Genomic DNA, 115,343 nt, shown 5'->3' with positions numbered 1-115,343 from the left:
GGTAAAATTGATAAGTTCATTGATGAAGAGGGACATAGAACAACTTTTCCTGTTCATGAGCTTAATGAAGAAGATTACTACTTAGGAATTTTTCTAACAGGAGCCTATCAAGACGTTATGGGTGATATGCATAATCTCTTTGGCAGATTGAATGAAGTTCACGTTTTTAGAGATGAAGAAGATGAGAGTGGTTTCTATATCGAGGAAGTCATTCAGGGGCAGTCATGTGCTAAAGTTCTCTCTACAATGCAGTATAATCCACAATACATGGCCTACTCTCTTAAGAAGGTCGTAGATAGAGAAGTTGCGCGAGGAAAGATCCAGCCAAGGCGTGGAGTTAAATTAGTAGACTTCTACGAGGATTGTTTAAGAAGTTATACTTATTTAGACTCTTAGAGAAGTTAAGCTGTTTGGATTTCTTCTTCTTGAAGTTTTGGAAGAGTTAGTTCAAAAGTTGTATTCTCTCTTTCTGAAATAAGGTTTAGATCGCCTTTATGAAAATGGGCGATCTTTCTACAGATACTTAGCCCTAGACCTGTACCTTCTCCAATAGACTTCGTGGTAAAGAATGGCTCCATTAGTTGTCCTTGGATTTCATTATTTATGCCAAGCCCTGAATCTATAACTCTAAAAATAATATCACTTGGTGATTGGTCTAATTCAACTCTTATCCATTTATCATCACTCCCATCAATTGCTTGAGCAGAGTTGAGAACTAAATTAATTAGAATTTGCGTAATCTGCTGTTCTAATCCCTTAAACTTTAAATCATTCGGAGTGAATTTATACTCAACACGAGTACTTCTATCTTCAAGTAGGCCAGCTTGCAGCTCTTTTAGATTTTCTAAAACTGAATTTGCACTTACTATTACGAGTTCGTCTTCTGAGGAATGTCTTGAAATTTTTTGAAGGCCTGTAATAATCCCTGCTATTCGATCAATTGTTTTTATATTCTTTTTGAGTTTATCTGAGACTTTCTTATCAACTAGGTGATTGGACTCTGAAAGCTCTCGAAGAATAATACTTGAATTACTTCTAAGAATCGTTAGAGGATTATTAATTTCATGGGCGATTCCTCCGGCCATAAGACCTAGGGATTCGAGTTTACTTTTTTGTACGAGAAGTTCGTAATCACTTTTCACTCTGACAATTAGAGAGTTGATAGTTCCAATGAGTTCATTGATTTCGTGATCTCCATTCTTTACTTTAATTTCTTGAAGGTTGTTAATATCTAAATTTGAAACTTTATGTTGAAGAGTGAGAATAGGGGAGAAGATACTTCTTTGAAGAATAAAGTAAGTAAATCCCATAATGAAGAATATCATAAGAGATGAGGTGATAAAGAAGAGTCTGAAACTTGATTTTCCAGCGAGGAGAATCTCTGGTGAATGAAAGATTGAGAAAACGAAGAACTCTCTGGAGTTTAATTCAAGACCATAGTCAGTCACTAAGAATTCATCAACTTTATATTTTTTACTTTGAACACTACTTTCGATTCCTTTATAGAAGACTTTGATAGCAAGCTTGCTACTGAGCTTATTAAAGTAGGAACTATCAAGTTTCTTTCCCATAATAAGTCGACCAACACTTGCTTCCATTGCGTATCTATCTGTAATAGGTCTCTGGGAAATGAGCCAACTTCCAAAACTTCCAAAGTTGAAAATTTCAAGAACTGTTTCACCTGACTGAATAGTTTTATTCTCATTTATCAACTTAAGTAGATCGGGAGAAATTTTCTGTAATCCAATTGAGCTTTCATCGTGGTCTGAGGCGAGATTATAGCCCTTCACTAAGAGGTTATTTCCACCAAAAATAAGGAGGTCAATATTTTGATTTCTAAGAGCTGAGAAGTTTAGATTCCTCTCAAAGCTAGAAAAGTCTTTATTTTTTAGTAAGAGATAATTTGTCTCCCTGGTGGCCCACTCTATATTCTTAAAACTAAGTTCTCCTAAGTCTTTAAGGATCTCCTTTCTTACAATTTCGTTATTGATTTCAATTTTCTTATACTCAAGTGTTTCAAACTCTGAGTAGAAAACGTAGCGAGCAAAAATAACTAGTGTGCTAATTACTAAAATTAGGGATAGGGAGTAAATATAGAGGAGTTTTCTCTTGGTTTCCATTTTCTCTATCATTATAAGGAATTTCTAGAGCGATTAACAGAGTAAAAAAATAGATAATTTATAGTCGAGTTATATGCTCAAACTCTTCTTTCGTAACTGGCTGAATTGAGAGGCGACTACCTTTCTTAAGTAGGACCATATCCTTAAGTTTCTTCATTCCCTTAAGTTCAGTTAGAGGTAGGTAGGTTTCAAACTTCTTTTTAAATTTAATATCTACCATGAACCATCTTGGTTTTTCTGAAGTTGACTTTGGGTCATAGTATGCTGATTTCTTGTCCCAAGATGTGTAGTCAGGGTAGGACTCTTTTACAACTTCTGCAATTCCTGCAACCCCTGGAACCTTACAGCTGGAATGATAAAGGAGAACTAAGTCTCCTTTTTTCATTTCATCGCGCATGAAGTTTCTAGCTTGATAATTTCTAACCCCATCCCAGTGCTCCGTCTTCTTGGGTCTAGAATAGAGATCATCAATTGAGAAAGTATCGGGCTCAGTTTTCATGAGCCAGTACTTTTTAGTCATTCTTAATTAATCCCTCTAAATTCTTTCTAATAAAGTTTGGAAGAGCGAAGGCCGCAGAATGAATGCTTTTATTGTAGTAATCAAAATCAAGTCCAGATTCAACAACTCTATTTGGGTTGAAGTCTTTTGTTGGGTGGTATTTCTTTGTTGCAAAAGTAAATGACCAAAGAGAACCTGGGTAGGTTAAATTAGAGAATGTATAAAGAAAAACATCACTGAAGACATTATCTAAAATTTTTATTAATCCCTTTTGAATATCTGTTTGATACCAAGGAGACTCACCTTGAGAAACAACTATTCCGTCGTCTGTTAAACAATTCTTTAAATCTTCGTAGAATTCAGTACCAAAGAGTGGAGTTGCTGGTCCGATTGGATCTGTTGAATCAACTAAGATAACATCGAACTTTTCCTTTGTTTCTTTAACAAACTTAACACCGTCACCAATGATAAGGTTTACTCTGTCACCAGTTAAGTCCTTTGACGTTTGAGGAATATGTTCAATACAGGCGTCTACTACCATCTTATCAATTTCAACCATGGTGCATTTTTCAACACTAGCATGTCTGATGACTTCTCTCGCTGTACCACCGTCTCCACCACCGATAACAAGAACGTTCTTAGGATTTGGGTGAACAAATAATGGAACGTGAGCAATCATATCGTGGTAGGCAAATTCATCTCTCTCTGTAACCATAATAAGTCCGTCGTTAAGAAGCATTTTTCCGTGCCCCTTAGTTTGAACGACGTCAACTGATTGGAATTCGCTCTGTCCTGAGAAAAGAGTTTTTTCAATTTCAAATTTGTATGAAGAGTGATCACTTTGGAATTCTTCAATCCATAAACTAGATTTCATTCTTATATCTCCATCTTATAGGCCTTAAAGACTTCTCTTTCATTCTTTGAAAAATGAGCGAATTCTACATTGTAGCCACAACTAATAGTTTCTCTTACGAGTGTTTCATTTTGATAAATTTTAGGAATCGTATCAAAGTTATTTTCAAATCCTTCAGGATTAAATGTCATAAAATCAAAAGCGTGAGGTCGAAGTGTCTCAAGAATGATAGAAGCCTTCTCTACCAAATTAATTGATGATTCAAAACTCACGTAACTAGACTCTTCTTGTGGAGTCACATGAATCGTAAGGTATTCACCATTGGTACTAATCGCATTTAAGCTATAGCCAAAAGGTTGGAAGACAAAGTCGTCAATTTGAAAACCAGGAATAAGTAGTTCTAGCTTTAGAAGATCTCTGATTTCTTGTGCATTTAACTTCCCTGAAGTTAAATTCTTACTCACGTCACTGGCTATATGGTAGACAAGCATTTCATAAGTCTTATCATCTTTCTCTGGTTGATATTCCTTATCTAAGTGAAAGAGGTAGTTGTGGTGAGCGTCCATATGACCAAACCTAAGTGATACACCAGCAAACATTTCTTGAATTTTCTTCACGTCGTCTAAGAAGTGCGTTTTTTGAAGATGAGAGAAGTATTCATTTTTTCTTTGAAAAATAATTTGAGAAATACAATCTCTATCGTGATTCTCTATAAAGAAGAGAATTGAATTGATAAGAATTGTTTGTCCACAAGTTAGAATTGTAAATCTATCATCAAAAACAAATAAACTAGACTCACTTAAAAGATAAGCATCACAACTGTCATTAGATATTTTTGATAAAATTGTGGCTTCACACTTAGCTACTAATTGGCTCCAAAAGCTTTGGTCGATACTTCTAAGTGACTTTCCACCTAAATCGACGATTACTTCGGCCTTCTTTTCAGATCCTTCAAAGAACAAGGCTGACTCCTTAAAAACGTATTAAAATCAAATATATATATAAGCCTCTAATTAACATTTTTTAGCTATTTTCGTAACTTAAAACTCTTCAATAGAGTAAAAAATAGCAATTTCTTTTGTAATTGATTGAAATTACTTAGGTTGCCTCATTTTTTAGGCATATTGCTTAAGTATTTTTCTCTATTTTCCGAAATAGTTAGAGATAAATCACTTAATCCAAGAGGATAAGTTAAATCCATTAGGAGATATTATGCTTGCTAGCTTTTCAGAGTTTAAATTCTACCAATCATTCAGAATTCCGGTAGAGGACGCTGATGATCTGCGCTTTCTAGTAGAAGAGGAAAATGAACTTGGTAAGTCTGAATATATTAATGATGCAAAATTAATTGATATCAGTGTCACTGGTTTGGGTTTTTCAACTAAGAAGAGAATTAGTGTCGGAGAAGAACTTACGATTTCGATGCAATTTAAGAGACACCATATTGACCTTACGGGAAAAATTGTTAGAGCATTTTCTGAGACAATTGAAGACGATGATATTATCTATGGACTAGAGTTAGAAGGGGATAGAGCGCTAAGTAAATTCCTTCAACACTATGTAATGAGTTTTTCAACAGATAGATTAAAAGATTGTTTAATTGATTCTGCTCTAAAAGAAAAATACACAAAAGCGAGTGATGGTTTTGAGATGTTCTCACTTCTCTTATCTCTCTTTAAAGATATTACATTCTTTGGTGATAAAGAAGGGTTCTTAGATACGATGCTTGAAGAAGTTGTACGTATTCTAAATGCACAGAGAGCTTCTATTTTCTTAATTAATCCAGAGTCTAACGAACTAGAGGCCATTGGCGCACTAGGAGTAGATAAGGACAAGTTAAAATTTGATTATAGACTGGGAATTGCTGGTTCTGTTTTTACAACAGGGGTTGCTCTAAATATTGATATTCAAGATGATAAGAGTAGATTCAATGATCAATTTGATAATCAATTTGGTTATGAAACAAAGTCCATCATCTGTCATCCTATTCACAATAGAGAAGATAAGATCATTGGAGTTATTCAGATTTTAAATAAGAGAAATCAGGATCGTTTCACTGTTGAAGACGAAAAGACAATGAAAGTTCTAGCTCTTGTTTTTTCTTCAGTATTTCACAATTACAATCCAATGTCGGAGTCGAGTCAAATCAGAAGATTCTCAACTCCATTTGATAGAAAGCATGCTCTCATCGGAAAGACTCCTCATATTGCATCTCTTAGAAGTGCAATTATTAAGACTAAAGATCTTGATTCACCACTTCTTGTTCACGGAGAAAAAGGTGTAGGGAAGTCCTTATTTGCTCAAATTATTCATCACGAAGGTTGTCGTGGGTTAAAAGCATTTGAAGTAATCAGATGTGAAGAGCCAGTTAGAGATAAGCTCTATGAAGAGTTATGGGGAGCAGAAGATAAGAACGTCTTTGCAAAGATTAAGGGGGGGACAATTGTTTTCCACGATATTGCAGCACTCTCTATTAAAGAACAGAGAAAACTAATGAGCGTTCTTACGGATAGAAAAATCCCCGGAACAATTATGTCTATTGATGCCAGAGTGATTGCAACTTCTTCAAAAGATCTTGCAGAGCTTGTTGATAAAGGTGAATTTGATAGAGAACTCTACGAGTATCTCTCAAGTGCCTACATTTTTATGGAGCCACTAAGAAGAAGAATTGACGATGTTGATCTTCTAGTTGACTTCTTTTTAAAAGTTGAATGTAAGAAGCAAGGCCTTTTACTTAAGAACTTCTCTCCAAAGGCCCTTGAGAAACTTAAGGACTACGATTGGCCAGGTAACGTGGCCGAAGTGAAGAAGTGTGTAGAGCGTGCGGTTCTCTATAATCCAAAGGCACATATTATTACTGAGGTTGCCTTAGAAAATAACGCTTCACCTCTTTTAGATATTTCTAGCAAGAGAAGAATGTTTGGTAACGTTCCACATGTAGCCGATTATAAACTTCCTCTTAAAGACAGAGTCGCACTCATCGAAAGAGAGATGATCATGGCGGAAATTAAGAGAAATAACGGTAATAAATCAAAGGCCGCCAAAGAAATGGGAATTTCTAGGGAAGCTCTTAGAAAGAAATTGCTACAATCTTCGAGTGTTCTTGAAAGTGTTCAAGACGACGTTGTAGAAGAAAAGAAAGCAGCTTAATTTTAAATCCAACACTCTCTCTGAGTCTTCAGGGAGAGTTCTTTTGCCTCCACTTACATAATTCAATTGACTTCTTTTCCCTAATTATTCACATTATTCTCAATATTTAGTCACTTAATGTCGATACCTTACTATAGTAATTTAAATTGGGAGCACCCCGTTGGGAATCATTGAGATCCTCTATCACCAGATAGGAATAAAAGACCTTATGGACATGGCCATAGTGGCCATTATTCTCTATCAGATTTTAAGAATTGTTCAAGGGACGAGGGCCCTGCAAGTTATGTTGGGACTAGTATTAGTTCTAGGACTCTATGGTGTTTCGCTTTATTATAAGCTCTATTCTTTAAACTGGATTCTTACTCATTTCTTTGACTACTTTGTTATTATTTTTATCATTCTCTTTCAGGATCAATTGCGTTCGGCCCTTGCCAATGTTGGAACAGGTCGAAAAGTCTTAGGAATATTTAATAGTAAATCAGAGTACCTTGAAATTGAAGAAGTCGTCGAAGCGGCGGGAGTTCTTAGTCGTGAAAAAATTGGTGCATTGATTGTTTTTGAAAGACGTCATGGACTAGAAAATATTGTTGGAACTGGAACAAGGCTAGGAGCGGAGATACATTCCGATCTTCTCTATTCCGTTTTTCAATCTTCTTCTCCTCTGCACGACGGAGCAGTACTCATTCAAGATGGAAAGTTAGCAGCTGCCGGTTGTTTCTTACCTCTTTCAAATAATATTGAAATTGATAGACACCTAGGGACAAGACATAGAGCAGCTCTTGGGATTTCTGAAATATCTGATGCCATCGTTGTCACTGTGAGTGAAGAGACTGGTAAAATCAATATTTGTCTGGATGGGACTTTCTACGCCTGTGGAAATGAGAATCAACTTAGACAATACTTAAAGCACGTTTGGTCTAATGAGAAATTAGATGAGAAACTTAAACCAATAAAGTTGAAGGACTAGAATGAAAGGTTGGCAGAAGGTTCTAAAGAAGAATCACGAATATTCAAGACACCTTTTAAAGTTTGTAAGTGTTCTCTTCGCAGTTTTTATTTGGTTCTACGTTTTAAACTCAGAGCCACAAGAAGTGACACATAATATGACTCTACACTTAGTTCCACCAAAGGGACTTAGTGTTTCAAACCTCACTCCTGAAAAATTAAATGTAAAAATAAAAGGTTCTAGGGCCTTTATTAGAACTATGGTTGAAAGAGAAGAGAATGTATTTTTAAAACTTCAGAACTATCCATATAAGAAGAAGGGTGGCTTTAATATCTTTCTTTCACCAGAAGACATCTCCGTTCCCTTTGGTGTTCAAGTAATGGAAGTGAGTCCAGATAAGTTCAAAGTAGAATTACAAAAAGAAATAAGAAAGAACGTTCCTGTTAAAATAAATCTCGTTGGAGCTTTAGCAGGAGATTTAAAATTGATGGAAACAAATGTGGAGCCATCAGAAGTTTTAATCACTGGTCCAATCGAAGTGATGAGGAAAATTTCCAGAGTTCAAACAGCTCCTATTGATATCGCTACACTTGAGGGGAGTGGTGAAATGAAGATTGCTCTGGTTGATGTTGATCCTAGAATCTCCATCAAGAGAGTTACTCCGGTAGATTTTTCATTCGTTGTAAAGCCTAGGAAAGCAAACTTAACCCTTAAAAGGGTACAGGTAAGATTTCTTTCAAGCTCAAATCGCATAAAGTCTAAGACGCGCTTCGTCTCTTTAGACGTTTTAGCGCCAGAAGGAGTGCGTCTCACAGCATCAAGCGTTCAGGTGATCGCAGATGTTCCAGACGAGAAAGGGGTGCATAGTGTTAAGTTGCGTGCAAAGCTTCCAGAAGGTATTCATCTTTTGCAAATTAATCCCCAATCTATTAATGTAAGCAATCGTTAATTGATCGATTGAAGGCCAAAGTTTTTGTGGCCATATGTAAGAGGAAAACTATGTCGGAAAGAAAACTCTTTGGTACTGATGGTATTCGCGGAAAGGCAAATATTTATCCCATGACACCAGAAATTGCGACAGCACTTGGAAGAGCGGTCACCCACTATTTTCAAGGACACACTAAGAGAAAGAAACCACTCATCATTGTAGGGAAAGATACGCGTTTAAGCTGCTATATGTTTGAGCAAGCTTTTGCCGCGGGAGTTTGTTCTCAGGGGGGAGAAGTTATTCTGACAGGTCCTCTTCCAACTCCAGGGGTCGCATTTGTGACTGAATCAATGAGGGCAGATGCTGGGATTATGATTAGTGCTTCCCACAATACTTATTCAGATAATGGAATTAAGATCTTTGATTCCGTTGGTAATAAACTTCCTGATGAGGTTGAGCTTGAGCTTGAAGAACTCGTTTTAAATCTTCAGCTCATGCCGGTTAAAATTGGTGGAGAACTCGGGAATGCTAAGAGGCTAAATGAGGTCTTTGGTAGATATCTCGTAAATGTTAAATCTACTTTGGATAATAGCTGTAAGCTAGACAATATGAGAGTTGTTCTCGATTGTGCAAATGGAGCCGGATATAAAGTAGCTCCTATGATGTTCGATGAATTAGGTGCGGAAGTGATCACTCTTGGAGTAAATCCTAATGGGCAGAATATTAATTCTAATTGCGGATCTCTTCACCCAGAACTTGCCTGTGAACATGTGAAGAAGTACCGAGCAGATATTGGAATATGCCTCGACGGAGATGCGGATAGACTGACTGTTATTGATCATGAAGGGGAAGTGGTAGATGGAGACTCTCTTATTGGACTCTTTGCTAAATTCTTATTAGATACTGGAAAACTTAAGAAAGGCGATACTGTCGTTGGTACAGTTATGTCAAACCTTGGTCTTGAAAACTATATTAAGTCGCTTGGGCTTAAGTTTCATAGAACAAAAGTAGGAGATAGATATATCGTTGAGTATATGCGCGATCATAAGTGTATACTCGGAGGCGAGCCTTCTGGACATGTGATCTTTGGAGAGTACGCGACAACTGGTGATGGATGTCTTGCAGCACTCAAGGCCATCGAGGCCATGAAATTCTATGATAATCCAATCAGAGAAATTATTAAGGAAGTAAAACTCTACCCACAGCTTTTAAAAAATACTGTCGTGAAAGAGAAAGTTCCTTTTAAAGATGTCGTTGTCTTTCAAAAGGCCTTAAAAGCCGCGGAGAAAACACTCGGAGACAGAGGAAGAATTCTTGTTCGCTATTCTGGAACTGAGCCTCTTGCAAGGGTGATGGTCGAGGGAGAGAAGTTAGATGAAGTCCACGAGATTTGTAATAATTTAGTAAAAATATTATCTAAAGAACTTGGAAGCTAGGAAATTATCATGAAAGCAAGATTAGGCGTGAATATTGATCACGTTGCGACCTTAAGACAGGCCCGCGGAGAAAATTATCCAAGTATTGTAGATGCTGCTAGCACTGTTCTTAGAGACGGCGCAGATCAGATTACTATTCATCTAAGAGAAGATAGAAGACATATTCAAGATACTGATGTGGAAGCTGTTCACCTAGTGACTAAGAAATTTGGAAAACCATTAAATCTTGAAATGGGTTGTAATGATGAGATTGTAGAGATTGCAGTTGCTACTGCTCCAAATTGGGTTTGTCTTGTTCCTGAAAAAAGGGAAGAGAAAACAACTGAGGGAGGACTAGACCTTAAAACTAAGGCCAATTACGACAAAGTGATGTCTACCTGTAAATATTTAAAGTCAAAAGTAGAAGGAATTAAAATTTCTCTGTTCTTAGAGGGAGATATTGAAACTTTAACTCTTGCATCAGAGATGCCAATCGATGCTGTAGAAGTTCATACAGGGGATTACGCAAGAGCATTTTTAAATGATGAAAACTATGATGAATTTATTAGTCAATATAAGAACGCAAAAGTATTTCTAACTTCAAAGAAAATAGGTTGCCATGCAGGACATGGACTAACTGCACAGAGCTTGATGCCTTTATTAGAAAATAATTTATTTGAAGAATATAATATTGGTCACTGGATTATTTGTCAGGCGCTATTTGATGGACTGTCAAAAGTTGTAAAGGATATGCTAACTAGCATGAGTGATTACCCATATACTCTAAAGGATTAGAAGATGAGAGTTGTAGATATTAATGAAATGAAAGAGATTGAAAAAATTGCTATTGAAGAATATGGCTTTACTGAATCTCTAATTATAGAAAACGTTGGAACTCGAGGAGCAGACTTTATCGAAGAGTCTATTCTAAATGAGCTTGATTATGTAGGTGAGATCGTTCTGCTTGTTGGACGTGGAAATAATGCAGCTGATGGTCTGGCGATCTCTAGAAATCTCGTCAATAGAGGATACAGAGTAAGAGCATTCATTCTCTTCCCTGATGATGAACAATCAAGTGAAGAGCAACAAAGACAAGTACATCTCGCAAAATCTTACGGGGTAAGAATAAACGAAGTAAAGAATATCAATCAAGTTCAAAGTTACTTCGAGGAAACACAAGATAGCTATATCGTTATTGATGCTGTTCTTGGAACTGGTTTCAAACTACCTCTTTCTCAATATTTATTTGAGCTCTTTAATTGTGTAAATAATTCTAAGAGTATTACTGTTGCTATTGATATTCCTTCGGGAATTACTGCCAATATTGGAGCCAAGAGTTCTGTTGCAATTAGAGCGGACTTCACTCTAGCAATAGGACTTCCAAAAACTGGACATTATATAGATGAAGGAGCAAGACATTCTGGTCAAGTTCTCACTCTAGATGTTGGCTTCCCTCAGGCCCTTCTCTCTGGTGGAGATAAGGCACTTTTAACTCCTGAAATTATCGGCGGATCTTTTGGTCCGAGAAATAAATTCGCGCATAAGAATTCATTCGGTCACACTCTTGTTGTCGGTGGTTCACCAGGGCTAACTGGTGCTTGTATTATGGCCTCTGCTAGTGCGTTGAAGGTTGGTTCAGGGCTTGTGACTGCTGCAACTTGGAAAGATAGTTACTACGAACTTACTGGGCGCTCTCTACCTGAGGTAATGACTGGATTAATTCCATCAAATGCTAAAGATAAGGAAAGTATTATCAGTGAGCTTGATCGCTACGATGCTGTTGTTATTGGACCTGGGCTCGGCGTAAATGAAGTGACTAGGGGAATTGTTATTGAACTTTTAAGTCAATTTGCTGGCCCTGTTGTTGTGGACGCGGACGCTATAAAAGTTTTAGATTTAACAAGAGATGCGGAACTCTTACATACGAGAAAGTACCCAACAATTTTCACTCCTCACATGGGAGAGTTTGCGAAATTCACTGGAACAAGTGTTGATGAAGTTTTGCAAAGACCAATTGATTATTTAAAAGAAGTTGTAGATAGAACAAATTCTTGCTTCATTATGAAAGGGCCTTGTTCATTCTTAGGATTTCCTAATGGAAATGTCTTTATCAATTATTATCCAAATGATGGGATGGCCACAGGTGGGTCGGGTGATGTTCTCGCTGGAATCCTAGGAGGCCTTCTCGCTCAAAATCCACTAGATAGAACCAAGAGTGGAATGTTCATGGATAAGAGCAGACTCTATCAAGCTATTTGTTTAGGGATTGGTGCCCATACTATTGCTGGAAAAATTGCGGCGGACAAGTACGGAGTGAGAGCGATGACGGCAACGTCAATTATCGAGCATCTCTCTGATGCCTTTCAAGAATTAAACGAAGAAGATATTTACTAATAGGTCTTGTGTGGAATTAATTAGAGAGTGGAATGATATTTTTGAAGATGACTTAGAAGAATTTTCTGATGAGCTAAAGAAAATCATTCCAACTTCTAGTGCTATTATTCTTACGGGGCCAGTTGGAGCCGGAAAGACGACGTTTACAAAAACTTTTATAGAAAGTGATGATGAGAGCGAAGTCTGTTCACCAACCTACTCAGTAATAAATGAAAATGGAAATTGTGCTCATGCAGACTTCTATAGATTAAAGAGTAGTGAAGAAGTTGTTCACTTGGAGTTATCTCTCTACTTAGATGATAAAGATTACTTTCTAGTAGAGTGGGGAAAGCCTTTTTTAAAAGAGATCTCTAGAAATCTAGAAGAAGATTGGGAAATATTTGAACTAGTTTTTGAAATTAATTCAGAAAAATTTCAGAAAAAGGGAAGTTCTCCTAGAAAAATTCAACTTTTTAAGCACTTTTAGCTTTAAAACTATCAAATACTTACGTCTAAAAGTGGAAATTATTTCCGAGTAAAAATCTCGGATTTAGTCCAATAAAGTCTGTCTTTTCAGCTTAAGATTAAAGTAAGTTCTTGATGAAAAAAGTCTAACTCTCTAGATTTATTAGGCATTTCGAAAAAGAAAACTCAAGTATTTCTTAATTTATAAAATAAAGAAAAAAAGCCTAGTTTTTAGACACAAATGAAGTTGACTTTGGACACCTGAACTTGTCATACTATCTATCGAAGGTTGGTTTTAAATAATCAATTTTTTGGGTAGCACTGGAAGCGAACCCAATAAGAGAGCACACACAAGTTAAAGACACAGAACTTGTATTATGCAACTACACCGAGCTATTAAGCTTTTAATTGGATTTATGGAGGAAGACCAATGAGACTCACTTCTAAAGGACGTTACGCAGTAAGAGCAATGCTTGACCTAACTACCCACTCAAACGGGAACCCTGTTAGACTTCAAGAAATTTCTCAAAGACAAAACATTTCACTTCACTACTTAGAGCAACTTTTCAGAAAGCTTAGAAATGGGCAAGCTGTTAAGTCTGTAAGAGGACCGGGTGGTGGTTATGTACTTGCTAGAAGCATGGACCAAATCACTGTTAAGGATATTCTTGAGTGTGTGGGTGAGAACATCAACCCAGCTAAGGACATTCTAGGGACTGAAGCAGAAACAGCTTCTACAGTAGAATTTCACCTGTCTAAGAACTATTTTCAAAATCTAGGCGTGATCATGAGAGAGTACTTGTCAACGACATCTCTTGGTGATTTAATGCGCAAATCTAATGAGATTGAAATAGAAGCAAAGACGGAAGAAGCTAATTCTCAAACTGAAGTTGTTAACACAAACACGCTTGAGAACACAATTGGAATGACTTCCGCAATTAGGAATCCAATTGGCGAGATTAATCAATAACAGATATTATTTCGATTATAATGCGACATCCCCGTTAGCGGAATCAGTGATTAACTGGTTCCCTAACGGGGATTTGCTTTTTGCAAACCCTTCTTCGATCCATTCATCAGGAAAGAAATCAAAACGATATATTAACGATACTAAGAGGTTTTTAAATGAAACTTTTAAAATGCCGTCTGGATATAAAGTCTTCTTTCACTCGGGAGCTACTGAGGGAATAAATTCTCTCATTAAAGGTTTTGCTCAAAAGACATTTGCTGATGGCGAGAGAATTCACTTTGTTCACTCCTGTGTCGATCATAGCTGTGTTTATAATTTAAGAGCTGAGCTTGAACTCTATGGCCATGAAGTTTCTACTTTTGGAGTAGATGAAAATGGTGATTACGATATTGAAGAAGTAATTACTCTTTTAAAGAAATCTAAAAAACCAACCTTACTAAACTTTACTTGGGTTAATAATGAGAGTGGTGTAGTTTGGAATTTAGATGACCTCACTAGAATTAAAGAAGAAACAAATTGTTTCATTCATGTGGATAGTGTTCAATCAATCGGAAAAATTGAAGAGTGGAATAAATTAAATTTTGCAGCCGATGCTTATACATTTTCAGGACATAAGTTTGGCGCTATGAAGGGAGTAGGTTTTTCTTTTATAAGAGAAGATTTTCCTTTTTGTTCCATGATGAGAGGTGGAGGGCAACAAGAGGGGATGCGCTCAGGTACAGAAAATACAAATGGTATCTATTCTCTAAAACTTGCTCTTGAAGAAATTATTTCACATCAAGATTATGAAAGACTTTTCACTGCTAAGAAAAGTATCGAAGACTCTATCTCCAATGTTCTCTCTAGCGAGGCGAGAATCGTTTCAACTAAAGCTAAGAAGAGAAATGGAAATACTATTTACTTGATTCTTCCAGGAAGAAAAGCAGATGTTCTCATTACAGCATTTGATCTTGCTAAAATGGATGTGAGTTCTGGCTCGGCCTGCTCGTCAGGAGCCATTCTACCTAGTAGAGTGTTGCTCTCAATGGGAATTACTGAAGAAGATGCTAAATCAGCCCTTCGTTTTTCTTTTTCTTACTCATTAACTTTAGAAGAAGCTGCTGAGTATAGTGAGAAGATAACTTCTATTTTAAAAAGATTTTCATAGTTCTCAGAACTGCCTCTATTATTGCTTTTTCACTATTGACATTTTTTAAAGCCTTTGCTGTAGGGCTCTTTAGCTAAAAAAAAATAAAAAAACCTTTAAATAAAGGTTGTAAAGGTATTGCCAAGTTAAAATAAATCCGTCACCATTATATTTATCAACCCAATGTATGGAGGCATTCATGAACAAAAAAGAATTATTAGAAGCAATCCTTAAGAACAAAGAATTAGGAACAATGACTAAGAAAGACGCTGAGCTTTTCCTTAACGCAACTATTGATACTATCAAGAAGACTGTTAAGAAAGGTGAAGACGTTTCTCTAATCGGTTTTGGTTCTTTCTCTAAAGTAAGAAGAGCTGCTAGAGCAGGTGTTAACCCAGCGACTGGTGAGAAGATTAAAATTAAAGCAAAAAATCTTCCAAAGTTTAAGCCAGGTAAAGCTTGGAAAGATATGTTCTAATTTTGGTTTTACCAAAAATCTAGAATATGAGGGCCAATTTATTGGCCCTTTTTTGTACCTTCTTTATTCTTTCTCTACAGTTAAACCCACTTAGGCATGACGCGATGGCTAATCTTATCATTTAATTTATTGACTAGACGGTCTATTCTTTATAAAAATCACTTACACATTTCACACTATACAAAGGGACTTTAAAATGAAGATTTTAGTCATGGTCACAATGCTCGCTCTTTCTAGCTTTAGTATTTCTGCAAAGAGTTCAAACCCTAGAAGAAAACTTACCATCACTATGGCAAATTACATTCTACAACAAAGAGTAGGACAAGCGATTCATAGAGATGTGATTGATAGTTATCCGTTCTTTAATTATATCTATGGTTGTACTGTTGGAGATATCGATGCCTATCCATGTCCTCACAAGAAGGCCTATAAGAGACTTGAAAACCTTCTCGTTATTCATCCAGATCTCCACTCAGCATCTAATGAGTATCTCTCATGGATTATGGTTCAGGGGATGACTAGAATGATTATGGAAAAGCGTTATCAGTTAGAGAAGTTTCCAAAAGTTAGAGTTGTTGAAGTTGAGCAGATGATTATGCTTTCAGCTCAGAGATTTTGGAATGAGCTTAATCCTCCAATGAGTAGAGATTTAGACTTATACAGAACTTCAAATACTAATATTGGTTATAGCCTAGATCTTTCAGTTCTTGCGTTTACGAGGGCTTTTAATCAAAACCCTGCAATTAATTTCTATAATAAAGTTGCACTGAGAGCGACAAGATTTGAAGATGTCTTTCTTTCGGTAAGTGATATTATCGACAATGATCACTTTTCAGAAAAAGAAAGAGAAGTCGCAAAGCATATCTTAGATGATTTCGAACAAGCTCTCTAGTTTGTTTTATAGGGCGATATAGATTGTATCGCCCTTTATCTGTATAGAGTCTTCCTCTAAGAATGTCTGAAGTATTGAAAGCGTAAGAGTCTTCGCAGGTATTCCTGCAATGTAAGCTTTTGAAATTTTCAGTTTAAGTATCTCATCCTCTGGTAAGTGCTCTATTTCTCCACTCACTTTTAGATTTACAAGAAACAGTACTCTTATTCTGGATAAGAGAAAGAATCTATTTTCATTAATATCAACCTTTACGTATTTAATATCTTGTAAGTTTGCCAGTTCTTTATTTTCTAACTGTAGTTTTGGAACTTCTTTTATCTGAGAAAAGCCGTCCAGGGCAATATGTGACTCCTTTAAACATCCGGAGATAAAGTCTTCAATATTAAACCTTGTTCTGATTCCATTTGAGCAGTCTGCTTTAAGCTTGGCCACTAGAGTGTCTGCACCATTCGAAGAAAAAACATTCTTAGATGCATCAATCGCTATTGTTGCAGGTGTGATGTATGCCTTAAAACTATTAGTGAGAATATTAATTGTGTCGTTTATCAACTGTGCTTGTTGGGCCTTAAGATCTCCATTACTTAAGCAGACTATATCAATATCAGTAGATGGGTCACCTTTAGGGTCACAGCTTCCTTTAAGAGATTTTGCTGAGACGGTTGTATTATTAGTACCTATCTTAAGTGATGGAGTCTCGAAAGACATTTCATCTTTATCAAAGTTGACTTGAGCATCTTTTAGGTGAAGATGGTCTAGAGTGATAAGTGGGTTATCAACAGATAATTCAGTCTTATAAGTTGCAAAGGATAGTTTTGCATTGAACTTCTGATCGTTAATACTAAATGAGCCATTAAGAGGCTCTCCCTGGTTATTAGCAGAAATAATATTTCCGCCAAAGTCTACATTGAAGTCTGTCCAGGAGAGTTTTCCAAGAGTAGTTCCACCATCTTTATTAGTTGCTATGTTGAGGTTAGAAATTTTAACTATCTCTCTTTTGGCATATGTTTGCCCAACGAGAGAAAGTAGTAAGCATATCTTTATAAAGTTCTTAGTCATAATTTTTTCTTTAGCTAATTTAACCAAAGTAATTACACTAATAGAACAATCCTTTTCTGTCATCTGAGTCAATTTACTCGTGAGCAATAAAGTACTGGGAGGTGAAGAAGGAAATTGGGTAATTTATGACTTCTCTTAGGTAATAAGCGAGATCATCATGCCATGAGGTATCAAACTCTTGGATTGTAATAATCAGAGCTTCAATCCAGTAGTAATATAGGTAAGGATGAATTTTTAGGCCATCAATATTATGGACTTTTGAGAGTCGTGATACCTGGGTTCTTGCGAACTCATCTTTATGCAGATAGCTAAATAAGATATTTAGCCCATTCATTAGGGCCTTCTCTTGATACTTAAAGTCAGTGTTTTTAAAGTAATCTTGAATTTCTGGGTTTAATAAAAATAGATTCTGATAGAACCTTTTTGCGAAGGTTATATTGTTTCTGGCTCGAAGGAAGCTTTCTTCAGCAAGCATTACTTTCTGATCCCATGTTTTCTTTCTTTCTCTCACAGTAACTCATCTCTTTGTTATATAAATATTATTACCATTTAGTAGTAAACCCATTCTACGCTCATTTTATCACTTAATTATACCTAAGATTGGCCTAAGCTTCTTGCCCGATTTGGCCCTTTGTAAACGATATTTAGTTTTAATTGTCTGCTATACAGTGGGCCGCAAAAGATTTAGACAGTACTGCTGGTCTAAGTTGTTGATAATCTGTGCTTTTTCTGGAGCGAGTCTTGCTTTATATAGACTGGGCGAGGTGCTAATGAAGAATATATCAATTATGACGTTATTTTTTCTCTGTGGAATTAGCTTAGATGCTAAGCAGACGCAAAGTATTCACGTTAAAACGACTTATAAGAGGTCTAAGACTATTTGGGGTGTGTATACACTCAATAAGCAGGAATGGTTTCAAGGTAAGAAGAAGCATTCTACAGGTCCTAAGAGTGATCACGTATTTATGAGAAAGAAAGGGCGACTTGTTTTTATTTCACCTAAATTTAAATCGGGTGTGGTTAGTTACGATGTTAGTGAAGTTCCATATAAATTAAAGAAGAAGAATAATTATAGTGTTGAAAGTAGCAACTTAGAAAAAGTTGAATACGAAGATATTCCTTTTCGAAACGAGAAAGAACTTAGAACAACGGCCTTCAGCTGTAAGAGCAAGTGGAAGACCATTGAATGTACTCAGACGTTAACGGAAGATGATAGAGTAGATTCGATGATTAGCAATATCTCTACTAACTAACTAACTAACTAACTCTTGAGTAATTTATCATTAAAGTTCTTATCATCTAAATTCGAAACTTTTCTCATCTCTAAATCCATGTAGGTTTGCAATTCATAAGAATTATCTCTTGAACTAAAGATCAATTTTATTGCGGCAATTAATTTCTTTAAAGAATTCATACTCACTCCTAAGTTTACATTTGGAGTATAAGGACTTTTAAAAAAATGTATTGTTACGTTTTGATGAATATTTTTAGGATTTAATTAAGAGAATCTCTAAGGGCATCGAGTAGCATCTTCTTTGGATCTGTTGACGTGATCACTTGTGGCGTTGAATTCTTCTTTGCTTTCTTCTTTAGAACCTTTTCTCTAGGTGCGCTCTCTTCTTTCTTAGTTACAACTTTAAAGTCCTGAGTAGCGAGTGCATTAATTACGAGAATTAGGATAGCGAGTATTTGAATTTTTATAAAGTCTTTAAGCATAGAATATAATTATCACACAATGACGCGGTGCGCGTTAATCTTGAAAATATTTCCGACTAGTATAGGCCGGTTTCTTTTTGGCCGGTTTCCAAATGAACCCCATCGGGCCATTTTCCATTCTGACACCATCTAAGTTATTAAAAATATGATTTTAAAAGTTGGCACACGCCTTGCTTATATAAATGTAACCGGTTGGTACCGATGGCCTTGATCAGCAAACTAGTAATTGCTTAAATCCTACCTTAGCCAACCTCTTTATAATGATCCGAATGGGTCTTATCACAAACTACAAAAATCCTATCTTACAATTACAAATTTTATTCTGATCAAGGCCCTCCTTTTTATTTAAGGGCCTGTTCGATGAACGAGAAACCTTCTTCTCTTGCGAGATCAATTGGCATCTTCTTCTTATTGTTTTGAATTTCTTTGATAGCTCCTGCTCGTAATAGATCTTCAACAACCTCTTTAAAGCCCTGAGCTGCCGCGTAGTGAAGTGCTGTATTTCCTTGGTCATCTTGATCGTTAATTCGCGCTTGATGGGACAGAAGGACTCTGACGATTCCTCTGTGGCCATTTCTGGCTGCGTTCATGAGGTGTGAGAGATTCTTCTTATTCCACTTAAGATTTGCATTGGCCCCATTTTTTAGAAGTATGGCCGCAAGCTCTGGATCTCCCGAAGAGAGAGCAATAGTAAGAGAGTCTGCACCAAGCTTATTTTGAGTGTTCACATCGGCCTTCTTTTCAAGAAGAAATTTTACCACCGCTATATTCTCGCTGGCAGCGGCCTCCATTAGAGGGGTGATCTGATCTTTATCGGGCTTATTTACATCAGCGCCGAGCTCGTCAACTAAGTACTTCACAAAGGGAAGTTGCGCTCCAAAAGAGGCCCTTGTGAGGAGAGTTCTTCCATCTTCTTTCGAAAAGTCGTTAATAGTTTCTTTTATATCCTTCTTCTTTGAGAGAATTTCTTTAAAGTGTTTAAAGTCACCTTTTTGAATGAGGCTATCAATCTGATAGACAAAGGGAAGACTCTCAAAACTCTTTAACTCATTCTGAGAGAGGGCCACTTCCACTAATTGATCAATTTGATCTTTCTCAGCATGATGCTCTTTATCTTGGTGATCGTGAGAATGATTGTGGGAGTCGGTGTTAAAGAAAACAGTTCGAACAGTGACAACTACTAGAAAAATAGTTGTCACTATAAAAAATAATTTAAAATATTTTAATTTCATTCATAAATTCTATCTCATAACCTCATAGGCAGGAAAGAAGAATTCTTTTTCGTAGTGAACTTTCTGAGCCCCACCATTTGTTTCTACTAATTTTTCTACAATTTCATCTTGAGAGGCCTTAGCATTTCCCTTCCAGCCTCTGAGCTGGTGAAAAACTCCAAAGTAGTGGGCTCCATTATTTGCACTTACTTTTCCTGCAAGTGTGGAAGTGTGAAAGAGTGTTCCCGTTTTAACCATTAAGGAATCTTTAACTTTAGGTGAGAGAAATCTCGCTCTAATCGTAGACTGAGTCGCTCCAGTCTTATCGATATCGCTTCCTGATACTGCAGTGATCTTTGCGAGAGATTTTCCAACCTCATCTAGTTTCTTGTCCATCTCTTCGACAATTTTTACTATGATAGAGCAAGTTGCAAAATTATCTAATCTCTCACTATTTTTAAACTCAGGAAGTCCTGAGCCAGAGTAGAGTTTAATACTACTTTCAGTCTTACTAAAATTTGTTCTATCAACATCTAGATTTGGAAGCCAGTTTTCAATTTTAGTCTTAATAAATTTATCAAATTCTTTCTCTCCACCAAGTTTATTGAATACTTGATCTGCAATGAAATTATTAGACTTAATATTCATCGCCTTTAAGTACTTCACAATAATTGGAGAGAGATGAATTGTTCTCATCGCATCTGGAGAGTCTTTTAAGGGGTTTTCCTCAACAACTGAGACAGACTTTACCGAGAGGTTTAAGTCTTCTAAGTCTTCTCGGATTTGTAGATTATCAATCACTTCAGTAGGAGTTGATTTAATAAAATCTTTATAAGCAACCTTTAATCTATTCCAATCAGGCGTATGAAAGAAGTCTTTTAAGTTTGTAGCACTTCTACTGGTTGTCATTCTTAAAATATCACCAGTGTAGTCTTCAGCATTTGCGTAGACGATGAGGTTTTTGTCAAAAGTGATTTTATCTAATTCATGAATTCCTAAATTATTTAATTGAGAGAGAAGAAAGAATAATTTTCTCTTTGAATAAATTGGATCTAAGTCTCCAACGATATGAAGGTGCTTATCAACGAGATAGAACTCGCTCTTATATTGATAGTCAGCTCCAAGTTTCTCTAGTGCCCAGTAGCTTGTAATTAGCTTTGAAACAGAGGCAAGCCTCACTTTCATATTTGGATTTGATCCTTTTATCTCGCCATTTTTATCTGTGTAGCAGAAGGAATGGTACTGTGGAGTCATATTGTAATTTGATAGTATGGATTCCCAGTCTGTTTTTAAGTCTGCCATTGCTGGAGAATTTGCCGCAAGAAGGAGTGTACTTGTTGTGATAATTTTCTTTAACATATTATGTCCTAAGTTAGATAAGCTCAGAACTTATGCCTTAAATTTTAAGAAGTGACAATATGCGTTATAAAAAATACTTAGTTACTTTGTATATAAAAACAGTATCTTAAGCGCCTTTTAGGATTGGAATAATCTCCTTAACTCCACCCACAATCATTTCAATAGCAATTGCCAGAAGAATGATACCCATGATTCTGGTCATGACATTTTGTCCGATAGTTCCAAGTCTCTCTCCAATTTTCTTTGAATAAGAGAGAACATAGCGAACGAGAATTCCAATTAAAATCACCGCTGTAATAGCACCAACCCAGTGGTAGACCGTTATAAATGATTTAGCGTGAATGATGGAAGTTGAAATAGCTCCAGGCCCTGAAAGTAGTGGGATAGCGAGAGGTACAATACCAAGTTCACGTAGATCTTGCATCTCTTCAATTTCAGTGTCATTGATTTTTGCATTAGAAGACGTTGCTTGGATCATACTAAAGGCCATAGAAGATAAGAGTATTCCTCCACCAATTGTAAATGAAGCGATACTAATGCCAAAGAATTCTAAAACGTATTGGCCTGCTACAAGGCTGATTATAATAGTGATCACAACTGCGATAGAGCATGAGTGAGAAATTTTTAAAATTTGGGACTCACTATTTCTCTTTGTTAGATCTAAGAATATAGGAATAATTCCAATTGGATTTAGGATCGATATAAGAGTAATTGAAAATTTCAAAGTATCTTCAAATGCCTGGTACATAAGTATTCCTATCTATTGCTATAGAGAAGAGAAGTTTTTTCTCATTTCTTCCATTTAAATAATCTTTCTAACTCTCTTATAAGCGCAACCGAATAGTTTCACAAGTTGAAGAATTTATTTCGGAGGTAGCGTGAAAAAAGGGATCGTTTTACTCAGTTTTCTTTTATTATGTCAGTCAATAAATGCTATGGGGCTTTTTAGGTCGAGACGGCCAGAGCCGGAACCTCCTGCACAAACTCCAATTCCACCAGCACCTCCCGCACAAACGCCGAGGCCAGACCCTGTGCCAAATCCTAATCCTCCTAGAGACTTTTTAGAAGTTGCAGATATTGTAGGAACTAGAGTTGATTCCTATTTTGGAAGTTATGGGGCACTCTCTAAAATGAGAGTAGATACCCATGATAAATTTAGTGACTACTGTGAAGAAGGTCTTGAAGGGTACGATAAGTTTAGCCAAAGGCTTAGCTTCTTTGTTGAATCACAATTAGAGGAAACGAGAACTCAGCTCTCAGCACTAGCTCCTTATTATGGAGTTCCAAGAAATAACGAAGACTTTCTTCTCTCGGGTTTAGCGCAGAGGCCTCTTTGTCATTCAACTAAGAGCTCTCTTACTAGAACTCTTAAGAAGTCGGGGAGAGTTCCTTCTAGTAGCGTAATTGCAAAATTAAATCAATTTGAAGAGAGAGTGAATGGTTTAAGAGAGAGAATGATCGATGGGGAAGACGGCGCACGCATGGAGCTTGTTAAGACGTGGTCTAAATTCTTTTCTTGTTTGGCCTATACAGAGTCTCTATCAACGGCGGACTCAAGTAGTAGTAATAGAGTGGCGGCCAAATATGAAAGTAGTAATTATAGAAAGCCAGCGGGTGTAAAATTCTATGAAGACCCATATCAAGATGAAGCCTCAAAGCTTAATATTGGGCTCTTTCAATTTACTCCAAATGGTGGTGGGAATATTAACCCATGTCTAAAATCGTGGAATGAAAACTTTCCTAGCTGTAGAGTGAAGACAAATTCTTCTAAGAGTGAACTTATAGAAGTTTTTGGATCATCGCTACAAACTATGAACGCTTTCTGTGGAGTTAATAAAGTCGTTCAAACTTTCTCCATTCAGATTAATTCGAGCAAATCTACGGCAGTTCATCCGAGCAATTCAGGTTCTGCAAAAGAAGATAGATGTGTGTCTCCGTGGATTTATTCAGGTTATGCTTATAATCACTTTGGTCCGCTTATGAATTCAACGGGAGAGAACCTAAATAAGCTTATAAGTTGTGTAAACTCTGACTAAGTCTTTATTAACAGACAGTTAGGGGATCAATAGAATTTACATATCATATTGTGCGCTGCGTTCCTTTGTCGTATAAACCTCCATCTTATCCTTTTGGAGGTTTTATGAAAATGAATCATGTAAGAGTTCTCATTCTCGCAACATCAATTGCTACTATTCCCGTACAGGCGAATGTCATCGATAACTTTATAGCGAAGTATATGACAAAGGTTTTTTCTAAGACTCATGGTGAAGGGTTACCTGCAAAGGTGAGCGAGCTTCCTGAGGGAATTGAATATAGAGAGAACTTTATCTCTAGAATGAAGATTGAGAGTTATGAGAAGAATGGTTTAACAATCTTTACAGGAAATAAGAAAGGTCTTGGGCTAGTTAAAAAGTCTAACGAAGACGAGCCGGCCTTTGATCTTATTCTAAGTAAGAAGAATTTTGATACACTTGTTTCTTGGAAGAATGGAAAGAAGTTTATTAATGCTCTTAAAGATTATACGAAAGAGAACGGTTGTATTCCAAAGATTACTTCGACTTCTCATGGGTGGAGAAGTGAGGGAAGAACTGGAGAGGGGCATGGTCTTTCTGGAAAATCTGGATTTAATGGTATCTATGTTGATAATGCCCATGGCCCAGAAGGGGTTGCTAAGACTGGAGCTAGATCTTTTAGAGATGATGTTGATAAGGAAATAAGAAAAGGGACGATTAAGTTCTGTGGAAGTTGTATTGCTCAATTCTATGCGTGTAATGTTTCAACTTACTTTGCGGACTCGTTTGCTAAAATGTCTGGGTGTCAAACAGTCGTTGCTACTGGACAAAATTCACCGTTCTTTCAAACTCGTGATGAAGACGGAAGTTATACAAGCGTAAATCTTGGAGCTCACTACTGGAAATCAGCAGCGGGAGTTTGGTCCGAGAGGCAAACAGACGAGATGGACTTAAATGGAGAGAGAAAAGCCTCTTGGTATAGATCTACTCCCGTTAAAAACTCTCACGGTGAAGTTGTAGATATTGTCAAAGAAAACTTAGGCGAACTCTATATTGCTCTCTAGTTACACGTTGATTTATATTGGTCCTTGTATTTAGCAAGGATCAATTCATAAGTTCCATTCTTTCTTATATTGCTTAGGCCATTATTAAATAAATCTCTCAATTTCTTACTATGAAACCTAAGAACCCTTGGAGTTTTACTGCTGAGATTAAAGACTCGAAATAAGTTAAGATCAATCTTATCCTTTAAAGCTTGGGTGAAGAAAATATTTCTATCAGATATAGCAAAGTCCATTCTTCCTTTTAAAAGAGCTTTTGGCTGTAGGAGTTGATCAATAGACTCATTGTATTCTGCCGTAAGACCGGCCGCTCTCGCAAATTCTTGCCCTAATGACTTCTTTGCAGATTTAAATGCCCAAACTCTCTTTCCAATTATGTCAGATGGCTTTTTAAATTCTTCCTTACTGCTTTTTAAACTAATCACGCAGTCTACGTAATTTAAAATCGTATGAGAGGGGTAAATATTCTTAAAATCTGAATAGTAAGTATTTGATCCATTGGTAATTATCGCATCAACTCTATTTTCTACGAGTAGTTTGATTGCCCTCTTAAAACTTGAGTCTACATGTTTAAATTCTTTTATTCCCTGATTCATAAAAGCATTTTTTATGAGATCTATTTCTATTCCTGTGAACTTCTCCTCGTTGAGATAGGGAGGCATCGATACGGTTGTTCCAATTTTTACCTCTGTAGCTGAGGGGGACTTTTTTCATAGATTAAAGCTTAGAAATTCCTTAATTACATGTTGGCCTATAGAGCTCTTTATATTTCATAAGGACTTTCTTATAGTCTCCATTTTTTCTTATTTCTTTTAGTGCTTTATCGAATTTGTCGCGAAGAGACTTATCCTTAAAACGAAGTGATCTAGGTGTTGTTGAGCCAACAACATTTGTGAAAAGAAAGTCAGAAGGTGAATAACCATCTTTAATCGCCTGTGTCACAAATATATTTCTGTCTGATATGGCGACATCTATTCTCTTCTTTATGAGTGCTTTGGGTTGGTTGAGCTGATCTATGAACTCAGTGTATTGGTTATTTCCCTTAATGACTTCTTTAAATTGATCTCCAAGAGAAGTGCTCGCTCCTGGAAAGGCCCAAATTGCTTTGCCTTTTAAGCTTGAAACTTTCTGACTAGAAAGAGGGGATGTTTTTAAAGTAATTGCGCAATCAATAAAGTTTAGAATATTATGTGATGTGTAAATATTTTCAACTTCCCCATAGAAGGAATCGCGCTTATTGCTCACTATAGCATCGACCTCTTCGTGATTGAGTAGTTGTATGGCCCTTTTGCTACTAGAGAAAATCGTTAGCGTATTATCGTAGCCCGCCTGTTTAAAAGCGGCGCTTAGAAGTTCAAGTTCAATTCCAGTATTTTTAGTCTTGTTAAAATAAGGAGGAATGTGAATTAGCCCTCCTATTCTAATCGATTTTGAAAAGGCGTAAGTTGAGAAAGAGAAGGTCAGGAGAATGAGTAGTACTTTCACAAAATTGCTCGTTGAAGTAAATTAAGGATTCATTATAACAATTATTTATAGTTTGGAAATTTCTTTATAGTTGATTCTTTTTGTCGGAGAAAGATGTCAGAAATTGTGTGATGTCATTTTGAAATTTAATTTCTAAACTATTTAAATAAACGTAAACAAAGGAATTGTTTTGATAAAGAAATCATTAGTTATAGCTTCTCTCGTTCTTGGTTCAAGTGCCATGGCATCTTCTCCAAAGTTTCATCAAGGAAGATTAATTGTTAAATTAAAAGAGGGAAGTTCTCTTCCTGCAAATGATTTAATAAAGTCTTCAATGCACCTTTTTAAAAATACTTATATTGTAAGAACAAAGAATGTCTTAGAACTCGAAAGAGACCTAAAGACTTCAAGTGCCATTCTCTCGGTTAATAAAGACTTCTATGCTAAGAGGGAAGAGCTTCCAAAGGCGTTAAATCCTCATAAAGTTGCCCACGGATTTAACAAAGGCTCTGGTCCATTTAATGATCCAAAGGTTAGTAAACTTTGGGGATTTAAACCAGCTGATAGTAAGGGAATGAATGTCTTTGCTGCCTACGAAAATTACGATAGCTCTAACTCTGAGAAAATTATTGTCGCAGTAGTAGATACTGGTGTTGATTATAATCACGAAGATCTAAGAGAGGTGATGTGGACAAACTCTGGAGAAATTCCTGGCAATGGAATCGATGATGATGGCAATGGTTACATTGACGATATTCACGGAATTAATACTCTTGTACGCGATGACGAGGGAAATGCCACGATGGATATTATGGATGGGCATAGTCATGGTACTCACGTTTCGGGAACTATTGCGGCTAAACAAAATAATGGAAAGGGAATTGCCGGTGTAGCATCAAATGTAGAGATTATGGGAATCAGAACAGTTCCAAATAGCTCTGATGAAACAGATGTTGATGTGGCAGAAGCGTTCATGTATGCAGCGAAGAATGGTGCGAGAGTGATTAATTGCTCTTTTGGAAAGTCTCATAATGAAGGTGGAATGCTGGTTAAAGAAGTTATCGACTATATTGGTTCTGAGTATGGAGTTCTAGTTGTTGCAGCAGCGGGAAATAGTTCTCAAAATATAGACACACGTCTTACTTATCCAGCATCATTTGAATCAGAAAGTCTATTAGTTGTTGCCTCTAATTCAAAATTAGGAATGTCTTACTTTTCTAATTATGGAATTAAGAATGTTGATGTCATCGCTCCTGGATCGTCGATTTATTCAACTGTTCCTGGAAATAGATATTCTTCAATGTCTGGAACTTCTATGGCCTCACCTAATACTGCTGGTGTTGCCGCAGAGATCCTTTCTAGAAATCCTAACTTGTCTCCAGTGCAATTGAAAAATATCATTATGGATACAGTGAGTAAGAGTAGAAGTTTCTCTACTAAAGTCGCTTCAGGTGGACTTGTCGATTTGGCCGCAGCTGTTAAGCAATAATTAAATTTAAATGTATAAAGAAGAGAAGGGACCAATTGGTCCCTTTTTTATTACCAGTCAAATAATAAACTAGGATAGTCGTAGTCTTCCTCTACTACCCAGATAGGGGAATTTGTAGGAGGAGGAGACTTTAATAATTCAGATCTAAATATATTCCTTAGGTAATTGAAGCCATTCCCAAATTGTTCGTCTTCAATAATATCCCAACCATTTGTACATCTAAAATTATAATCAGCTACGGGGATTGTATCCAGACAGTACTGGGAAATCTTTTTTAGATCATCTGACTTAACATAGGTTCCAATCTCATTACCTAATGAAAAGTCATAGAGATTCATATTACCACCATACATTTGTATCTTTGAGCATTCATCTGAAGAGATTTGAATCGTGGCATCAGAAGCCGAAAAGCCTGTTACCTCATGCAGCCTGTCTTCACTTCCAAAGACGGCAAAATCACCAATTGCAATAGAGGCACTTGGATCATTACTTAGTTGTACAACACAGTCTGCGCCCACATATGTGGCATTTAGGATCGGAGAACTGAAAGTCGCTGCAGTTAAGTGTGGCCTATTTGAATAGAATGTATCTATAAGATCTGGAGCCGTTGCATTATTTAATCCTACAATTGGCCCAGTATCTGAGCTTATAGGATTTCCTGATATGGAAGCTACTTGAATAACGTTCTTAATTTTTCCTGTGGTTTCATTCTTTCCAACTATACCTCCAATATTTGAGTTAGGCGTATAGTTAATAATGATACTTGAATATGGATTATTAATAACATTCTCAACGCGACCGTGGTTATATCCAACGATTCCTCCAATTGAGTTTCCTTCGTAATTTAAGTGGATCGTTGAAGAGGAGGAAACCTCTGAGACAACCCCCAAGACATTATTGTATCCAGTGACAGCGCCAAGATTATTAGTTGTCGCCGTTATATCGAAGTAGCCATTACTGACACTTTTAGTGATGAGCCCACTATTTTGTCCAGCAATTCCGCCAACACTATCTGTTCCTATCACTCCAATTCCAAAGTTATACTTTGAATTCTTAATGATTGCCCCAGGGCCATTATTACCAACAATTCCACCAATATTAATTCCTCCAGTGGTTTTAGAGGCGATGACATTTATATTGTCGAGAAGACCAAGGTTTGTGCCCGCGAGAGTTCCAACATTTGTTGCAAAAAAAGACTCAATATCTAGTCCTATAATATTTAAATTTTCAATAACTCCATTGGTCCCAATAGTTTTTATAAGGGCATAGTCATCTACGGAGGCATTACCCATAAAGAGATCGTGAATGGCGTAGCCATTACCGTTGAGTTTATTAGTGAAATTGACTGAAGAGTCAGTTTCTGTAAATTCGCGGAGATTAATATTATTTGAGAGAATGAAGTTCTTCCCAGAGTGATTCTTAAGATCTCTAAACTGTGTAGGAGAGCAAATTTCAATAGGAGAGTTTGCGCTTCCTCTTCCAGCTGCAATTTGTAGAGAGATAGGATCGTAGTTAATACTTGCCACACAGTGGTCTAATTCAGGAGTTTCCCAAGAGAGTCTTGGAAGGGAGCCTTCTATTTGAGCTTGCCATATCGTTCCCCAGCTCCAGCCTGTGGCAAGCGAGATTGAAAAGTACTGAGTTTCGAGAGTAGAGTAACTTATTAAACTTCCTGTTAACCCGCCTTGGGATAAGTCAACACCAACACCATAAGAGTCTGGAGATGTTGTCCCAGCTTGCAGACCGGCCATTTGGCCGACATTACATCCTGTGGGGCAAGAAGATTTAGTACTTCCTGCGAAGTAGGAATTGGAGATCACATTTGAACCAGATGCGTTTCCAACGAGTCCGCCTAGATTTATCGCTGGTCCTGGATGAGCTGTGTATAGTGCCATCAGAGAGTAGCTGTCTAGTATCGAAGAGTTTGTTGGGAGATAGCCGGTGATCCCACCAATATTTGTTCCCGATACTACAATTCCACCATTTGATTTTGATTCAATAATATCTCCTGACATTTGCTTTCCACTAATTCCTCCAATATAAGAAGGCGCAGTTGCTTGATTACCGCTTGTGGTTATACTTCCTGTAAAAGAAGATGAGAGGATAGAGGCTTCACTATTACCAACGAGCCCTCCAATATAGTCACCGTCCCCTTCAACTTCAAACCTAAGGGCATGGTTGCCTGAAAAGTTAAAGTTCATGGCAAGCTGACCAGCAAGTCCTCCAACATAGACTGGAGCAGAGCTATTGCTGCCTGCAATAAAGCCCTTATGAGCAATGACGTTAGTTATTGAAGAGGATGCACCTTCGGCGTGACCAGCGATCGCTCCGACATAGGCGCTACCTTCAATTTCAATATTTTCAACTCTAAGATTGGAGACATTTCCTTGAAGTTTTCTAAAAATTCCTAGGTAGGAAAAGTCATCTTCCATTAGAAAGATATTTCTCATCCAATGTCCATTCCCGTTGAAATTACCCATGAATACGTTAGGAGTCGTGATTGGTGATCCACAACTAGGGTTGGAGTCTAGTCCTCCAAAAGGGACGATGGAGGTTCCAAGGTCAGAGCAAGCAATACTTCCTAGAGGATCGTTTACTCCTGAAGAATATCCTCCAAAGTCTAAGTCTCTTAGTAACTCAAAGTTACTTGAGAGAAGTCCTGTATCATCTCCAACAGAATTAAATTGTTCTGGAGTACAAATCCCGTAAGGGTCATCCGTAGTTCCTGATCCTGTCGAGAATTCTCCGACAACAGGACTTGCTAAATTACATGCATTTGCAGAAGTTAGTAGGTGATGAACAAAGAATTTCTCTACTGTTGAGTCAGTGTACGAATATGTTCGAAGGTTTCCATTTAAAATTGCTTCGTTTGGAGCGTAGAGTCCATTTTTATAAATGTCGTCAACAAAGCCTCTTGTCTCTCCACATGCTTGATCAAAGTATCCTCTTAAGATTGTTCTAAATGGTGTACTTCCATTTCCTAGGGGAAGGTTTAAATCATCACTATTTAAATGCGACTCTATTCCTGGACCTGGGTCGACTATACATTCTGAAATGAGAGGTGAGTTTGATAGAGAAAAGTCTCCGGCATCACCTTCAATAAATTCTGGAAGTATCACTCGATAAGACCTAAGGTGACCTATATTGTGATTGGCTGGGTCCGGCGCACATGGAACTGAAGTTGTTAAATTTGAAAGATCTTTACAACTACTTAGGTTCAACTTTGGAAAGGTGTATTCTGCTGCGACGTAGTTGTTAGTTGGAGAGAAGTCTGTTTGAGCACAGTTTAGATTTGATAAACTTAAGTCAATTGAAAGCTCTCCTCCTGCAAGTATATTTCCTTTTGAAGTAGCACAACTTGTGACACCATCTATATTTAGGCCGCTTAAGCTATTCCATGTGATGGCATAGAAGTCCCAAGTATCATTTCTAAGCTCTAGTTCTAGGTCTCCTGCAATTGAATTTAAATTCACAGAAAAGCTTGCACCCGAAGAAGCTTTTCCCCAAAGCATTGCTCCACCAGTACTTGTTGTTAATCCGGATATTCCACTTAAAACGAGTTTAAAGTCAGCACTTGTTTGTCCGCCTTTCTTGGAACAAGAAGCAGTTAGAAGTAGAAGAGTGATAAGAGTGAGAAATTTCAAAACTATGTCCTTTATTAGTTACACTAAAGTACTTAATTTATCGGTATCTATATAATAAAGTTTATTTGAAAATGATGAAAAAAGTGTCATAAGCCACCAAGAATTGGTGGCCTATATTTGAGTAAGTGACTTGTTTAATTGTCTACGGAGCAGTGATTGTTGTGGTTTCTATTACATTTCTACCTAGAGGCGGATTTATAATTTCAATAGTCCAGACATCACTAGTAGCTTGAGCACCATCTGGTGTACACATAAGCATGGTAAAAGTAGGGTCAAAGTTACAAGACGCGGTTCCAGATACGCCAGTTGTTCCTACATTAGTTGTAGACCCTGGATAAACGCCCGCGACTGGCACTGTGAATAAAGTTGTTGATCCTGATTGGATAGGAGGGGGTGGCCCCATGTAAAGAGCCTCATAGTCTTGATCTCCAAATAATCTCAAGCTTCCTTTATTTTGCCCTGAACCTGGAATTTCACTAGTTGCAACCAAGGTATTTGTAAATACTTGTGGAGAACCTAGAATTGTTGTTGGAATAGAAAAATTAAAAAGAGTTCCTTCTGTAAGTTGATCTTGGGAAACGGCAGCCATTTCATCGTAATTTCTAAAGCTAAGTGGATCAATTGTTATAGCATTGAAACTAGTATCCCAAGTTATCTGAGTACAGCCATTAGAACTAATAAAACTATTGCTCATAGTATAGACCGAAGTAAAGTTATGGGCGTAAACGTAGTTCACTGAATCTGGAAAGAGAGAAGTTGCATCGCCTAATAAGAATTGATGAACCTCATTTAGATCAGCTAAGCAGCCTGATACTCCATTCAATCTAGAGTTCCAATCATCAAAGAAATCCATTGTTCTCTTATATGCCTGATAAGTGACGTTAGGTCCAAAGCCAGCAAAGAGTCTTGAGTCATGCATAGACATTGGTGCTAGGTGAGTAGGAACGGCTTCACGAAGTTTTGGAAATTGTAGTTGATTCATTGCAAGAGTTGATGGGGAAATATCAAGAGGATTTGTAAATCCTGTTGATGTCGAAGGAGTTCCATCATAACTAAAGTCTTGATGTGTATCTGTATTTGTTTCGAAATCAATATGGCCACTCAAAAGCTGAGCAGAGTCATAGTGTTTTGAAGAAGTGTAGATCAGGGAGTCGGTGATTTGAGCTGCATAGACATCACCATGTTCTATAGGTACTGCTTGATCGTTATAATATCTAGCTGTCCAGAGCTTTACATTTTGAACACTATTATCACTTACTAGATAAGACCATTGTTTTCTCTGTGAGTTTTGTCCACCATAATTTTGAACGTCATAGATATTGGATTCAAACTTTAAATGGTCAGAGTCTTGAGCGTCGAAGTAAGCTTCAACTCGGTGATCTTCATTAACATCTATATGATTTGATCTGTAGAAGCCAGCGAATTTATTTCCAGTGCAATTGAATTCATAGAATTCACGCATCTGCCCTTCTTCATAGAAAGCAACTCTCTTTTCAAAAATATTTGGATTCTCTACAGTTCCAAAACCTGTCATCCAACTCGTCATTGGAATTTTTCCAGAGGAAAATCTAAATTCTATAATGTCTCTATCTCCTAGGTCGTATTGAAACGAGCCAGAAGTTGGAATTTCAGAACACGTTTCATAACCAGCTCTAAAAAGTATCGCACCTAGGTGACCGTGAAAAGCTCCTGCAATTTCTCCGTAGAGACCAGAGTTTCTCTTCCATGGTGATTCAGCTTCTCTTCCCATATCGAGTGCTGTACTCCCAGGAGTAATTGATCCGGAAAGATTACTACTTGGTCTTAGATTGGTTACAGTTAAGCCAGGGATAAATCCTGCGTTTGTGAGTGCGGTGTTAAGTGAATTTACTATATCATTAGTCGTTGTATACGTTGGAAGATTGTCGAATTGAGGACAGTAATTAATTGTAAAAGTCTTTGTCGCGCTATCAAATGTTGTAGCTGTAGGGCATTCTGACCCAAAATTGTTAAAATTAAAGCTTATGCTATTGAAGATATCAGTCTGTGATGTAGACTCGATAGCTATTATTTCATCCGCGGCATCTGAGATGGGAATTGATAGCTTAGCCTTTGAACCTAGGGTCCAAGGACTCGTAAGGTTTTGAGAACCTACAATATTATTAAAGGCCTCTCTGGTATTTTGATAGTTATCACCACCACCGCCGGATTCCGTAGGATCGTCATAGCGATATTGAATTGTTTGAGCAGGAGGGAGCATTCCACTATTAGCAAAAGTATTATCTCCAATTCCAGCGTAATTGTCAGCGAAGAAGAAAGATGTTTGACCTGCTGATGGGCCAGCGAAAACTTGAGAGTCAGCTAAAGGTCGTCCCGTAAGGTTTGAAGCTTGAAAGAGGTAAGTTGACTCAAGGTCATCAAACTCACAATTTAGTCCTTCATAGGCCGCAATAAGAAATGGAAAATTTCCATTTGAATTTAACGGTAGTTTATAATTTGTGATGTAGTCAGAGTTTGTTAAGTTAATGTCTTTTATACAAGCAGAGGAGAGACTTGATAACTCAGCTCCATTGGACAAGTTCATACCTTTGAAGACAATTCTATAACTTAAATTACTTCCTTGTTGTAATGGATTGGATGAACATGATGAGTTGTCATCAACAATGTTCGATAGATTCGAACATGCCACTAGTCTTAAAGTATTAAATTGATCAGTCGTAATATTTTCAGGAGTACTAAAGAAACTTAGAGTACAAGTTGCAGGACTTAAGTTTAAATCAACAACAACTTCTTCACCTTCAATTTTAGCATTTGAAAGGGCACATCTATTCTTTCCTGTTAGTGGGCCAAGTCCATTTTCATTTTCCCATGTAATCGCCGCAAATTCCCAGTCTCCAGGAGAGAGTTCTATATCAGTTGATTCCGTTCCAAGTTGGAGTCCCATTTGGAAGGCTTCACCAGTTGAGCTCTTTCCTGTGATGATCGCCCCACCTGCTGTTGTCAGTCCTGCTGTTATGGCAGAAGAGAGTAACCTTAGTTTGGCAGGAGTTCCCGCGCCTTTTTTAGAGCACGCTGAAAAAATGAGTATTAGAGTAAGAAATAGAAACTTCTTCATGGGTAGATTTCCTTATTAACCATATAGACTGTTAAGTTCATCGGTTCTTTATAGGATAATCTTTATTTATGAAAACAATAAAAGATCACTTAAGTAATTGAAAATGTGACAATAGATAGGGGAAGAGTGGCCTAAAATTGTGTCACAGTGTTGAAATTTAGGTAAAATTAAGGAGCGTTCTTTAGTTTTATTTAGTCGTCTAAATTGTCCCAATCAATATCTTTTCCAATAGTGACACCTGAAATTGAGAGTTGCTTCTCTTTTTTGATAAATGGAAAGGAAAGTGTTTCAACGCCTTCAAATTCTTGTTCAAAAGCAATGGTAATTGTCTTGGGCATTGTCTCTTGTAGGGAGGTTAAAAAGTAATTCTTTGGAAGACTGGCCATGATGTCTTCTTCACCTTCTTCAAGATCTATGAACTCCATAGGTTTTGACGAAGTATTTTTGACTATGATGGCACCTTTTAATTTCTCGGCCTTAATATCTTTAGTTAAATTCCATGACCCAATGTGAAAGAAGTCTAGGAAGAACATAGATTTTCCGTATTTGAGCTTTCTTGGCACTTGTAAGGATTGCATGAATTTTCTAGTTGATGGGTCTTTTGATTTCTTCGAGAGCTTATCTGCTAGCTGGCTATCTTCGATTCTAAGGATGTAAGCCCCTGGATTCTTTGTAGATTGAAAGAGAATATATTGGAACGCAACGCTGAATAAGGTAAATAGCTTGTGTTGATCCAAATGAATATGTGGAATTTCGCACTCAACTAGGGTTTTTACAGATTCGTATAGGTCTTCTTTGCTTAAGTCGCCTTTCATAAAAAGTTTGATCCGTCTTTTGAATTTTAAATATTAGAATGTTTCCTTAATTAAGGATTATGTAACATATTGTCAACGATCTAAGGGAGAAAGTGCAATAATTTTCTGGATTTGATTCAACTTGCCGATTGACTCATGCCCTTAATTTCTCTAAGATGCCACTTTGAAAATATACATTTTATTATTATGAATTAGTCTAATATAACCTCAATTGGAGCAGACATGATCAACAACAAATTGATGGCGAAAACCAGAAATATTGGTATTTCGGCACACATTGACTCAGGTAAGACAACTCTTACTGAACGTATCCTTTTTTACTGTGACATGATCCACAAAATCGAAGATGTTCGTGGTGGTGGTGCTGGTGCAACTATGGACCACATGGAACTTGAAAAAGAAAAAGGTATTACAATTACTTCAGCAGCAACGACTGTTTTCTGGAAAGGTATTTCTGGTAAAGGGACAACTTTTGCTGACGGTATTGAAAAAGATACTAAAATTAATATTATCGATACTCCGGGTCACGTTGACTTCACTGTTGAAGTTGAAAGATCTCTAAGAGTTCTTGACGGCGCGATCCTAGTTCTTTGTTCTGTTTCAGGTGTTCAGTCACAGTCAATTACTGTTGATAGACAAATGAAGAGATACAACGTTCCAAGACTTGCTTTCTTAAATAAGATGGACAGAATGGGTGCAAGTGCATTTAACGGTAGAGATGCTTTAGTTGAAAAACTAAACCACAATGCTGTTCTTATGCAATGTCCGATTGGAGCTGAAGAAAACTTTAATGGTGTTGTAGATCTTATCACTAAGAAAGCTTATTACTTTGATGGTGATAACGGTGAAAAAATCAGAGAAGAAGAGTGTCCAGCTGATCTAGCTGAAAAAGTTGAAGAACTACGTTCTGAAATGATTGATAAAGTTGCGGAGTACGACGACGCAGTTATGGAAAATTACCTAGAAGGTAACGAGCCAACTGAAGAAGAGCTTCACAAGTGTATTAAGATTGGTGTTCAGTCTCTTGCTCTTACTCCTGTATACATGGGTTCTGCCTTTAAAAATAAAGGTGTTCAAGTTCTTCTTGAAGCGGTTACAAGATACCTTCCTTCACCTCTTACTTGCGTTCCTCCAACTGCTAAAACAGAGAATGACGAAGTTATCGCTATTAATCCAGATCCAGCAGAAGAATTACTTGCTATGGCATTTAAGATCACTGATGAGCAATTCGGACAATTAACATATACAAGAATTTATAGAGGAACTCTTAATAAGGGTGAAACTGTATTCAACTCAAGAACTGGTAAGAAAGTTAGAGTTGGTAGAATGGTTAGAATGAACTCAAATGATAGAGAAAATATTGATTCTGCTCACGCAGGTGATATCATTGCTATCGTTGGTATTGACTGTGCTTCAGGTGACACTTTTGTTGGTGACTCTGACACAATCGGACTTTCTCTAGAAGGTATTCACGTACCAGTAGCGGTAATCGAGCTTTCAATTTCTTGTAAAGATAAGAACGAGCAAGCGAAGATGTCTAAAGGTCTTGCGAAATTCCTTAAAGAAGATCCAACTTTCCACGTTTTCACTGATGAAGAATCAGGTGAAACAAGAATTGCTGGTATGGGTGAGCTACACCTTGAAATTTACGTAGAAAGACTTAAGCGTGAATTCGGTGCAGAAGTTATCGTAGGTGCTCCTCAGGTTAACTACAGAGAAACAATTAGAACTGAAACACCTTTTGAGTATACTCACAAGAAGCAAACAGGTGGTTCTGGTCAATTCGGTCAAGTCGTTGGTGTTCTTAAGCCACTTACAGCTGATAGAAAAGATAAAGAAGATCAGGTTTTCAAGTTTAATAATGAAATTAAAGGTGGATCAATTCCTAACGAATTTATCGGTGCCTGTGAAAAAGGTTTCCAAGACGTTATGGACAAAGGTCCTCTTGCAGCTTTCCCAGTTATTGACTGTGAAATCTTCCTACAAGACGGTAAATACCATGATGTGGATTCATCAGATATGGCCTTTAGAATTGCTGCTAGACAAGCGATGAGAAAAGCGATTAACGCTGCTCAACCAGTTCTTATGGAGCCAATTATGAAAGTTGAAGTAACAACTCCTGATGAGTATCAGGGTGGTGTTATTGGAGATATTTCTTCTAGAAGAGGGATGATCCAAGGTTCTGAAACTGATCCAGGTGGAGAGATTATCGTTAACGCTGAAGTTCCACTTTCTGAGATGTTTGGTTATTCAAATGACCTAAGATCAATGTCTGCTGGTAAAGCAACTTACACAATGGAATTCTCAAGATACCACGATTGTCCTTCGAACATCCAATCTGATGTTATGAAGGCCAGAGCTGAGAAGCTTGCTAACGACGATTAGAACGCGAGCAAAAATCAAAAAACAATTTTTAATGAAGGCCTATCCTAGTGATAGGCCTTTTTTTATCTGTTAAAATTTCAAGGTGATTTTTAAATCCATTCATAGATGCTAAGAATTTTGAATATGAAAATTTTAGTTGTATCCCTTTCTCTCTTATTTTTGAATAACTCTTTCGCTACCAGTAAGGCAGTATATGGAAGTGATGACCGAAGAGAGTATCATGAAGTCTCTGCGTCCTATCAAAAGCTTGCCGACGCTACTGCAGGAATGATTAAGCGCTCTTCACTCAAAGATAGAGGAGACCACTTCTCTTTCTCTCTAAAGAAGCTGGGCGAGCAAATTATGGGAAATCAATTTCGAAATGGTTATCTCTGTAGCGATGAAAAATTCTATTCACAAGAAACTCTCACCACTTGTTCCGGTTTTCTAATTTCTAAAGATACGCTCTTAACTGCTGGCCACTGCGTGACAGGAGAAGCTGCTTGTAAGAATTATGTGTGGAGCTTTGGACTGGAACTCAGTAAAGTTCGATCAGGTGAGCTCTCAAAAAATGAAGTCTATGGATGTAAGAGAGTAATTAAAAGAGGTATGAATCCTAGGGACTTTGCTCTTATAAAGTTAGATCGTCCCGTTTTAAATATCTCTCCACTTAAACTTTCTAAGAAGGAAGTTAGAGTTGGAGACTCTGTCTTTTCTATAGGGCACCCTTCTAATCTACCACTTAAGCTGGCCATGTCAGGAAAGGTAAAGAGCAAGAGTGAGAACTCTTTTAAAACAGACCTAGATACTTTTGCTGGAAACTCTGGCTCTCCCGTTCTTTTACAATCTACGAATGAAGTGGTGGGCATCCTTGTAAGGGGAGCAGAGGATTATGTGAAAGACCTTGATAGAGGTTGTTTTGTAGTCAACCGCTGCGAAGATGTTGGTTCTGGAGCAGATTGCCAGGGTGAGAGTGTGACTCCTGTAAGAGACCTTTTAAAGTAGTTGATCATTTCTAAGTATCTAAAATTACGAACTTCTAAAGTCCATAGTATAGTTGACCGATTAGCTCTTGTACTATGGATAAACTAAAAAGCTTAATTCTATTTTTGACTCTATTTATTGGGCAAGCTCAGGCCCTAGAGGGGATTAATGTGCTTGGCTTAGTTGAGAGCTCTCTAAAGGAATTGAATGATCCTTTTCGAATTAAGTGTGGGCAAGATATTCAAGAGAAGTCTGAATGTCCTTATATGGCGAGGCAGTTTGAACACGATAGCCAGACAGGATTATTCTTTTGGATGCTTAGTGATTCGCCGTGGGAGTCTTGTAAGAAAACTGTTCCAAGTATTGATGCAATTTCTTCAAGTGATTTAGAAAAGGCCTATGCTGGAAGCACTCAAAGAGATTTAGGGATAAGGGAAGATTATTTTTCTAAAACTTTTAATAAGTGCTTTGATCAGAATTATAAATCGAGCAAGCAAGTTGAAACTCAAAAGAAAGTGGCCCTTTCAATGAGCTATAATTACTTAAATAAAATTGGAGAGAATACTCAAAAACTCTCAAGAGAAATTATTCAAATTAATTCAGTCATTGGAAATAAATTAGACGATGGTCTTCCTTGTGGAAAATATAATCTTCCAAAGAATGCTCATCTCTGTGAGAAGTTAAAGAGTGAGAGCTGTGGGCCTCAAAATGGTTTAGCTGAACTTTCAGATCACCTCTTTGAAGATGCTATCGCTCCTATAATTGCGATTTCTAAGAAGATGAAAGAAGTTAGGAGAAAGTATAATGGCAGAGGTGGAAGTGTTATACGACAAAAGAAATTGCGAGAGCTAAAATCTGCTATCGCCTTTATTAAGGCCGAGAACTCTCTCTTGCAAGGAGATAAGACCGTTGAATATATTGAAAGAATCGTTGAGGGAGATATAGAATCTCCGTCTAGAATTAATTTTAAGAAAGTTCTTAAAGACCAGCTCATTAGCAATAAGAGAGCATTAAAAGAAAAAATAGATAAGCACTTCTCTATGGGGAATTGTATTCTCTATGGTGATGATGGCAATTGCGATGAGTTTGAAGATGAGTTTAGAAAAATTCCTTATCAATCAACTTCCTTTGATTTTAAGAGAGACGAAATTTTAGCGAGTCCTAAATCTAGAGAGCAGCAGCTTGCAAGAGAGGAACTCTATCAACTTCCAGAGTGTTTAGATCGAACGAGAGACTTAAAGAATGACTTCAACTCTTTTGCTGCAAAGACAAGTTTAAATATTGGTTTGACTCTTGTTACCGGTGGAGCGGCTCTCGCTGTTAGGGCCGGCCAACTTGGACGTATTGCTTTGACTGTTAGGGCAGCCGCTATCGGAGCAGATTCAACATTTCTCTATAAGAGTATTGATGAGTCGATGGATATCTGTAATGAAGAACTTAATAAATTAGAAGTTGTAAATAATGAGGGAAGTGCATTTTCATGTCCAAAGAAAGCTGATGAAGGAATTCATTATTTAAAGAAGAGAGATATGAAAGCTTGTGTGACAGCTTCTCTTTTAAGTTCTCTCGACGCCCTCCCATTTCTACCTGCGTTTAGTGGACAAATAGCGAGAGCAATTCACGATCCCTTTATTCCAAAGGCAACGTTTAAAGCAACTAAAGAAGAAAGTGATATTCTACAAAGTAGTGTCTTTAGAAGATGTATCGGAAATAGAAGTTCAAAAGGTTGTGCAAATTTTTCTGCCGAAAACTCAAAGACAATTGAAGGAATGCATAAGAAGTGTCTCGATCCAAAAATTCTAAGTGCAAATAAAGAAATGTGTATAGGGTTAGAGACGTTTGCAAATAATAATTCAGTCTTAAGGCTTTCCGAAATGGTTCCTGAAGGTTCTCGAGGGAAGTCAGTTGTTGTAGAGTTTAATTCGGGACGAGGACATATTACACTTCGCTACTTTAAAGAAGTTGAAGAAAATGGAGAGAAAGTAATGAAGGCCTTTTCATTCGATGGTTCCTCATGGCTTCTTCCAAGGAGAGTGAATGGTAGAACATTTGCGAGTAATAAGAAAGCTGATAGTTTTGAGAGTTTGGATCAAGTTGTTCCTGGTTCTCACTATGTTCTAGATATATCTCCTGCTCAACTTGAAACTATTCATCAAGTTGCTAAAAAGGGAGGAATCTCTAAGGCCTGTACTCACGATGCTCGTATTGCTCTAGACGAGGCGGGGATACTCTCTATGCCAAAAGGGCTTTCAAAAACTTTTGATAAAATTACAATAAAGAAACTTGCTAAAGATTTAACTGCTAAGTATGGCCCTCCAAAGCATAGTACAATTAAGGCCCTGGAAGATGGGCTTGAGAGTAGTAAAGCAGGATTTAGTAATGAGCAGTGGAAGACATTTGCTGTCACTGAACTTGGATGGTTAGTGCTCACTCCAGTTGCTGTTGGTGGAGTTTATCCTGCGGGAGCCGTTGTCGGTGGAATGACTACGATTGTTGTCGTTGATCAAGCAGGTGAAACCATCGCAATGACTAGAGATAAGTTCAATGAATTAATAGATGAGTTAAAAAAACAATAGGAGTATATCCGTGAAGAAGAAAATTATTTGGTTAATCGTTCTTTCAAGTTCCATTGCTTACGCTGGAAAGACGGAAGAAAGTTTTGAAGAGCTAAAAGATACAATTCATAAAGTGAAAGTATTAGATGAGGCAAAGTCAGGGCCTAATAGTATTAACTATGAATGTCAGCACTGTTTAACTGAGGTTGAGGTCGAAGGAGCAATAGTCTTAGATAAAGAAGAAGTCGTTATGGATAGAACCATGTTTAATAAAGGAACAAACGACAATGAATTTATAATCCAAAGAACTAAAGACACTCCTGATGATGTAACAATTAAATTTAAAGAGAAATACAGAGTTTGCCAAAAAACAGTGGCCCATCAGAATCCTCTTTCAGGACAAATTGGTTTTAGTTGTTTATTTTCAACAACTGAATATAGAGAGGAAACAATTCAATTAGATTTTTCAGATAGAAAGCTTGAAGGTGAGAGTGAAGTGATTAAAGTTCGCTTAGTTAAGTTAGACTCTAGGAATAAGGGTTTTATAAATGCGAGCTTTAAAGATCAGACAGGTAGAGGAATTTCTAGCAATAGAGGAAGTAAATTTCTATTTTTTGGAACTAAGTATAGCTTGAAGTAAGTAATATCAGAGGTTTATTGATGACGTAAATTTTACTTCATTCAACCTTAAAGATTTAAATTGATGTATCATGCGACGCATTAATTTAAAATTTGAGGTTTATATGAAAAAAATTACAAGTGCCGTGTGCCTTATTCTTCTAGTCTCGAGCTCTGCTCTAGCAGCTACCCCTAAAGTGATTTATGGACAAGATGATAGAAAAGAGGTTTCAGAGTATCCAAATCGAAATATTCAAAAACTTGCTAACTCCGTTGCTGGAAGAGTTAGTGATTATAGTCTCTATACATCAAGAATTAGTGGCTTTTCTGATTACTCAAGAACAACTCTAGACGAAGCAATAAATGCTTGTCCGGGGGAGCGCTTTGCTGATCAACCAGTTCTTATGAGTTGTACAGGGTTCCTAGTTGGCGACGATCTTCTCGTTACAGCGGGACATTGCATGAGATCATATAGTGACTGCGCTTCTAATCAGTGGGTTTTTGGTTTCACTGCTGGAAAGAGTTTAATCTCCAATAATGATATTTACCAATGTGCAGGAATTGTTGCAAAGGAAGAGGTAAGTATCCCTCTACTTGGCACAACTGATTACGCCATTATTAAACTTGACCGTAAGGTTAGAGGAAGAACTCCTTTAAAGTTTAGAACAAAGGGAAGAGTGAAAAATGGAACTGAAGTTCTAGTGATTGGCCACCCAATGGGACTTCCATTAAAGATAGCTGACAACGCGACAGTTTCAGGATCATTTGGAAAAACATTTAAGACTGACCTTGATACTTACGGTGGAAACTCTGGCTCTCCGGTTCTAGACGCAAATACAGGACTTGTGGAAGGAATTCTGGTTCAGGGCTCACAAGACTTATCCTATGGGAGCTGTACTAGTAGTCGAATGGATGATGGGGCAAACGAAATTGTTTACAAAATTACACGTCTTAAAGCATTGCAGAAGCTAGCTGACGACGGTAAGTTATAGAATCTTTTTCGGCCCGAGTCTGGGCCGAATATTTTTACACAATCAAATTATTTTTCTTGAACTAATTATCTTTATAAGTTATACCTAATGTTCTTTAACTTATTTCAAGGAATTATCATGATTGAGACTTCTCAATTACAGACGTTGGTGGCCGTAGCTAGGGCAAAGAGTTTCTCTAAAGCTGCAGAAGACTTAAGTGTCACTCAATCAGCAATCTCACAGAGTATAAAGAATCTTGAAAATAAAATTGAAGTGAAACTCTTTAAGCGTTCGGGTAAGAAGGTGGTTCTTACACCAGAAGGTGAAAAATTATTTGCTCTCGCTTCAAACTTCTTAGGAAGTCTTGGAGATACACTTGAAGAGATTCAAAATGATAAAGAAAGTATGTCTGGAAAAGTTCGAATTGGAACACTTACTGGTGTAGGTAAATCTTGGCTTGCTCACGAAATGCTTGAGTACGCTAAGAAGTGGGAAGATCTAACGGTTCAAATTACTCTCGGTTTTCAAGAAGACCTTGTTCGTGCATTTGAAAGTTATCAGCTAGATTTCTTAATTCTACCTGAAGAGTCACTTCCATCTGTAGGAGAGAAAACTCTTCTAAGTGAAGAGGTCTCAACTGTTGTTTATCCAAAAGATACGGACTTTGACATTGACCCTGAGAATATTACTCTTGAAGATATTTCAACTCTTCCAACAATTCTCTTTGAACAAGAAGATCACTTACTACAGAAGTGGTGTAGAGATATTTTTGGAAAATTTCCAAAGAAGTTAAATGTTCGCTACGCTATAAATTCTCACGGAAATATGCTTCAAGCTGTTCAACAAGGAATGGGAATGGCCGTTGTTCCAAAGCACGTTCTTGGTAGGTCCTATTTTAAAGATAAAGTAAATACACTTGGTGAGAAGTTTGAAGTATCTAATGGGAAATTCTATATTGTTCATCATAAAGGTAGTGAAGAATTACTTAGAATTCAATCTACGTTAGCAATGCTAACAAATGGTGAGAACCCACTTAACTAAATGTCTAAAACAATAGACCTCGCGAAATTTAAAACGATTCTACCAAGGGAGCTATTGGACTTTTCAGAACTCCTTTTGAATTGGGGTTATGTTCTCACTCTTGTAGGTGGAGCTGTTCGAGACTTCGCTCTCTATGGAAGCTTGTCTAAGGATCTTGATTTCGAAGTACGATCAGTTGTAGAGGTTGATACTTCTTGTTGGGAAGAGAAGTTTAAAAGTTTGGGGCTAAAGATAGAACAGTTGCCAAATGCAAAGGTTGAAGTCTTAAGATTTAATATCATGAGAGTTCAAATCAATACTCTTGATCTCGAAATTTCTAGTCCTCGAATCGAAATTTATGATGATAGGAAAGATACTTTTGGCCATTCAGATTTCTCCGTAAAGTTTTCTAGTAATTATAGTTATGAAGAGTCTTTTGCTAGAAGAGACTTTAGCCTCAATGCCCTTGGTATTGAGTTTGGAAAAGAGTTAAAGTTTATTGATCCATTTAATGGAATGAAGTCTATAGAAAGCAAAGAACTCGATTACATCACAAGTGATTTCTTTAAAGATCCTGTTCGTTTCCTTAGAACTCTTAGATTCAAGGTTGCTCATAAGCTATCTTTAAGTCGAAGACTTAAAGATGATCTTGTTTACTTTAATCTAGAGAAACTCTCTCTACATTACTTTAAGCAGGAGGGAGCTAAGATTGGATTAGAGAAACTTCTCTATGAGATGGACTTTGCTCGTAGGAAGTTTGCAGTGAAGCTTCCTGAATGGGCGAGCACTTTTGATGAAGTTGCAATCTTTAAGCTTTCTCCTTGTGACGAATTAATTGATCTCGTGATGAACTACTCTATTCAGGAGGGGGCGTCTATTGAGACTCTTAAAAAACTTGGACAAAGTTTTACAGTTAAACAAACTCTTTTAAAAACAATTATAAGTCTTAAGGGTCTCTATAAAATTGATCTTAAAAAATTTAAGAAGGAAATTCTAAAAAATGGCTTTGAACATTCAATTTTAGATGAGAGGTTCTTAGCAATCAGTCGCCTTCACAAAGAGAAGAATAAAATCCCTGAAGGAGTATTGAATTTCTATCTTTCTAAAGATCTACTTGAACTTCTAGATAGAGAAATTGAAAAGGATTCACTCTATCAGAAAACTCTTCCTACAATAAGTAAGCCTCAAATATCAATGCTAGGAATTTATTGTCATATAATTAAAAATATCTAAATTCTTGATATGATAATTAAATGGAAATTGTCTCTTACGCAAGTTTAAGCAAAGACATTCAAGAAAAGTACTTAGAAGAGATTAAAGAAATATTCTACACGTGCTCGTCAATTAAAGTATTCAAAGATGACAATCATAAGGAGAGTTTCTTTAATAAGTGGTGTGGTGATTATTTAAAATTTTCTCCAGATTACTTCTATCTCTATTTGATTGAGAAAAAAGTTGCTGGTTATCTCTCTGGTCATATGAATTCAGTAAAGGCCCTTGAGAACTTTATTATTCCAGGACCTGAACTTTTCAAAGATTGTTTTGAGAAGTTCCCCGCGCATTTTCACATTAACTGTAGCCCCCACCATCAAGGAAAAGGCGTAGGTAGGAAATTAGTTGAGCATTATCTACATGAACTGAATTGCTCACGTATTGACGGTGTCCATTTGATAACGTCTACCGACGCAGATAACCTTGGTTTCTATAGGGCCCTGGGATTTGAACACGAAGTCCCAAGGCCCTTTAAATCCCATGAACTCCTGCTTATGGGGAGGGCAATTTCTGCCTAAATAAATTGTGTAGCTTCGAATTCTGAATTATGGAATAATGTCTATAGGTAGGGAGTCAATAGAGGATACATCTATGGTTGATTTACATTCTATTCTAGCTGATCACAGATCTAAAACCTCTGGAGAGAATACTAAGCTTAGTGATTCTCGTGATTCAAGTCCTACTGTTTCAAAAATTCCAGATATTTTCTTTGATGATATTCTCACTCACTATAAATTGACTAGAGTTGAGATCATGGTTCTTATGTATCTTTATAGAAGAGTATGGTGTAGAGCAAATCTTTATAAAGAACATGGAATTTCACAGCTTATGAGCCATACGGAAATGGCCAAGCATTTAGGAATTACTCTCGAAGACATTTACCAATCACTAAGAAACTTAGAAGATTATAGTTTTATTTCAACTATTCGTTCTGGGCAGTATTTTGTAAGAAAGTACTTCACTAAAGAGTTTGACGAGCATTATGGTCAGTCTTATGATGACTTCGAAATCTAACTTTTATTTCTCATTGTAACTAATTGAAATTAATAGATAATTTATTGTCGACTATAGGACTTGTTTTGAATGAAATTACCTCGTATAATTTTATTTAAGAGGTAAGATGGCGGAAATAAAGAAGAATTCAAATATTATCGTATATTGCGGAAATGATAAGGGCTACTTCCATTCATTAGAGCAGCGTTTTAAGCAAAAGTACGAAGCTTTGAATTTCTCTATGGTTATCAGTTTCTCTCCCGATGAAAATGGTTACCTTCATTTACTCGTTGATATCTTAAAATTAAACCCTAAGATTATTTATATAGATTTTTCTGTTAACACGAAATGTTTTCTAAAACTTTCTAGGCAGCTTAAGAGACTTTCTACACTTGATACAGTTCCTATTGTAGGTCTTGTTGATAGTAAGAAGTATCTGAGAGAGTGTTCAGCTTCTGGTGTGGACTTCACTCATGTGAAGTGCGGTGAAATTCATGATGTGATTTATCATCCAATGTATCTGGCATTTGAAAAGCAGGTGGCCAAGCCAACATTTGCCAAAGGTAAGTTTAAAACTCCTGTAGAGGCAAGTTTAATTAATGATTTTAGAATAGGTTATATTACTCCTGAGTATATACGGGCCGAAGGAAACTTTTCTCAGTCGAAAGGGGATCAGCTTGAAGTTAAAACTTCCTTTCCAAGGGAGACGATTCCATCAAACCAATTTATTGTAAATAATGTTGTTACTAGTGATCTCTACTACGATTATGATTACGCTTATGAGCTTGGGATTAAGTTTGTAAGTGATCCTGTTATTGCAGAGTCTGATCTTGAGATGGCAAACTCTCTAGAAGATGAACAGGCAAAGAAAAATAGGCTTCTTGAGCTGCAAAATGATTTAAAGATTAGGCAAGGTGAGCATGCCGATGAGTTACGTGTTTGTAAGAAGAAACATCTTGCTTGGCTTGATGATAAGATAACATTTTCCAAACCTAAGAAGACGAAAATTCTCATAGTCGATGGAGAGATGAATTTCTTAGATTCTGTTAAGACATCACTTGATCAATTTCCTTATACTATTAGGCTTCAGACTGTCTTGACTGAGGATCTTAGCTCTCTTCAAAAAGTATTTCCACATCTAATAGGAATGAATTTAATTTCGAAGACTTTTCTTATGAAGTTTAATAATCCTAACCTCACCTTAGTAGAGAAGGAAGCTCTTGAAGAAGAGTTGAAAGAGCGTGAAACAAATTCTTTGAATCACTTAGGAAGACTTGTTAAAAGAGTTAAGAATACTGAGAATTATACCCCTTTTATTATAGTATTTAATTGTTTGAATTTTTCTTCAAAATCTTTGCAAGATACTTATGAGTATCCTTTGATCATTAGTCATAAAGGACATATGGATCTCGATTATATTTTAAAGATGGCCGAACTCTTTGAAAGGAAGCAGGAAGATAAATATAACGCAAAAGTTGAGGCGAAGATCGCTTCTCTAAGACAAAAAGATCCAAAGAAGTATGGAAGATTAACCAAAGCTGACTTTGAAGAGAAGCGCTACTATGTAAGTAAGCGTGATGATTTAAGTTTTCTCTCTATTACTCATGATATTGAGGTTATTACTATCTCTGAAACAGAAATTACTTTTGTTTCTGAGAGAGAGCTTTCGCCTACAACTTATAGAGTCTCGATGCCATTAAAGTGCGCCATAACTCTTGTTCCGACGGATGGAAATTACTATCAAAAAGATGGGCCTAATTTTATTTATAAAGGATTTATTCACTCTGTTGATGAAATTGACAAGAAAGGTATTAGAAAATTTGTTAATGAAACCTTCTTTGAAGACTTAAATCAAAAGAGAGATAAAGAATTAGAAGATTTTAAACACCTTAATGAGTCTATTCTAGAAGAGAAAATATCAAGCGGAGAAAAGTCTACGGAAGAGACTCTTGAGTCAATGAATGAAGTAGAGGAGCCCTCTGATAAGCCTGAGAAGGATAATACAAGCCTTGAATTTTCTCGGAAACTAAAAGACTAGAATATTTTTTCATGTACCAAAGATCTGTTCTTTGGTATTTAAGTTCTTATGAAAAACCTCCTAAAAGAAATAGACGCCCTGCATAGTTCTCTAGAAGATCATCTTGTTTATAAGAAAATTGAAGATATAGATTCTCTGAAAGTTTTTATGCAGTATCATGTCTTTGCTGTTTGGGACTTTATGTCTCTATTAAAATCACTCCAAAGAGAAATCACATGTGTTGAAGTTCCTTGGCGTCCTTCAAAATATTCTAAAGAAATTGTTCGCATGGTTAATGAGATCGTCCTTGGTGAAGAAAGTGATCTTGATAAAGAGGGAAGAGCTTGCGATCACTTTTCTCTCTATCTATCAGCGATGGAAGAGGTTGGGGCAAGTACTTTAGCAATTAGGGATTTCCTAGAAAATTATGAAATGAATGATCTTCCAAGTGAAGTTAAGTCCTTTGTGTCTTTTAATTTGAATTTAGCACTTGGAAATGAACCCCATAAAGTTGCAGCGGCTTTCTTCTTTGGAAGAGAGAAGCTAATTCCTGATATGTTCACAGGCCTTTTAAGCTATATCAAAAATGAAGAGATAAATTGCCCAACACTTATCTACTATATTGAAAGACATATTGAACTTGATGGTGATGAGCACTCTATATTGGCAAAGAAATGCCTAGAGGAGCTTTGTGGTGGTGACGAGAAGAAATTAGCGGCTGCCTATGAAATTGGAAAGCAGTCCTTAGAACTTCGTGTAAAACTATGGGACGGAGTTTTAAGAGAATTATCTAGCGAGTCTCCATTAGCCTACAACTAGCCTCCCTATTTCTTTCCAGCTTCTTAGCCGCAACTATTCTTCCTATAAGTTCAGAGTTTCACTTCGCCTATATTACTAGCTTAGAATCTTTTGATGATATTGCCCTCGCTCTTGTTGTCGCAACTTTTGGAAACTCTCTTGGAGGACTAAGCTGCTATATACTAGGGAGACTTGGAAAGTGGGAATGGCTTTCAAAGTATTTCAAGATTCAAATGGACAGCATTCTAAAGTATAAAATAAAACTTGAGTCCTATGGTGGGTGGCCCGCTTTTTTTTGTTGGTTACCAATTATTGGTGATCCAATTGCCGTTTACTTTGGTCTTATGAAAACTCCTCTGAAATCCTTTCTCTTCTTTATGACTCTAGGGAAGTTTCTACGATACTTGGCGATACTCATTTTTATCCGATCGTAGCTCTCGGTTAATCTATTCTTTTCTTACAAGGGGAATGTATTCCTAGTATGAAATCCGACTTCGACTTAGAATAAAAGAAATTCATTTTTATCAGGAGGATTAATAATGAAAAAGATTTCATGTCTTTTAGCAGTAGTGCTATTTTCGTCTCAGATATTTGCATCTGCTACGTTTGAAAAGAGATTTAAAATTGTAAGAGATGACCAAGGTAGAGTTATTTCTGTTAAAGAGCCAGGGCTTAGAGTCGCTTTTTCAATTGCTCCATATCTACAACAAATCAAAGAAAATTTAAAGTTAGAGCAGGCCCTAATGAAGCAAAAGGGTGACTATGATGCAGAGATTGAAGAGCTGCTTATGCCTGATGCTGTAATGAAGGGTGATAAATCATCTGAAAATATTGCTTATGTTGTAAGTTCAATGAGAGCTTTAGAGCAAATTGATGTAGATGCAGTTTTTAATTCTCCAGAATTTAAGAATGTAATCTCAACTTATGAGAAGAAGCTCTCTGATGCGATCTCATATCTTGATCCATCAATAATTGCTAAGCCTGATAATTCTCGCTTCTTTTATAAGAGACACGTAACTTATCAAGTTGTTACTTGGGCGCTAAATTTTGCAAAGAAGAGACTTAGTTCAATTCCTGTTTTAAATACAGCAAGCTATGTACTAGTTGAAGTTGAGAGAATGGTTAGAGAGAGAAGACTCTATCATCAAAATATGCTTCTTCATTATCTAGAACTTTTCCCTGAAGGAGAGTTAGGATTTACAAAGAGCGAAGCAGATGAAATCTTCTCTTCAATCTATGAGTCTCAAATTCCTTGGTATGCAAAGTGGGAGTCTGATGCGGCAGCAGGTAATTGGCATACTTACGGAACAAATAAATTCTTTGGAAACTTTAGAATGGCAACTTCTAAGTTAAGAGCAAATAGAGGAAGATATTCTTCTATTGATACAAGAATTAACTTTGCTTTCCAAGAAGTTGTTGCTGACGGGGAAGAGCAAATTGTAAACTTAGTAAACAACGATTCAATGTTCAATTCTAAGCCAGCGGTTGCCTATGTAATGTCTAATCCTTCAAAAGTTAGAAGAAAGAGAATGATTCTTCAATTAGCTGGTCTTGGAGTAAGTTTTCTTCCAATTCCAGATTTTATTAAAGGACTTGCTTCAAATTACATGAAGTCTTTCTATGAAAATCAGAAAATTACTGAAGGAGCTTTATTTGCTCACTTTGAAGTTGAAAGCAATAGAGAAATGCAATTAGAACTTAAGAAGCAATACTTAAATCCTTTTGATAGAACATTAATCCTCGAATAATTATATTGATAAGCTAGGTATGAAAGTGCCTAGCTTATTTTAATTCCATACATCTTTCTACATTATTAGTTGTGACAAATTTAATCTTTCTCTTTAATACCTTTCTTAGGTCTTTGTCTGAATCAACTGTCCAAACTCCAATTTCTTTTCCAAAAAGTCTTGGTAACCAGGCCATAAATCTTGTCTTGTAGTAGATATCAATACCGTAGTCAGAAAAAGATATCGGAAGAAATTTATAGACTCTCATTAGATCAACTTCATTCCAAAAATCTGAATTCTTTCTCTTCTTTTTAAAAACCTTTAATGCCTTAGACTCAAAAGAGATAACTCTAAGCAGTTCTGGCTTTTGATTATTATACTTCTCAATAAGAGCAACTGTTCTTGCATTTGGAATATCTTTGACTTCTAAGAAAGTGAAGAGCTCTTCTGTTTCGAGAATTCTTAAAACTTCTTCAAGGGTAGGGATTTCTTCACCATTTTGTAATTCGCAGTTCGCTTTGATTTCTGAGAAAGTAAGATATTTCACTTCTGTTTGAAGAGGACAATTCATTCCCTCTTTAGATTTTGATACTCTTTCTAGATTTTCATCATGCATTAGTATGGCAATTCCATCTCTTGTGTGGTGAATATCAAATTCAACACCATCGCTTTGGACCTCAATGGCCTTTTCAATAGAAGATAGTGAGTTCTCAATAGAGTTTTCTGTGACACCTCTATGTTAAATGCAGAAAGGTTTAGCGTTTAATGTTGCGCTAATTGATGCTAAAATCAATAATACAAAAATCTTCATAAATACTCCTATACCATTGTATCGGATATTTTCGAAAGAGTTAGTGAAATAATTTTATTGGAGGAAATATATGCCAGTCGCCTTTGGAGCTTATAGAGTAAGCAATCATTCTACAGATCACTACGATGCTCTTCTTTCTGCGGTTAATAAAGGCTGTACGTTAATTGATACTTCTTCAAATTATACTGGTGGTGAAAGTGAGAAACTTATTGCTCAAGTACTAAAGAAAGCGCAGAGAACTCCAATTCTTGTTTCTAAGGTTGGATATATCCAAGGTGAAAATATTAGTGTGATGAATGAGCTCAATAGTATAGGGCAGGCTAAGGATGATCTAGTTAAGGTCAGTGATAACCTTTGGCACTCTATTCACCCTGACTTTATAAGAAATCAGGTTCAGCTCTCTCTTTCGAGATTAGAAGTTGAGAAGATTGATGTCTATCTACTTCATAATCCTGAATACTACTTCTATGAGGAAGGAGCTACTCAGGAAGAATATTATAAGAGAATTGAGAAGGCCTTCTTCGAGCTAGAAGCACTGGTTAGTGAGGGACTCATTAGTTCTTATGGAATTAGCTCTAATAATTTTATCCTCTCTCCTGAGGATAAGAAAGTGACTCATATTGAAAGGGTTATGGAGTGCGCTCAGAGTGTAAGCTCTACTCATCACTTCACTCACATTCAATTTCCTTTTAATATGATTGAAATAGACGCTCTTGAATCGTGGTACGACGGATTGAGCTTACTTAATAAGGCAAAGGGATTTGATCTCACAGTCATGGTCAATAGACCTCTTAATGCTTTTAAAGGTGAAGGGCTTGTTCGTCTTGCGACTTATGATAAAACCCATCCTTTAGTTGATGAGTCAGTGGCGCAGAAAGTTTTTGTAAACGCTATGATGATTCTTGAAAAGAAATTCAAAGAAGAAGAGCCAGAAGAGTCTATTTATAACTTACCGCTCATAAAGCAATTTAATGATCTTTGGAATAATACAAGAACACCTGATGGAGTAGACCAAGTCTATTTTTCTCACTTCTTTCCATTTGTGGCCAAGGTTTGGGGAGGAGATCTTTCTGCAAAAGATAGTACGCCTTTCTATGATCTCTATGACGTTTCTCTAAACTATGCACGTCATAATATGAGTGAAGTAGCAAAAGATTTTGAGCAACAAGCAATAAGTGCGGGACTAATTGAAGCGGGGGATACTCCTCTACAAGTACGTTTGATAGAGAAGTATCTTAATTATGAAATAGACTATGTTCTAGTCGGAATGAAAGACACTCTCTATGTCGATCAATTGGAGCATCTCTTTTAAGAGAGAGATGCCTTCTTATCTAAGTAGTACTTATAATTTCCAGGGTAGAGTCTAACTCCGCCTTTATCAACTTCTAGAACTTGGTCAGTAAGCTCATGTAGAAAGTGTCTATCATGGGATACGAAAATGACAGTTCCTTCATATTTTTTTAGGGCAGTCATTAACACTTCTCTAGAAGCTATATCCAAGTGGTTAGTAGGCTCATCGAGAACGAGTAGGTTATTATTCGTAGAAAAAATAACAGCGAGAACTAAACGACTTTTTTCTCCACCTGAGAGATGCTTAATTTTCTTATGAACATCGTCTCCTCTAAAGAGGAAGGCCGCTAAGAGATTTCTTAGGTAGCCATCACTTGCTCCCTGGAGATTAGATTGGAGTTCATCTAAGACACTATTCTCTGCTTTTAAAACATCAAGAGAGAATTGACTAAAGTAACCAAGATTAACACTTGGACCTAGTCTGACCTCTCCACTTGTTGGCTCCGTTTGTCCGCAAATACACTTTAGGAGAGTTGATTTTCCTGCACCATTCACACCAACAACTGCAATTTTTTGGAGTCTCGTAATTGTTGAAGTCAATCCACTAAATACACTTAAATCTTCTCCGCTTGAATTCTTCCAAGACTTTGCAAGATCTTTAATGACAACCACATCATCACTTCCCCTTGGAGGTTTAGGGAAATCAAAGCTAATGCTTTCTTCTTCAGGTGGAAGTTCAATTCTTTCAATTTTTTCAATCTTCTTAACACGAGATTGAACTTGGGCGGCATGGGAAGCACGGGCCTTAAACTTTGCAATGAAGTCTTCTTCTTTTGCAAGCATGTCCTGCTGTCTCTTATGCTCTGACTTTAATTGATCGAGCCTGATCTTGCTCTCTCTTACGTAGAAGTCGTAGTCGCCACTATAGGTAGTTACTCTCTTATGATTGATTTCGACAATTTTCTTAACGACATTATTCATAAAGTCCCTATCGTGCGTCGTCATGAACACTGAGCCTTTATAATTTCTAAGCCACTCTTCTAGCCAAAGAATAGTTTCCATATCTAGGTAGTTGGTAGGCTCATCCATAATAATAAGGTCTGGGTTTGTTACTAGAACTTTGGCCAGAGCGATTCTCATCTTCCACCCACCACTGAAGTCTCCCACATTCTTGTGATGGTCTTCAGCGTGAATTCCAAGTCCTGAGAGAATTTCTTCTGCTCTCGTTTCTAGGTCGTAGCCACCAACTTTTTCAAAGTTAGTTTGGACTTCTCCCATTCGATCTAAGATCTTATTCATCTCATCTGGATCTAGATCAGGATCGCAGAGTTTTTCTTCAAATTCTCTGAGCTTTACTTTCATCTCAGAAATTTTCTCATCACCTTCGACAACTTCTTCTAGAGCTGTTCGGCCCTTCATCTCTCCAACATTTTGTGAGAAATAAGAAATTCTAAGTCTTTCAGGAACAGAAATTTGCCCCTCATCAGGTCTATCTTCGCCGATGATCATTCTAAAGAGAGTAGACTTTCCAGCACCATTTGGTCCTACTAATCCAACTTTCTCTCCAGGATTAATCTGAAAGTTTACCTTTGTGTATAAAGGTTCTCCACCTTGGTTCTTTGAGACGTTTGCAATATTAAGCATGAGTTCCGTTATCCTTTGGACCAAAGTTTGAGTATGTTAAAATCAGCAGTAATGTTTGAATAGCAAAGAATGATCCTAGGAAGATCGCTCCACCTTCACTAAATCCATAAGAGTGAAGTCCTGTGGCCAGAATATAATTGACTCCAAACCATGCCATCATCACACTCATAAATGCCGCGGCAACGAGTAGGAAAAATCTATGATTTGGTATCCAGTTTGTATACTTCCCATGAAGAATGGCCATGTAGAGACAAAGAACAATGAGCGACCAAGTCTCTTTTGGGTCCCATCCCCAGAATCTTCCCCAAGAGTAATCGGCCCAAACGCCACCAAGAATAATTCCTGCCGCAAGCATAACTGTTCCGTATTTTAGGCAAGTGTAGATAAGATCACTATAGTATCTCTCGTCAGCAGGACTCATGAAGAAGAATCTCTTTCTAATGAGAACTGTGTTGGCCAAAACCCAACTAAGGGCGAGGGCTCCATAGGAGAGAATAATCGTCGTCACGTGAGTAGAGAGCCAGAAGTTATCTCTAAGAACGGGAACGAGAGGGGAGATAGAGCTTGAAAGCATTCCTCCCGCAAAATTTAACATAAGTAGTGTACAAACATTGTAGGCAAGTCCTACAAAGACATAGATTTTCTCTTTCTTAAAATGCCCAATGATAAGAGCAAGGATGAGTGAACCATATCCAGAGAATAAGACCGTTTCATACATATTTGTAATTGGTGCTCTTCCTGAAATATGAACTCTAAAAGCGAGAATCGCCGTTTGTACAATAACAGTTAGAACTGCAAACGCTAGAGCGATTTTAAATTTTCTAAAAAGAGTTATTGTTATAAGACCGCAGAAAGTTAGAATCAGTGCTACGACAGGTAGTTGCATATTCACATAAGTAAGTTCAATTAAGAAGTCTCTATCTACAATCTTTTCATATTGCTCTTCAGAGTCTTTTAGAACTTTTAAAAATGGTCTCTCACTACTTGCTCTTGCGGCGACGACTTTATCTTCTGTAAGGTATGCGCCAACAGGGACCCAGACAACATCATCTTTAGAGTTAACAATTGGAACAAGCCAATTATTTGCAGTCTTAATATCTTTATAGAGATTGATCTTATTGAGCAGGGTCGCCAGAGACTTCTTATAGCTTCCGTGTTCGTCAGCTTTTTGCCACTCACTTCTAATGATCGCCATTTCTTCTTCTAGTTTATCGAAGCTTACTCTGTGCTCACCATCTTTAAGTTCAAGAGTCTTAATTAAATCGACGTGCTCAATATTTGTTTTAAGGTCTACTTCAGTAGGTATTCCCATACCCTTTAAAGAAACTAAACAGAAAGTTATAGTAGAAGATAATTTCTCGTACTTCGTTTTCCCTGTTAAATACTTTAGCATCTCACTTGCGTGAACTTTAAGAGGCTTTATTCTTCCGTCCTGCCTTATCGGTAGAGACTCGAGAGATTGATCACAAAAGTGTAAATCCATTGAAAATGAATTCATTGATACAAGTAGTAGCAATAGACTTAATACTGTCTTCATTATTTATTCTCCGTCTAGTCTTTCTCTAGTTTTAAAATATCTGCACTATCAGATTTCTTTACCTTCTTCTTATTTAGAAGGTAGTGAGCGATGGCCCCAAAAACTAAGAGAAGGGAACCAAGGTATTTAAGAGGTCGACCTTGATCGACGTTTACACTCAATGTTGAGCTATAAGCACCCGTCTCAGGGTCTTGATGATAACTTGCCTGATAAAAAGTGAACCCAGCATGTTTTAGAGGATTATTCATAAAGATATGATGATCACTTGGACCACTATCAGCGAATAACTTCACAAATGATTCATAACTGGCAGGCTTATTTGTTCCTGGGTCTTTGTCCATTTTGAAGTTTGTTAGAACAAATTCAAATGGAAGAGTAAGGATTTCTTTATCTAGAACAAAGGACACCTTCTTTCCATTTACTCTAAGAGTGACTGGGCGATCATCTAAGACCCAATACTCTTTTCCTAGAACATTTATTTTTAAGGCCTTTGTTTGTCCCTTAATTAAAGTTCCATTGGATTGAATTGGCATAGTGGCCACAGGCCTAAAAGTTGGAAATTTTGTAGCATCGTGCTTCTTTAGAATAAGCTCTAGTCCCATCCAAGGAAGCTCAACAATATCTGACTTCTTTTCAAGATTATGAATCGTCCACTTACCATCTTCAAAGAAAGAGGCACTTCTTCCAAAGAGAAAGAGGTTTGGCTTTTCTTCAAATAATTTCTTACTAAAGACACGAAGGTGAGAATCTTTAATGACTTCTAAATTCTCATCTACAGGCCATGGATTAAAGTCAGGGAAGAAAGAATAAATCTTTCCCTGTTCTTTAACTACAAAGAACTTATTTCCTTCGCTAGTCTTTCGAATATCAATTTTCTCCGCTTCAGGAGTAAAACAAGTGCTCTCTTTGCTATTCCATACAATGTAGCCACTCTTATTATTTTCACCAAAGCAATTAGATAAATTCTTTGGGAGATAAGTGACATTTAATAATCCAAGTCTCGTTGACGCTTCAAACTCAACTGCCTCTGGGTGAAGAGAGAGAGTGAACTCTTGAGTTACATTAGGATTTGACAGTATATAAGTTGAAGAATGAATACTCGCATTTAAAGAATACGGATTATTTCCACTTCTCCAGTAAAGTTCTTTGTCTGCAAATGGATAGAAGTCTTCCAGAGTAATATTCTCATACTTGTCGTCTATATTAGTTTTTAGAGCGACGTAGGGAAGTTTTCTGGTAACTGTCTTTCCATCGTCGTGATAAATAATTCTCAGGATATCTTCAGTGAGGATTACTTTTCTTGCGGGCGTATTTGGATCGAGAGAAAGTGTTCCATCAACACCTGAGAACCAAGTGATAAATGAACCACAACCGATCATAATAAGACCTGTGTGAATACCGTAGAATCCATAGAGACGCTTCTTTGGAGGAAGCCTTAAAAGCATGGCAAAGAAGACACTGACAAAAATACCAAGTTGAACGGCCATAAAAGGAAAGCGCTTATAGATTGTTCTATTGACGAAATCAGTGCCGTAGTAACTTTCAAAGAAGGTTCCAACAATCATGAATATTGAGAAGAGGGTGATAACAATAACTGCGAATTTTAAGCCACCGAGGAAGCGTTCAGTTTTCTCTAGTTTCTTTTGAAAATCAAAAGACATCTTTAACCTTCTAGTATAATTAACCTATTATTTTTATTCATCCTTACTATCACGGCGGGGATACTCTAGCAATTTGAAACGGGTAAACAAAAGTTTTCAGAATAAGCTTTAAAACGAGTACATATTTAAGATTAATTACTTATATAGTTGAAAACTAGTAGAGATGGGAATAAGAGACCCATGATTATGGTGCTATGCATTTTTAGTGAGCGACTTTGGTCAATATATTTTGATGAATGATTTGAGAAAGATTTCAATATTATGACCTCTACATTTAGAGAAAATGCAGAGGTCATAAATTAGGTAATTACTTTATTGGAGGCGCATAGCTTGTTAAGTTGATTCCTTTAACAGCGGCTTTATACTCATCCATATTTGGTGTTCTTCCAAGAATTGTAGATAGAACAACCACAGGAGTTGATGCTAGAAGTGATTCACCTTTCTTTTCATCACTATCTTCAACAACTCTTCCTTGAAATAAACGAGTCGATGTTGCCATAACTGTATCACCTTTTTCTGCCTTCTCTTGGTTACCCATGCAAAGGTTACAACCAGGTCTTTCTAGGTACAATGTATTGTCATATTTAAGACGAGCTTCAGCTTTTGGATTAGTGTCATCAAATTCAAATCCAGCATACTTAGTTAGTGTTTGCCAGTCTCCTTCTGCCTTTAATTCATCAATGATATTGTAAGTTGGTGGAGCAACGACGAGTGGTGCTTTAAACTCAACTTTACCATTTTGCTCTTCAATATTCTTAAGCATTTTTGCCAGAATTTGAAGATCTCCTTTATGAACCATGCACGATCCGATAAAGCCTAGATCAACCTTTCTTTCACCTTTATAAAATGAAATTGGTCTAATTGTATCGTGTGTATATCTCTTAGATACGTCCTCATTATTTACATCTGGATCAGCAATCATTGGTTCAACAATTTGATCTAGATCAACAGTGAATTCGGCAGAGTATTTTGCTGTTGCATCTGGAGTAAGGGCTGGGTTCGAACCAGATTTAATTTCTTCAATTCTCTTATTTGCTTTATCAACTAGACCTTGGAGAACTTTTAGATCGTTATCCATTCCTTTTTCGATCATCGTCTGGATTCTTGATTTTGAAATCTCAAGAGATTCGATCAGTGTCGCATTTTCAGAAATACAGATTGATGCCTTGGCCTTCATTTCCGCAGTCCAGTCTGTAAACACAAATGCTTGGTCAGCTAGAAGTGTTCCTAAGTGAACTTCGATAATTTTCCCTTGGAAAATATTATCTCCAAATTGTTTTAACATTTGCGCTTGTGTCGCGTGAACAACATCACGGAAGTCCATATGATCTTTAAGAACACCTTTGAAAGATACTTTTACTGATTGTGGAATTGGCATCGTCGCCTCTCCAGTTGCAAGTGCGAGAGCAACTGTTCCTGAGTCAGCACCGAAGGCAACACCTTTTGACATTCTTGTATGTGAGTCACCGCCAATTGTGATATCCCAATCATCAACTGTTATATCATTAAGTACTTTGTGAATAACGTCTGTCATTGCCGGGTACTTTTTCTGAGGATCTCTTGCTGTGATTAGACCAAACTTATTCATGAAGTTCATCAGTCTTGGAATATTTGCTTGTGCTTTTGCATCCCATACAGAAGCCGTGTGACATCCTGATTGGTAACCAGCATCTAGGGTTGGTGCAATGATTGTTGCGGCCATAGACTCTAGTTCCTGAGAAGTCATTAGCCCCGTAGTGTCTTGTGAACCAACAATATTAACCTGAACTCTCACATTTGATCCTGCATGTAGAGTTTTCCCTGAGCCTCCTAATAGGTTCTTATTAAAAATTTTCTCTACAGCTGTTAGACCTTGTCCTTCATGGGAGATCTCTTTAGAAGGTGCGTACGCTGATTTAACTTCTTGTCCTAAGACTTCACAAGCAAGTGTTTGGAGTTTTTTTCCAAATACAACAGCGTATGATCCACCAGCTTTCATGAACTCAAGTTTTTGTGGTGTTAAAGAAGCTGATATATCGATGAGTTCTTTATCACCATTGTATAACTTCTTCTTCTTAGTATTAATTGTAAGAATAGTTCCGGTGGCAACTGAGTATACTTCTTCAAGTTCAGGGTCACCATTTTTATCAAGAATTGTGTTACCAGAAGCGTCTAGTTTCTTCTTCCAGTTTTTAAGATCAATTCCAATACCTCCTGTCACATCAACAGTTGTTAGGAAGATAGGTGCAATCCCATTTGTTCCTGCAACTACAGGGGCAATATTGATGAATGGGACATAGGGAGAAGCTTGCTTTCCAGTCCATAGAGCAACGTTATTAACCCCAGACATTCTAGAAGAGCCAACACCCATTGTTCCTTTTTCTGCAATTAGCATTACTCTCTTATCTGGATGAGCTTTTTTAAGTTCTTCAATTTCCTGTTGTGCTTCTGGAGTGATTAGACACTTTCCATGAAGTTCACGGTCTGAACGAGAGTGAGCTTGGTTACCTGGAGAGAGAAGGTCTGTTGAAATATCTCCTGTTCCTGCAACATATGTAACTAGCTTTATCTCTTCTTCAACTTCTGGAAGTTTTGTGAAGAATTCAGCTTTTGCGTAACTTTCAAGAATATCTTTAGCGATAGCATTTCCTGACTTGAAAGCATTTTCTAATCTAGTTGTATCGGCATGGTATAGGAATACTTGCGTCTTAAGTACTTCTCCTGCTTCTTGTGCAATTGCTTGATCGTCTCCAAGAGCAAGATCAATGAGCACTTCAACAGACTTACCACCTTTCATATGGGATAGGAGTTCGAATGCGAAGGCCGGAGTGATTTCTGCGAGGATAGATTGCCCAAGAATAACTTCTTTTAGAAAGTTTGCTTTAACTTCAGCAGCAGCAGTTGTTCCTGGTAGAGTATTATAGATAAAGAAATTTAAAGATCCCTCTCGGTGCTCATGTCCAGCGTCCTTAATTTGAGAAATAATTTCTGCCGTCAGTTCTGCTCCGTCAATTGGTAGTGGGTGAAGACCCTCTGTTTTTCTTTGTTCAATTTCTTTCAAATAATCTGTGTAGAGACTCATGCATTTTCCTGTTATTGGGCATAGCGCCGTATTTTCAATAAATTTACAATGGATATATAGGCAGAATGCTAACATATTCATTACAGGTCATAAATAGGAATTTAATGGAACTAATGTAAGAGAAAGTATATTTGCTTAAATTCGGTACTTCTTATGCTTTTGTGCAGTATTCTAAAGTTGAGAAAAGGACTTTCGAAAGTAGGCAATGCTAAATTTGGGCAATTGATAGTTCCTCGTCTCACGCAGTCGTTACTTGTAAAATGATGTTATGTATAATTAATTACTATTTATATATTAGTTGAATAGAGTGAGAATAAAGTGATATGCCCGTACTGTAGTCATAATTTTGTATTAACTTGGAAGAGGTACTTAACTTCTATGTTTGGTAAACATACTTGTCCAAGTTGTAAGAAGACTTCAATACTTAAGGGCGCTTTACTAGAGTATATGGCCATATGGATTTCAATGGTTGTAGTTGTGGCGCTTTTTACGTTTGGTTTATTAAGGCTTAATTCAGATTATTTTTCAGAAAATATCGTTGTAGCTTTTAGTATAGTTGTTTCTATTGTGATCATTGCTCCTCTAGACAAAATTTATTATTCAAAGAGAGAGAAGTTAGAAAAAATACCCCATCAATAGCTGACGGGGTTCAAAATCTACTTTAATAAACCTTATAGGTAACGCTTCATCAAATGCTTCTTAAGAAATTCTGGATTTAAAGATTCGCCAGTTGCTTTCTTAATAAGTTCATCAGTCGATAGTAGACTCGCTTTTTGCCAAATATTTTCTCTTAGCCAGGAGAAGGCCTGCGAGTAATCACCGTTAGCAATAGACTCATTTACATTTGGATGTAACTTTTCAACAGTTGCGAATTGTTGAGCCGCGTACATTGCCCCTAGTGTATAAGACGGGAAGTATCCAAAAGAGCCATCGGTCCAGTGAATATCTTGCATGGCCCCTTGTCTATAATTTCCTCTTGTATCAAGTCCTAGGTACATTTTCATTTTCTCATCCCAAACTTCAGGAATGTCTCTGGCCTCTAGTTTTCCATTTATTAAATCTCTCTCTATTTCATAGCGGAGCATAACATGGGCTGGGTAAGTCACTTCATCAGCATCAACTCTTATGAAGCCTGGTTCTACACGGTTATAAATGCTCACCAGATTATCAATTTTAAATTCTTCACTATCACCAAAGGCCGCAATAATATCTTTGTGAATAGACTCAAGAAATGGTCTTCCTCTTCCCATTTGCATTTCAAAGAATAAACTCTGGCTTTCATGAATTCCCATTGAACGAGCAGTTCCCGCAGGGAGTCCTAGAAATTCTTTTGGAAGATTTTGTTCGTAGCGGGCGTGTCCTGTTTCGTGAACTATTCCCATAAGAGATTGAACGAAGTCAGACTCATCATATCTCGTGGTCATTCGGATATCTTCTGGAACTCCACCGCAAAATGGGTGCGAGCTTATATCTACTCTTCCTCTTGTGAAGTCAAAACCAAGCTTTGCCATAACTTTTAGGCCAAGCTCTTTTTGCTTTTCTACACTGAAAGGACCTTTAGGTTCAAAGATATTTATAGATTTTTGTTTTTCTACAATACTTTCAATAAGAGATGGTAACCAACCTCTAACATCAGAAAAGATTTTATCAAGTTTCTCTGTCGTCATGCCCGGCTCATAGAGATCAACTAGAGAGTCGTAAGGAGTTAGTCCCAACTTACTTGATCTTATACTCGCTTCTTCTCTTGAGAGCTTTAAAACTTCTTCAAAATTATTTAAGAATTCCTTCCAGTCATTATTAGGTCTTTGCTCTCTCCATGCATGCTCGCACTTTGAGCCCGCAAGAGATTTTGCCTTTACTAGGTCTTCAGGTACAACGGTAGATAAGTCATAGCTTCTCTTCATTTCTCTTAAAGAAGCCTTTTCAGTTTCGTTTAAATCTTCAGATGAAGCTTCTGCTAAGAGGTCCGCAATTTTAGGATCTGTGGATAATTGGTGCATGAGAACAGTGAACTCGGCCATGGCCTTTGATCTTGCTTCATTTGAACCTGAAGGCATCATGGTTTGTTGATCCCAACTTGTGATGGCCCCTAGATGTCCTAGATTATGAATCTTCTCATTTACTTTCTTTAGTTCATTATATGAATTCATTCTTTCTCCATTCTCTTTAGAAATTACCTAGCTCATTTTCTTCATTCTCACGGCAGATCACACACTCTTGTGTTGAGAGGGCTGGAGTGAAAATCGCATCAGGTGAGACTTCATCATCTTCATTGTAATTCTTTGATTCATCAATGAGGTGTTGAGTTAAATCACCGCAGATATCGCAATAAGCTTCCACAACATCAAAAACTTGTAATTGCTCAGATAATATTAAATCTTTTGAAACTTCGTCGCGCTCGTCGCTCATGCTTATCCTTGAAGTGATCTCTCTTAACGATTTCTATTTCTTAGCATATTTGACAAAGTTTAGCTATTTTTGAAGAAGTAAGTGAAGAGGTAGACTGCTCCATAGAGAATGGGTTGATGAATAATGTAGATCAGTAGCGAGTGTTGTCCCATTTTTTCAAGAGGAAGAAAGAGTTTTGACTTAAATGGGTTTAATTGATGAAATCCAAGGCTCCAAAGTCCAAAGCCCATGAAAACGCATCCAATCCAAGGGAAGAGAGGAATATAGTCCATGCTCGCATGACTAAGTTCAAGCCAAGGAAGAGTGATATTAAAGAATAATTTTAAAGAAATTAGTATTAGTCCTATTATTGCAGAGATTCTTGGAATTCTTATGAAAGGAAGTGAAACAAGAGATGCTAAGGCGATACAGTGTAGGGTTCCGAAGTAAACCCAAGAACTTTTAAACATAAAGTAGGTATAGATTGAGATTGCAAGTGCTCCGAGAGCAATTTTAATCCATCTTGGCCAAAATTTCTTCCAATTAACTTTTTCGCTGTGAATGAGGGGCAGCGAGAGCCCCATTGCTAGCAAGAAGAGAAAAACAATTACTCTTGGGAGTTCAAACCAAAAGAAATCTCTACTGAAATTAATATTATTATAACCAAATACCTTTAAGTCATAAAAAAAATGAAATATGATCATTAGAACAATAGCAAAACCACGAATTTGGTCAATTAAAGGAAACCTTTTTCTCATTTGATAATTCTACGAGATATTTGTAGAAAATTAAAGCTGATGGAGAAAATAAATAAGAAAATGAAAAAGTACTTAAAGAAATTAATTTATACGCTACCTCTCATATTTGCCATCATACTAACGACTCTCTTTTACTTTCTAAATAGAACGATTCCTTACGGGGACGGGGTTCTTGAAATGTCCATTTTAAAAGAGAAGGCAGAAGTTATTCGAGATAATGAAGGGATTCCCCATATTAAGGCAAAGAACGCTGACGATGCCTATAAAGTTCTTGGATATCTAATGGCCAGTGAAAGGCTCTTTCAAATGGAAATGCTTAGACGAGTAGGCTCAGGAACTCTTAGTGAAATTATTGGAAAGAAGGGACTTGAGATTGATAAGACTTTTAGAACTCTTGGACTTAGACGACACTTTGTTGAAAAAATTAAAAGAGAAGGCCTTCCAAAAGAAATGCAAGATAAAATGGAGAGCTTCTTTGCAGGAGTAAACTTCTTTGTCGAAAACGAAAATCTTCCAATTGAGTTTGTTCTTGGAGGCTTTAAACCAGAGAAATTTACTATCTATGACTCTTACGCAGTTGTTGGTTATATGGCCTATTCCTTTGCGGCATTTCTTCGTCACGATTTATTAATGGACAAATTAAAGAGTTCTCTAAGTGATGAGATGTGGAATGATTTACAAATTGAGCCCCATAAGAATACGGTCATGACTGCTAGTGTTCACAGGGAGCTTAAGAATATCTTTAAAGCATTTGAAGACTTAAATAATACCTTCGGCGGTTTTGAAGGCTCCAATGCTTGGGCCCTAAACTCTACGAAGACAAAGAGCAAGAGGGCCATGCTGGCCAGCGATCCTCATATCGGCTACTCACTTCCTGGCATCTGGTTTGAAGCCCATTTAAAAGTAGAGGACCCAGCGGAACCCTTTGAAATTTACGGTCACTTTCTTCCAAATATTCCCTTCGCAGTGATGGCCCACGACAAGAAGAAGGGGTGGGGAATAACTATTTCCTACCTAGATGATATGGACTTTTATAAAGAGACATTTTCTGAGAGCGGGAATGAAACAATATTTGAAGGTGAGGAGATCCCACTTAGAAGAATTTCTGAAGTGATTAAGGTTCGTGGAGGAGAGGATATTCAGCTTCCAGTTCATATAAGTCACAATGGTCCAATTCTCGATGAGCTCATTGGGGATAAGGGAATTTCTATGAAGTGGACTTACTTCTTAGAAAATAATCATCCTATCCAAGGGTTTTATAAAATGGGGCGCGCTAATTCGTTTGAAGAATTTAAAAAAGGCGTCTCATTAGTAGGGTCACCTGGACTAAATATCATCTACGCCGACGCTGAAGATAATATTGCGAGATTAAATCTTGGACGTTATCCAAAGAGAAATGACTTCAGCGACAGTCGTGTTGTTCTTGATGGAGCGACAAAGAACGATGCTTATAAAGGTTATTATAAATTTGAAGAAATGCCCCACAATATTAATCCCGAGAGCGGTTTCGTGGCCTCGGCCAATAATAGGCCTATCACTGCCAATGAGAACTTTAGAGGTATGTGGCAACCAAGAGACCGCTTTATTACCCTCTATTCGAGATTACTTTTAAAAAATGATTGGTCTATTGGCGATACAATGCTCTTGCAGACCAGTGTTTTAAATAATGAAAATGAATGGATTCGCGACCTTCTCGTTTCAGATCTCTCTACCGTTTCTCTTGGTAAGCAAGAGCAGGAAGCCTTTAATGCTCTAAAAGATTGGGATAGACAGACTTTTCCTAATCGCGTTGGCGCTTCTATCTATCATCAATTTATTTATCACCTAACAATGAACCTAATTGATGAACTTGGAGAAGAAGAGAGAAATCAATTCTGCGGACTTTCTGCGAGATGGTACTTCCTTGGGCGTATGCTTAAGAGAGAGAAGGCCATTTGGTGGGATATGAAAGAGACTTCTGAAGTTGAAGATAGAAAGAGTGTTGTCTTAAAAAGTTTTAAAGATACTGTTAAATTCCTAAATAAAGAACTTGGCAATGAAGTTAAGGAATGGAGCTGGGGGAAGTTGCATACAATTGAATTTGCCCATTCTCTTGGGAAGAGTTTTCCGCTAAATAAGCTCTTAAACCTAGGTCCTTACCCTGTCATGGGGGCCTATAATAATATTAATAATTTTAGAAAAGTCGGTTGTCTCGATGGGCATAAGGTGAAGAGTGGGCCTAGTACTAGAAGGATTATTGATTTCTCAGGGCCTGAAAAGAGCTACGGTATTTTGCCGCTAGGGATTTCTGGACACTATTTGAGCCCCTTCTTTAAGAATCAAATGGAGAGATTTCTCTCTGGAAAGTACCGCTTACAAATAATGTCAGATGACTTACTAGAGAAATTTTCTAAAGCAAGATTAGAGATTGTTCCTGAGTATAAATAATTAGGGGAGTATTGCTCGAAAGAGTGATTTCTCCCTTTCCAATATTACTCAGTCCGTGGCTAGAGAGTGGCCCTAGAGGGGAACTCTCTTCTAGGCAGTACTTTGCCTGTCCGCCAATCGATATTAAAGACTGCCGAAGAGACATAATGGAGAATTCTCCAATTATTTCTAAGCAGTGAGCTCCCTTTGGAAGAAGGTAAATTTCTCTTTGAAATCTTGCAATAGCTTCAAATCTTTCACAGAAATTATAGACCTCTCCAATATTAATGAACTCATGATCGCGTCTTCCTCCCAAGAATCCATAGAGATTGATGCACTTTATATTCTCACCTAGAAGATTAAGAGCATAGGCGAGATCACTCTGGTCCTTGTCTCTTGGAAGAGTGATGTCTAAGGAAGTATCAGAGCTATCTCCATCTCCAACAGAGAAGGAACGCTCAAATGAAAGGCCGTGGTTAAGTCCTCCGTCTATAATCAAAGAGGGAAGAGTTAGGTCGATAAGCCCTTCTTCAATTGCACATGGTCCAATGATATTTATTTCTTTGGACTCTAGGAGATAATTTGGGAGAGTATTTGTCTTCATTGCTCTTTCAGTATAAATATATTCAAATCTATTTTGACTCTAAAAGAGGAATGACTAATTGGAAAGTTTTTCAAGTCGGATTATTAAATTTTCTAAGGCCCACGACTTTGTGGGAAATAAAGGTGAATCTCACTTCAGTGTGGAAGCGGACCAATTCAAGGCCACTTTCTATTTCACGGCCAACAGAGGGCAATTGAAGGAAATCTCCTATACGGTGGAAAGTGAGCGAATAGAGAATGGGATCTTATTTGCTCTTTGTACTTTACTCAAAAACGCAGATACTAAGCGAATGAAATCGATTACCGCTAGGGAAGTGGAGAGCTTTCTTAGGGATCAGAACCATATTCCAGCAATGGGAGAAAGCCCTTTTCCTGGAGCTTTTGTAGATTCCTTTAGAGAATTGCTGATCTCCTCGGTTTTTGAAAGCGAGATTAGAAAGGATGTCGACTTCTGGGAAGTTTCAGAAGAATCCTCTTATGTGGATAAAATAAAGGCCATTTCTGATTTCTTCACTTTGAAAATAAATATGAACGAGTACTTTCTAGAGGAAAGTATGGAGATAGAGCTCATTCAGTTAGAGGATGATGCATTCTTTGTGGAGTTTCGCTCTAGTATAAATCATGTAAAGCTGGCCCCAAATACTTTATCGAAGGTATTTTTAGACTCACTAGAGGGGTTGGTTCGTAGCGTTATTAAGAGTGAAAATATAAATTTGGTTGCCGAGTAGCTCGATAATCGTTAATATTCAATGTATTACATCTTAATTTTTTGTATTTTGGGAGTGCAATGAAAACAATATTGGCAGTGGTTGCCCTTTTCGCTTTAGTATCAACTCAAACTTTTGCTGCAGACGCGGCCAGAGGTCAAACTCTTTATAAGACTTGTATTCAGTGCCACGGTGCCAATGGTGAAGGTAATGAAGCAATGAAAGCCCCAAGGATTGCTGGTCAACATGATTGGTACATCATCAGCTCTATAAAGCAATTTAAGGCCGGTATAGAGAGAAAGAATCCAACTATGCTACCATTCATTAAGAAGCTTTCAGATGCCGATATTGAAGACCTAGCGGCATTTATTAGTACATTAAAGTAAAAATTAATCAATTTAGCTATAATAGAGGTTGGATTTAACCTCTATTTCATTAAAGCGAAGGATTGCTATGAGTCTAGATTTTGTAAAAGCTAATAACTCAAAAGATATTAAAATGATCTATGATTACAATCTAGATGCATTTTCAGATTCTCCAGGTTTCAACTGGAATTACGACGAAATTAAAAAAGAAGTGAAAGATGGGTGGAATCTCTACGGAGTGGAATATAACGGGGAAGTTATAGCAGCACTATTCTACAAGTTAGAAGATCGTTGTCTATTCTCTAAGAATACGTCTATTAAGCTGTCTCACCAAGGTAGTGGGTTCTCTCACAAGATTAAAGACTTCTTTGAAAAACAGGCCAAAGAGTTGAAGGTTAAGCAAATTATCCACTACTGCTCTATTGATAATTTTAGAATGTATTCACTCAATGAGAGTCACGGCTACGTGAAGACAAGTAAGCGGCTAGGCGAGAATGGTCAAGTCGTCGAGTGGATTAAAGATATTAAGTAACCTCTGGGCCCTCTTCTGGGCCTTTTTTCCCTATGAAAAAAAAGTAATAAAAAGTGAAAAAAACTCAAGTGTTTTTGTATTCTTTCGATTAGACTATTAGATAAGTTAAATTTAAATTGGATAAATGTCATTTTGTATTCTGGAGGATGTTATGGCAAAGAAGAAAGTAGCTAAGAAAGCAACTAAAAAAGCAGTGGCGAAGAAAGCAACTAAGAAGACAGTGGCGAAGAAAGCAACTAAGAAGACAGTAGCGAAGAAAGCAACTAAGAAAGCAGTAGCAAAGAAAGCAACTAAGAAAAAAGTAGCGAAGAAAGCAACTAAGAAAGTAGTAGCTAAGAAAGCGACTAAGAAAGTAGTAGCTAAGAAAGCAACTAAGAAAGCTGCACCAAAGAAAGCGGCTAAGAAAGCTGCTCCAAAAAAAGCAAAAACTAAGAGAAAGCCAAACGCGGCATTCATGAAAGCGATGAAGCCATCTGCTGAACTTTCAGTAGTTATCGGTGACAAAGCAGTTCCAAGAACTGAAGCTGTTAAGAAAATTTGGGAATACATCAAGAAGCACAACCTTCAAAACCCAAAGAACAAGAGAAATATTCTTGCTGATGATAACTTAAAGAAAGTTTTCGGAAAGAAAGAAGTAACTATGTTCGAGCTTGCAGGTATTCTTGGTAAGCACCTTAGCTAATTAAAATATTTAAATTATAATTAGTAAGGCCTATCTTCGGATGGGCCTTTTTTATTTTAAGCGACCAGTTTTTCTCTTCGTGATATCTTCGAGAGAGAGCGGTCCAATAGCACCAGTTGTAGTTTGAATCTTCCACTGTCTTGGTGTTCTATTTAAGGCCAAGAAAGTAATGTCCACCTTCTCTTTCTCTTTTGAACAGTGAACGCTCTTCATTTCGTCCAAGTCAAGACAAAGCCTAACGAGTCTCTTAGCGGTGCTAAATGTCTCTAATCTCCAAACTCTTAGTTCTTCACGAAACTCTAAATCATCTTTAGATTGGTAATGAGAGTGAATAACGAGCTCTGTTTCAATCTCATCGCTGGCCAGCAGGGTTTCATTAATTTCGGCCATATTGAATTTAAAGTAGCTATTATGTTCACTAGACTTAACTAGCCACCAATTCTTATTAATTGGAGAGAAGAGTTTAGAGTCCTCTGCGCTCTCCTTAAACCAATCTGGCTCATTGATAACTCTATCAACTCCAGGAGGAAGAGAGTAGGGAATTTGTCTAAGGTCCATTGCTAGATTAAAGAAGCGAGCGCCTCTATCTGTAAATGATACCTCTGCGATTCTCTGGTAATCAACAACTCCCCCAGGGAAGAAATTTGTATAAATGAAGAGGCTTCCAATTCTGGTTCCTTTCTGTCCATACTTTCCGGCATTAATTCTTATACTAGTACCATTGAAGGCCATGTCCCACTTTGTACTTGCCTTTGCTTGTGAGTCTGTAAAATCATAGACCTCACCAGTTTCAATATTTAAGTATTTATAGATATTAGTGAGGGGGTTATTTAAGCAATTTTCGTAATTACTATTAGTATAGACATTTCCACAACCCGTCGCTTGAAAATGGAGAAATTTTTCGCTTTCACCTTCTTTTTCTACTCTTAGAGTGAAGTTTCCAGGATTGGCGCTACTATCGTAGTAGTCCAAAATTTGCACTTTATAGTAACTTCCATTTGTTCTAAGAGCGTAGACTGAAAATGTAGGCCAAATAATATGATTATTTTCATCGTAAGCGTACCAAGGAGTCTCTTCAAAAATATCGCTACTTTGATCTTCAATATATTGAGACTTCTTTGTAATGTAGTCGCTAAAACTTTCTTCAACAACTTTCTCCGCTAAAGGCTCAACTTTAGAACAAGAGATGAAGAGGGAAAATAGAGTTAAATATATGGCCTTCAATTAGAAATCCTTCAGCTGTATGCCTGTGTAGAAGAATCTTCCAAGCGTAGGTCTATCGTCATTAATGGCAACGACACTGTCTGGAGTAGGCTCTTTCACAGAGTTAAAGACATTATTTATCCCAAAGTAGAGAGAAATATTCTTCGTATAATCATAGTTAATTTTTGTATCAAAAGAAGAGTAGCCTTCAGATATTTTAGTATTCTCTTCATTGGTATATTTCTTTCCGGTGTAGCGAAGAGAGTTGATAAGACTTAGAGATTCAATAGGAGAGAAAGTGTACTTTGCTTTCCAAGAGTATAGAGGCCTATTTAAAAGTTGAAGGTCGGTGGTCTTATTAATTGTTTCTGTGTACGAGTAGTTAAGGCTTAACTTCTGAGACTTTGTAGGTGTGAATGTACTACCTAATTCGATCCCCTTTGATTCAACATTATCAAAATTCTTATAAGAGAATATTTTTGTACTTGTTGAGCTTGGAATTTCTGTAGTTTCAATTAAATCAGTTATTCTATTATAGAAAATATTTCCATGAAGTGAGTGGGACTTATTTAGATCGAATTTATTTCCAAGTTGCACGCTGATAGATTCCTCTGGTCTCAGCTCATCATTTCCTTGAACAATATAATTCGCCACTGATGAGTGATCAAGAGTAAAGAATCTCTCTTTTATAGAAGGTGAGCGGTGCCCAGTTCCTAGAGTTAACCAACTCTTTGAATCAATATTCTCACTTAATTCACTGAAGTAGCTAAAGCTTACTTTGGGTGAAATGGTGTAACCATAATTACTATCATACTGAACTCTTGCCCCCGGCGAGATTTCATAATTGTCTTTAAAGTAATTATCTTGGACGTATCCTTGAAGTGACCAAATCTTCTTATTATCTATGTCACTATGATCGACAATAATATCTTGTGTCTGCTGCGTTCTTGTTCTTTGATCAACACGATCTTCTTTATAGAGTAGTCCCGTCGTAAGGGCATGGTTTTCAAAAATGATATTGTCATAAACCGCTTCCACTCTATAGGAATTATAGTCAGTAACCTTATGTGATTCTTGCCAATAAGTTTTTGGATTGTCATTGAGGTTTAAGTCATCTCGAATGAGCTCGGCATTAATATAAGTTTTTAAAGAGCTCGAACCGCTCTTATAGACATTCTGTAATTTTATATTATGTGTAGAAGTCTTCGTTTCGTTTTGAATCTCTCCAAAAGTACTTGAACCAAATGGCTTAGACGATGTGGATTTCACATAGTCATTGAAGTAGAGATAGTTAAGAGAGAGAATATTGGCCCCAAACTTCTTGTCTAAGTAGAGTGATCCATTTAATTTTTGAACTTCTGGACCGTCTTTTGCGTAACTCTTCTCATCTAGATCATAGTCGCTTTGCTCTCTATAGGAGAGGGTTAGCTTATGCCCAACGCCTGAGACTCTATTGCTATAAAGACCTTTAGCACTCGTTTGTTTTGCTTTATTGGATTTTTGATCCATTCCTGAATTTAAATCGAGAAAGACTTTCTTCTTAGCTAAAGGCTTCTTCGTCACAATATTGATAACACCACCAATCGCTTGGCTTCCATAGAGGGCAGAGGCTCCGCCTTTAATGACTTCAACTTTTTCAATATTTTCAGTGGAGATTTGAGTAAGGTCAAAACCAAAGGAAGAGTTTTGAGAAACTGGAGTCCCATCAATCATGACGAGAACACTATTTTCACCAAAGCCTTGGATTAGAGCAGTTTTTGCTCCACCTCTTCGGTCTACGGTTGTCTCCGATACTCCTGCTATATCCGACATCGCCTCAGAGAGATCTTGATAGTGAGAAGAGTTAATCTCTTGAGAGTCTAGAACTTCAGTCTTAACTGCAGAGTCGATTAATCCGGACTTAGTATTTAGGCCACCATAGATATAGACAGTATTATCTTCAACAGCATTTGTAGATATAGGAGTGCTGGCGAAGCTGTGCCCCGAGAGCAGAAATGTCATGGAAATGTAGACAATTCCATAGGTAGAGAATCTATTTGAACAACTGTTTGACATATGAAACTATTATCACTTAAAAGAAGGAACGTAAATTAATATGAAAAAATGATCACTTTTAAAGGATGTATAACATGAAGATATTGCTAGCTCTTTTGATAACACTCTCTGCACTTCCAACTTTGGCGCAAGTTGAGCCTGTAGCGACTCCATTTACTTATATAAAGTTTGGTTCTCTCCTCGGAAGAGATTTTATTGAAGTTAGAAATCCTGATTATATTGATACATCTAAGGTTCACTACTTAGTTGAAGTAGAAGGAAGAACTGATAAAGAAATCCTAGCAGCGGCGAAAGCGCTTTATGGAAAAGATTATAAGTGTATGCTAGCGGAGCATTTCACAGAGGCCATGCATGCAATTGGAATTAATGTTACCGATAAAGTTGATATGCAACTCTACCTATTTAGCTGGGGTCATAAGACTTTTGATCTAGAAGATGTTCCTTCAACTGAAGATAATGTTTACGAAATTCAATTTAGTGATGAGCGCTACTGCGATTAATTACTTCTTCAAAGAAGAATATTGAATCTTTAGAGGCTGACTAATCCATCTCTTTGACTTTGATGCTCCGTAGAGTTCGTTGCAGTAGAGAGTTGGATTACCTCTTGGAAAATCTCCGATACCTTTTAGAAAATTCACACAAGTCTTAGCATAGTAATCGATATACTCAGGAAAGTTACTGGTGAAGAGGTTTATGATGGCCTCTCTCTTTTGCACGTCTGTACTTGAGAAAACTTCTCCTGGAAGAGGATCAATTTTCTTTAACTCTTTTAGAACATTCATTCTTCTGGCGTAATTATCTCCAACTTTTTCAACGAGCGCCCACGAGAGATTGAACGTATCCCCTTTGATTGGGTTGGTTAGAATATAGTAGGCGAGAAATGAATCTAGCTCTATTTGAGTAAGGGCTTCTTTACTAGAGAGAACTTTGTAAGAGAAACTTCTAAGGGTGAAACTCTTACTAAAGAGTAAGCTCTTTAAGTCTGGAAGAATTGAATTCCAACAAGTCGCCCCTAGATTGTCATCAATGAATTTCTTTACGTACTTCTTTTCTTCAACACTCGAAAGATTCTTTCGTAGGTGAGTGAGAATTGATTTCTTTACTTGAGGCTTTGGACAGTAGAATTCCTCGGAATTACTCTTGGCCACTTTCTGATAGAAGCTCCAGAATTCTTTCTCTTCTGTGAAAGTACTTAGCACATTGGCAAGAGACATGGCCAAGTCTGGATTTTGGTTACTAGCGTTCCAAAAATTTAGAAGATCATTCTTACAGCTCGCTTTATCTTCCCTCTTTTCAAAGCAATTCTCTAAGTAGAATTGAGCGAAGCGGTTTCTCTTCACTTGAAAGAATTCATCTTCTAAGAGCTCAGGCCAAAGTGCAGCAGCTTCTATAAGTTTAAAAGATTTCTTATTGAAAATTCTCTTTGTAAGCAGAAAGTCGAGTTGACCAACGGCCATGGTTTGGAGCATTTCCTTCCAATGTTTATTTCTTTCTGAAGGACGTATGTCGTGAGCATGGGCCAAGAATTCAGAAAAGTTCTTATTTACTTGTAACTGCTCTAAGTCTTGAATTGTATATTTTTCAACTCCGAAAACTTGAAGAGAGGAGATAAGAAAGAATAAAGAAAAAATGAACTTCTTGGTCATAAGATAATTGTAGACAGAAGCATTCGCCGAGTCAATTTTAGCAGTTAATTTTATCTAATAACTCTTGAAGATTTACTTTCTTATAAGGCTTCTTTAAATAATAGAAATTAGCATCACTCGAAGTGAGAGACTCTATTTCATCAAAGGCCGTCCCACTTGTGAGAATACAAGGGATTTCTTTGTTGGTTTCTCTCACTTGACTGATAAGACTTAGTCCTGAGAGTTCAGGCATTGTGTGGTCAGTAATGATCATTTTATAGTCGTCACTAGCATTCTTATAAGATTCAAGAGCAGCGATTGGATTAGAGAAGAGTTCTACTTCGTGACCCATGTCTTCTACAAAATCTCCTAAGAGATCGAGTAGGCCTTCTTCATCATCTAAAAGTAGAATTTTCTTAGTCATAGTCAATATCCAGTATTTATCTTTTAAGTGTAACCGAAATTAGGATGAAATAGGAATTTAATTCTAGAATTTTGCGTTGTGTCTATCTATCTTTTTTTAAGAAAGAGAACTAGTCGAGATTATCTAAATACGGTAAAGATAAGAGGTTAAAATTTTAAAATAATAGGTGATAAATGAACCCTGAAAACACTAAGCATTTCAAGGACTATCTAGTTCCTGAATTACTAACTTTTACACTAAACGATTGGAAAGTTATTTTTAATGCTGATTACCAAAAATCGCTCGTCGTTAATGGTGAATTAGATATATTAGTTGGCGAAATACTCGCTCCATTTACAAAGCTTCGTTTTGGAGACTTTAGACAACAGCTTATTTTAAAGAGTGCACCGTACCTCGTTGGCTTTTTCTATGAATCTAAGGAAATAAGAATTTATTCTCCGATGCTTAGTTACGAACTCTTCATTATTCCTGAGATGGAGAGAATTTCTGATTTGAAAGAGATAGATATTTTTAAGGAACATACAGAGATGGTGGCCTCTCTTTCTTCAAGAGACTTTCCTTCAATCTATCAACTTACAACAGAGAAGTATCAACTTCCTGAACTTTTAAATAACAAAGAATACGATGATGTCGAAGAGAGTTCATCTAAGATCATTGATGAACTTCTGGTTTACTTAAATAAGTACACGCCATCTCTCTTTGAGAGAGTTTCTGACTACGGGTTGGGATTAACTGCTCAATTTGCGCTGCTTAGAATTCACCTTTTAAAGTTTTTGGCCATTCTTCCTTCTCTTGATCACGACGAGAGAGGAGATGAAGTTAAGAGGATTCTTCTTGAGGCCCTTAGAAGACTTTTGGAAGACTCAAGGAAGGCAAAGCGTTTAGGGCTTAAAGGACAAAATAAAGCGCTACCTAGAAGCCTATTTGTTTGGGTAAATATTGCTTTCTTTATTTGTAAATTCTTTCCAGCAAAACTTCTTACAACTCTTGTAAGATTTAAAGTTCGTTTTATGGCGAAGAGATTTATTGCAGGAGAAACAATTGAGACCGCTCAAAATGCTCTTAGTACTCTCTTTAGTACGGGACGTGACGTAACTCTTGACCAACTTGGTGAACTCGTTGTCTCTGAAAAAGAGGCCGATCACTATTGTAATGAAGTGATTAAATTAATTAAAGGATTCTCACTTCACGTAAAAAAGGGTGAACTCAACGAAGCAGGGATTAATAGAGCGCATGTTTCGATTAAAGTTTCGGCCCTATGTTCTGACTTTAAACCTTACGCTTTTGATTACACTTACGATCATGTGGCCCCAAGGTTAAAGAAGATTCTCCTAGCGGCAAAAGAAGAGAATGTCTTTATCAATATAGATGCCGAACACTATGATTACAGAGATATTGTTTTTAAAGTGTACCGAAAAGTTCTCCTTGATACTGAAGAACTACACGATTACAAGTCTACTGGGATTGTTCTTCAAGCCTATCTAAGAGACGCGTACGTTCACCTTCAAGAAATTGTAGAACTTGCTAAAGAGCGTGGGATCATCATGCCTATCCGCTTAGTGAAAGGTGCTTACTGGGACGCTGAAACGGTCGAGGCCGACGCTCACTCTTTCGACGCACCAGAGTTTTTAAATAAAGAAGAGACAGACCTTCATTTTAGACAACTCATCATTAAGACTTTCGACTTTCATCCACATATTCAATTATGTTTAGCTTCACATAATTTTTCAGATCACGCTTTTGCAGAAGCCCTTAGAACTAAGTCTTATTCAAATATTCCAATTATTGAACACCAATGTCTTCACATGACTTATGAAGCTCTTTCAACGGCAATGGCAAAGATGAATTGGGTTGTAAGGAACTACGTTCCAATTGGAGCTTTAATTGTAGGAATGGCCTACTTAGTTAGAAGAATTATGGAGAACTCATCGCAAGTAGGAGTTCTAACTATTATGAGATCTCACAAGAAGAAGCTCTCTCTTGTAACTCCAAAAGAAATCCATAAGCAGAAAATTGCTGACGGCCATCTCGAAAGAGATAAGACCCAAACTCACTTATTGGGTGAGTTCGCCAATATTACTCCGGTTAGAATTTATCTCGATAAAGAACGCGAGTGGACTGAACAAGAACTTAAGAATTATGAAAGTAAATTAGGGCATTCGTATCAGAATGATTTCCTAAAAGAAGGTATGAAAAAGAGTATTCTTTCTTCATCAAATCCAAATATTAAAGTTGGAGATATTCTCTTTGCTGATGCAGCCGACGCCGCTAAGGCAGTAGCTATTTGCGATGAGAGTTATAACTCTGGAGATTGGGCCAATGTGGATTGGGCCTTTAGAGCAAGCACTCTACTAAGAGCTGCTAACCTAATGCTTGCCAGAAGAAATGAACTTTCGGCCCTCATTGTCTACGAAGCAGGGAAGGCAATCAATGAAGCACTTGCCGATGTCGATGAAGCGATAGATTTCTTAAATTTCTACGCAAGAGAAGAGGCCAGACTTCAATCTTTAAACGACCGACTTGAGTCTAGAGGAGTTGTTGCGGTTATCTCTCCATGGAATTTTCCTCTGGCAATTCCTTGTGGAATGGTTGTGAGCTCTCTCGTCGTTGGTAATACAGTTATTCTAAAGTCAGCAGAACAGACACCTCTTATCTCTCAGGAGCTTGTAGATATTCTTCATATGGCCGGAGTACCTAAAAGTGTTCTTATTCACTTACCAGGTCTTGGTGAAGTTGTTGGAGAGGCCCTCGTTACGAATGAGAGGGTTTCTACGATCGTTTTCACAGGATCAAAAGCCGTTGGAACAATGATTGCGAGCAAAGCACATACTAGAATTTATGAGAATAAACTTTCTAAAGCTTCTTACCCTGTTAAAGTTATTACAGAGATGGGTGGGAAGAATGCAGTTATTGTTACTGCAAATGCTGAACTAGATGAAACTGTTTCTGGAATTCTCTACTCTGCATTTGGGCATGCTGGACAAAAATGTTCAGCGGCTTCAAGAATCTTAGTTGATAATAGAGTAAAGCACCGTCTGATTGAAAGATTAGCAGAGGCCTGCGGAGATATTGAAGTTGGAGAGGCATTTAACTTTAAGACTTCTATTAACCCTGTCATTACGAAAGAAGACAAGGATAGGCTTATTTCTCAAGTCGCGGAAGCCGCAAAAGAGGCCAATGAATTTGGAGGAAAAGTTCATATCAATAGAAGTGCACAAGAGCTTCCGGGTTATTGTGTAGGGCCTACAATAATTGAACTTCCTCTTTCAAGAGCACTTAAGACCGAGAGTTTTGCAACGAGAGAACTCTTTGGACCTGTTCTTCATATTATTGGATTTAGCCATTTAGATCAGGCCTTAAAAATCTATAATGGAACAGACTACGCCCTTACAGGTGGAGTTTTCAGTCAATCACAAGATGATATTGATTACCTGACCGCCCGTATGGAGTCTGGAAATATTTATGTAAATAGAAGTATCACTGGAGCCCGAGTCGCTATTGAGCCCTTTGGTGGATTTAAGCTCTCTGGAACTGGGCCAAATGCTGGGAGTAGATCTTACTTAAGTTATCTTCACCGAAATCCTGAAAGAGATTTCTCTTCAAGTAATTCTAAAGTTGAAGAGGGAAGCGAGTATGAATTTGAACTAGCTAGACCTAGTGGACTCAGTGGTGAAGGGCGTGTTCAGCGTATGGATAAAGTTGTCTCCCACGTGGTTAGACACTTTGAGCATCTCTTTAATGGAATTAGGAGTGAAGAGAAACAAGTTCTCAGCACTTTTCACAAATGGTTAAATGTAAATTATGAGAGTTTCTTAAGCCGAGAGCATTGGAATAGAAGAATTCCTGGTCAACTTAGTTACTGCGATTACTCTCAGGGCTCACACAAAGCTGTTGTTACTTCTTTTAAGACTCAACCAGATTTTGAAATTGTCTTTGAAGTAATACTTGCTCTTGTTTCTGGTTGTGGTCTTACTGTTAACGCTAGAAACAATGCCTCTTATGATTGGTGGATGGGATTTAGGGATATCCTTGTTGAATACGGTATTTCTAAAGAGAACTTTGATGTCTACTTTGTAACTGAGGGACGACTTAAGAAAACTTTAGGCGAAGCAGACTTAAAACATATCTTAGTTGATGGTAGTATTGAAGACTTAAAACGTGTTAGCGTTTGGAGTTATGAGAATTATCAAGAGCATAAAGAGATGAGAAATATTATTTCTAAGTACGATATGTCAGACATAAATGACTTTAAGAGAATTTGTAGACAGTATGTTAATATAAGATCTTTCGCTGTTAATACAATGAGACATGGAGCTCCAATGGATGTAGTCCTTTGAAGAATTTACTAAGTTTTGGTTGCGGAAATATGGCGCAAGCGATTATTGAGGGAATGTATAAAGAGAAAGCAGAACTTAGCTACACTCTCTATACACCTTCTAATACTCGCGCAATTGCTCTGGCAAAGAATGTTTCAGGTACTCACTTAGAATCTTTAGAGAAAATACCTGCTAGTGATTTCTATATGATCTCTTGTAAGCCACAGCAACTAAGTGATCTCGCAAAAGAAATAAAGGGAAAGTTAAATCCTGATGCGGTGGTGATCTCAATCTTAGCGGGAACAACAACTGATACTCTCAAGTCTCTACTTGGAGTAGAGAAAGTTCTTCGAGTCATGCCAAATACTCCTTCTCTCGTAGGAGCTGGAGTGAATGCTTTCTATTTTTCGGCGGCAGTGTCAAAGGAAGAGAGGGAGTTTCTTACAAGGACCTTTGAGAGTTTTTCCAAAGTCTTTACTTTTGAAGCTGAGAAGGAAATCGATATTATTACTGGTTTTAGTGGATCAGGCCCAGCCTATATTTTTGAATTCTCTAGGATCTTAGTTGAAAAAATGATTTCGATGGGAATTGAAAGAGAAATTGCAACAGAGATGATTAAGTGGACTTTCTACGGCTCTAGTAAACTTCAGCTTGAGAGTCCTGATAGTAGCGAAGAACTTAGAAATAAGGTCACAAGTAAGAAGGGAGTCACTTTTGAAGCTCTTGAGGTTTTCAAAGGGGCCGGTTTTGAGAAAATAGTAGATCAGGCCCTAGATGCCGCCTATAATAGATCTGTAGAATTATCGAAATAAATTTAACATTAGGAAATAGATGAGTACTTTAACAAAGAATATTTTAAATAGAATTCCTTCTCAGTATAGAGACACTGCAATGATTCGCATCTTTGGACTTATGAAAATTCCACTTTTATTCTGGATAAGACCCTCTGTTATTGAAATGAATGATAAGAGATGTGTGGTGAAGATACCACTCTCAAGAAGAACTAAGAATCACCTAAACTCTATGTACTTTGGAGTCTTGGCCGCTGGAGCTGATTGCGCTGGCGGATTAGCGGCGATGAAGCAAATTGAAAACTCTGGAAAGAAAGTCTCTTTGTCCTTTAAAGAATTTGAAGCGAAGTTCTTCAAAAGAGCAGAGGGTGATACTCACTTTATCTGCGAGCAAGGTGAAGAGATAAGTGCCTTTGTTCAAAAAGTTATTGCAAGTGATGAGAGACATCATATGCCTGTAAAAATAATTGCTAAATGCCCTGACAAGTTAGGGGATGAAGTGGTTGCAGAATTCTCATTACTGTTATCTTTAAAGAAGAAATAGTAGCGTCTCTAGTAGCCGCTACCTTTTTCACCATTCATTATTTTAACTCCGGAGCTTGTTCCAAGACGACTAGCTCCAGCTTCAACCATCGCTATTGCAGTCTCTAGATCTCTAATCCCACCAGAGGCCTTTACTAAGACAGACTTAGAAATAGAGTTCTTCATTAATTGAACGTGCTCTAAAGTCGCACCACCATCTGAAAACCCTGTTGAAGTTTTTACAAACTTGGCACCGGCCTTCTCACTTAATTCACAAGCAGTCTTTATTTGATCGTCAGTTAGAAGACAAGTTTCAAAGATCACTTTTACTGGAGTTTCACCAGAGGCCTTAACAACGGCGCTAATATCTTCTTCAGCAAGAGTGGTATTTCCATCTATGAGCGCCCCAATATTTAAAACCATATCAATTTCAGTGGCTCCCTGTTTGATGGCCTCACTTGCTTCAAAGGCCTTCACTTTCGCTAGACCTGCTCCTAGGGGGAAACCGATGACCGTACAAATTCCAGTGTTCGAACCTTTTAACTCCTTTGCTGCAAGTTCAACCCATGTTGGATTTAAGCAAACTGTTGCAAAGTTATAGTTTCTTGCTTCTTGGCAGAGGTCTAAGATTTGCTGCTTTGTGGCATTAGGCTTTAGTAGTGTATGATCAATATATCGGTTTATTTCTTTCATAGGGTTCTCCTCGTTTATAAAGTACTAGAGAATAGAAAAACTTGCAATTGTCTAAGTGCACCTTCCTTTGCTAGCCTTAGGTCTATGAAATCTTTTAAGTGGTACTTCCACCCGATATTTATTTTTACATTCTCTCTGGTGGCCTTGATTACTTCACTCTTTGTCTATATTCGTTCTTATTTAAGAGTGAGTGATAGTATTAGGCTATTTGTAGAAAAGAATAAAATGGATGCCTCTCAATTTTTAGAGACTGACACTTGGATTACTGTTCTTATTATTTCAATTCTAGTTGCAATTATTCTCGCGGGAACTATTATCATTTTTGTCTATTATCAAAAAATTATTCAACTCTATAGAATGCAGCAAAATTTCATTAATGGTTTTACCCACGAGTTAAAAACTCCTGTGGCCTCGATTAGACTCTTTCTAGATACGTTTAAAAAACATGAACTCTCTAGAGAGGATCAGCTCAAATATATCGATTTTATGATTAGAGATGCTGACCGCTTATCAGTTAATGTCGGACAAATTTTAAACCTTGGAAAAATAGAAGAAAGAAGCTTTCAATTAAATGATACCAAAGTTGATCTCTACTCATTTACTAATGAATTCTTAGATCGAAATCCACATTTATTTGAAAGCACAAAGATTGAAGTCAGAAAAATAGATCATGTAGAATATATGACGAACTTAGATAGTGCTCTAATGGAAATGGTTTTGATGAATATTATTACCAATGCAATTAGATATAATGACTCTAATCGCCCTTCCATTCAAATTGAGTTTCGCTCTCTTGGCAAGAAGGCCTCAATCTCTTTTATAGACAATGGAATGGGAATAAAGAAGAACGAGCAGAGAAATGTGTTTAAGAAATTTTATCAAATAGGGAAGACTTCAAAAGGTAGTGGACTTGGTCTCTATCTCTCTAGTCAAATTCTCAAAATTCATAAGGGAAGTATTTCTGTTGATAGTCAGGGATCAGGACTTGGTTCAACATTTACTATTATTCTTCCAAGAGAAGTGTCATGAAAAAGAAAGTTTTAATAGCAGAGGATGAGAAGCATTTAGCGGAAGGTTTAAAACTCAACCTTACTCTACAGGGTTACGACGTTGAACATGCAGAAAATGGAATTGAAGCTCTTCAAAAGTGGAGAGAGTGGCAACCTGATTTAATTCTCTTAGATATTATGATGCCCGGTCTTGATGGAATGAGTGTTCTTGAAGAAATTCGAAAAGACGATCAGAAAATTCCAATTCTCATTCTGTCTGCTAAAGATGGAACTAGAGATAAGGTGAAGGCGTTAAATAAGGGAGTCGATGATTACCTTGCAAAACCATTTGATTTAGAAGAATTACTCCTTCGGGTTGAAAGACTTTTAATAAGATCTGATTGGAATGAGAGAGAAGAGAAAACCGAAGGAAAAGTAGAAGCGTTTGAAGGGGATAGTTACTCTTTTTCAAATACAGTAATTGATTTTATAAAGCTGCAAGCAACTACTGATGGGAAGTCTGTTCAATTAACTGAGCAGGAGGTGAAGCTCTTACAGGTCTTTATTTCTAATAAGGGGATTCCTCTTTCTAGAAAGGAGCTACTTGAAAGCGCTTGGGGCTATGACGGAGAAACTTCAACGCGTACAGTGGATAACTTCATCGTAAGGTTTCGCAAGTACTTTGAAAAAGACCCAAAGAATCCTGTTATATTTAAGTCACTTAGGTCCGTTGGCTATATTTTTGAGCCATAGTCTTTTCATTGTGCAAAGCGACTTTTTTAGTCATTGCACGAGTGAAATTGGCCTAGTAAACTTGTGCGCCAATTACATATAAATAAATCAATCAAAGGAATAAATATGAATTTACTACAAGGAAAGAAGGCCCTGATTCTAGGTGTGGCCAATGAGAGATCTATTGCTTGGGGAATTGCTAGAGCACTAAAGGCCCAAGGTGCAGACATTGGAATGACTTACCTTAACGACGCTCTTAAGAAGAGAGTTGAGCCACTTGCTGAAGAGATTGGATCTGATTTCTTAGCTGAACTCGATGTTACTCAAGACGCTCACTACGAACAACTTAGAAAAACTGTTGAAGAGAAGTGGGGAAAATTTGATATTCTTATTCACTCTCTAGCATTTGCCGATAAAGAAGATTTAAAGAAGAGATTCACTGATACTTCACGTGAAGGTTTTAAAATGGCCTGTGATATCTCTGCTTTCTCACTAATTGGTCTATGCCATAGCTTAAAGCCAATTATGAATGAAGGTGCTTCAGTTGTTGCTCTTACTTATCACGGTTCTGTAAAAGTACTTAACGGTTATAATGTTATGGGTGTAGCTAAAGCAGCTCTCGAATCAAGTGTAAGGTACCTTGCCGATGACCTTGGTCCAGATGGAATTAGAGTGAATTCAATATCTGCGGGACCAATTAGAACTCTGGCCGCTAGTGGCGTTCCAGGTCTAAAAGGTTTTTTAAAAGACGTTGAAGAAAAAGCTCCTCTTAGAAAGAATGTTACAACAGAAGATGTTGGTGGAGCCGCTGTATTCTTGTCTAGTTCACTCGGGAATGGCGTGACTGGTGAAATCCTCTATGTAGATAGTGGATTGAACATCATGGGTGCGTAAAAAAATCATTTATTCTCGGCCATTTCTTTGGCCGAGATTCTAAAGTTTCTCTATATAATTTCCGATAGTTAACCATGGCAAAAGCAAAGTCTCTTGGTGGTTTCACTGAACGAGCAGAGAAGAAAAGTTATGACTTCACAAAGGCACTAGTTCTTAGATTAGCGCAGGGTCTCTTACTCTTTAAAAGAAGAAAAGGTGAGGTGATCGCAGGAGCCTCCACATTCTTTACACTTCTTAGTTTTGCTCCACTAATTCTTCTCTTCATTAATATTATAGGACTTCTCATCTCTGATAATGCGCAGGCGAGAGACTATGTGATGAATGTTGTCTTACAATCGTTTCCAAAAGTTGACTCCTGGATTTATACAGGAATTGAAAACGTTATAAACTCACAGCTTCATGATAGTGGAATTGGGATTTTGGAAATCTCTTTTCTTATTTTTGCTTCAATGGGTATTTCAACTTCAATTGTTTTTGGAATAAATATTCTCTCTAAAGTCGATCCCGATGGAGGACTTCTAGGGGATGATCTACGCTCTTTTATAGCAGGTGTTGGAATTACTATTTATATTGTCCTACTTGTGTGCGTAGGACAGAAAGGGCCGATCCAAGAGATTCTTCATAGCTTTTCCTGGGGAGGAAGTTTTGTTATTCTCTTTGATAATAGTTTGATCAGCTCAGTTCTCTCTCTTATTTTCTTTAGCCTATTCTATAAGTTTTGCCCAACGATAAAAGTAACAACTAGAGATGCTTTCCATGGTGGTGCGACTTTTGTCCTATGCTTTCTACTTGGAAGAAGTTCTTATTGGGTCTACGTTAAATACTTTAAAGATGATCTTATTGCAGATTATGGTCAATTTACAAATTTCATGATTGCTCTTATTTGGATCTACTTTCTCATGTGCTGCTTCTTCTATGGAGCAAGTGTAGCCTATTCAAGTAAAGAGAAAATCATTCCACCTAAAATTAAAGCACGATTAAAAGCAAAATTTAAAACTAGCTCTAAAGCTAAGAAGAAAAGGTAAGTATGGAAATTCTATCGAAGTCATTTTTTACTTATATAGACCTGGCAATGGATCACTTTAAAATGTACTTTGAAGTGAGGGAGAAATATTTAATTTGGCTCTCGGAATCTTTTGAATTATCTGATGAAGATATTAAGAAGTGGTCTAAAGTGGGTAAAGGAATTGATTACTACACCTTTAAACACTGGATCGCAAAAGATAATAGGTTTGTCACCTCAAAGAAGAAGTGGCCAGCTAGAAATTTTGAAATGGTTTCTCACTACCATAGTGTAGAAAGTGTTCTGGAACAAATTTCTAATAATTCATATGAAGACAAGCTGCACTTCTACCAAGCACTCTCTTTGTTAGCTCTTGTTGATAAGAAGTATATTTTAAAGAGAATTGAATTCTTAAATTGGACGGCGCTTGCGCTAGAACTCGATCGTAGTGACTGCGATGTTATTAGAGAGCACGTCATTGAGGAATTTGATTTATCTTTTGAAGTGAAGAATTTACTTGAACATGAGAAAGAAGATATTTTTCTGTGCGGTGTTAAGATGGCACATTTATCAGGAGAGATTATCGATAAGATTGAAGTAGATTTTCTCTTTAATTTAGAGTCTAAGCTAGGCTTAAAGTCTAGTCGGGAAGAATTAAAGTATTTCACTTATTATTTAAGAGGAGAGTTTTCTGAAAATGAGTATCACTCAAAATTAACACTACATAAAGTTGGTGCGATACTTTTAAATATTATAGGAAGCGATGAGTTTGTTGATAAGAGAGAAAGTCGGTGGTTTAAAACACAACTTAGAAATCTAGATAACGAACTTCTTGCTGGAATGCTCTCTAATAGCTCTACGTCACTAATTGACGGGTTAAGTAATTCAGAGAAAATGCTCTGCTATATATTAGGTTTAGAAGTTTCTCTAAGAGATAAGGCCATTCATAAGAATGAAGAGTTTTGGTTAGATTATATTTACGACTCTATCGAAAGAGACTTCAAGCTAGATAATGACTTGGCCTTCATTTTCTTTGAAGTTATAAATAATAATATTGAACTTGTTCCGGGAACATGGAATTTCTTTAACCGTATACTATCATTTCTTAAAGTTGATGGAATAAGAACTTGTGCTAGATGGAATTTCTTAAATGAAATTTCTCAAAGAGAGCTACATTTTAATAAGGTCTCTAGTCTCCTCTTTAGAGAGATTTATATTTTTACGGAAGAAGATAAGGCGAGGGAGCTCATTAACCTCTCTTTCTCTTTGCTGTCTGGGCCGCGAGTGGGTGAGCTCTCTAAGAAATTCAATCAAAGAGTGAGCTCCATTGTTACCTCTGAAGTCGAAGGGCTTTACGGGGAGATGCTTATCTGTGAGATTCTAAAAATATCCCTCTTGGACCATCATATTGAATCACTAGAGGAAGAGTTTTTAAGAGAAATTCAATACCGCTTTAAAATAAATGACACGCAGTTGCACAAGGTGGTTTTCTTAACAGCATTTCTAATTGGTCGAAAAATAGAGCTTTCTCCTCGGGTTAATTACCGCTTTCTTTGACTTTTAGTAAGGTATTTGGTCTCATATAACTATAATTTATTTTAGGAGTTTATATGAAGAGATTAGTACTTTTAGCATTATTAGGTCTAGGTTTATCACTATCTATTTCAGCAAATAATAGCGAGAACAAATCTTACGTTGCGTATTGTTCAAACTATACTTTTGGTAACCAAGCCGTTAGTTATGCATTTTCAAGTTGTGTAAATAGTAACTTTAACTCTCTTGGTAGAGAATTTGAAAACCCAGTTTACACGTCTTATTGTTCAAATTTTGGAAATACAGTTGATTACTCATTTGTAAGCTGTATTAATCGTAATTTCTCTACGATGGCGAGAGAGTTAAATAGATCGATCTATCTTCAGCATTGCTCAAACTTTAATACTAACGAATTAGATTATAGTTTTATCAGCTGTGCTAATAACAATTTTAGAAAAATTCAATTTGAATTAGATAATCAGTAGAATTACTTTTTATGAGAGGGAGATTAGATATCTCCCTCATTTAGAATTCTCTTTTTTAGTGCTCTATCAATATCTAAGAACGTCTTTTCTTTATTTGCAATAAATTCTTCTAAGACATATTTATCTTTAACGATATAGCGAATGCATGAGTAGTAATTATTCAGAACTTTAGTAACTGAACACTTAACATCTATAAAACCTGGTAATCTCTTGGTTTCACTCGTGTAAGTATCAAGCCATAATTTATAAGCTTCCCTGTCTGTGTCAGTAATGTCTACTGTGACTTCATATTCAATCATGAAGACCTCCTACTTGTTAATTATATCTATAAATCCTTGATATTTACTACTATGTTGTAAAATGTACTAGATCTCAAGGTCTTACTTACTAAATTGTCGTTAAATTGATAGTTTACGTCAAAACTTACAAAGGAAAACTATCATGAAAAAGATCATACTTATCCCAATTCTATTACTTCTATCAGTGTCGGCCATGGCCCTTGAATGTACAGGAGAGAGAAGAGAGATTATTGGTCATGATGTTCATGTTGTTAAAGAGAAGCTCATAGACCAGAACTATCCAACGGTAACAAAATTAGAATTAGACATAGACGACGCTTATTTCTCGGCGCAAGTCGAAGGAGATGATGTCCTTGCGATTATCTCTCTAGGTCCAGATTATACAAATGGAAACTTGTCGAGATCTAGTTTTAATAGTTATGGAACTCTTAAGCTTTCTTATGTAAGTCCAACAAAAACTCTTATCTTAGAGTGTAAGAAATAGGAATCTCCACCATGAAGTCACTTTCTAAGCTCATTACTCTTCATTTTCTATTCCTATTGACTGGGTCAGTATGGGCAGGAATATTTCCAACTATCGATCTACCTTTTGGCGAGAAGCTCGTGTCAGAGCTTTGCTTTGATAGCGGATATATAAGAGAGAAGAATTTTACTAATCAGAAAAATATTAAGCCAATTCTTCAGAAAACAATACTTAAGTTTGTTGATGGTAGTGAGTATATTAAGAATGATTTTTTGGCCAATGAGTATCCTTATTATAACCCTAGAACTCAAAGGTTTGAGAAAGAGACTCTGGGAGAGTGTACGGAGCAATTAGTTGAGAAAGGTTTTGAAGTTGAGCACATAACTAGAGAGGCCTCAATTCCTGAGTCTATTTTCTACGGTAATTTAAAAAATTATGGAGTCAACGACACTGCCATGGAAACATGGAAGAAGTGGGGAAGTTTTAATAGATATATTAAATACGCAGCAGAAAATGACAGAGTTAAACTTGTTCCAGATTTCTCTAGTCTTTCTGAGCAATCCCAGCTTAATAATTTTATTGCATGGAGAGATCTTTCAGGAAAAGTTCTAGGTGGGGAACAAAGTGGCGGCGGTGGTGCAGGTAGAGTCAGAGTTAATATGAATATGACGGCCAGCGAAGTTACTAGAATTAATCAGAGTCCTAATTATTTAGAGAGACTCTTTGGAACAACAACTTTCTTCGATAGTGTTATCTACGATAATAAGAAAGTTCCAAGAGGACGTATCTTTGTAACGGTACCGAAGAAGTAATGACTTATCTTCAAGAACTATCCTCTATTTTGAATAATTACTTAGATGAGAAATCTCATCTAAGTTTAAATTCGCTTTCAAAAAATATGGACGTTCCTGAGACGAGTCTTCGTAGAATTAAGAAACTTGAATTAAAAAGAATGCCTAAGAACGATACAGTTCTAAAAGTCCTTTCCTATGTTTATAAAACAGAGGATCTCTATACCCTTAGAGCAAAACTTAACCCGTTAGGGCTTGGGAACTATTTAACAGAGGAATTCTTACTTTCTGATAGCTGTTCTAAGTTAGATGTAAAACTTATTGATGACTCCGTGAGAGATCAAACAAGTTATCTGGTCTTTAAACTCGCTTCTAATTCTTGTGGAACTTCCAAGGAGGAGATTATAAGACTCTTTGGGAAAACGGGAGAGGATGCTCTCTCTAACTTGATTCGTGATGAACTTGTTACCTGCTCTGAAGGTGCTGTTAAATCTACAATAGATACATTTAAAGTTTCGCATGAATACTTTATTAGAAACTTTAAAGCAGTAAGTAACTTTATAAAAGTTGAATCTCAAGAAGAAACACCAAATCTCTACTATAATCTCTCTGAATCTGTGAATGCTCAAGCTGCTACAAAAATTCATAGAATTCAGCAGAAGGCCTTAAGAGAAATTGCAAATTTATTGAATTCAAATGAGAGTAGAGGAGATATCCCCCTCTTCGTTCTTAGCGCTATTGATACTTTAAAATAAGAAAAGGCCATACTTTCATATGGCCTTTAAACACACACACTATAAAAATTAGAGATAAACTCTAAAGTAATTTATTAGTTACAAGCAGGAATTGTGTGAGTATAAGACTCAAGAACTTCGTCAATTACTCTTGTTTCATTGTTCATTCCACCTCTAGTATTCCATCTAACTTTTTGAACAGTATAAGAAAGTGGTCTTTGCTCTGAAGAATGTCCAATTCTGATACACCCATACTCACCATCTTCTCTTCCGTACTCAGCACAGAATGAAGTTCTTTTGCTTTCTGATGCAAATAAGTGAAGGCTTCCAGTTCTTAGACAACCGTTACTTGCTTCTCTATATTCAAAAGCATTTCTGAAGTTTCTTGAGTAAGTAACACACTTGTTAGTTGCTTTCTTAATTGTCTTGAAGCTTCCATCTGCTGTTTGACAAATATTTGTCACTTTAACACTTTCAAATTCAAAACCATTTTCCATTAACATCGTTGGTACATTCATTCCTACATATTTGTGAGCAAATGATGAGAAAGAAAGAACTGCTAAGATAAGAATTGATAATTTTTTCATTTTAAATCTCCTCGATTTAGTTGTTGTTAAAAATGTTTTGTAGGGATGTTCTAAAGTTCGAGGATCTAATTAGCAATACTAAAAACTTCTCGATAGTTTTTACTTCGTCGTGATTTTTTTTAGGCGAAGAGAGATTGTCTTATTCTATTATCTTAGGGGATATTTCATTCGCCGATTTAAAAAAATGGCGAAGAGCTCTAGAATATTTCAAAAGTCTGACAAATGGTTTTGTTGAAGTGTTTTCCAAAATCAGTGATTTGATATGCATTTTCTTGTTCGATGAGAATGTCATGATTCTTTAAATGAGTAAGAGACTTTTTTATTCGCTCTAATTGAGGAGGTGTAAAACATACTTCCATAAGGCCTTTTGTAATAATTGAAAGGCAATTTACTTGGGAGAATAAGACTTCAAGACTTTTTTCTAATTCTGATTTCTTATGAGATTTTATAGCAGAATTAGGAGAGAGCATATATTTCTCAAGTATTTTATCATTTTGAAATAAGTAATCACTAGTGTTGGATATAGCCGAAGTCCCTAGGGCAATGAGAGAGGTATCTTTCGCTCTAGTATATCCAGTAATATTTCTATTATAGTTTTCACTTGAAAGACTGTAGTGTCCCATTCCAAGAAGCTTGTAACCATTTTTTTTAAGAATTTCATCAGAAAGAATATAGAGGTCATACATCTCATAGACACCTAAGGGCTTATAGATTCCCAGTGCATTTTGTAAGTCCATTTGCCATGGAACTTTTGCAAGAGGGTAGTTGGCAATCCTGTCTGGAGAGAGCTCGATAATATCTTCAATAGTCTTTGTAAAAGTTTTCTTCGTCTGAAAAGGAAGGCCATAGATTAGGTCTAAATTAACTTCCGAAAAACCAATCTCTCTAGAAAAACTTACAAGTTCGCGTACTTGATCGAAACTTTGGTCTCTATTTACATTTAGTAGTGTTTCTCTATTGGTGTCTTGTACACCTATGCTGATAGAGTTAAATCCAACTCCTGCTAGGTATCTTAGCTTCTCGGCCTGTGGAACCCGCGGGTCTGTTTCAACTGTCCCTATGAAGTCTGTAGACACTTCGGTATCTCTTAGAATGGAATCAATCAGAAACTTCAAGTCCTCAAGCTCTAAGTATGTAGGAGTTCCTCCTCCTAGATAGATGGATGAGAGGCTTATATTAGGGTTTTTATTTTTGTAGTTCTTCCACTCTACCAGAATTTTTTCAATATAGGTGGTGAATTGTTCTTTAGATTTTGTGATCTTTATATTGCAGCCGCAGAATGTACAAAGAGATGAACAGTAGGGGATGTGAATATAGAGATTGGTCTCTTTTAAATTTAAACTTTCAATTATAAGTTCTTTTTCTTCGTTTCCACTCCAAGTTGGAAGAGAGGGATAGTAGCTATACCTTCTTCCGTGGGAGTGGAAATTAACCAATAGATCTTTTAGGTTTTGACCCATTAATAGACGAAGTTCTCGTGGATATAGGAAACAGCGTTTCTCACGTTATCTTCTGGAGTATGTTGAAGAACTCCGTGACCTAGACCACAAATCCACTTCTCAAAAGGAACATTCTGGTCTTGAAGACCTTGCCACATTCTCTTTAAATTTGTTTCAACATGCTCCCATGGAAGATGTAGCCAGCTAGGGTCAAAATTCCCTTGGATATAGTAGTCTTTTCCAAACTCGTTGAGTGCACTTGCTAGATTCATTCTCCAGTCAATTCCTAGAACATCAATATTATCGTCTTGGATTTCTCTTAGGTATTCCATATGAGTAAGCTTTGAGTAGTAGATAACTTTCTTTTCTGGATATCTGGCCTTAAATGCTTTGGTCACAGATTTTAGGGCCGGAATAATATAAGTCTTAAAGTCTTCTATATGTAATTCTCCAACAGCAGTGTCAAAGAGGCACATCGCATCTGCTCCACCTTCTGCTTGAATACACATATTTTCTACTAATTCTGGCATAAGCTTTTCAAGGAAGCCTTGAAAGCGTCCATCGTAGAGACCTAGTTTGGAACTTGTAAGACTTCCTGCGTGGCTTCCCTCTGTTGCATATGAATAGAGAGTGAAAGGAGCACCAACAAAACCTAGAAGCGTCTTATCTTTCGCTAGTGAGTTTCTAAGTAGAGTACAGGCCTCTTTTTGAAAGTTATAATACTCTGTAGCAGGAGCTTTGACACTTAGCTTGTTAAGATCTTCAATGGTTTCAATTTTCTTATCAAGAATTGGCCCTGGATTATAAACTAGTCCCATATTTAGTTGCTCAAGAGGGAAGAGTAGATCTGAAAATAAAATCGCGGCATCGAAATTAAAGTCATCAATAGGACCGTGAGTAATTTCATTGGCAAGAGCAGGTGTCTTACACATAGTCATAAAGTCAGAGTCTTTCTTTATATTCTGATAGTGAGAATGATATCTTCCCGCCTGTCTCATAAACCATACTGGTACGCCTGTCTTTCCATTCACTTGTGTTCTGTCGTTAAATAGTCCCATTTTTTCCTCTTATTTTTCTACGGATTTAGCGTTGAAATTTAATTTATAGCCAATCCCTCTAATACTTTTTATTTCGATTGCATTTTCTTTTGAAGTCTCACACCACTTTCTTAGGGAGACTATGTAGTTGTCTACAGTTCTATTTGATGGGAATTTATCCTCTCCCCAAACCGCTTCGATAATTTCTTCTCTTGTCGTGGCCTGAGATTCATTTCTAATAAGAAGTTCTAATATAGAGCATTCCTTTTGAGAAATAGGAGTGATCTCCCCATTTCCATTTTCAAGCTCAAATCTCTTAAACCAAATTTTTAGATCTCCAACCTTTATTTCGTCTGGAGAAGAGTTCGTTATACTTTGATGTTCTAGTATTCTATTTAGTCTAAGAACTAATTCTTTAAGGGCAAATGGCTTCGTTATATAGTCTTCGGCACCTATCTCCAATCCTTCAACTCTTGTTTCAGGGTCGTTTTGAGCGGAGAGAAATAAGAGGACGAAATCTTTTCGAACTTTTCTAAACTCTCTTGCTAGGTCTAGTCCATTTCCATCGGGAAGTCCTATATCCATTAGAATGATTTTTGGGTTACCCTCATGAAAGGAGGCCTTCGCCTCAGATGCTGTTGTGGCCAGGCGACAATCATGTCCAAGTCCACTTAAGTATTCCTGCAGAGTAATTCCTAAATTCTTCTCATCTTCTACAATGAGGATTTTTCCTTTAATCATAGTTGGGCCTTAGTGAAAATAAGTTCGGTTTCTAGTGAGTTCTCACCGTGAAATATGGCCTGTCCTTTCATAAGAGACATGAACTTTCTAATTAGGTAGAGTCCGATTCCACTACCTTTCTTACTGTCGTACTTATAGAAGATCATTCCAAGTTTCGAACGATCTCCTGAGAACGTCCCTTGATCTTTATAGTGGAGTCTAATGATATTGTTGGCCGTCTCTTCCACCAACTTAATACTTATTGTTTCCGTCTTAGTGTGATTCTTTGTATTTTCAAAGAGGTTCTTAATAATAAGCTCAATGGCCAACTCGTCACCCATGACTTCACTAACGCTCTCTTCTGTAAGTTCAATTCTATAGAGCACCTTGTAATTATTTGAAACCTTTTTGATTATCTTTATTAGATCAATTGGTCTTAAGTTTACCGTCCCACCTCTTTCAAGTCGTGAGAGCTGTAGAATTTTGTCCATTTGTGTTTCAAGATTTGCCGTGTCTTCTATAAGCCGACTGGTAAGCTTTACTAGTTGAGCGCTCTCTAAAGATTCTGCTACGTCGGTAATCACTTCCGATTGAAGTCTAATACTCGCCAGAGGTGTTTTAAGCTCATGGGTAAGACTAGCAAAGAAAGATTGTAGTGCCTTAGTTTTTCTATGATCTTTAAAGAAGACGACTAAGAAGCTTACGGTTAAAAAGAGAATTAAAATGATGAAGGTTGAAGCTTCCCATTTTAGCATTCTAATTATATTTACTCTAAGACCTAGTTCCGGCATGGTTCTAGATAGTTCTTCAAACTTGTCACCAAAGACATAGAGTAAGTATGTCCACCATGTTGCAAGAGCAAGCGTAGTGGTCACTAGAAGCGTTGTTAATAGGAGGAGACTCTTATTCTTTTTCAATTAATTCCAAAGCCTCTTTTCTAATTCTGCTATAACTTTCTCATCGTGAGCAAGACTAACAAATCCTACTTCATAGGCATTTGGAGAAAGATAGATTCCCTTGTTTAAAAGAGTTTCAAAAAGTGGGTTGAACTTCTCCGTAATATCAGCAGGAATTTTATTCATACAATTAATATCATTACCAGCAACAATCCAAAAAAGTGAACTATGACCCGTTAGAGAGTAGTGAGAAAATTCTCCGTCGTTATATTCTTGTAACCATTTTGAGAAAACATCAATTATCCTACTTGCATTCTGATTTAATTTCTCATAGGCCGCAGGGGTCATTTTCTTAAGAGTTTCAAGTCCACCAACCATTGCTAAAGGATTGGCACTAAGAGTTCCCGCTTGATAGACATTTCCAATAGGAGCGAGGTTATTCATGATTTCTTTCTTGGCGGCAATAGCGCCAACAGGAAGTCCTCCACCGATAATTTTTCCATAAGTCACGATATCAGGAGTTATTTCTGTTAATTCACTCATTCCACCAAAAGCTACTCTAAAACCTGAGATCACTTCATCAAAAATAAGTAGAGCTTCATTCTTTGTTGTAACTTCTCTCAAATATTCAAGGAAGCTTTGATCTTGAATGAGTAGACCATTATTGGCCGGAAGAGGTTCGATAATTATGGCAGCAATTTGGCCTGGGTGATCTTTGAAACATTGCTCAATACCTTCTCTGTCACCAAGCTCTAGAACAAGAGTATCGTCTGATATTCCCTTTGGAACACCTGCACTAGAAGCTTCGCTTGTTCCCGCTAAGCCAGAGCCAGCTTTAATGAGCATGCTATCTGTGTGACCATGATAACAACCATTGAATTTTATAATCTTATCTTTACCTGTTGTTCCTCTGGCAAGTCTGAGGGCCGTCATTACGGCCTCTGTTCCAGAGTTTACAAAACGTATTTGATCAACAAAGTCTAATTTTGAAAGAAGGTATTCAGCGAGATCTAGTGAGTACGGCTCACAAGTTCCGTAGCTCCAGCCTCTTGATAGAGCGCCAACGAGACTCTTTTCAACGTCTTCATCTTTGTGACCAAGAACTAGTGGGCCAAAACTCATGCAGAAATCTATATAGTCTTTTCCGTCAACATCTTCAATCATTGCCCCGTGGGATTTCTTAATGAATCTTGGAGTTGTATGAAGTCCTTTGAAACTTCTAACAGGTGAGTGTACTCCACCAGGTACTAATTCTTTTGATTTTTCAAATAATTCACTTTGAGTAGTCATACTTATTCCTTAATCCAATTTTTAAAATCTCTCACACCTATAAATGTTTTGACTCTGATTCCTTCTGCTTCAAAACGATTCTTTGTTTTTCCAAGTCCTGCGCAGTGAAATCTATCTTTAATCGCTGGTATTAATCTTACAAACTCTAGATATTGATTAAAGCTCGTCCAGAAGAATATTTCTGTCTTTAAAAGTTTTTCTCTATACTCATCAGAGATATGGTTTAGGTTTCTATCGTAGCAACCAATGATTTCTCCGTGATTCGATTTTGAGTCTCTATGAGTTAAAACTTTTAACTCTTTCTTTTTGTTCATGACTTGAATACATTTTGAGCTTCTAAGAATTTCTAATTCATCATGTCCTAGAGAATTACTTGTCCCATTAACCCAGAAACCTCTCTGAGTTAATTCTTTCATGGTTCTAGTCCCCGCCGCCCATAGATTTTGAATAGAGCTTCTTGAGTGTTCAAGTTGATCTATACAGTACTTACTCGTTACAAAGAAATCTGACTTTTCTGCAATCTCTATAGGAGAGGTTGGTACTTTGGTAATCAACTCATCAAAGAGATACTCCGAATTTGCGTCCTTTGATGAAGGCATTCCAATAAAGACTTTAGACTTATCACCTTGAAAAGTTTCAGAAACTGACTCTAGTTGATATTCACTAATTTCTTTGTCGTCCGCTCTTCCTTTATGTATGTGAATATAATTTAGACCAGATTTTCTAACGTTGATTCCAACTGCTAAGTGACAACCACCACCATAGCTCTTAAAGGCCGATCTCTCTCTACTAACTTCACTTACAGTATCTTTATCTTCTATGAGTTTTAACTTCTCTAGAAGTTCAGTATTTTCTTCATTACACTCTATCGCCAATGCCCCTTGAGACGCCGCCGAAGGGAATTCACTCTGAGGAAGAATCATATAATTTAAGTCTTTAAGTAAAACTTCTAGCTCTTTTAAAGAATTCTCACTGTGAGCGAGTCTTTCAATTCCAGGAAGAGCGAGAACAATCGCGTCGTATTCACCTTTTACAAGCTTTCCAATTCTAGTATTTACATTTCCTCGAAGCATCTTTGTTTCAACTTTTACTGAGTTCGCTGGAAGAAACTCTTTAAGCCCTGATTCGAGATTGACGATTCGCCTTGGAGAGCTTGTCCCTACAGTAAAAGTATTCATTGAATTTATTTTTGGAATCGTTTCATTTCTTATAAAGAGAATGTCGTGAGCAAAGTGTCTCTTGGTGATCGCCGCGAGCTTGATACCTTCAGGTCTTTCACTTCCAAGGTCTTTATAGGAGTGAACAACCATGTCTACATTCTTTCTAAGGAGAGCTTCGTCTAATTCTTTAGTAAAGAAGTCCTTCCCATCAAGTTGCCAGAGAGGTTTGTCAGTTATGAGATCTCCTTGAGTTTTAATAATCTCAAGAACAAACTCATCACCAGTTAGTTTCTCTAATTCTTCTTTTACTTGTGTACATTGAGTGACTGCGAGAAGACTTCCTCTCGTTCCAATCTTATATATTTTCTTAGACAAATTGAACTTCCTCCCAGCCGAAAGGTAGGCTGAGAGCAAATGAATTAATTCTTTTTTGGACAAGAGTTTCTATTGCTGCATGGGCACTTTGTACTTTCTGCTGTTTGCTTTCGTTTAAAATTTTTCCGAACTCGAATATGTCTTCAAGTCTGTATACTTCTTCTCTGGTTGTGAAAGGAGTATTTATCACACAGGGAGAACCTAAATCAATGAATAATCTCTCATCATTCTTAGACCAATCTAAGAAGAAGTGGTGATTGATAGAATAGGCCTTTGAACCGATTGTATTCATGATAAATGGAAACTTTGACCACGCATCAAGACTATTCCACTCGACTAACTCAATATTGTCATCACTATATTTAGATACTAAATCGAGGGCCTTCGTTGTATTTCTTGCACTTAGAAAAATACGGTGCTTCTTTGAGAGAAGCTTTATTAAATCTTCTGCAAGTTGTCCTGAGCCGATAATGAGAATATCTCCATCTAAAGAAGAGTTTCTAAGTAACTTTCTGGCAATACCTGCATACGTCTGTTGTCCAATTTCCTTCAGGTAAGAAGTACGAATCTTCTTCGCGTCCATGAATAATTTTTCGAGTATAGACATGATTTGAGAATTTCTAATTCCGTAGCCTAGGTACTCTGTATAAGACTTTTTAAACTGCGAAGTGATCTCATTTTCGCCAAGGAGCTTACTCTTTAATCCACAAATTGTTTCTAAAAGGTAGCTATAGGCTTTATCTGCAACGTAAGTTTCGATTTCCTTGGCCGGCGTTACTATATGGTGGAAGGGAACAAAGTTATATCCTAGAACTAAAGTTCTTTGACAGGTCTCAAGAATAAAGAGCTCTCCATTTTTTGGGCGATTTATTTTTGTTCCTGCAGGCAGGTTAATGACTTTTAATCCACTAATCATAATTTCCAATCTTAGTTTGCTGTTATGTGTCTATGTCTTTCTTTTATCCAATATATCTCTGTAGTTAGGGATTATTGTCACAAAAATGTAGAATTATGTTTTTTTTCAAATTGTTTCACATAGCAAACATTCTTTGGTAATAAACAACCATGAATAAGGCCATAGATACAATAGAAAATAAGGACTCTCGACCATTTTGGGAGAGGTGGGGAGATGTGATAAAAGCATTTCTTCTTCGCATGACTCCAGCTTTTGTTATAAGAGCATTTCTTAGATTCGACAAGCGTGTCGATGGCGCCTTGAGTTTCTTTGTAAAGCATTGGGGGAAAACTCCCTTCATGATTTCAATGAGTAAGAAAGTTCAATATCTTGGTATTGAAAAACTATGGGATAAAGGTCCAAAGGCCTTTATTTATTTCTTTCTTTTTTATTTAGTTCGAGACACAATTCTCTATATTATTATTCCAATATTTTTTGCTAAATTAACTACAAGTTGAATATATGATCCCCATAGAACGCATCTGGCCCCTCTTAGGTGGTGTTGCTCTCTTTATTTTTGCTATAAACTTTCTTGTTCTTTCGATGCAGTCTCTCTCTGGCGAGCTTCTGCGCGGACTAAATGCTAGAACGGTTATTAGATCGAGAAATTCATTTCTGATGGGACTTCTTAGTGGAGCGAGTGTTCTAAGTGTTTACTCGTGCACTAATATGATTCTAGGTTTAGTTAATTCTGGAATTGTAAGATTTAGTATTTCTGCACTCTTTATAATGGGTGTAAATCTCGGTGCCTCAGCTTTTCCTTGGCTCTTTACCTTTGATCTCTCTCATTGGTCTTATCTCTTTCTCTTCGTTGGGGCCGTTGGTCATTTCTTTATTAGAATACTCGCAGTAAAGTTACTCTCTAGAGTTATTCTTGGTATTGGATTTCTCTATCTTGGACTTGATCTGTGTATCACATTTTTTAATTCAGACACACTGGTCATTTCGACAATACTTGTAGAAAGTAATAATTTTCTCTTTCTCGCTATCGCGATTATTCTTGGTGTTGTGGTTTCTTATTTTCTAAATAGTACAGTGCTCTTAATCGGTCTCTTTATGGCCTTCTTTTATACTCATAATATTTCAGTAGAACTCTCATGTGCTGTTCTTGCTGGAGCGGCACTAGGCCCTTGTATTAAACTTTTCTTAAACTCTAAGAAAGGTAATATCGAAGGACAGAGATCGGCACTCTTTAATATCTTTTTAAACTCTCTATCTATTCCAGTAACACTGATTTATTTAACGTTCTTTTCAAGTAGCTTAAAGTTAATTCAATCGTATGTAGGAATAAATCTAGTTCTACCTTTCTTTTATACAACGTTAAATGCTGTAAATATTATTCTAGCTCTGATCTTCTTTAAATTTATAAGAGATTCAATTTTTAAAATGATTCCAAGTCCAGAGGTTAAAATACCTCAAAGGCTTTTAGCGTTTGGAAGATCTGATGAACTCATTCCTGCGACCTCTCTATGGCAAGCGCATAAAGAGATGTATAAACTTAAAAGCATTGTTGATCGTATGTTTGATCACGCTGAAATTTATATTAGCGATATTGAAAGTAGTCCAAGACAGCTTGCCAAAATTAAGAAATATGAAGATATAACGGATAGGATTTGTAGTGAGATGAGTGAGTTTATTCAAACTCTCATGGAAAATTCTCTCAATTCATCACAGGCCAAGGAGGCCCTCTCTATTTTATTTGTAGCAAAAGAATTTGAAAGTATCGCTGACTACTTAAATGATTTCGTGACACATAAGACGAAGCTCTCAATTGAGGAATCTCTCTCTAAAGAAGATTTAGCGAAAATTGCAGATCTACTCTCTAAAGTTAGATCTTTCTATGAACTCTGCTGTGAAAATTTAGGAGCAGGAGTGAAAAGCGATAATAGCGATATGCAAAGAATGTCACTCTCTTTAAAAGACGAGTGCGAGGAACTTAGACATGGTCGCGTGAATCACACACTTATCTATTCAGATATTGTCATCTCTCTTCGAAAAGTAAGATCTCATAGTTATGGGCTTTATCTCGCGAGATAGTATAATGAGATTCTCTAAGTCGAATAGAGGGCAAAAGGAATTCTAATGCAAGGACAAGATTTAACAAACGGACATATTCCAAAGCAACTTTGGTCTCTTGCATGGCCTATGATGCTTTCGATGTTTTTTCATTCTCTTTATAATTTAGTTGATGCTTTTTGGGTTGCTAAACTTTCTGCTTCGGCCATCGCCGCAGTATCAATCTCTCAAATCGTTTTATTTGTTATGATCAGTTTAGCTATGGGAGTATCTGTTGGAACAGCAGTTTTAGTTGGTCAAAATATTGGTGCTAATAAAAAAGACCTAGCAGAGCGTATTCTTGGACAAGGTTATTTATTAACAATTTTTGCAGCGCTATTTTTTACAGCAATTATTTTAATCTTTAAAAATAAGCTCCTTGTTATCTCTGGCGCAGTTGGGGATATACTACCTCTTGCTCAACCATACTTTACTGTTGTTACCTCTGGGTCAATCTTTACATTTTTGATGATGATGACATCCATTTCTTTTAATGCTCAAGGTGATAATTTCACGATGACAAAACTCTTCGCTGTTTCGACATTGGTAAATACTATACTTGATCCTCTTTTGATTTTTGGTTATGGAGGATTCCCAGAACTTGGTATTGCTGGCGCAGCCTATGCAACGCTTATCTCACAAGTCGTATTTCTAATTTTAGCGTTGAGACTTTTAATGAAACCAACGATGATGGTTCCACTTAAGTTGAAACTCTTACAACTAGAGTGGAGTTCAGTTAAAAGTGTTATTAATATTGGATTACCTGCTTCTTTGAATCAAGTTTTAAACCCTCTTGGTTTTTCTGCTTTAATGTTCTTTGTCTCAGCTTCTTTTTATGAGGCTGGGGCCGCTGCATTTTCAATTGGTTTTCGAATTGAGTTCTTTGCCTTTATTCCCGCCATTGGATTTGGTTTTGGTGCAATGTCTTTGATAGGACAGAATATAGGAGCAGGTAAGCATGAGCGAGTTCGCGAAGTGTTGAAATTTGCAGTTTACTTTGGTTCTGGAGCAGCGCTAGTATTTAGTTTACTATCATTTCTCTTTGCGCCTTATATAGTAGGAGTTTTTACTAGTGACCCACTTGTAACTGATTATGCACTTCAATACTTTAGAGTTGTTCCTATTGGGTATGTTTTTTTCGCGATAGCTTTTATAGAAGCAAATATCTTTCAAGGAATAGGACGTTCATGGCCAGGGTTTTGGATCACTTTTAGTCGTATTGGAATTGCTCTATCTCTTACTGTCGTTAGCCTTCAAATATTCTCACTTGAGATTTGGTCTGTATGGATTTCCATTGTCATCGGTAGCATTATTGCATCTTCATTTGGTCTCGTATGGGTTAGACGTGCTCTTGCAACAGCACGGCCGAAAGAAGTCGCACCAGATTATGTTTTGAAAGGCGAAGAAAATTTAACGCCACCCATAGGCTAATTGGTGAAAAGGTACTAGTCTACTTGGTTACAGTAAATCTGTGAATAGGTCAGAACTTGAGTACTTTGATGTATACTGAAGTAAGCATTTTTACTTCTTTTTATAACTTTTTCACTGTTTGTCTACTACAGTAGAATTTTGTTGAAAAATTCAAGAAAAAACATATAATGTATACTGGAGTATACATATGAGTGATAAAGTATCAATTATAAATGACAGTAAAAAGATAGCATCAATGATTAAAGAAATCAGAAAGCAAAGAAAGATCACACAGACTGAGCTTGCTGATTATGCAGGCTTATCACGAGCAGGAATCGCAAAGATTGAATCTGGCGCAAGTGACATAAAGCTTTCAACATTGATCTCTATCGCAAACTTACTTGGCCTTGATCTTTATTTAAAAGGTAGAGGTAGTGAGCGAGGAGAGTAGCTATGAGTGAAAGCCTGAATCTTTTTTATAATGAAGAACTAGTTGGTATGTTGATTGAGGATGATGAAGAAAGATTGTCCTTTTCATATGCGAAGAGTTGGTTAGAGAAGAAAAGCTCTTTTGCTATTTCAATTAATCTACCTCTAAGTGAAGATTCATTTAGTCACATACAAACAAAAGCATTCTTTGAAAACCTTCTTCCCGAAGGTGAAGTTAGACAGGCCATTGAGAGTTTATCCGAGAAGAATGTAACAGATGAGTTTCATTTCTTAAAAGAATTTGGAGTTGATTGTGCTGGTGCTTTCATTTTGAGTCCTACGGATAAAGCGCGAAAGGGCGAGAAATATAAATCTTCTGAAATAGAAATTGAAAAAATATATGAATTTCTAAGAGATAAAAGACCACTCACAGGAACAATTATAAGTGAGGAAGGCGGGCGTTTCTCTCTCGCTGGTGCCCAAGATAAGTTTCCTGTTATTTATAAAGATAAGAAATTTCTCATTCCTCTAAATGGAGAACCAACAACACATATATTAAAACCTCATGTTCGATATCATCGAAATACTGAGGATACTCCATATAATGAACATTTTTGCATGAAGCTAGCAGGTCTAATAGGTCTAAATGTCCCAAAGACAATTTTAATTGAAGGAGAATACCCTTTATATATTGTTGAGCGATTTGATCGTAGGATCGTGAAAGAAAATACAGTTAGAATTCATCAAGAGGATTTTTGCCAAGCTCAGGGGCTAACTTCAAGAAAGAAATATGAAGAGGATGGTGGACCCAAGCTGTTTGAAAACTACAAATTGATTAAAGATAATAGTGCCGTTCCACTGAAAGACTTGTCACAGTTTTTAAAGTGGTTTTGGTTTAACCTACTTATTGGAAACAATGATTGTCACTCAAAGAATCTAAGCTTTCTCTATACTGATAAAGGAATAAGACTATCGCCTTTTTATGATCTCCTTTGTACTTCGGTTTATAAAGGATTTACAAAAAAGTTTAGTTATAAAGTTGGTGGTAATAATGATTGGCACAAGCTAAGGATGAGTAATTTTGAGATTTTGGCCAATGAATTGAAAATAAAAGAGTCACTACTTTATAGAGAAGGTGTGACAGTAATTGAATTAATCTCAAAAGAGATTGACTCCCTTGTTGATGAGTTTGAAGAAAACTACGAGGGAATTGAGACAGCAAAATTAATCAAGGATGAATTTTATAAGAGAGCTAAACATTTACAAAAGAACTTAAAGGGGCTTACTTAGTCTTAGTAGAATGGAGGGGCGATGAAATTCGCTTTAGTCGATGGTATCTCTCGAGGGCCGTAGTTATGTTTCCAGCGCCACCTCCACCAAAAAATCTGCATTTGACCTGCGTCATAGTTGTGTAACCAAAATTAACAAGGTATTTTATAAGCTCAAAATCAACTTTTTGGGAGAAAACCATGGAACTCGTGTTCAATGCGCAACAAATTCTACAACGTGGAAAAGGTTTAACTTTTGATGATGTCTTAATGATTCCAAGACACTCAGAAATTGCATCTAGAAGAATACCTTCACTTAATTCTAAGGCGACTAAGAATTATGAAATTGAAACTCCAATTATTTCTGCCAATATGGACACTGTTACTGGTGTAGAGATGGCCTGTGCCATGGCTAAGCTTGGAGGTCTTGGAATTCTTCACCGCTTCATGTCTCCTGAAGAACAAGTTGAAGATGTGAGAAGAATCCAAAACTATATTAAAGAAAATAATTTAAAAGGTCCTGTGGCCGCTTCAATTGGTGTAAAAGAAGAAGGAAAGCTTAGAGCAAAACTTCTTGCTGACATCGGTGTTGAAATCCTCACTATTGATATCGCTCACGGCGATTCTGTTATGATGCTTGAGACCCTTGAATATGTAAAAAAGACTTGGCCTCATATTGATGTTATTGCAGGTAACGTCGCCACTGGTGAAGGGGTTAAGAGAATGATTGACCTTGGTGCTGACGCTGTTAAAGTTGGAATTGGTCCAGGTTCGATGTGTACGACAAGAATTATTACAGGACACGGTGTTCCTCAGCTAACAGCTATTGCTATGTGCGTGGATGAAGCGATCAAGCACGGGGTTCCTGTTATTGCCGATGGAGGGATTAAAACTTCTGGCGATATCGTAAAAGCTCTATGCGCTGGGGCCCACACAATTATGGCAGGGTCTCTACTTTCTGGAACTCTTGAAACTCCGGGTGAGCTTAAAGGTGGAATGAAAGAGTATAGAGGAATGGCCTCAAAGGCCGCGCAAGTCTCTTGGAGAGGCGAGCTTCCGAAGGGAATGGCCGCTGAAGGTGTAGACACAATGGTTCCATGTAAGGGATCAGTTGCAGACGTTGTATCTGAGCTCACTGGTGGTCTAAGGTCTGGAATGACTTATCTTGGTGTAGATAATATTGCAGCAATGAAAGAAGTGGGGCTATTCATGGAAATGAGTACGTCAGGGATGATTGAATCTCGTCCACACGGAAAGAGATAATAAAGGATTTTAATGAGTCTATTTAACGGACAAGAAAAGATAGTTCTCTCTTACCCAAAGCTTAAAGCAAGAATTGAGGGAAGAGATAACCCGAAAGAAGAAAGAGAAAAGGCCCTAAAGAATTTAAAAGAAATTCGTGCAGAGTTTTCTAAAACCTATATCAAGTCTTTTCAAAAGCTCTTAGATTCTACGCTTCCAAAACTCTATGACGGAGTGAACTTTAGCGAGAACGGTGTAGACTTTAATAAATTAGTAAAAGAAAAATCTGTGGTGATGGTTCCTAATCATCAATCTCACGCAGACTATGTGGCCATCAATTATATGGTCTTTAAGAAGTATGGATTTCCTCTCTATGTTGCCGGTGGGAATAATTTAAATATCTTTCCTATTGGTAAGCTCTTTAGAAAGTCTGGTTGTTTCTTCATTAGAAGATCTTTTGCCAGCGATATTCTTTATAAGCTGACTCTAGAGGCCTATCTCTACTACTTGCTGATGAATCAAAAACCGATTGAATTCTTCTTTGAAGGAGGGCGCTCTCGAACAGGGAAATTACTTTCTCCAAAATATGGTCTCTATCAAATGTTACTGGAGGCCCATAGTCATCTGCCTGAAGATAGAAAGAAAGACTTGGCCTTTGTTCCCGTGAGTATTGTTCACGAATATGTTCCTGAACAAAAATCTCTCGCTAAAGAACTTGGCGGTGGAAAGAAGACAAAAGAGAGTACAGGACAACTCCTAAGCTTATTTAAGCTCTTTAGCTATCAATTTGGTTCAGTTCACATAAAGCTAGGGGAGCCTGTTATCGCGGCTAAGCACTGCGATGACACTCTAAAAGAAGACGTACAGAATTTAGCCTTTGAGTGTTTTAGAACTGTCGGCGCGAATATGAACGTGACTCCTTCAGCGGTCCTTGGAATGATTCTCCTAGACGAACCAGCTGGTGCTTTGGATTGGCACGATATTCTTGCTAAAGGGAAGCAGATTATTAGTTTCTGCGACACCTACCGAATTCCTTATACCGATTCAATGCAAGAAGCGAAGCTCGAAGACAGCCTAGGGCGTGCTCTAGATATTATGATTGGGAATAAGAAAATCGATGTGATCGGAAAGAGTTCTCGTAGTCATACTTTCTACGCAATCAAAGATGAGCACAGACAAGAGTTACTGTATTTTAAAAATACAATTCTTCACCACTTCCTAGTTCCATGGGTAATTAACTATGCGTGGATAAATCTCTTTAGTGGAAAGATTGAAACAGTCCATGATCTTAAGAAATTATTCCTTGGCCATAGAAGACTGCTAAAACATGAATTCTATCTTCCAACGATTAAAGACTTTATGGAGAAGTCATTTATTCTTCTCTCTTATATTATTGGACGAGATATTAGCACTCTTGAAGAGTGTTTAGAGTTGTCTCACAAAGAGCTATACACAATAGCTTCAAGCCTAGGAGTATTTTCTAGGTCGTTTAATTACATTATCGAAGCTTATTATACGAGTGCGTGTACTTTTAAATCTCTTGGTGAATCTCATGGAGAAGCAGGATTTAAAGTTGCAGATTATTTAAAGAAGTATAAAGAAATTCATAAAGAAGAGAAGGCCCTTGGAGTGATTGTAAAATTTCCTGAATCAAACTCAGAGCCTTTAATTAAGTCTAGTATGAAATACTTCCAACACGAAGAGATGATTGAAAATTCGGCAGGAGAAGTTAAGGTTAAAAACCTAAAACTCTTAGATGAAAATATTGCAAACTTTGAAAACCTCTTACTTGAACTTAGAAAGTTCAATTTACGTTCTCAAGCTTAACTGATGGGCAATTCAATAGAAGTTTCTCTAGGCAATAGTCGCACAATATTTAGAAAGTCCTCTATCGTTGAATTAGACTCTGTTGGTGCTTGGAAGTTCATCGATAATTTTATCGATAAGAATCCAAAACTTTCTAAGGGCTCCAGTTCAAGCTTTATCTACTTCTTAGATTATTCTGAAAATTTAGAAGGAAGAGACTCAACTTGTTTGGTTGCAAAGGAAGTGATCGGTTTTTGCGACGCTGAGTTCTTGGCCGATTTTGAGTTATCTTCAATGGATTTAAACTCATCGAAGATTGTGAGTCACGAGTATAGTGGGGACATGAAAATGGACTCAATATTTGCTGCGGAAAAAGCACTGCGCAAGGCTGAGAACTATCTACCAATGTGGAGAGTTAGGGTTTCTGGAAGTTTAGAGCAATTAATTCATTTAGAATTTTGGAAAAGTTGATTATTTTTTTAAAATAGGCCAAAATTAAAGCAAAATAGCTTTAATTATTTGCGTTAGCATGATATTTCATATGCTTATGCGATAATAGAAAATTCACTTGGAGGTGATTTATTAAAGACAAGCATCGCGGCGCTAGAGGGAAGAACTTAGGTCCTCGTATTAACGATCAAATTAGAATCAGTGAGTGTAGACTCATTGGTGATGACGGTACTGCTTATGGTGTCGTTACTTTAGATAAAGCTAGAGATATAGCAAGTGATCTAGGTTTAGATCTTGTTGAAGTTTCTCCTACGGCAAAACCTCCAGTAGTAAAAGTTATTGATTTCGGTAAATTCAAATATGATCAACAAAAGAAGGCCAACGAAGCTAAGAAGAAGCAAGCGCAGGTCTCTCTTAAAGAGATACAGTTTAGACCAAATATTGAGGCCCATGATTTAGAAACAAAGCTTAAGAGAGCTGAGAAATTTCTAGAGCAAGGTGATAAGATAAAAATGGTTATGCAATTTCGTGGGCGTGAAATGGCCTATAGAGATCAGGGAATGCTTAAATTTAAAGACATTCTCGCTACTGTTGAAGAGATGGGTTCTCAAATTGAGGCAGACCCTAAGATGATGGGAAATAGAATTATAACTATCGTTGCCCCAACTAAGAAGGCCGTTTCTAAAGGGTCTTCAGCAAAAGAAGATTCAACAGAGGCTGATGCAGCTCACGCCGATTCATAATTTCAGTTACTTAGATTAAATTAAATAATATATAAGGACTTAACATTGCGTTAAGTCCTTATTTTTTCTTCTTTTTTGCTCATATTTTCTTTTACTTATTGATTTGAAATTGTTATAAATGGCTGCTTCAATTATTTAGTTTTGACACGGTTTCGACCGTAGGTGAAATCAGAGGAGATTTAGCGATGCCTAAGATGAAGACCAGAAGAGCAGCGGCTAAGAGATTTACAGCTGTTGGTAATGGTAAATTTAAAAGAAAAAGAGCAAACTTAAGACACATTCTTGAGAAAAAGTCTCACGACTGTAAGAAAAGAGCTGGTAAGACTGACTATGTAGATCAAGCAGATCTAGGTCGTGTTAAAACTATGCTTCCATACGCATAATTAAAGAATAATAAACTGAGGCTTGGGATTCTAACTGTAGAGTAAGAAGAGCAAAGTAAATAGCCCCCAAGTATTCGTTAAGGAGATTTTATGTCTAGAGTAAGAAGAGGCTTTAAGGCCAGAAGAAGAAGAAACAAAATCGCTAAGCTTGCAAAAGGTTTTCACTTTTCAAGAAGAACTAAGTACAAATTAACAGCTGACACTGTTAAAAGAGCATTACATTACTCTTATATCGGAAGAAAACTTCTAAAGAGAGATATGAGAAGATTATGGATTACAAGAATTTCTGCAGCAGCAAAACAACTTGATGGTTCATACTCTAAATTCATGGGTAACCTTAAGAAGAATGGTTCTGAATTAAATAGAAAAATGCTTTCTGAAATTGCAGCGACTGACTTTGAATCATTCAAAGCAATCTACGAGCAATCTAAGAAGTAATAAATAAATTATAGAACAATAATTGAAAGCATATTAGGCCACTCTTTGAGTGGCCTTTTTATTTGTGGGATCTTTAACAAATAAGTTGATGAAATGAGAAGAAAATTGGCCTCTAGCCTTAACTGAGTAATAATAGTTTTACCACAAAAAATTATTTCAAGCTAAGGAAGGCCAGTTATGAGATTACCTAGATTTATATCAAAAATCACCCCCGGATTTGAAGTTATTGACATAAAAGAATGGATTTCAAAAGGTTACATAGAGATCTATCTTAAAAACAAAGAAGAAAGTCCTCGAACTTGCAACAAGTGTGGCCATAACCTAGATAATGCTAAAGTTGGTGAGCACAGAATCAAGGTTCGCTCCCTAGATATTCATAAATTTAAAACCTATTTAATTTTAAAAAGACAAAAACATTTCTGTGGAAATTGTAAAAAAGTTCGATCAGAGACTCTTGATTTTATTTCTAAAGAAAGTCCTCATGTCACAGAGGAGTATGCTTGGTGGCTTGGTAGGCTTTGTGAAATCTCTCCTGTCAGTCGTGCCGCTGAATTTACAGGCAATAGTCCTATGACAATGTGGCGCTTTGACTTTGCTCGAATGAGGAGACTTTTTCAAAATTATAAAATCCCTAAAGTCTCAAGAATTTCAGTAGATGAAGTCTATGCTCGAAGACAAAAGTATTACAAAAAAGAATCGAGAGATAAGAGATTTTTTACAATTATTTCAGATCTAAAAACAGGAAGAGTTGTGTGGGTGTCAGAGTCACGCTCTAAAGAAGCGCTGGACGAGTTCTTTCACATTATTGGAGAAGAACGCTGTAAAGAAATAGAGGTTGTAGCAGGAGATCAATTTGATGGTTATAAGAAAAGTGTTGAGGAGAATTGTCCGCACGCAACTTTTGTCTGGGATAGATTTCACATTATGCAGACTTTTGAAAAGTATGTGAATGATGATAGAGCCTGGCTTAGTGGACATATGTGTAAAGGAGAGATGAAGAGAATGACTCGGGGGAAATTCAAACAGCTCTTCTTAAAAAAAGCAGAGCGGAGAGATAAGTTTGAGAACCGGCATATTAATGATGTTCTTAAAGATAATCATTACTTTGTCTTGCTTGAATTAATTAAGGAAGGAATGTTTCAAATTTATCAATCAAAAAATGAAATAGAAGCTAGAGATAAGTTTGATGAAATGGGGGAATGGATAAAGCAGTCTAAGGTCTTTTACAATTTAGAAAAGTGGTGGAAGACCTTTGATTCAAACTGGAATACATTTAAAAATTACTTCAAATATAGAGTAAGTTCATCACTCTCAGAAGGAATTAATAATGTAATAAAGACGGTAAAGAAAAGGGCCTATGGATACAGAAATATGGCCTATTTTAAGCTTAAAATACTTCAAGTATGTGGTTTTCTTAACTCTAAATATGTACCAATAGACTTTCAATGACTTCAACTTTTATGTTAAAGAGACTTATTTGTGTTTAAAGTAATGACACCCCCTGTATTTAATTCAATAAATCTACCTCGAAGATAATCTTTGCCTATAATCTCAGAATGTTATTAAAGTTATTTCTTCTCTTATTCATAGTTTCAATGAACTCCTTCGCAGGTATTGATGAATTAAAGACGCCTGAAGTCGCGCAAAGAGAGTATATCTACACAAATTCAGAAGTTAATGAAAGTATCCAAACGGTTGGGGTCTACACATGTGTGGCCCTTGTGGTGAGAGATCGTGGCGGTAATGGAGCTCTTGCTCACTTTGATGCGGCTACCGACATAGATAGAGGGGTCTCTGAAGTTCTATCTAATTTTAGTGATCTGAGTGAATTGGAAGTGAGTCTTTTTGGAGGACAAAGTCCGTATAGGTTAGAGGAAGAGATTAAGGAAAAATTGCTGGAATATGGATTAACTCCAGATCGCATTCTTCGAAATACTACTTCTAAAGCATCTATGAATATAAATGTTAATTTAAAAACAGGAATTATTTCGGATTATACTGAGAGATTCTCTAATACTTCATACAGTACACGTAAGTTTAAGTCTGACAGATTGAAATTTTCCAAAAGACTTTACCGCCATGAAAAATCAATTGGTGGTGGGGATTATATTCCAGCTGAAGATGAGAGTGAATTTGGTTTTGAAGGTTTTAGATTTGATATGTAGAGGCCGCACTCTAGAGTACGGCCAGAGTATTTCTAGTCTTGTGGTTCTGTCGCAAGACAAGCTGTAATAGCATCTTTTAAAATTTGGTGATCAGCAATTAGAGTCGAAGAGTTAGATCCACCTCTTGAAGAACATCCACCGTGAGTATGAATAGCTACGATTTCACTTGTAGATTCTTTAAGAATAGAAGAACCAGAGTTTCCACCCATTGTATCCGCAACGTGAGTCATTGTAGAATTTCCTGACCTTGAAGTTGTACTCATGATCTCACCCGTGTGAGTTTGTTGAGCTAGGTTTCTATCGTTATCATTGTTATCAAGACCGTAACCAGTAATTCTGATAAGCTCGCCTTTAGCTGGTCTATCAAAAGTTACATTATAATTACCTTGAACGTCACCTGCGTATGCACCTGTAACATTATTTGGAAGAACTTTCATTACAGCGTAATCGTTTCCAACTCCACCGTTCTTATAAACAATTGACTCTTGATCAATTTCGTAAACGTCTTCAACACCTGGGTGTTGGATTCTTCCTCTTCTATCTGACATTGGAGTATTGAATTCTGCAATTTTTAGAACTGATTTACAGTGACCTGCTGAAATGGCGCAAGTACGACCGATCATTGTTACTGTACAACCACCTGATCCAGTTCTTGAATCAAGAGCTCTTGCAACTTTAGTATCTGTAGATGGTACTCTATCATCAACTCCGCAGATTGATTTCTCTGATGCATTTGATGAAATTGAAATTAGACTTAATAGAGCAACAACCGCTGCAGATTTTACTAACATACTTCCTCCTTGAAATATTTATAATAAAATCTTAAAAGATGAATTGCGGAGCGTATACTTACAAATTCTCTCTTTTCACTGTTATTATTTAGTACTTGAGCAACTTGCTCCACCTAAGACGCAGAATTTTGAACAAAATGGATGGTTGAGGTGAATATCTTTAAAGGATTCTCTGAGAGTTGTACCTAGTTCAAACTCTTTATTGTAAGCAATTAAAGTACAAGAGAGAACTTTAGGAGTCTCTTCATTCTTTCTTCTAACAATCATTCTCTGAGTGGCACACATCTGATCACTAGGGGAGACATTGAGTATATTCCAGCAATCAACGGTAATTTCTGGAACATCTTCAGTGGCATTCATCTCTGGAAAGATGACTAAGGTATCTTTATCTAGCTTTAGTTTGATCTGATTTGAATCGACTAAGTCTTGATAACCTTTTTTCGCGACTTCTTCGCTTTCTTTAAAGAGTGATCTTCCTGCAATGCTGATATGGAAACCATTTTGATATAACCACTGCATGCTCTTTAAGGTGGGATTAAAAGTTCCATCACCACGCTCGCCCTCGTGAACTTCTTTAGTGTAGTGATCGAGTGAGACCCGAAGCCGTAAGAGATCTCCATACTCGTCTTTAAGCTCTATTAATTTCTTCTCCCATCTCTTTAAAACTTTATGGGCATTTGTTAGAACAAGGACTGGGATATTTAAAGAGAGGCACTCTCTTAGGATATCAATAATATGAGGATTTAAAAAAGGCTCACCTCCAGTGATTCCTATACTCTCTAGCTCCCATTGGTTTTCTTTGACTTCGTCTATGTATTTTTTGACGTCATCTAATGTTAAGTAAACAAGACGATCATTCTTAGGGTTAGATTCAATATAGCAATTCTCACAAGATAAATTGCAAAGGGTTCCAGTATTAAACCAGAGTACTTCTAATTTCTTAAAAGAAACCTTTCCACGCTCTTCGTTCTTTGCTGTCGTGTAGAGATTTTCCCACTTCTTATATTGCTTTATTTCCATTCGTTTAAATCCCAATTGTAATTTAACCAGCTTATCGGAGTATCTTTAGTCATCTCTTTTTTCTTTGAATATTTCTTTATAAAAGGAATGAGACCTTTAAAGTCTAAGCGGTACCATTTGAAAATCTTAGATAAGTAGAGAGTCCCATCCTTGTAATCATTCTTATTTGTATTATTAATAAAGTAAGTGGCACTACTTTGTAGTAGAGACTCTAGGTTCTTTTCTGTGAAGGCCTTTGCTTGGAGATTAGGACAACTTATACTCGCACAAACTAGAGCAAAGTGAATCCTAGGCTCTTTAAACTTCTTTCTAATGACCTCGTGTTCAATCCAGTCGAGATTTCTCTGATGTCCTAAAAAGGTAAAGAAGTCTTTTTTGAAAGCACTGGAAAAGAGTGTACTAATATCTTTAATACTTTTAACTGGGTAGTGATCGACTACAAGCTTTATTGTAAAAGCATTATAGGCATTAATCATTAAAGATAATTTCTGCTCACGAGTAAACTTATCATATTCTTCTCTAGAGAGAGAAGTAAGCTCCATAAGATATTTATTTAAATCTAGTGGAGTTGATTTTATCTTCTTGTAATCGACTAAGCTTTGTTTGTTCTTCAAATGAACATTCTCCGTCAAAACCTTCTGCCACGTTGAATGAGTGTGGTCAAAAGAAAATGACTTCTGAGTAAGTAATAGTAGGAAAATGATTTTTAAAAATTTCATGTCATTCCTCATAAGAAGAGAATAATAGTTTACCTAGAATTATACATGATATTCATTTAGAATTATTAAAAAGTACAACGGAAGATAGTTTTGCACAACTTTTCAGACCCTAAATTCATAGAGAGTATAAGAAGAGGTGACTCAAAAGCACGAGAGAGTCTTGTGCGCGCTTATACGTCTCATCTTTTTAAGGCCGCTCTAGGAATGGGCCTATCTGAGGAGCAATCTAATGATGTGGCCCACTCCACATGGATGACTTTCTTTGAAGTCGTTTCAAAGTTTGAAGGCAGAAGTCATATCAGAACTTTTCTCTTTGGAATTCTCTACAATAAAGTCAGTGAGCTTAGAAGAGCGAACCTTAAATACGCTAAGACCGACCCTATTGAAGAGATTATGGAGTCTCGTTTTGAGGAGAGTGGACATTGGAGTGAGGGGTGGCCTACGAGTCCTGAGAAAGTCTTGGAGAATAGCCAAGGGCTTACTATTATTGAAGAGTGTATGGATAAGTTGCCAGAGCTACAAAAGGCCGTTTTTCAGTTAAAAGTTGTTGATGAAGAAGAAAACGAAGATATTTGTCACATTCTGAACATAACAAACACTAATCTAAGACAGCTTCTTTATCGGTCAAAAACGAGACTTAAAGAGTGTGTAGAGAGAAAGGGTGGGAAGTGAAATTTAAATTATTTTCTTGTAAAGATATTTCAAAGGTTGCTTGTCACAAAGATGATTTAAGCTTTGCAGAAAGAGTTAACTTTAAATTGCATCTCTTTATATGTGTAAAGTGCAGAAACTATACTGCTAGTATTGAACAAGTTGGAAAGTCTTTTACAGATGTCATAAAGAAGAGACGATCTATTTCCTCAGAGAAAATTTCTGAACTTGAAGAAAGAGTTTTAGAAAATCTTAAAAAGAAAAATGACTTCGAATAAGTTTGCCATTGTAAAAGTGTCTACATTCACCACTTGCCATTAATTCAATGACTCCGTGGAGTTCTTGTCCGTCAGGAATTCCACTCGGTTGATAACTAGCAGCTGCGAGAAGACCTCCTCTTGTACTAAGTGCCGAGTCGGTATAATTGTCACTGATTCTCTGGGCATCATTGCTAAAGAGAGCTCTATTCGATTCCCAGATACTTAAATAGGGCTGCATGACGGCCGCTACTGAGCTATCACTTTGGTGATTGAGTCCAAGAAGGTGACCGAGTTCATGAAGGATAACCGTAGGCATATCGTATTTGTTAACTACAGCTGCATCATAACTAAATTCATAGTCTTCATCATTAACAATAATATCCGCGTGAGATAATTCATAGTACTCACCAGAAGAACCTGTTTTCTTGTAAGCGTAGAATTGAGTGATGGCCAGTGCACTAGAAGAAATATTGGCAAACCAATCTGCTGTGATGTAAATTCCAAGCACTCCATCTTTATAAGTTGAAAGAGCATCACCATTCTTTGAAGGAATACCCGCGATTGGGTAGTTGAAGAGAACTTTTCCTGTGACACCATCGTCCCAGACTTTCTGCATTTGCTCTACGAGATTTCTTCCCGCAACCTCATGGGCCGGATCAAAGACAAAGTCATTAGAGATATGAACATTGAGAGGAAGCGCCGAATCTGCCCAGCGGATAGGGAGACTATTGTCCACGCTTCCAGGGGCCCTTGCTCCGAGGGATACAGTTTCTCCACCTCCACCACCATTGCAGCTCGTGAGAGTGATTAAAAGTGAAAGGAGAAGTAGCAGCTTCTTCATGAGTCCATATCCTGCAGCTAAAGTTAGAGGCCAAATGAGCTCTGGCGCCATCATTAACTTGTCGGTTATAGAATAAGGTAATTTAGGAAAATCCCTGACAAAAAAGCCCTTTTTAGGAGAGCTTTCTTGTCAGATATCTAAGATATTAAGAGTTTGCTTTTGCGTGATCTTCTAGAAATTGAGCTAGGCCTTTGTCTGTAAGTGGGTGCTTAAACATCGCTTTGACGACATTAATTGGCATTGTCCCCACATCAGATCCACACATCATGGCATCTCTAACGTGAGAGCAGTGTCTGATTGAAGCCGCAAGGATTTTTGTAGTGAAACCATAGTTGTCATATACTGTTCTGATTTCGTCAATTAATTGCATTCCATCATGTCCAATATCATCTAGTCTTCCAATGAATGGAGAGATATAAGTGGCACCGTTCTTAGCCGCTAGGAAAGCTTGGTTTACTGAGAAACAAAGAGTCACGTTTGTCTTAATTCCATTGTCAGAAAACCACTTACAAGCAGTAATTCCGGCCTCTGTTAGAGGAAGCTTGATCACAACATTATCGTGAATTTTTGCAAGCTCTTTTCCTTCTTTGATCATTCCATCAACATCAGTCGCAATAACTTCTGCTGAGATTGGTCCGTCGATGATCTCACAAATTTCTTTAATAACGTCTTCTTGAGTTCTACCTGTTTTAGCAATAAGACTTGGGTTAGTTGTAACTCCATCGATAACGCCCCATTTTGCGGCTTCACGAATTTCTTCAACAAGTCCTGTATCTAGAAATATTTCCATTATATTCTCCTTAACTGGTCAGTAATTTATGGCTCAAGTTTAACTTTGTCGCCGTTCATAGTAAATAGATAATCGGTTATCTCTTCCTAGGAAGATTTTTTTGCTATTATGGGTCATAATACTTATATGAAATCTTTTACTTTGTGGTTTCTCCTCATTTCTTCACTTCTCCTTTCATGGCAAATCTACGCGGTGAGTGGGGAGAATTACGTGGATTATTCAAAATTCTCTAAAGAATTAGCACAGGAATTACAACAAGATATTACTAAGCTTGAAGAGTTAGAGGATGAAGATTCTTTTTACGAGAAAGACTTCGATTACTCTTCGTTCTCTGCGAGAGTCACAGATAGAGATAAGACTTCTAATATTATAAAAATTTCTTCTGAAAATAGAAATATTAAATTCTTTAGAGCTGGGGACGAAGTTCTTTTTAATATCGCAAGTATGAAAGACAGAGAAAAGTGTGAAGGCCATGTTCGATCTGTGGAAGATAAGTACTTTGTTATCTTTGTGAAGGATTTAATTCCTTGTTGGGGAAAGAGTGAGTACTTTAGAAGAGGAACAGTGCTAGTCGTTAAATCTTTTCGCTTGGCCGAAAGAGTGCGCGAAGCTTCTATTTATAGAGGAATACTTTTGAAGAGAAAGAAGAGTTTCTTTAAGCAACTCAATAGTGTGAACCACTTTGTTTGGTCTTACAATCAGCAGAAAGTAAAGGTTGCCGCAGAATATGATAAAGAAATCATGCGAATAAGAAAGAAGAAACAGCGCGCTCTAGAAGAGTTACAACTTAATAAGAAAGATCAGATTGTCTTACAAAAAGAGCTTATTCAAAGACTTGATGGTGTCGATGAAGACCTAGATTTTTACCGAATCGAAAAAGATGAACTACAAGTGGATCGTTGGCACTTAGATCAAGACTTAGGCGTTCCTGTAGGCAATAGACCAATTAAAGCGAAACCTAAGCTTTAGTC

The 115,343-nt window shown here is 37.0% G+C and carries 108 protein-coding genes and 1 pseudogene (2 of these 109 cut by a window edge); 64 read left to right on the top strand and 45 right to left on the bottom strand.

From position 1 onward, the window contains the following. A protein-coding gene (gene speA, locus CES88_RS04920; RefSeq protein WP_290731782.1) for a biosynthetic arginine decarboxylase crosses the window boundary here: on the top strand, positions 1-396 show its 3' portion. 1,506 nt of this gene lie to the left of the window's left edge; the window shows 396 of its 1,902 coding nt (coding positions 1,507-1,902); the start codon falls outside the window, past its left edge; it ends in the stop codon at positions 394-396. A gap of 5 nt (positions 397-401) precedes the next feature. Here the strand turns inward: speA and CES88_RS04915 are convergent, their stop codons facing one another. Genes CES88_RS04915 through CES88_RS04900 form a run of 4 tightly spaced genes read right to left on the bottom strand, consistent with a single transcriptional unit; the run spans position 402 to position 4,434 of the window. Then, on the bottom strand, positions 402-2,120 hold the full coding sequence (locus tag CES88_RS04915; protein ID WP_290731779.1) for an ATP-binding protein: 1,719 nt from the start codon (positions 2,118-2,120) through the stop codon (positions 402-404). A 58-nt stretch (positions 2,121-2,178) separates the two neighbouring features. Next, complete coding sequence (locus CES88_RS04910) at positions 2,179-2,640, bottom strand: EVE domain-containing protein (RefSeq protein WP_290731776.1); 462 nt, start codon at positions 2,638-2,640, stop codon at positions 2,179-2,181. After that, complete coding sequence (gene speE / locus CES88_RS04905) at positions 2,633-3,493, bottom strand: polyamine aminopropyltransferase (RefSeq protein WP_290731773.1); 861 nt, start codon at positions 3,491-3,493, stop codon at positions 2,633-2,635. The genes CES88_RS04910 and speE overlap by 8 nt, the downstream gene beginning before the upstream one ends. A 2-nt stretch (positions 3,494-3,495) precedes the next feature. Next, a complete protein-coding gene (locus CES88_RS04900) occupies positions 3,496-4,434 on the bottom strand; it encodes an adenosylmethionine decarboxylase (RefSeq protein ID WP_290731770.1) in 939 nt (312 codons plus the stop codon). Positions 4,435-4,684: 250 nt separating this feature from the next. On the opposite strand from CES88_RS04900, the gene CES88_RS04895 reads away from it, so the two are divergent. The 11 genes from CES88_RS04895 to CES88_RS04845 all read left to right on the top strand — a co-directional run bounded on the left by CES88_RS04895 (position 4,685) and on the right by CES88_RS04845 (position 16,215). Continuing rightward, positions 4,685-6,622, top strand: a complete 1,938-nt coding sequence (locus tag CES88_RS04895) for a sigma 54-interacting transcriptional regulator (RefSeq protein WP_290731768.1) — start codon at positions 4,685-4,687, stop codon at positions 6,620-6,622. 160 nt (positions 6,623-6,782) lie between these two features. After that, positions 6,783-7,589 (top strand): diadenylate cyclase CdaA, encoded by an 807-nt coding sequence (cdaA, locus tag CES88_RS04890; RefSeq protein WP_290731766.1) that lies wholly within the window; start codon positions 6,783-6,785, stop codon positions 7,587-7,589. Between the two features lies 1 nt (position 7,590). Continuing rightward, positions 7,591-8,517 carry a YbbR-like domain-containing protein gene (locus CES88_RS04885; RefSeq protein ID WP_290731762.1) on the top strand — a complete coding sequence of 309 codons (927 nt, stop codon included), beginning with the start codon at positions 7,591-7,593 and terminating at the stop codon, positions 8,515-8,517. 50 nt (positions 8,518-8,567) lie between these two features. Next, on the top strand, positions 8,568-9,932 hold the full coding sequence (gene glmM, locus CES88_RS04880; RefSeq protein WP_290731759.1) for a phosphoglucosamine mutase: 1,365 nt from the start codon (positions 8,568-8,570) through the stop codon (positions 9,930-9,932). 9 nt (positions 9,933-9,941) lie between these two features. After that, entirely contained in the window at positions 9,942-10,706 is a 765-nt protein-coding gene (locus CES88_RS04875; RefSeq protein ID WP_290731756.1) for a pyridoxine 5'-phosphate synthase, read from the top strand. A gap of 3 nt (positions 10,707-10,709) precedes the next feature. Beyond that, positions 10,710-12,305, top strand: a complete 1,596-nt coding sequence (locus CES88_RS04870) for an NAD(P)H-hydrate dehydratase (RefSeq protein ID WP_290731753.1) — start codon at positions 10,710-10,712, stop codon at positions 12,303-12,305. A 10-nt stretch (positions 12,306-12,315) separates the two neighbouring features. Further along, positions 12,316-12,771, top strand: coding sequence for a tRNA (adenosine(37)-N6)-threonylcarbamoyltransferase complex ATPase subunit type 1 TsaE (tsaE, locus tag CES88_RS04865; protein ID WP_290731750.1), 456 nt, complete (start codon positions 12,316-12,318; stop codon positions 12,769-12,771). A gap of 408 nt (positions 12,772-13,179) precedes the next feature. Then, the gene (locus tag CES88_RS04860; protein ID WP_290731747.1) at positions 13,180-13,719 is read left to right on the top strand and encodes an Rrf2 family transcriptional regulator; all 540 of its coding nucleotides are present in this window, start codon (positions 13,180-13,182) and stop codon (positions 13,717-13,719) included. After that, complete coding sequence (locus tag CES88_RS04855) at positions 13,700-14,866, top strand: aminotransferase class V-fold PLP-dependent enzyme (protein ID WP_290731744.1); 1,167 nt, start codon at positions 13,700-13,702, stop codon at positions 14,864-14,866. The genes CES88_RS04860 and CES88_RS04855 overlap by 20 nt, the downstream gene beginning before the upstream one ends. A 178-nt stretch (positions 14,867-15,044) precedes the next feature. Continuing rightward, positions 15,045-15,323 (top strand): HU family DNA-binding protein, encoded by a 279-nt coding sequence (locus CES88_RS04850; protein WP_290731741.1) that lies wholly within the window; start codon positions 15,045-15,047, stop codon positions 15,321-15,323. 196 nt (positions 15,324-15,519) lie between these two features. After that, positions 15,520-16,215: a hypothetical protein gene (locus tag CES88_RS04845; RefSeq protein ID WP_290731737.1), complete on the top strand. Its 696-nt coding sequence runs from the start codon at positions 15,520-15,522 to the stop codon at positions 16,213-16,215. 6 nt (positions 16,216-16,221) lie between these two features. Here the strand turns inward: CES88_RS04845 and CES88_RS04840 are convergent, their stop codons facing one another. Continuing rightward, positions 16,222-17,271, bottom strand: a complete 1,050-nt coding sequence (locus CES88_RS04840) for a hypothetical protein (protein ID WP_290731734.1) — start codon at positions 17,269-17,271, stop codon at positions 16,222-16,224. Positions 17,272-17,344: 73 nt separating this feature from the next. Next, positions 17,345-17,782, bottom strand: a complete 438-nt coding sequence (locus tag CES88_RS04835; RefSeq protein ID WP_290731731.1) for a globin — start codon at positions 17,780-17,782, stop codon at positions 17,345-17,347. Positions 17,783-18,041: 259 nt separating this feature from the next. On the opposite strand from CES88_RS04835, the gene CES88_RS04830 reads away from it, so the two are divergent. Next, positions 18,042-18,524, top strand: a complete 483-nt coding sequence (locus CES88_RS04830) for a hypothetical protein (RefSeq protein WP_290731728.1) — start codon at positions 18,042-18,044, stop codon at positions 18,522-18,524. 8 nt (positions 18,525-18,532) lie between these two features. On the opposite strand, the gene CES88_RS04825 is transcribed toward CES88_RS04830, so the two are convergent. The 5 genes from CES88_RS04825 to CES88_RS04805 form a co-directional block, all read right to left on the bottom strand. Continuing rightward, a complete protein-coding gene (locus CES88_RS04825) occupies positions 18,533-18,685 on the bottom strand; it encodes a hypothetical protein (RefSeq protein ID WP_290731725.1) in 153 nt (50 codons plus the stop codon). Positions 18,686-18,765: 80 nt separating this feature from the next. Next, positions 18,766-18,987 (bottom strand): hypothetical protein, encoded by a 222-nt coding sequence (locus tag CES88_RS04820; RefSeq protein WP_290731722.1) that lies wholly within the window; start codon positions 18,985-18,987, stop codon positions 18,766-18,768. Positions 18,988-19,328: 341 nt separating this feature from the next. Continuing rightward, positions 19,329-20,219 (bottom strand): ankyrin repeat domain-containing protein, encoded by an 891-nt coding sequence (locus CES88_RS04815; protein WP_290731718.1) that lies wholly within the window; start codon positions 20,217-20,219, stop codon positions 19,329-19,331. A 9-nt stretch (positions 20,220-20,228) separates the two neighbouring features. After that, positions 20,229-21,557, bottom strand: a complete 1,329-nt coding sequence (locus CES88_RS04810) for a D-alanyl-D-alanine carboxypeptidase (RefSeq protein WP_290731715.1) — start codon at positions 21,555-21,557, stop codon at positions 20,229-20,231. A 106-nt stretch (positions 21,558-21,663) separates the two neighbouring features. Further along, on the bottom strand, positions 21,664-22,305 hold the full coding sequence (locus CES88_RS04805; RefSeq protein WP_290731712.1) for a MarC family protein: 642 nt from the start codon (positions 22,303-22,305) through the stop codon (positions 21,664-21,666). Between the two features lie 130 nt (positions 22,306-22,435). On the opposite strand from CES88_RS04805, the gene CES88_RS04800 reads away from it, so the two are divergent. Both CES88_RS04800 and CES88_RS04795 read left to right on the top strand, forming a co-directional pair. Next, positions 22,436-23,593: a hypothetical protein gene (locus CES88_RS04800; RefSeq protein WP_290731710.1), complete on the top strand. Its 1,158-nt coding sequence runs from the start codon at positions 22,436-22,438 to the stop codon at positions 23,591-23,593. Positions 23,594-23,697: 104 nt separating this feature from the next. Then, on the top strand, positions 23,698-24,633 hold the full coding sequence (locus CES88_RS04795; RefSeq protein ID WP_290731708.1) for a hypothetical protein: 936 nt from the start codon (positions 23,698-23,700) through the stop codon (positions 24,631-24,633). Here CES88_RS04795 and CES88_RS04790 read toward each other — a convergent pair. Next, complete coding sequence (locus tag CES88_RS04790; RefSeq protein WP_290733273.1) at positions 24,630-25,310, bottom strand: transporter substrate-binding domain-containing protein; 681 nt, start codon at positions 25,308-25,310, stop codon at positions 24,630-24,632. The two genes, CES88_RS04795 and CES88_RS04790, sit on opposite strands and share 4 nt — an antisense overlap. Positions 25,311-25,365: 55 nt before the next feature. Next, a complete protein-coding gene (locus CES88_RS04785; protein WP_290731705.1) occupies positions 25,366-26,115 on the bottom strand; it encodes a transporter substrate-binding domain-containing protein in 750 nt (249 codons plus the stop codon). Positions 26,116-26,284: 169 nt separating this feature from the next. Between CES88_RS04785 and CES88_RS04780 the strand changes: the two genes are divergently transcribed. Next, positions 26,285-27,583 carry a S8 family peptidase gene (locus tag CES88_RS04780; RefSeq protein WP_290731702.1) on the top strand — a complete coding sequence of 433 codons (1,299 nt, stop codon included), beginning with the start codon at positions 26,285-26,287 and terminating at the stop codon, positions 27,581-27,583. Positions 27,584-27,633: 50 nt separating this feature from the next. Here the strand turns inward: CES88_RS04780 and CES88_RS04775 are convergent, their stop codons facing one another. The 3 genes from CES88_RS04775 to CES88_RS04765 form a co-directional block, all read right to left on the bottom strand. Further along, positions 27,634-31,227 (bottom strand): hypothetical protein, encoded by a 3,594-nt coding sequence (locus tag CES88_RS04775; protein ID WP_290731699.1) that lies wholly within the window; start codon positions 31,225-31,227, stop codon positions 27,634-27,636. Positions 31,228-31,369: 142 nt separating this feature from the next. Beyond that, positions 31,370-34,321, bottom strand: a complete 2,952-nt coding sequence (locus CES88_RS04770; RefSeq protein WP_290731696.1) for a hypothetical protein — start codon at positions 34,319-34,321, stop codon at positions 31,370-31,372. 191 nt (positions 34,322-34,512) lie between these two features. Next, positions 34,513-35,136 (bottom strand): hypothetical protein, encoded by a 624-nt coding sequence (locus CES88_RS04765; protein WP_290731694.1) that lies wholly within the window; start codon positions 35,134-35,136, stop codon positions 34,513-34,515. Between the two features lie 222 nt (positions 35,137-35,358). Between CES88_RS04765 and fusA the strand changes: the two genes are divergently transcribed. From fusA to CES88_RS04705, 12 genes are all read left to right on the top strand, one after another. Then, positions 35,359-37,521 carry an elongation factor G gene (fusA, locus tag CES88_RS04760; protein WP_290731691.1) on the top strand — a complete coding sequence of 721 codons (2,163 nt, stop codon included), beginning with the start codon at positions 35,359-35,361 and terminating at the stop codon, positions 37,519-37,521. A 123-nt stretch (positions 37,522-37,644) separates the two neighbouring features. Then, on the top strand, positions 37,645-38,505 hold the full coding sequence (locus tag CES88_RS04755) for a serine protease (protein WP_290731688.1): 861 nt from the start codon (positions 37,645-37,647) through the stop codon (positions 38,503-38,505). A gap of 74 nt (positions 38,506-38,579) precedes the next feature. Continuing rightward, positions 38,580-41,060, top strand: coding sequence for a hypothetical protein (locus CES88_RS04750; protein WP_290731686.1), 2,481 nt, complete (start codon positions 38,580-38,582; stop codon positions 41,058-41,060). 10 nt (positions 41,061-41,070) lie between these two features. Further along, on the top strand, positions 41,071-41,679 hold the full coding sequence (locus CES88_RS04745) for a hypothetical protein (RefSeq protein ID WP_290731683.1): 609 nt from the start codon (positions 41,071-41,073) through the stop codon (positions 41,677-41,679). A 103-nt stretch (positions 41,680-41,782) separates the two neighbouring features. Beyond that, positions 41,783-42,649: a serine protease gene (locus CES88_RS04740; RefSeq protein ID WP_290731680.1), complete on the top strand. Its 867-nt coding sequence runs from the start codon at positions 41,783-41,785 to the stop codon at positions 42,647-42,649. A 117-nt stretch (positions 42,650-42,766) separates the two neighbouring features. Continuing rightward, positions 42,767-43,669 (top strand): LysR family transcriptional regulator, encoded by a 903-nt coding sequence (locus CES88_RS04735; RefSeq protein WP_290731677.1) that lies wholly within the window; start codon positions 42,767-42,769, stop codon positions 43,667-43,669. Further along, positions 43,670-44,881 carry a hypothetical protein gene (locus tag CES88_RS04730; RefSeq protein WP_290731674.1) on the top strand — a complete coding sequence of 404 codons (1,212 nt, stop codon included), beginning with the start codon at positions 43,670-43,672 and terminating at the stop codon, positions 44,879-44,881. A 20-nt stretch (positions 44,882-44,901) separates the two neighbouring features. After that, entirely contained in the window at positions 44,902-45,438 is a 537-nt protein-coding gene (locus tag CES88_RS04725) for a GNAT family N-acetyltransferase (RefSeq protein WP_290731671.1), read from the top strand. A 73-nt stretch (positions 45,439-45,511) separates the two neighbouring features. Beyond that, positions 45,512-45,934: a hypothetical protein gene (locus CES88_RS04720; protein ID WP_290731669.1), complete on the top strand. Its 423-nt coding sequence runs from the start codon at positions 45,512-45,514 to the stop codon at positions 45,932-45,934. A 106-nt stretch (positions 45,935-46,040) separates the two neighbouring features. Beyond that, positions 46,041-47,951 (top strand): hypothetical protein, encoded by a 1,911-nt coding sequence (locus CES88_RS04715; protein WP_290731667.1) that lies wholly within the window; start codon positions 46,041-46,043, stop codon positions 47,949-47,951. Between the two features lie 48 nt (positions 47,952-47,999). Continuing rightward, a complete protein-coding gene (locus CES88_RS04710; RefSeq protein ID WP_290731664.1) occupies positions 48,000-48,749 on the top strand; it encodes a DUF3050 domain-containing protein in 750 nt (249 codons plus the stop codon). 518 nt (positions 48,750-49,267) lie between these two features. Beyond that, a complete protein-coding gene (locus tag CES88_RS04705) occupies positions 49,268-50,476 on the top strand; it encodes a hypothetical protein (protein ID WP_290731661.1) in 1,209 nt (402 codons plus the stop codon). Positions 50,477-50,510: 34 nt separating this feature from the next. Here the strand turns inward: CES88_RS04705 and CES88_RS04700 are convergent. Next, positions 50,511-51,182, bottom strand: a pseudogene (locus tag CES88_RS04700) (glycerophosphodiester phosphodiesterase family protein); the annotation flags it as partial. 154 nt (positions 51,183-51,336) lie between these two features. On the opposite strand from CES88_RS04700, the gene CES88_RS04695 reads away from it, so the two are divergent. Beyond that, the gene (locus CES88_RS04695) at positions 51,337-52,578 is read left to right on the top strand and encodes an aldo/keto reductase (protein ID WP_290731658.1); all 1,242 of its coding nucleotides are present in this window, start codon (positions 51,337-51,339) and stop codon (positions 52,576-52,578) included. Here the strand turns inward: CES88_RS04695 and CES88_RS04690 are convergent. The 4 genes from CES88_RS04690 to CES88_RS04675 form a co-directional block, all read right to left on the bottom strand. Further along, positions 52,575-54,200 (bottom strand): ABC-F family ATP-binding cassette domain-containing protein, encoded by a 1,626-nt coding sequence (locus CES88_RS04690; protein ID WP_290731655.1) that lies wholly within the window; start codon positions 54,198-54,200, stop codon positions 52,575-52,577. The genes CES88_RS04695 and CES88_RS04690 overlap by 4 nt on opposite strands. After that, on the bottom strand, positions 54,193-55,737 hold the full coding sequence (gene ccsA, locus CES88_RS04685) for a cytochrome c biogenesis protein CcsA (RefSeq protein WP_290731652.1): 1,545 nt from the start codon (positions 55,735-55,737) through the stop codon (positions 54,193-54,195). Before ccsA ends, CES88_RS04690 begins: the two co-directional genes overlap by 8 nt. Positions 55,738-55,751: 14 nt before the next feature. After that, positions 55,752-57,398, bottom strand: a complete 1,647-nt coding sequence (locus CES88_RS04680) for a cytochrome c biogenesis protein ResB (protein WP_290731648.1) — start codon at positions 57,396-57,398, stop codon at positions 55,752-55,754. A 307-nt stretch (positions 57,399-57,705) separates the two neighbouring features. Continuing rightward, positions 57,706-60,459, bottom strand: coding sequence for a bifunctional aconitate hydratase 2/2-methylisocitrate dehydratase (locus CES88_RS04675; protein ID WP_290731645.1), 2,754 nt, complete (start codon positions 60,457-60,459; stop codon positions 57,706-57,708). Positions 60,460-60,837: 378 nt separating this feature from the next. On the opposite strand from CES88_RS04675, the gene CES88_RS04670 reads away from it, so the two are divergent. Further along, a complete protein-coding gene (locus CES88_RS04670; RefSeq protein ID WP_290731642.1) occupies positions 60,838-61,098 on the top strand; it encodes a hypothetical protein in 261 nt (86 codons plus the stop codon). 32 nt (positions 61,099-61,130) lie between these two features. Here CES88_RS04670 and CES88_RS04665 read toward each other — a convergent pair whose 3' ends face one another. The 3 genes from CES88_RS04665 to CES88_RS04655 are packed head-to-tail and all read right to left on the bottom strand — an operon-like array spanning position 61,131 to position 63,605. Further along, on the bottom strand, positions 61,131-62,609 hold the full coding sequence (locus tag CES88_RS04665) for a carboxypeptidase M32 (RefSeq protein WP_290731639.1): 1,479 nt from the start codon (positions 62,607-62,609) through the stop codon (positions 61,131-61,133). Positions 62,610-62,625: 16 nt separating this feature from the next. Further along, positions 62,626-62,868, bottom strand: coding sequence for a hypothetical protein (locus CES88_RS04660; RefSeq protein WP_290731636.1), 243 nt, complete (start codon positions 62,866-62,868; stop codon positions 62,626-62,628). Positions 62,869-62,927: 59 nt separating this feature from the next. Next, positions 62,928-63,605: a heparan-alpha-glucosaminide N-acetyltransferase gene (locus CES88_RS04655; RefSeq protein ID WP_290731633.1), complete on the bottom strand. Its 678-nt coding sequence runs from the start codon at positions 63,603-63,605 to the stop codon at positions 62,928-62,930. A 60-nt stretch (positions 63,606-63,665) separates the two neighbouring features. Here CES88_RS04655 and CES88_RS04650 point away from each other — a divergent pair, with 60 nt between their 5' ends. After that, a complete protein-coding gene (locus CES88_RS04650; protein WP_290731630.1) occupies positions 63,666-66,032 on the top strand; it encodes a penicillin acylase family protein in 2,367 nt (788 codons plus the stop codon). Here the strand turns inward: CES88_RS04650 and CES88_RS04645 are convergent. Further along, positions 65,995-66,615, bottom strand: a complete 621-nt coding sequence (locus CES88_RS04645; RefSeq protein ID WP_290731627.1) for a hypothetical protein — start codon at positions 66,613-66,615, stop codon at positions 65,995-65,997. The two genes, CES88_RS04650 and CES88_RS04645, sit on opposite strands and share 38 nt — an antisense overlap. Positions 66,616-66,673: 58 nt before the next feature. Here CES88_RS04645 and CES88_RS04640 point away from each other — a divergent pair, with 58 nt between their 5' ends. The 4 genes from CES88_RS04640 (at position 66,674) to CES88_RS04625 (ending at position 68,900) form a co-directional block, all read left to right on the top strand. Continuing rightward, positions 66,674-67,342, top strand: coding sequence for a hypothetical protein (locus CES88_RS04640; RefSeq protein ID WP_290731625.1), 669 nt, complete (start codon positions 66,674-66,676; stop codon positions 67,340-67,342). 59 nt (positions 67,343-67,401) lie between these two features. Continuing rightward, on the top strand, positions 67,402-67,707 hold the full coding sequence (locus CES88_RS04635; protein WP_290731623.1) for a cytochrome c: 306 nt from the start codon (positions 67,402-67,404) through the stop codon (positions 67,705-67,707). 67 nt (positions 67,708-67,774) lie between these two features. Continuing rightward, positions 67,775-68,218 carry a hypothetical protein gene (locus CES88_RS04630; protein ID WP_290731622.1) on the top strand — a complete coding sequence of 148 codons (444 nt, stop codon included), beginning with the start codon at positions 67,775-67,777 and terminating at the stop codon, positions 68,216-68,218. Between the two features lie 151 nt (positions 68,219-68,369). Further along, positions 68,370-68,900, top strand: coding sequence for an SWIB/MDM2 domain-containing protein (locus tag CES88_RS04625; RefSeq protein ID WP_290731620.1), 531 nt, complete (start codon positions 68,370-68,372; stop codon positions 68,898-68,900). Between the two features lie 51 nt (positions 68,901-68,951). On the opposite strand, the gene CES88_RS04620 is transcribed toward CES88_RS04625, so the two are convergent. Next, entirely contained in the window at positions 68,952-70,124 is a 1,173-nt protein-coding gene (locus tag CES88_RS04620; protein WP_290731618.1) for an HmuY family protein, read from the bottom strand. Further along, positions 70,125-72,158 carry a TonB-dependent receptor gene (locus CES88_RS04615; protein ID WP_290731617.1) on the bottom strand — a complete coding sequence of 678 codons (2,034 nt, stop codon included), beginning with the start codon at positions 72,156-72,158 and terminating at the stop codon, positions 70,125-70,127. Between the two features lie 74 nt (positions 72,159-72,232). On the opposite strand from CES88_RS04615, the gene CES88_RS04610 reads away from it, so the two are divergent. Further along, complete coding sequence (locus CES88_RS04610) at positions 72,233-72,658, top strand: hypothetical protein (protein ID WP_290731614.1); 426 nt, start codon at positions 72,233-72,235, stop codon at positions 72,656-72,658. Here the strand turns inward: CES88_RS04610 and CES88_RS04605 are convergent, their stop codons facing one another. Beyond that, on the bottom strand, positions 72,659-73,804 hold the full coding sequence (locus CES88_RS04605) for a hypothetical protein (RefSeq protein ID WP_290731611.1): 1,146 nt from the start codon (positions 73,802-73,804) through the stop codon (positions 72,659-72,661). A gap of 37 nt (positions 73,805-73,841) precedes the next feature. Further along, positions 73,842-74,207 (bottom strand): response regulator, encoded by a 366-nt coding sequence (locus tag CES88_RS04600; protein ID WP_290731608.1) that lies wholly within the window; start codon positions 74,205-74,207, stop codon positions 73,842-73,844. A 173-nt stretch (positions 74,208-74,380) separates the two neighbouring features. Between CES88_RS04600 and CES88_RS04595 the strand changes: the two genes are divergently transcribed. From CES88_RS04595 to CES88_RS04585, 3 genes are all read left to right on the top strand, one after another. Continuing rightward, entirely contained in the window at positions 74,381-78,544 is a 4,164-nt protein-coding gene (locus CES88_RS04595) for a proline dehydrogenase family protein (protein WP_290731606.1), read from the top strand. Next, positions 78,541-79,335, top strand: a complete 795-nt coding sequence (gene proC, locus CES88_RS04590; protein WP_290731603.1) for a pyrroline-5-carboxylate reductase — start codon at positions 78,541-78,543, stop codon at positions 79,333-79,335. Before CES88_RS04595 ends, proC begins: the two co-directional genes overlap by 4 nt. A 79-nt stretch (positions 79,336-79,414) precedes the next feature. Further along, entirely contained in the window at positions 79,415-79,858 is a 444-nt protein-coding gene (locus tag CES88_RS04585; protein WP_365992779.1) for a DUF4442 domain-containing protein, read from the top strand. An 8-nt stretch (positions 79,859-79,866) separates the two neighbouring features. Here CES88_RS04585 and deoC read toward each other — a convergent pair whose 3' ends face one another. Beyond that, complete coding sequence (gene deoC / locus CES88_RS04580; protein ID WP_290731597.1) at positions 79,867-80,529, bottom strand: deoxyribose-phosphate aldolase; 663 nt, start codon at positions 80,527-80,529, stop codon at positions 79,867-79,869. 84 nt (positions 80,530-80,613) lie between these two features. On the opposite strand from deoC, the gene CES88_RS04575 reads away from it, so the two are divergent. The 6 genes from CES88_RS04575 (at position 80,614) to CES88_RS04550 (ending at position 86,165) form a co-directional block, all read left to right on the top strand. Next, positions 80,614-81,558 carry a HAMP domain-containing sensor histidine kinase gene (locus CES88_RS04575; RefSeq protein WP_290731595.1) on the top strand — a complete coding sequence of 315 codons (945 nt, stop codon included), beginning with the start codon at positions 80,614-80,616 and terminating at the stop codon, positions 81,556-81,558. After that, positions 81,555-82,271 carry a response regulator transcription factor gene (locus CES88_RS04570; protein WP_290731592.1) on the top strand — a complete coding sequence of 239 codons (717 nt, stop codon included), beginning with the start codon at positions 81,555-81,557 and terminating at the stop codon, positions 82,269-82,271. Before CES88_RS04575 ends, CES88_RS04570 begins: the two co-directional genes overlap by 4 nt. Positions 82,272-82,376: 105 nt before the next feature. Continuing rightward, entirely contained in the window at positions 82,377-83,144 is a 768-nt protein-coding gene (locus tag CES88_RS04565) for an enoyl-ACP reductase (protein ID WP_290731589.1), read from the top strand. 74 nt (positions 83,145-83,218) lie between these two features. Continuing rightward, a complete protein-coding gene (locus tag CES88_RS04560) occupies positions 83,219-84,169 on the top strand; it encodes a YihY/virulence factor BrkB family protein (RefSeq protein WP_290731586.1) in 951 nt (316 codons plus the stop codon). 2 nt (positions 84,170-84,171) lie between these two features. Further along, complete coding sequence (locus tag CES88_RS04555) at positions 84,172-85,704, top strand: hypothetical protein (RefSeq protein ID WP_290731583.1); 1,533 nt, start codon at positions 84,172-84,174, stop codon at positions 85,702-85,704. Between the two features lie 53 nt (positions 85,705-85,757). Further along, positions 85,758-86,165, top strand: coding sequence for a hypothetical protein (locus tag CES88_RS04550; protein ID WP_290731580.1), 408 nt, complete (start codon positions 85,758-85,760; stop codon positions 86,163-86,165). 23 nt (positions 86,166-86,188) lie between these two features. Here CES88_RS04550 and CES88_RS04545 read toward each other — a convergent pair whose 3' ends face one another. Further along, positions 86,189-86,464 carry a hypothetical protein gene (locus tag CES88_RS04545; protein ID WP_290731577.1) on the bottom strand — a complete coding sequence of 92 codons (276 nt, stop codon included), beginning with the start codon at positions 86,462-86,464 and terminating at the stop codon, positions 86,189-86,191. A gap of 142 nt (positions 86,465-86,606) precedes the next feature. Between CES88_RS04545 and CES88_RS04540 the strand changes: the two genes are divergently transcribed. From CES88_RS04540 to CES88_RS04530, 3 genes are read left to right on the top strand one after another with little or no spacing between them, the layout of a single operon-like run. Then, positions 86,607-86,948: a hypothetical protein gene (locus tag CES88_RS04540; RefSeq protein ID WP_290731574.1), complete on the top strand. Its 342-nt coding sequence runs from the start codon at positions 86,607-86,609 to the stop codon at positions 86,946-86,948. An 11-nt stretch (positions 86,949-86,959) separates the two neighbouring features. After that, complete coding sequence (locus CES88_RS04535) at positions 86,960-87,739, top strand: hypothetical protein (protein ID WP_290731572.1); 780 nt, start codon at positions 86,960-86,962, stop codon at positions 87,737-87,739. Continuing rightward, on the top strand, positions 87,739-88,473 hold the full coding sequence (locus CES88_RS04530; protein WP_290731569.1) for a hypothetical protein: 735 nt from the start codon (positions 87,739-87,741) through the stop codon (positions 88,471-88,473). The genes CES88_RS04535 and CES88_RS04530 overlap by 1 nt, the downstream gene beginning before the upstream one ends. A 74-nt stretch (positions 88,474-88,547) precedes the next feature. Here CES88_RS04530 and CES88_RS04525 read toward each other — a convergent pair whose 3' ends face one another. From CES88_RS04525 to CES88_RS04490, 8 genes are all read right to left on the bottom strand, one after another. Then, positions 88,548-89,039: a hypothetical protein gene (locus tag CES88_RS04525; RefSeq protein WP_290731566.1), complete on the bottom strand. Its 492-nt coding sequence runs from the start codon at positions 89,037-89,039 to the stop codon at positions 88,548-88,550. A 197-nt stretch (positions 89,040-89,236) separates the two neighbouring features. Then, a complete protein-coding gene (locus CES88_RS04520) occupies positions 89,237-90,499 on the bottom strand; it encodes a coproporphyrinogen-III oxidase family protein (RefSeq protein ID WP_290731563.1) in 1,263 nt (420 codons plus the stop codon). Continuing rightward, positions 90,499-91,536, bottom strand: coding sequence for a uroporphyrinogen decarboxylase family protein (locus tag CES88_RS04515; RefSeq protein WP_290731560.1), 1,038 nt, complete (start codon positions 91,534-91,536; stop codon positions 90,499-90,501). Before CES88_RS04515 ends, CES88_RS04520 begins: the two co-directional genes overlap by 1 nt. Before the next feature lie 9 nt (positions 91,537-91,545). Continuing rightward, a complete protein-coding gene (locus CES88_RS04510) occupies positions 91,546-92,256 on the bottom strand; it encodes a response regulator transcription factor (RefSeq protein WP_290731557.1) in 711 nt (236 codons plus the stop codon). Beyond that, positions 92,253-93,152 (bottom strand): HAMP domain-containing sensor histidine kinase, encoded by a 900-nt coding sequence (locus CES88_RS04505; protein WP_290731554.1) that lies wholly within the window; start codon positions 93,150-93,152, stop codon positions 92,253-92,255. Before CES88_RS04505 ends, CES88_RS04510 begins: the two co-directional genes overlap by 4 nt. Next, entirely contained in the window at positions 93,153-94,421 is a 1,269-nt protein-coding gene (locus tag CES88_RS04500) for a glutamate-1-semialdehyde 2,1-aminomutase (RefSeq protein WP_290731551.1), read from the bottom strand. Positions 94,422-94,423: 2 nt separating this feature from the next. Next, a complete protein-coding gene (gene hemC, locus CES88_RS04495) occupies positions 94,424-95,956 on the bottom strand; it encodes a hydroxymethylbilane synthase (RefSeq protein WP_290731548.1) in 1,533 nt (510 codons plus the stop codon). Then, the gene (locus tag CES88_RS04490; protein ID WP_290731545.1) at positions 95,949-96,872 is read right to left on the bottom strand and encodes a hypothetical protein; all 924 of its coding nucleotides are present in this window, start codon (positions 96,870-96,872) and stop codon (positions 95,949-95,951) included. The genes hemC and CES88_RS04490 overlap by 8 nt, the downstream gene beginning before the upstream one ends. Positions 96,873-97,021: 149 nt before the next feature. On the opposite strand from CES88_RS04490, the gene CES88_RS04485 reads away from it, so the two are divergent. The 13 genes from CES88_RS04485 (at position 97,022) to CES88_RS04425 (ending at position 109,300) form a co-directional block, all read left to right on the top strand. After that, positions 97,022-97,369 (top strand): hypothetical protein, encoded by a 348-nt coding sequence (locus tag CES88_RS04485; RefSeq protein ID WP_290731542.1) that lies wholly within the window; start codon positions 97,022-97,024, stop codon positions 97,367-97,369. A 4-nt stretch (positions 97,370-97,373) separates the two neighbouring features. Then, on the top strand, positions 97,374-98,948 hold the full coding sequence (locus CES88_RS04480) for a Na/Pi symporter (RefSeq protein ID WP_290731538.1): 1,575 nt from the start codon (positions 97,374-97,376) through the stop codon (positions 98,946-98,948). 45 nt (positions 98,949-98,993) lie between these two features. Then, on the top strand, positions 98,994-100,397 hold the full coding sequence (locus CES88_RS04475; RefSeq protein WP_290731535.1) for an MATE family efflux transporter: 1,404 nt from the start codon (positions 98,994-98,996) through the stop codon (positions 100,395-100,397). 187 nt (positions 100,398-100,584) lie between these two features. After that, positions 100,585-100,827 (top strand): helix-turn-helix transcriptional regulator, encoded by a 243-nt coding sequence (locus CES88_RS04470; RefSeq protein WP_290731532.1) that lies wholly within the window; start codon positions 100,585-100,587, stop codon positions 100,825-100,827. A 2-nt stretch (positions 100,828-100,829) separates the two neighbouring features. Further along, on the top strand, positions 100,830-102,095 hold the full coding sequence (locus CES88_RS04465) for a type II toxin-antitoxin system HipA family toxin (RefSeq protein ID WP_290731530.1): 1,266 nt from the start codon (positions 100,830-100,832) through the stop codon (positions 102,093-102,095). Between the two features lie 179 nt (positions 102,096-102,274). Further along, on the top strand, positions 102,275-103,336 hold the full coding sequence (locus CES88_RS04460) for an IMP dehydrogenase (protein WP_290731527.1): 1,062 nt from the start codon (positions 102,275-102,277) through the stop codon (positions 103,334-103,336). Positions 103,337-103,348: 12 nt separating this feature from the next. Beyond that, positions 103,349-105,142 (top strand): glycerol-3-phosphate acyltransferase, encoded by a 1,794-nt coding sequence (locus tag CES88_RS04455; protein WP_290731524.1) that lies wholly within the window; start codon positions 103,349-103,351, stop codon positions 105,140-105,142. A 3-nt stretch (positions 105,143-105,145) separates the two neighbouring features. Further along, positions 105,146-105,592: a hypothetical protein gene (locus CES88_RS04450; RefSeq protein ID WP_290731521.1), complete on the top strand. Its 447-nt coding sequence runs from the start codon at positions 105,146-105,148 to the stop codon at positions 105,590-105,592. Positions 105,593-105,702: 110 nt separating this feature from the next. Then, positions 105,703-106,314: a translation initiation factor IF-3 gene (gene infC, locus CES88_RS04445; protein WP_365992777.1), complete on the top strand. Its 612-nt coding sequence runs from the start codon at positions 105,703-105,705 to the stop codon at positions 106,312-106,314. A gap of 185 nt (positions 106,315-106,499) precedes the next feature. After that, positions 106,500-106,697 (top strand): 50S ribosomal protein L35, encoded by a 198-nt coding sequence (gene rpmI / locus CES88_RS04440; RefSeq protein ID WP_290731518.1) that lies wholly within the window; start codon positions 106,500-106,502, stop codon positions 106,695-106,697. Between the two features lie 90 nt (positions 106,698-106,787). Beyond that, a complete protein-coding gene (rplT, locus tag CES88_RS04435) occupies positions 106,788-107,135 on the top strand; it encodes a 50S ribosomal protein L20 (protein WP_290731515.1) in 348 nt (115 codons plus the stop codon). A 177-nt stretch (positions 107,136-107,312) separates the two neighbouring features. Further along, on the top strand, positions 107,313-108,584 hold the full coding sequence (locus CES88_RS04430; RefSeq protein ID WP_290731512.1) for an ISL3 family transposase: 1,272 nt from the start codon (positions 107,313-107,315) through the stop codon (positions 108,582-108,584). Positions 108,585-108,691: 107 nt separating this feature from the next. After that, positions 108,692-109,300: a hypothetical protein gene (locus CES88_RS04425; protein WP_290731508.1), complete on the top strand. Its 609-nt coding sequence runs from the start codon at positions 108,692-108,694 to the stop codon at positions 109,298-109,300. 32 nt (positions 109,301-109,332) lie between these two features. Here CES88_RS04425 and CES88_RS04420 read toward each other — a convergent pair whose 3' ends face one another. From CES88_RS04420 to CES88_RS04410, 3 genes are all read right to left on the bottom strand, one after another. After that, complete coding sequence (locus tag CES88_RS04420) at positions 109,333-110,091, bottom strand: trypsin-like serine protease (RefSeq protein ID WP_290731506.1); 759 nt, start codon at positions 110,089-110,091, stop codon at positions 109,333-109,335. An 84-nt stretch (positions 110,092-110,175) separates the two neighbouring features. Next, positions 110,176-111,111 (bottom strand): radical SAM protein, encoded by a 936-nt coding sequence (locus tag CES88_RS04415; RefSeq protein WP_290731504.1) that lies wholly within the window; start codon positions 111,109-111,111, stop codon positions 110,176-110,178. Continuing rightward, the gene (locus CES88_RS04410) at positions 111,102-111,830 is read right to left on the bottom strand and encodes a DUF547 domain-containing protein (protein WP_290731501.1); all 729 of its coding nucleotides are present in this window, start codon (positions 111,828-111,830) and stop codon (positions 111,102-111,104) included. Before CES88_RS04410 ends, CES88_RS04415 begins: the two co-directional genes overlap by 10 nt. A gap of 90 nt (positions 111,831-111,920) precedes the next feature. Between CES88_RS04410 and CES88_RS04405 the strand changes: the two genes are divergently transcribed. Together CES88_RS04405 and CES88_RS04400 are read left to right on the top strand one after the other, a co-directional pair. After that, complete coding sequence (locus tag CES88_RS04405) at positions 111,921-112,502, top strand: sigma-70 family RNA polymerase sigma factor (RefSeq protein WP_290731498.1); 582 nt, start codon at positions 111,921-111,923, stop codon at positions 112,500-112,502. After that, positions 112,499-112,759 carry a hypothetical protein gene (locus CES88_RS04400; protein ID WP_290731495.1) on the top strand — a complete coding sequence of 87 codons (261 nt, stop codon included), beginning with the start codon at positions 112,499-112,501 and terminating at the stop codon, positions 112,757-112,759. The genes CES88_RS04405 and CES88_RS04400 overlap by 4 nt, the downstream gene beginning before the upstream one ends. Here the strand turns inward: CES88_RS04400 and CES88_RS04395 are convergent. Together CES88_RS04395 and fsa are read right to left on the bottom strand one after the other, a co-directional pair. Then, a complete protein-coding gene (locus tag CES88_RS04395) occupies positions 112,734-113,582 on the bottom strand; it encodes a matrixin family metalloprotease (RefSeq protein ID WP_290731492.1) in 849 nt (282 codons plus the stop codon). The two genes, CES88_RS04400 and CES88_RS04395, sit on opposite strands and share 26 nt — an antisense overlap. Before the next feature lie 145 nt (positions 113,583-113,727). Next, entirely contained in the window at positions 113,728-114,372 is a 645-nt protein-coding gene (gene fsa, locus CES88_RS04390; protein ID WP_290731489.1) for a fructose-6-phosphate aldolase, read from the bottom strand. Between the two features lie 210 nt (positions 114,373-114,582). Between fsa and CES88_RS04385 the strand changes: the two genes are divergently transcribed. Further along, entirely contained in the window at positions 114,583-115,341 is a 759-nt protein-coding gene (locus CES88_RS04385; RefSeq protein ID WP_290731486.1) for a hypothetical protein, read from the top strand. Here CES88_RS04385 and CES88_RS04380 read toward each other — a convergent pair. After that, positions 115,338-115,343, bottom strand: partial view of a site-specific integrase gene (locus CES88_RS04380; protein ID WP_290731483.1) — the end only. It continues 975 nt past the right edge of the window; 6 of the gene's 981 nt are visible here — the last part of the coding sequence; its start codon lies beyond the right edge, outside the window; the stop codon is at positions 115,338-115,340. The genes CES88_RS04385 and CES88_RS04380 overlap by 4 nt on opposite strands.

The organism is Halobacteriovorax sp. JY17, assembly GCF_002753895.1.
Taxonomy (GTDB): Bacteria; Bdellovibrionota; Bacteriovoracia; order Bacteriovoracales; family Bacteriovoracaceae; genus Halobacteriovorax.
This window is presented reverse-complemented; position numbering and strand designations above follow the sequence as displayed.

Bases quoted from the DNA above. Each gene is read 5' to 3' on its own strand.
- CES88_RS04915 (WP_290731779.1), bottom strand. From the start codon at position 2,120: ATGGAAACCAAGAGAAAACTCCTCTATATTTACTCCCTATCCCTAATT.
- CES88_RS04910 (WP_290731776.1), bottom strand. From the start codon at position 2,640: ATGACTAAAAAGTACTGGCTCATGAAAACTGAGCCCGATACTTTCTCA.
- speE (WP_290731773.1), bottom strand. From the start codon at position 3,493: ATGAAATCTAGTTTATGGATTGAAGAATTCCAAAGTGATCACTCTTCA.
- CES88_RS04895 (WP_290731768.1), top strand. From the start codon at position 4,685: ATGCTTGCTAGCTTTTCAGAGTTTAAATTCTACCAATCATTCAGAATT.
- CES88_RS04885 (WP_290731762.1), top strand. From the start codon at position 7,591: ATGAAAGGTTGGCAGAAGGTTCTAAAGAAGAATCACGAATATTCAAGA.
- glmM (WP_290731759.1), top strand. From the start codon at position 8,568: ATGTCGGAAAGAAAACTCTTTGGTACTGATGGTATTCGCGGAAAGGCA.
- CES88_RS04875 (WP_290731756.1), top strand. From the start codon at position 9,942: ATGAAAGCAAGATTAGGCGTGAATATTGATCACGTTGCGACCTTAAGA.
- CES88_RS04870 (WP_290731753.1), top strand. From the start codon at position 10,710: ATGAGAGTTGTAGATATTAATGAAATGAAAGAGATTGAAAAAATTGCT.
- CES88_RS04860 (WP_290731747.1), top strand. From the start codon at position 13,180: ATGAGACTCACTTCTAAAGGACGTTACGCAGTAAGAGCAATGCTTGAC.
- CES88_RS04850 (WP_290731741.1), top strand. From the start codon at position 15,045: ATGAACAAAAAAGAATTATTAGAAGCAATCCTTAAGAACAAAGAATTA.
- CES88_RS04845 (WP_290731737.1), top strand. From the start codon at position 15,520: ATGAAGATTTTAGTCATGGTCACAATGCTCGCTCTTTCTAGCTTTAGT.
- CES88_RS04840 (WP_290731734.1), bottom strand. From the start codon at position 17,271: ATGACTAAGAACTTTATAAAGATATGCTTACTACTTTCTCTCGTTGGG.
- CES88_RS04830 (WP_290731728.1), top strand. From the start codon at position 18,042: ATGAAGAATATATCAATTATGACGTTATTTTTTCTCTGTGGAATTAGC.
- CES88_RS04825 (WP_290731725.1), bottom strand. From the start codon at position 18,685: ATGAATTCTTTAAAGAAATTAATTGCCGCAATAAAATTGATCTTTAGT.
- CES88_RS04820 (WP_290731722.1), bottom strand. From the start codon at position 18,987: ATGCTTAAAGACTTTATAAAAATTCAAATACTCGCTATCCTAATTCTC.
- CES88_RS04815 (WP_290731718.1), bottom strand. From the start codon at position 20,219: ATGAAATTAAAATATTTTAAATTATTTTTTATAGTGACAACTATTTTT.
- CES88_RS04810 (WP_290731715.1), bottom strand. From the start codon at position 21,557: ATGTTAAAGAAAATTATCACAACAAGTACACTCCTTCTTGCGGCAAAT.
- CES88_RS04805 (WP_290731712.1), bottom strand. From the start codon at position 22,305: ATGTACCAGGCATTTGAAGATACTTTGAAATTTTCAATTACTCTTATA.
- CES88_RS04795 (WP_290731708.1), top strand. From the start codon at position 23,698: ATGAAAATGAATCATGTAAGAGTTCTCATTCTCGCAACATCAATTGCT.
- CES88_RS04770 (WP_290731696.1), bottom strand. From the start codon at position 34,321: ATGAAGAAGTTTCTATTTCTTACTCTAATACTCATTTTTTCAGCGTGC.
- CES88_RS04765 (WP_290731694.1), bottom strand. From the start codon at position 35,136: ATGAAAGGCGACTTAAGCAAAGAAGACCTATACGAATCTGTAAAAACC.
- fusA (WP_290731691.1), top strand. From the start codon at position 35,359: ATGATCAACAACAAATTGATGGCGAAAACCAGAAATATTGGTATTTCG.
- CES88_RS04755 (WP_290731688.1), top strand. From the start codon at position 37,645: ATGAAAATTTTAGTTGTATCCCTTTCTCTCTTATTTTTGAATAACTCT.
- CES88_RS04750 (WP_290731686.1), top strand. From the start codon at position 38,580: ATGGATAAACTAAAAAGCTTAATTCTATTTTTGACTCTATTTATTGGG.
- CES88_RS04740 (WP_290731680.1), top strand. From the start codon at position 41,783: ATGAAAAAAATTACAAGTGCCGTGTGCCTTATTCTTCTAGTCTCGAGC.
- CES88_RS04735 (WP_290731677.1), top strand. From the start codon at position 42,767: ATGATTGAGACTTCTCAATTACAGACGTTGGTGGCCGTAGCTAGGGCA.
- CES88_RS04730 (WP_290731674.1), top strand. From the start codon at position 43,670: ATGTCTAAAACAATAGACCTCGCGAAATTTAAAACGATTCTACCAAGG.
- CES88_RS04725 (WP_290731671.1), top strand. From the start codon at position 44,902: ATGGAAATTGTCTCTTACGCAAGTTTAAGCAAAGACATTCAAGAAAAG.
- CES88_RS04720 (WP_290731669.1), top strand. From the start codon at position 45,512: ATGGTTGATTTACATTCTATTCTAGCTGATCACAGATCTAAAACCTCT.
- CES88_RS04715 (WP_290731667.1), top strand. From the start codon at position 46,041: ATGGCGGAAATAAAGAAGAATTCAAATATTATCGTATATTGCGGAAAT.
- CES88_RS04710 (WP_290731664.1), top strand. From the start codon at position 48,000: ATGAAAAACCTCCTAAAAGAAATAGACGCCCTGCATAGTTCTCTAGAA.
- CES88_RS04705 (WP_290731661.1), top strand. From the start codon at position 49,268: ATGAAAAAGATTTCATGTCTTTTAGCAGTAGTGCTATTTTCGTCTCAG.
- CES88_RS04695 (WP_290731658.1), top strand. From the start codon at position 51,337: ATGCCAGTCGCCTTTGGAGCTTATAGAGTAAGCAATCATTCTACAGAT.
- CES88_RS04690 (WP_290731655.1), bottom strand. From the start codon at position 54,200: ATGCTTAATATTGCAAACGTCTCAAAGAACCAAGGTGGAGAACCTTTA.
- ccsA (WP_290731652.1), bottom strand. From the start codon at position 55,737: ATGAAGACAGTATTAAGTCTATTGCTACTACTTGTATCAATGAATTCA.
- CES88_RS04680 (WP_290731648.1), bottom strand. From the start codon at position 57,398: ATGTCTTTTGATTTTCAAAAGAAACTAGAGAAAACTGAACGCTTCCTC.
- CES88_RS04675 (WP_290731645.1), bottom strand. From the start codon at position 60,459: ATGAGTCTCTACACAGATTATTTGAAAGAAATTGAACAAAGAAAAACA.
- CES88_RS04670 (WP_290731642.1), top strand. From the start codon at position 60,838: ATGTTTGGTAAACATACTTGTCCAAGTTGTAAGAAGACTTCAATACTT.
- CES88_RS04665 (WP_290731639.1), bottom strand. From the start codon at position 62,609: ATGAATTCATATAATGAACTAAAGAAAGTAAATGAGAAGATTCATAAT.
- CES88_RS04660 (WP_290731636.1), bottom strand. From the start codon at position 62,868: ATGAGCGACGAGCGCGACGAAGTTTCAAAAGATTTAATATTATCTGAG.
- CES88_RS04655 (WP_290731633.1), bottom strand. From the start codon at position 63,605: ATGAGAAAAAGGTTTCCTTTAATTGACCAAATTCGTGGTTTTGCTATT.
- CES88_RS04650 (WP_290731630.1), top strand. From the start codon at position 63,666: ATGAAAAAGTACTTAAAGAAATTAATTTATACGCTACCTCTCATATTT.
- CES88_RS04645 (WP_290731627.1), bottom strand. From the start codon at position 66,615: ATGAAGACAAATACTCTCCCAAATTATCTCCTAGAGTCCAAAGAAATA.
- CES88_RS04635 (WP_290731623.1), top strand. From the start codon at position 67,402: ATGAAAACAATATTGGCAGTGGTTGCCCTTTTCGCTTTAGTATCAACT.
- CES88_RS04630 (WP_290731622.1), top strand. From the start codon at position 67,775: ATGAGTCTAGATTTTGTAAAAGCTAATAACTCAAAAGATATTAAAATG.
- CES88_RS04625 (WP_290731620.1), top strand. From the start codon at position 68,370: ATGGCAAAGAAGAAAGTAGCTAAGAAAGCAACTAAAAAAGCAGTGGCG.
- CES88_RS04615 (WP_290731617.1), bottom strand. From the start codon at position 72,158: ATGTCAAACAGTTGTTCAAATAGATTCTCTACCTATGGAATTGTCTAC.
- CES88_RS04610 (WP_290731614.1), top strand. From the start codon at position 72,233: ATGAAGATATTGCTAGCTCTTTTGATAACACTCTCTGCACTTCCAACT.
- CES88_RS04605 (WP_290731611.1), bottom strand. From the start codon at position 73,804: ATGACCAAGAAGTTCATTTTTTCTTTATTCTTTCTTATCTCCTCTCTT.
- CES88_RS04600 (WP_290731608.1), bottom strand. From the start codon at position 74,207: ATGACTAAGAAAATTCTACTTTTAGATGATGAAGAAGGCCTACTCGAT.
- CES88_RS04595 (WP_290731606.1), top strand. From the start codon at position 74,381: ATGAACCCTGAAAACACTAAGCATTTCAAGGACTATCTAGTTCCTGAA.
- CES88_RS04585 (WP_365992779.1), top strand. From the start codon at position 79,415: ATGATTCGCATCTTTGGACTTATGAAAATTCCACTTTTATTCTGGATA.
- deoC (WP_290731597.1), bottom strand. From the start codon at position 80,529: ATGAAAGAAATAAACCGATATATTGATCATACACTACTAAAGCCTAAT.
- CES88_RS04575 (WP_290731595.1), top strand. From the start codon at position 80,614: ATGAAATCTTTTAAGTGGTACTTCCACCCGATATTTATTTTTACATTC.
- CES88_RS04570 (WP_290731592.1), top strand. From the start codon at position 81,555: ATGAAAAAGAAAGTTTTAATAGCAGAGGATGAGAAGCATTTAGCGGAA.
- CES88_RS04565 (WP_290731589.1), top strand. From the start codon at position 82,377: ATGAATTTACTACAAGGAAAGAAGGCCCTGATTCTAGGTGTGGCCAAT.
- CES88_RS04560 (WP_290731586.1), top strand. From the start codon at position 83,219: ATGGCAAAAGCAAAGTCTCTTGGTGGTTTCACTGAACGAGCAGAGAAG.
- CES88_RS04555 (WP_290731583.1), top strand. From the start codon at position 84,172: ATGGAAATTCTATCGAAGTCATTTTTTACTTATATAGACCTGGCAATG.
- CES88_RS04550 (WP_290731580.1), top strand. From the start codon at position 85,758: ATGAAGAGATTAGTACTTTTAGCATTATTAGGTCTAGGTTTATCACTA.
- CES88_RS04545 (WP_290731577.1), bottom strand. From the start codon at position 86,464: ATGATTGAATATGAAGTCACAGTAGACATTACTGACACAGACAGGGAA.
- CES88_RS04540 (WP_290731574.1), top strand. From the start codon at position 86,607: ATGAAAAAGATCATACTTATCCCAATTCTATTACTTCTATCAGTGTCG.
- CES88_RS04535 (WP_290731572.1), top strand. From the start codon at position 86,960: ATGAAGTCACTTTCTAAGCTCATTACTCTTCATTTTCTATTCCTATTG.
- CES88_RS04530 (WP_290731569.1), top strand. From the start codon at position 87,739: ATGACTTATCTTCAAGAACTATCCTCTATTTTGAATAATTACTTAGAT.
- CES88_RS04525 (WP_290731566.1), bottom strand. From the start codon at position 89,039: ATGAAAAAATTATCAATTCTTATCTTAGCAGTTCTTTCTTTCTCATCA.
- CES88_RS04520 (WP_290731563.1), bottom strand. From the start codon at position 90,499: ATGGGTCAAAACCTAAAAGATCTATTGGTTAATTTCCACTCCCACGGA.
- CES88_RS04515 (WP_290731560.1), bottom strand. From the start codon at position 91,536: ATGGGACTATTTAACGACAGAACACAAGTGAATGGAAAGACAGGCGTA.
- CES88_RS04510 (WP_290731557.1), bottom strand. From the start codon at position 92,256: ATGATTAAAGGAAAAATCCTCATTGTAGAAGATGAGAAGAATTTAGGA.
- CES88_RS04500 (WP_290731551.1), bottom strand. From the start codon at position 94,421: ATGACTACTCAAAGTGAATTATTTGAAAAATCAAAAGAATTAGTACCT.
- CES88_RS04490 (WP_290731545.1), bottom strand. From the start codon at position 96,872: ATGATTAGTGGATTAAAAGTCATTAACCTGCCTGCAGGAACAAAAATA.
- CES88_RS04485 (WP_290731542.1), top strand. From the start codon at position 97,022: ATGAATAAGGCCATAGATACAATAGAAAATAAGGACTCTCGACCATTT.
- CES88_RS04480 (WP_290731538.1), top strand. From the start codon at position 97,374: ATGATCCCCATAGAACGCATCTGGCCCCTCTTAGGTGGTGTTGCTCTC.
- CES88_RS04475 (WP_290731535.1), top strand. From the start codon at position 98,994: ATGCAAGGACAAGATTTAACAAACGGACATATTCCAAAGCAACTTTGG.
- CES88_RS04470 (WP_290731532.1), top strand. From the start codon at position 100,585: ATGAGTGATAAAGTATCAATTATAAATGACAGTAAAAAGATAGCATCA.
- CES88_RS04465 (WP_290731530.1), top strand. From the start codon at position 100,830: ATGAGTGAAAGCCTGAATCTTTTTTATAATGAAGAACTAGTTGGTATG.
- CES88_RS04460 (WP_290731527.1), top strand. From the start codon at position 102,275: ATGGAACTCGTGTTCAATGCGCAACAAATTCTACAACGTGGAAAAGGT.
- CES88_RS04455 (WP_290731524.1), top strand. From the start codon at position 103,349: ATGAGTCTATTTAACGGACAAGAAAAGATAGTTCTCTCTTACCCAAAG.
- CES88_RS04450 (WP_290731521.1), top strand. From the start codon at position 105,146: ATGGGCAATTCAATAGAAGTTTCTCTAGGCAATAGTCGCACAATATTT.
- rpmI (WP_290731518.1), top strand. From the start codon at position 106,500: ATGCCTAAGATGAAGACCAGAAGAGCAGCGGCTAAGAGATTTACAGCT.
- rplT (WP_290731515.1), top strand. From the start codon at position 106,788: ATGTCTAGAGTAAGAAGAGGCTTTAAGGCCAGAAGAAGAAGAAACAAA.
- CES88_RS04430 (WP_290731512.1), top strand. From the start codon at position 107,313: ATGAGATTACCTAGATTTATATCAAAAATCACCCCCGGATTTGAAGTT.
- CES88_RS04425 (WP_290731508.1), top strand. From the start codon at position 108,692: ATGTTATTAAAGTTATTTCTTCTCTTATTCATAGTTTCAATGAACTCC.
- CES88_RS04420 (WP_290731506.1), bottom strand. From the start codon at position 110,091: ATGTTAGTAAAATCTGCAGCGGTTGTTGCTCTATTAAGTCTAATTTCA.
- CES88_RS04415 (WP_290731504.1), bottom strand. From the start codon at position 111,111: ATGGAAATAAAGCAATATAAGAAGTGGGAAAATCTCTACACGACAGCA.
- CES88_RS04410 (WP_290731501.1), bottom strand. From the start codon at position 111,830: ATGAAATTTTTAAAAATCATTTTCCTACTATTACTTACTCAGAAGTCA.
- CES88_RS04395 (WP_290731492.1), bottom strand. From the start codon at position 113,582: ATGAAGAAGCTGCTACTTCTCCTTTCACTTTTAATCACTCTCACGAGC.
- fsa (WP_290731489.1), bottom strand. From the start codon at position 114,372: ATGGAAATATTTCTAGATACAGGACTTGTTGAAGAAATTCGTGAAGCC.